This window comes from Bradyrhizobium sp. 179 (genome assembly GCF_023073535.1).
GTDB lineage: Bacteria > Pseudomonadota > Alphaproteobacteria > Rhizobiales > Xanthobacteraceae > Bradyrhizobium.
In genome coordinates, this window is sequence record NZ_JADPJR010000130.1 from 110828 (window position 1) to 224339 (window position 113512).

Consider the following 113512-nt stretch of genomic DNA (forward strand, 5'->3'; position numbering starts at 1 on the left):
CGGTCGCGCGGGCGAAACTGAGGAAAAGGATGCGCTGGCCGGGCTTCAGCGCCTCACATGCAATTTTCGCGGCCTTGAGAATCGAGACGGTTGTTTTTCCAGAGCCGGGCCCACCGGTCACGAGGTGATGCCCGACGGTCCGAATGACTTTCTTTTGAGCCTCGGTCAGCTCGACCATGACACATCCACCTAGCTGAGAGGGTCGACAGCGTCTTCTTCGTCACCTTCGCCAGCCGGCGGTGGCGGTACATCGCAGAGCGATTTCAGGGTGATGCAAGCCTCACGCAACCACTGCGGGATCTCGGCCTCGCAGCACTGCGCTAGGAATTCTGCGATCCCCCAGTTTCCTTTCGACCAGCTGAAATAGTCCTTGAGCGCCACTACCACCTGTATCTTTGGGTTCGGGTATTTAGTCTGCAGGTGGGGCGGCCAATCCAGCAAGTCCGCAAACCGTTCGAGCGCAGCCTGGGTCGTATTCTTGAGGATCAGATCCTCGATGCCCTTCTCCTCATGCATGAACAGCCGCTCAACCTGGGCTTCGATAGTCGCCTTGGCCGGACCGGTTTGCTTGTCGCATAGGGCGAAGGTTCGCTTTCCCAAGCTTTTATACAGAGCGCCGAGATCGGCGATTTGGGTTTCAGTCCCTGCGTCGATGACGCACACGCCCAGGGCCTCCAAAGACGCGTATATCGTCGGGTTCAACTCCGACAAGCGGCGCGCGGCGACTGGGAAAGACGTCGCCTCCGTTGCGCCCTCGGCGATCAGGACGCGACGTGAGAGCAGCCCCTCGCAAAACCGAGTCCGAAACTCCTGGCGATAACGCTTATGCTTGACGCTTTCCGGCAGCTCGATCTTTGCCTGGGCCAGTTTGCCATTGCCCGTTCGCGAAAGGGTGACGGTCTCATCGAGGCTGAACTCCTCGAGGATGTACGGCGAGTGCGATGTAAAGAGCGACTGAGCCGAAAGCTTGCGTAATTCGTGGACAATTCGCTTTTGCGCATATGGCGGGATCGCCGTTTCGGCTTCTTCCATGGCAAAAATGACGTTCTGCTTATCCTCGGCGATCTGCGACAGCATCGCGAGTACCAGCATATTGATTGTCCCCGTTCCCTGCCGGAAGAAGGGCGCCGCATGGTCGCCCGTGCCGGTGGCTATGAACGCAGTAACCACCTTTCGGAGATGCTCACGTGTCAGGTTTGACACTTTAAGGTGCGGCTTCACTCCCCACTCGCGCGGCACGTAATTCTTCAGCGACTTGTCGATGCTTTCGAGCACGCCCGAGATGCCAAGGACAGGATCGCTCGCAACGTCGAAACCGGCAAGCGTTCCGATCGTCCCTTCCCACATCTGAGGCCGGATCTCCTTGAGCCGCAGGATAATGTCCAGCAGGCTGCCGTGTTCGAGACTGAGCGCGCGAGATCCGGTCCTCAACGATCGCAAGAAGAGAAAGCCGCAGTGCTGCTTATCCTTCTTAGAAAAGGAGGTCGGGGTCTCGTCCTCCGACAGGCTGCGTGTGAAGTAGGTATTGCCGACGAAGTCGTCTTCGTCAGGGTCATATTCGCCGATGAATGTGACCCGGAGCGCCGCCTTGATCTCAGCAACATCGACACCCGCTAGACTAGCCTCCTGATAGAACTCGCCGGTGCTTGTATTCAGCCACTCGACGGCGGCGCCGAAGCGCGCCTCCTGTTCTGACGACAAGTTGGTGATCGTGACCTCGACCTTGATCTTCGGGGCCGGGACAAGCTCCGCCCCTTCGGGGGCCCTGGGGTTCGCGAGAGGAAGATAGTTGCCCTCATAGAAATCGTGCTCATCAACGGGCGGCCGTCGACTGAGCCGGTCAGGCCCCAATGCGAGATCGATCGCCTCAAGTACCGACGATTTGCCGGTGTTATTGTCGCCGATCAGGACGGCATGATCAGGCAGCACGAGCTTTGCGGAGCGAATGCCTCGAAAATTTTCTATCTCAACGGAAAATATCTTCACGACTCCCCCCAGAGCCACGCGGCCTTATTGAGCCTGCGTTATCTCATAAGTTGAGTCGGCACAAAACACTCGTCTTAAACGGCGGACGTGCTTCGAAGCCGATCGCGCCGCAACAGATCCCCACCATTGGGGTGCTGCCGGTATGAATGGGTGAAAATCACTCCCACTCGATCGTCCCCGGCGGCTTACTGGTCACGTCGTACACCACCCGGTTCACGCCCTTCACCTCGTTAATGATGCGCGTGGCGGTCTCGCCCAAGAACTTCATGTCGAACGGGTAAAAGTCGGCGGTCATGCCGTCGGTGGAGGTGACGGCGCGCAGGCCGACGACGTAGTCGTAGGTGCGGCCGTCGCCCATGACGCCGACGGTCTTGACGGGGAGCAGCACGGCAAAGGCCTGCCAGATCACGTCGTAGAGGCCGTGCTTCCTGATCTGATCGATGTAGACGGCGTCGGCCTTGCGCAGGATGTCGAGCTTGTCTTTGGTGATTTCGCCGGGGCAGCGGATGGCGAGGCCCGGGCCCGGGAACGGGTGTCGGCCAACGAAGATTTCGGGCAGGCCGAGCTCGCGCCCGAGCTTGCGCACCTCGTCCTTGAACAGCTCGCGCAGCGGCTCGACGAGCTTCATGTTCATGCGCTCAGGGAGGCCACCGACATTGTGGTGCGACTTGATCGTCACCGAAGGGCCGCCGGTGAAGGAGACGCTCTCGATCACATCAGGGTAGAGCGTGCCTTGCGCGAGGAAGTCGGCGCCGCCGATCTTCTTGGCTTCCTCTTCGAACACCTCGATGAAGAGGCGGCCGATGGTCTTGCGCTTGGTCTCCGGATCGGTAACGCCTTCGAGCTCGCCCAAAAACTGTTTTGAGGCATCCACGTGCACGAGCGGGATGTTGTAGTGGTGGCGGAACAGGTCGACCACGGTCTTGGCTTCGTCGAGACGCAAAAGGCCATGATCGACGAACACGCAGGTGAGCTGGTCGCCGATCGCCTCGTGAATCAGCACGGCCGCGACCGCTGAATCGACGCCGCCGGAAAGGCCGCAGATCACCTTGCCTTTGCCGACCTGCTGGCGGATTTTTTGGATCTCCTCCTCGCGGAAGGCGCGCATGGTCCAGTCGCCGGAAAGGCCGGCGATCTTGCGCACGAAGTTGCGGATCAGTTTGGCGCCGTCGGGCGTGTGCACCACTTCCGGGTGGAACATCAGGCCGTAATATTTGCGCGTCTCGTCCTGGATGATCGCGAAGGGCGCGTTCGGCGAGGTGCCGGCCACCGAGAAGCCCGGCGGCATCCTGGTGATGCGATCGCCATGGCTCATCCAGACCTGATTCCTGCCGCCTGGTGACCAGACGTCCTCGAACAGCTTGCTCGGCGCCTTCACCTCGACATCGGCGCGGCCGAATTCGCGGTGATGGCCGCCCTCGACCTCGCCGCCGAGTTGGGCTGCCATGGTCATCTGGCCGTAGCAGATGCCCATTACCGGCACGCCGGAATCGAAGATCGCTTGCGGGGCGCGGGGCGAGCCGGCCTCATGCACCGACTCAGGCCCGCCGGAGAGGATCACCGCCTTCGGCTTCATCTCGTTGAAGGCAGCTTCGGCCTTGTTGAACGGAACGATCTCGCAATAGACGCCATCCTCGCGCACGCGGCGCGCGATCAGTTGCGTCACCTGGCTGCCGAAGTCGACGATGAGAATCTTGTCGTGCGCCGAGGCCACCGAGGGCGTCGACGCGGAGCGGTCGTTTTGTGCTGCTGTCATGGCCAGCAGATACGCGACACGGGAGCTGCCCGCAACCGCGCGGGCGCGCGCCCCACATCCTTCTTTGGGCATGGACAAAACCATATAGGTCAGTAATATTGACCTATTATGTCCTCCTCTCAAACAGGGGGCCGAACAGGGAGAACGCCATGTCACAGCACCATCAGCCATCAACGCTCGCCGCGCTCGGCCGGACCTGGGTCGAGGCCTGGAATGCGCGCGACCTCGAACGCGTGCTCACGCTCTATGACGAGGCGGCCGTGATGACGTCGGACCGCATCCCCGTCATGGGGTTCGATGCCAGCGGCACCGTGCGCGGCAAGGACGCGCTCCGCGCCTATTGGGGCAAGGCGCTCGGGCTTTTGCCGAACCTGCATTTTTCGTTGATCGATGTGTTCGTCAGCCCGGACAGCGTGGTTGTGTTCTACGAGAACGAGCGGGGCAAGCGAATCTGCGAATATCTGCGGGTGAACGCCGAAGGGCTGATCGTGCAGGGGTCGGCGAATCATTTGGCGGCATAGGCCGGTTCCGGAAGGCCGCCCCACCCTCGCCGCGGCTTCTCGGCTCGATCATTGCCGCCTCTGGAATACTGGATCGCCCGCCCCAGTGCGCAAGTGCGCACAAGGCGGGCGATGACAGCGTGAACGAGGAAGGTTCGTGACCCCCACACGCAGTGACGGAGAACGCGGTGTACGCTAACAACACTGCCGACACCGATTGGACCTCCGCCATGAAACTCCCGGCATCCCCGTTCACCGTCACCGACTGGAGCCAGGTCGAGCCCACCACGCATCCCGGCGAGACCGGCGAGGCCAAGTGGCGGACGCTCAACATCGGCGAACTCCGGGTGCGGATGGTCGAGTATTCGCCGGGCTACCTCGCCGATCATTGGTGCGATCGCGGTCACGTGCTCTACGTGCTGAAGGGCGAGCTCGACTCGGAGCTGCGCGACGGGCGCAAGTTCAAGCTGACGGCGGGGATGAGCTACCAGGTCTCGGATTTCGGCGACGCCGCGCACCGGTCCTCGACGGCGGTGGGTGCGACGCTCTTCATCGTCGATTGAGAGGCGCGAGGGCGGCCAATTTGCACCGCAAAATAGCAAGCGCGCGCGACATGCCGAGCCACGGGTGGTGCCTTGAACTGGCCCCAAATTCTCGCTATATTGTGATCATCGATACTTGGCCGAACGACTGGGCCGCTTCGCTTCGTTGCTGACGGGCGCGCACGCTTCAGATGAATTCTCCAAACATCGACTCATCAGGGACTATGGGCGCAATGCTGCGTACCGGTCTGCGTGCGTATCCTCTCTAACTAACTAAAGGACAATCCCATGGCTATGGGCACCGTGAAGTGGTTCAACACCCAAAAGGGTTATGGTTTCATTCAGCCGGACGACGGCCAAAAGGACGTATTCGTGCACATCAGCGCCGTCGAGCGCGCTGGCCTCTCCTCCCTCAACGAGGGCCAGAAGGTCTCGTTCGACATCGTCGCCGACCGCCGCAGCGGCAAGTCCTCGGCTGACAATCTCCGCGTCGGCTAACGCCGGCGCAAGGCGCTTCTGACCACCGACGTACCGGTCAGAAGCGGTTAGCGAACACAGGCCCCGCGACCGGATTCGGTTCGCGGGGCTTTGTTTTGGGCGCCGCTGGCGCGGTCAGCCCGATTTCCTCAGCACCGAAACGAAGAACCCGTCCGTCCCGGTCCGCCGCGGCGTCATCAGCCAGCCTTCATCCGATTGCAGTGCGGCCTCGCCAAAAGCCTCCGCCTTGTCCCAGAGCACGCTCGCGGTTTGCTCAGGCGGGACGACCGTGAACTCGGGATGGCGGGCGACGAACGCCCTGACCTGCTCACCGTTCTCTTCCGGCAGCACCGAGCAGGTGATGTAGGCGATGCGGCCACCCGGCTTCACCAGCGGAACCGCGCGCTCCAGCACCTCGGCCTGGTCGCGCAGGCGAATCTCCAGCGCGCCCGGCCGCATGCGCCATTTGGCGTCAGGGTTGCGGCGCCAAGTACCGGTTCCCGTGCAGGGTGCGTCGATCACGACCAGATCGGCGGTGCTGCGGATGTCGGCAAGCGGATCGGCGTCGCCCTTGGGCGTGCGGACATCGGCATTGTGGACACCGGCGCGCGACAGCCGCTCGTGGATCGGGGCGAGCTGGCGCTTGTCACGGTCGGTGGCGATCAGCCGGCCCTTGCCCTGCATCAGGGCGGCGAGCGCCAGCGTCTTGCCGCCGGCGCCGGCGCAGAGGTCGATCACCTGCTCGCCGGGTTTTGCCGCAGTGAATTGGGCTGCAAGCTGCGATCCCTCATCCTGCACCTCAATGGCGCCCTTGATGAAATCCTCCTCGGCCTGGATGCCCGGGTTGCGCGCATCGGCCGAAAGCTCGATGCGGAGGCCGGTTGCGGACCAAGGCGTCGGTTTTGCATGAAGATGAGCAAGTGCACGCAGCACCTTGTCCCGATTGGATTTTAGCGTGTTGACGCGCAGGTCGAGCGGGGCCCGGCTCGCCATCGCCGCGGCCTCGGCGGCACGGTCCTCGCCGAACACTTTTCCAAGGTGGGGATCAAGCCAGTCTGGATAGTCGCCGGCCACGGCGGCGGGCGCATCTTTCAGGGAACGCGAGGCGAGCGCGGCCTGCTCGGCTTCCGTCAGCGGCTCTGGCGCAAACCGGCTGCCGTCGAACATCGCGGCCATGGTGGCCGTATCCATGTTTCGCTCGAGGCGGAGCATGCCGATCAGCCGCGCCCGCGCGGTATCGGCATCCATCAGGTACGCGCTCGAGGCGTAACGGCGCAGCACGTCCCAGACCAGGCCGGCGATGGCGGCGCGGTCGCCGGAACCGGCGAAGCGGTGCGCGGTGCCCCACTCCTTCAGCGCCTTGGCCGCAGGCACGCGGTCCTTCTCGATGGTGTCGATCAGTTCGATGGCTGCGGACAGCCGGGCAGCGGGCGTCATTTCAAATCTTTCAAAAAAGATTGGCGCACAAGCGCCTAGATCAGCAAGAGCAGCTTCAGCGCGAAATAGATCCACATCGCCAACAGCACCAGCACGCCGGCGAGCCAGACCGTGGAGCGCCGGCCGAGATCGTTGGAGGAGACGAAAACGCCGGCATGGGCAAAGCGCGTCACCACGAACACCCAGGACATCAGCACGATGAAGAGATCGGCACGGCGCAGCGGCAGCGCCAGTGCGATCAGGACGTAGAACAGCACCGGCAGCTCGAACTGGTTGCGGTAGCAATTGGCGATTTGTGTGGCGCCCTTGGGCCAGTTCGGCTCGCCCAGCGCAATGTCGCGGATCTTGGTCTCGCCCGAGACCAGCGTCTTGCGGCGCGCGACAACCATGCCGATCAGGAGCGCGAAGGTGAGAGCGACCTGCACGAAGACCGGCAGCAGGACCATTTGAACGGACATCGGAACTTTCCCGGGAGGCGAAATGCCGCCGACCGTCATTAGCTGCGACTTTTGGCGCTGACAATGAACGACTTGAACCGGCGTTCCCGCTCTCGCGATCAAAGGTCGATCGTTAAAGCGATTTCGGCCCCCGCGGGCCGCGAGGCGAGAGACCGCCATGCCGACCGCATCGCCTCGCCGCTCGCCGGCGCCCTCGCCCGCAGGACGGCTATACGATCCGCTATCGCGCGCTTTAAACTTTGTTCGTGCGACGCATGCCCGCACCGTCATCGTTCCGACGCGTGACAACGGGTATGATGAACGCATGTCCGAATTTCGCCTCACGCAGATTTCCGACACCCATCTCGGCCGGCGCTTTCCCGGCCTGATCGCCAACTTCCACCGCCTCAGCGAGCACATCGACGCCAACAGGCCCGATCTCGTCATCAATACCGGCGATGTCTCGTTCGACGGCCCGACCAGCGTGGATGACGTCGCATTCGCGAAAAGCCTGCACGATGCCCTGCCCATCGCCTGCCGCTATCTCCCCGGCAATCACGACATCGGCGACAATCCAACCATGATTGGACCGGCGCCGAAGCCGCCGGTCAGCGAGGCGCACCGCCGACAATTCTGCGACATCATCGGCGAGGACCATTGGGCGTTCGAGGCTGCCGGCTGGTGCTTCATCGGCCTCGATTCACTTGTCGTGAATGCAGGGCTCGCCTTCGAGGCCGAACAATTCGACTGGCTGGCCCGCGAGATCGCGCGCACCACGGGAAAGCCGGTCGCGCTGTTCCTGCACAAGCCGCTGTTTCTCAACCTGCCGGACGATCCCGAAACGCCGGAAACCGCGATCCGCTACGTGCCGCAGCCGGCCCGGGCGCGACTGATCGAGATGTTCGAGCGCGTCGATCTCCGGCTCATCGCCAGCGGTCATGTGCACCAGCGGCGCGACTTCACCTATCGCCTCACCCGCCATGTCTGGGCGCCGTCGGCCGGCTTCGTCATCAACGATGCGCGCCAGGACCGGATCGCGATCAAGGAAGTCGGGCTCGTCGAGTATCGTTTCCAGCCCGACAGTTTTGAGGTCCGCCACATCAGGGCCGCGGGCCAGGTCGATGTCGACATCGAAGAGCTCCTTGCCCTAATGGGCGACGAGCACTAATGCCTGCTTGACGGCTCGGGCGACGCTCTTGAGATCCTGCTGGATCGCAGCCAGCAAGGATTGCAGCGCCTCGCTGTTGACCGGCTTGGCCGTGGGATCCTTGGTAGGCTGGACCTTGGCCGGCTGGGCGGCTTGGACCGGACGCTTCGGGAATGGCGGCGGCGGCGGCATCGAGGGACCAACGACATCGCCCTCCTCGTCGACATGCACGAACTTGCCATGGATGACGTCGTTACGCCGGCCCATGACGAACATGGTCGCCCAATAGCCGGCTGCCAGCAGCATTACGCAGAAAATACCAATCTCTAACATCGCAGCACCTAAAATATGCGCGATGATTCAATGCCTTCACCTCGGGGTCAATGAACACGGGTCACACCTGCGGCTTTTGCCTCAAGGTGTGACCATTTGGTGACTCTTTCTTAACCATACCCGCCGGCGTGTGGCCCCGGCGCAGCTAGACTTTGTCAGGTCCGACCCGCACCAGCTGCTTGCCGAAATTGGCGCCCTTCAAGAGGCCCATGAAGGCGCCGGGCGCGCTCTCCAGGCCCTCGGTGACGAACTCCTTGTATTTCACCTTGCCCTCCCGGACCCAGGCCGATATGTCGCGCAAGAAATCGCCATGGCGCGCGGCGAAGTCGGAGACGATAAAGCCGCGGAAGGTCAGACGCTTGGTGAGGATGTTGCGCATCAAGGATGCGGCCCATTTCGGCGGCTTGGCCTCGGTGTCGTTGTAATGCGCGATCAGGCCGCAGACCGGCACGCGCGCGAAGGGGTTGAGCAGCGGGAACACCGCCTCGAACACCGCGCCGCCGACATTCTCGAAATAGACGTCGATGCCACCAGGGCAGGCATCCTTGAGCTTTGCCGCGAGATCGGGGCTGCGGTGATCGATGCAGGCATCGAAGCCGAGTTCCTTGACGACGTAATCACACTTGTCCTTGCCGCCAGCGATGCCGACCGCGCGCGCGCCCTTGATCTGCGCGATCTGGCCGACGGCCGAACCGACCGCACCGGAGGCGCCGGCGACGACGACGGTCTCGCCCGGTTGCGGCTTGCCGATGTCGAGCAGGCCCATATAGGCCGTCATGCCGGGCATGCCGAGCACGCCGATCGAGGTCGAGATCGGGCCGAGCTTGGGATCGACCTTGATCAATCCTTTGCCGTTCGAGATCGCGTGGGTCTGCCAGCCGGAGCGGATGCGCACGATATCGCCGACCGCGAAATCAGGATTGTTGGACGCCGCGACCTCGCTGACCGCCTCGCCTTCCATCACGCCGCCAATCGGCACCGGTGCGGCGTAGGATGGCCCCTCGCTCATGCGCCCGCGCATATAGGGATCTAGCGACAGCCAAATCGTGCGCAACAGGACCTCGCCTGCCGCCGGCGTCGGCACCGCGAATTCCTCCAGACGAAAATCAGACGGCTTGGGTTCGCCGACGGGACGCGCGGCGAGAACGATGCGTTTGCCTTGGGACATGATGGCTTCCTCCGGAGTTTCTTCGTTGCAAGCGAAGCGGAGGGAGCGAGGCGCGTCAATACAAAAGCAGTGGAGAGGGTAGTCGGGGAGGCATGCGCCGTTCTCGTGTCCCGGACGCGCCGCAGCGCTCTTGCGCTGCTGCGCAGAGCCGGGACCCACGCAGCACGGATGATTGCCCAGTATGGAAGAACGCTGGGCCCCGGCTCTGCAGCGCACCCGCTGAAAGAGCGCTGCGCTGCGTCCGGGGCACGAGAGCGAAAACGACTAACCGCCGCCCGGATAGTTCGGCGCTTCGCGCGTAATGGTGACGTCGTGGACGTGGCTTTCGCGCAGGCCCGCGCCGGTGATGCGGACGAACTGGGCCTTCTGGTGCAGCTCCTTCATGTCGCGCGCACCGACATAGCCCATCGCGGCGCGCAAGCCGCCGGCGAGCTGGTGCATGACGTTACCGACCGGGCCCTTGTAGGGTACCTGGCCCTCGATGCCCTCAGGCACGAGCTTGAGCGCGTCCTTGATGTCCTGCTGGAAGTAGCGATCGGCCGAGCCGCGCGCCATCGCGCCGACCGAGCCCATGCCGCGATAGGCCTTGTAGGAGCGGCCCTGCCACAAAAACACTTCGCCCGGCGTCTCGTCGGTGCCGGCGAGCAGCGAGCCGACCATGGCGATGTCGGCGCCGGCGGCAAGCGCCTTGGCGAGATCGCCGGAGAACTTGATGCCACCGTCGGCGATCACTGGAACGTCGGACTTCTTCGCGGCTTCCACCGCATCCATGATCGCGGTGAGCTGCGGCACGCCGACGCCGGCGACGATGCGCGTGGTGCAGATCGAGCCCGGGCCGATGCCGACCTTGATGCAATCCGCACCCGCGTCGATCAGTGCCTGCGCGCCTTCGGTGGTGGCAATGTTGCCGGCAACGACCTGCACGGAATTGGAGAGACGCTTGATGCGGTTGACGGCGTGCAGCACGTGGCGCGAATGGCCGTGCGCGGTGTCGACGACGACGAGGTCGACGCCGGCATCGATCAGGCGCTCGGTGCGCTCGAAGCCGGTGTCGCCGACAGTGGTGGCAGCAGCAACGCGCAGGCGGCCCTGCGCATCCTTGCAGGCGAGCGGATGGGCGACCGCCTTTTCCATGTCCTTTACGGTGATGAGGCCGACGCAGCGATATTGCTCGTCGACCACCAGCAGCTTCTCGATGCGATGCTGGTGCAGCATCCGCCGCGCCTCGTCCTGGCTGACATTCTCGCGCACCGTGACGAGATTTTCGTGCGTCATCAGCTCGGAGATTTTCTGCTGCCGGTTGGTCGCAAACCGCACGTCGCGGTTGGTGAGAATGCCGACCAGCTTGCCCGGCGTGGACTTGCCGGCGCCGGTGACGACGGGAATGCCGGAGATGCCGTGATCGCTCATCAGCTTGAGTGCGTCGTCGAGCGTCGCCTCGGGGCTGATGGTGAGCGGGTTCACCACCATACCCGACTCGTAGCGCTTGACCTGCCGCACCTGGGCAGCCTGCCCGTCGGGGTCGAAATTGCGATGGATGACGCCGAGGCCGCCGGCCTGCGCCATGGCGATCGCCATACGCGCCTCCGTGACGGTGTCCATGGCGGAGGCCATGATCGGGATGTTGAGCGGAATGGCGCGGGTGACGCGGGAACGGATGTCGACCTCGCCCGGCATGACGTCCGACAGGCCAGGCTTCAACAGCACGTCGTCGAACGTGAAGGCTTCGCGAATGCCTTGAAGTTGCACCGTGGCCATCTGCCAACTCCTTCCTGCGGCCCTGCCGCAAATAGCTATGGATGAGCGCCGCCCTCGGCGTGCCTTGCGGCATCGCCGGAGAATCGGAGCCCATCGGTGGGGTTGACGCGGGTCGATAGCACGGCCGCGTGACGAATCAAAGCAATTCGGACCGCCGGACAGCCATGCACAGGCTTTTTGGGCAGATTCAGCGGGGATAGCCTGTGCGCGCCCCCACCCACCGTCATTCCGGGCTGGCGCCAGAAGGGGCGCCCGGCAATGACGAGGGAGCGAGACTCCCCGGGGTGCAACCGTTGAAGCGGGTCACACCGTTACGCGGCATTTAGGTGCTATGCGTTGTTGCGCAATGGTCCCGGCCTGACGGGGGTGATAAGCCGCAAGTCCACTCTTCCTTCCGATTTTCATTACCATTCCGTCATGGTCGACAAGCAACGCGTCATTCCGCTGATCGTGGCCACTGCTCTCTTCATGGAGAACATGGACTCGACGGTGATCGCCACCTCGCTGCCGGCGATCGCGGCCGACATCGGCACCAGTCCCCTGACGCTGAAGCTCGCGATCACCTCCTATCTGCTGTCGCTGGCCGTGTTCATCCCGGCGAGCGGCTGGACCGCCGACCGCTTCGGCGCGCGCATGGTGTTCGCAATCGCGGTCGGCGTGTTCATGGTCGGTTCGGTCGGCTGCGCGCTCTCGACCTCGGTCACCGATTTCGTGTTCGCGCGCATCCTGCAAGGAATGGGCGGGGCCATGATGACGCCTGTTGGGCGTCTCGTGCTGCTGCGTTCGGTCGACAAGAGCGCGCTGGTCAACGCGATGGCCTGGGTGACGGTCCCTGCCCTGATCGGCCCGGTGATCGGCCCGCCGCTCGGCGGCTTCATCACCACCTACGCCTCCTGGCACTGGATCTTCCTGATCAACATCCCGATCGGGCTGCTCGGCATCTTCATGGCGCTGCGCTTCATCGATCCCATCAAGAGCGAGACTCAGGAACCATTCGACCTCTACGGCATGATGCTGGCGGGCATCGGACTGGCCGGCATCGCGTTTGGTCTCTCCGTCGCCGGGCTCAACCTGCTGCCCTGGAGCACGGTTGCCGCGCTGGTGGTGGGCGGCGCGATCTCGATGGCGCTCTACGTCATCCACGCAAGGCGGACGGGATCGCCGGTGCTGGATTTTTCGCTGCTGAAGCTGCCGACGCTACGCGCGGCCGTGCTCGGCGGCTTCATGTTCCGGCTCGGCATCGGCGCGCTGCCCTTCCTGCTGCCGCTCCTGATGCAGATCGGCTTCGGCCTGTCGCCGTTCCACTCCGGCCTCGTCACCTTTGCCTCCTCGCTCGGCGCCATGGGCATGAAGACGCTGGCGGCGCGCATCATCCGCGCCTTTGGCTTCCGCAATCTGATGACGGTGAACGCGATCATCAGCGCATTCTTCCTCGGCGTCTGCGCGCTGTTCACGGTGACGACGCCGCTGCTCATCATCATGGTGATCCTGGTGGTCGGCGGCTTCTTCCGCTCGCTGGAGTTCACCGCCATTAACACAGTCGCCTATGCCGATGTCGAGACCGCCCAGATGAGCCGGGCCACCACGCTGGTCAGCGTCAACCAGCAGCTCGCGGTCTCCGCCGGCGTCGCCGTCGGCGCGGCCTGCGTCGAGACGACCATGTGGTTCAGTCATGTCAGCGAGCTCGACGCCACCGTGTTCGCGCCGGCCTTTGTCGTGGTCGCGCTGACCTCGGCGGCCTCTAGCTGGTTCTTCTGGCAGATGCCCGCTGACGCCGGTCACGAGATCTCCGGCCGCAAGGCGGCGGAGATCGCAAGCCGCAAAGGTGCCGGCAAGGGCGCAGAGAAGGCAGCGCTCAAGGCAGCGAGCGAGGATACCCAGGACGTGCGGGATCAGCGGCTGGGGTGAGTTCCTTCGGTCATTCGGGGCGATGCGGAGCATCGAGCCTGGAATCTCCGGAATCTATTGTGCCGCGGAGCGCGAGGAGAAATGGATTCCCGGCTCGCCTCTTCGAGGCGCCCCGGAATGACAGCGCTTGTGGTTACGCCTTCGCCTCGCCCCGAAAGCCCGTCGCCAGCACGTAGCGTTCCGAGGAATCCTGGCGGCTCGCGGCCGGCTTGACGTGACGCACGGCGGTGAAATCGCGCTTGAGCTGGGCGAGCAGATCGGCGTCGGCACCGCTCTGGAAAGTCTTTGCCAGGAACGTGCCGCCGGGCTTGAGCACGTCGCAGGCAAAGGCCGCCGCGGTCTCGATGAGACCGACGATGCGGAGCTGGTCGGTCTTGCGATGGCCGGTGGTGTTGGCCGCCATGTCCGACATCACGACGTCGGCGCCGCCGCCCAGCATCGCGGTGAGCTTTTCGGGGGCGTCATTGTCCATGAAGTCGAGCTGCGCGAAATCGACGCCCGGGATCTCAGGCATCTCCAGCAGGTCGATCGCGACGACTTTGCCCTTGCCTTCCGTGGAGCCGACGCGCTTGGCGGCAATCTGGCTCCAGCCGCCGGGCGCTGCACCGAGGTCCACCACAGCCATGCCTGGCTTGAGAAGACGGAACTTGTCGTCGATCTCCAAGAGCTTGAACGCCGCGCGCGAGCGATAGCCCGCCGCCTTGGCTTTCGCGACATAGGGATCGTTGAGCTGCCGCTCCAGCCACAGCTTCGACGAGAGCTTGCGCTTGCCGCCGGTCTTGACCTTGGTCTTGACTTGGACGTGCAAGCGGCCGGTGGTGTCCTTGGCCATCTCACCAGCTCCTGAGGGCGCCGTCCTCGCGCATCATCTCGACCAGCATGCCTTCGCGTAAGCCCCGATCGGCGACGCGCAGACGCGGCAGCGGAAAGGCGCGCCTAATAGCATCGAGAATGGCGCAGCCGGCGAGCACGAGATCGGCACGCTCGATGCTGATGCAGCTGTTGCCGGCACGCTCCTCGTAGCTCATGCCGAGCAGCTTGTTGATGGTCGCGGTGATGTCGGAATCGTTCATCCAGATGCTGTCGATGCGACGGCGGTCGTAGCGCGCGAGGTTGAGATGGATGCCGGCGAGCGTGGTTACCGTGCCGGAGGTGCCCAAAAGATGCATGTCGGCGAGATCGCCGCCATGCTGCCCCGCAAACGGCGCGACGTGGCTCGCAACCTCCTGCTCCATCGCGGCATAGATCTCCGACGTCACGTCGCGGCCGCCGAACTGCTCGGCGAGGGTGACGACGCCAAGCGGGATCGACATCCAGGCTTTTATGCGCGGCTCGGGATTTTCCGGATCGCGCTCGATCCGCACCAGTTCGGTCGAGCCGCCGCCGATATCGAACAGGATCGCACCGCGTCCTCTGGGGTCCACCAGCGGCGAACAGCCGAGCACGGCGAGCGCCGCCTCCGTCTCGCGGTCGATCACCTCCAGCTCGATGCCGGTCTCGGCCGCGACACGGCTGCGGAAACCTTGCGCATTCGAGGCTGCGCGGCAGGCCTCGGTCGCGATCAGGCGCAGCCGCCGCGCCTTGCGCAAATTGATCTTGTCGCGGCAGATGCTGAGCGCCGCGATGGCGCGCTCGATCGCCGCCTCGCTGATGCATCCCGTTGCCGAGACGCCCTCGCCGAGCCGGATGATGCGCGAGAAGGAATCGACTACGCGAAAGCCGTCCTGGGTCGGACAGGCGATCAGGAGTCGGCAATTGTTGGTGCCGAGGTCCAGCGCCGCATAGACGCCGGTTCCCGGCGCCTGCGCGCCGACGGCCGGTACAGTGGCCAACGCCACCGCCGCCATCGACCCCTCCAGCTCACCGTGCAGCCCAAGGCCATCGCGGAGCCGCGTGTGGTCATTCATACAAACTGTCTTTCCGCGACCCATCGGGCCGATCTGGAATTGCTTTTCGCCTGAAACATTAGCAGCGCAGCAGGTCTGCGCAACATCGCATCACATGGGACCATGCCCATTCGTGCGTTGTCGTGAACGGGGCCGTGGGGTATTTCAGTGAGGTCCGGTCTCCCGCTGCCGCGAAAATGCGCAAATACCGGCTTTTCAGGTCACTCCATGCAAGAACATACCAAATCGTCCGCGCTCGAAAACGCTATTGCACTGCAAAAATATGGCGTCGGGCAGCCCGTCCGACGTAAGGAGGACGACACGCTGGTGCGCGGCAAAGGCCGCTATACCGACGATTTCAACCTGCCCGGCCAGGCCTATGCCGTTGTCGTCCGCTCCACCCACGCCCATGGCATCATCCGCCGCATCGGCATTGATGCCGCCAAGGCGATGCCGGGCGTACTGGGGGTGTGGACCGGCACCGATCTCGATGCAGCCGGCTACGGCCCCTTCACCTGCGGCCTGCCGCTGAAGAGCCGCGACGGCTCGCCCCTGCTTCAGACTAACCGTCAGCCGCTGGCGACCGACAAGGTCCGCTTCGTCGGCGATCCCGTCGCCTTCGTGGTGGCAGAGACGCTGGCCCAGGCGCGCGATGCGGCCGACGCCGTCGAGCTCGACATCGAGCCGCTGCCGGCAGTGACGGACCCCGAGGAAGCGGCCAAGCCCGGCGCGCCGCAGCTCTACGACCATATCCCGAACAACGTCGCGCTCGACTACCACTATGGCGACATGGAGAAGGTGAACGCGGCGTTTGCCAGCGCCGCCCACGTCACCAAGCTCGACATCGAGAATACCCGCGTCGCCGTGGTCTCGATGGAGCCGCGCGTGGGGCTTGCCTCCTACGACAAGAAGACCGAGCGCTACACGCTTCAGGTGCCGACGCAGGGTGTCGCCGGCAACCGGGCCAATCTCGCCAAGAACCTGAAAGTGCCGAACGAGAAGGTACGCATCCTCACCGCCAATGTCGGCGGCTCCTTCGGCATGAAGAACATCAACTATCCCGAGTACATGTGCATCCTGTACGCGGCGAAGGCGCTGGAGCGGCCGGTGAAATGGCTGGACGAGCGCTCCACCAGCTTTCTCTCCGACAGCCACGGCCGTGCACAAAAAATCCATGCCGAGCTCGCACTCGATGCCGAGGGGCATTTCCTCGCGGCCAAGCTCTCCGGCTACGGCAATCTTGGCGCCTATATAACCGGCGTTGCGCCGGGGCCGCTCTCGCTCAATACCGGCAAGAATTTTTCCAGCGTCTATCGCACGCCGCTGATGGCGGTCGACATCAAGACGGTTTTGACCAACACCACGCTGATGGGCGCCTATCGCGGCGCCGGTCGGCCCGAGGCGAACTATTACATGGAGCGGCTGATCGACCGCGCCGCCGACGAGATGGGCATCAACCGGCTGACCTTGCGCAAGCGCAACTTCATCAAGCCGGACCAGATGCCGTTCGCGGCCTCCTCCGGCGTCACGTATGACAGCGGCGACTTCCAGGCCGTGTTCAACAAGGCGCTCGAAATCTCCGACTACGATAATTTTGCGAAGCGCAAGAAGGAGAGCAAAAAGGCCGGCAAGCTGCGCGGCATCGCGGTCGGCTCCTATCTGGAGGTCACGGCGCCGCCGAGCCCCGAGCTCGGCAAGATCGTGTTCGACCCTGACGGCACCGTGCAGCTCGTCACCGGCACGCTCGATTACGGCCAGGGCCATGCGACGCCGTTTGCGCAAGTTTTGAGCGAGCAGCTCGGGGTGCCCTTCGAGCGCGTCAAGCTCGTCCAGGGCGACAGCGACATCGTGCACACCGGCAACGGCACCGGCGGTTCGCGCTCGATCACCGCGAGCGGCATGGCGATCGTGGGAGCCGCCAAGCTCGTGATCGAAAAGGGCAAGCGCGCCGCCGCGCACATGCTGGAGGCGTCCGAGGCCGACATCGAGTTCGAAGGCGGCCGCTTCACCATCGCTGGCACCGATCGCAGCATCGATATCATGGAGCTGGCGCAGCGCCTGCATGGTGGCAAGGTGCCGGAGGGCGTGCCTGACAGCCTCGACGTCGACCACACCAGCGAGCCGGTGCCGTCGGCCTTCCCGAACGGCTGCCACGTCGCCGAGGTCGAGATCGATCCGGAGACCGGCGTGGTGCAGATCGTGCGCTACAGCGCGGTCAACGATTTCGGCACGGTGATCAATCCGATGCTGGTCGCGGGCCAGCTCCATGGCGGCGTCGTCCAGGGCATCGGTCAGGCGCTGATGGAGCAGATCCGCTACGACGACAGCGGCCAGCCGATCACGGGCTCACTGATGGACTACGCGCTGCCGCGCGCCGAGGACGTGCCGAACATGACGGTCGGCGATCATCCGGTGCCGGCCACGACCAATCCGCTCGGCAGCAAGGGCTGCGGCGAAGCCGGCTGCGCCGGCAGCCTGTCGACGGTGGTGAACGCGGTACTTGACGCGCTTTCAGAGTACGGCATCAACCACATCGACATGCCGCTCACGCCGGAGCGGGTGTGGCGGGCGATCCAAGAGGCGAAGGCCAAGGCGGCGTAAGGGCCTCTCTCGCAGAGCGATCACCTGCCGTTTCCACGCGCAAACTGTCATCGCCCGGCTTGCCGCCTTCGCCAAGGCTTCGGCGGGCCGAGCACTCCTGTGGGCCTCGGCGTAGCCTTGGCGGAGCCGGGACCGGGCGATCCAGTACTCCGAGACGGTTGTGGTTTTCTTGATGGCCGCGGCGTACTGGGTTCCCCGCCTTCGCGGGGAATGACAGCGAATGTGAGGACGCGCCGTGCGCCTTCCCTACGCCGCAGCCTGCTCGCGTGGCTGATAGATCGCGGTGTGCTGGCAATGCGCCAGCGGCGTGGTGCCGTTGGCAACAACCAGCGCGTCGAGCTCGACGAAGCGGTGGCCCTTCTTCTCGTAATTCGCGGTGACTTTTGCCCGCGCGGTGATCTCGTCGCCAGCGCGCGCGGCCGCCAGCAATTGCATACGGCTACCGACGTGAATCCACGGACCCAGAATGGTGTTGTCGACCAGCACGCGGTTGATGACGCGCTGGATCAGGCCGGGATGGCCGAGCCTCTCGCGTGCGAAGATCGGATCGGTCTCCCTGATATCGGCGAGATAGTCGGCCGCATCCTGTTCAGCCCAGCGGCGCGGAAGCGTGCCCAGCCATTTCCCCGTTTCGAACGTCGCCGGACTGACTGGCGTGCGCTCGCCAACAACAGGCACCTCGACATAGTCGCTCAGCGAAATCGTCGGCGCCGCCGCTGGCAGCGTGGCCGTGCCCGTCGCACAAAGCTCGGTGCGACTGAACACCTCGATCGTCAGCAGGCCATTGTGCTCGGTGGCATCGACATCGGCGGTCTCGCCGTCATAGACCGGCTTGATGAAGCGCGCCTCGACCAGTCCACGGGTGAGGAAATCGCGGCCCCAGCGGGCAATCGGCACGTGCATCATGTAGGCGAAGACATCGACGCCCGGCACCAGCCCGCCGGAAAAGCCGAAACGGCGCGCCACCGTGTCGTCGTGCATCTTGTTCTCGGACTGCTTTGCAGTGTTGTAGGCCTGGACGCGATAGGTTTCGAGCCGGTCCGGCATGGCTGGCGTTCCCGTTCTTGTTGTTTCGGAGCTGATCGTAGAGCCCAGGGAACACCGGTCAATCCCCTCGCCTTTGCGGCCCGAATGGGGTACCACGCGGCCAATGACTGACACCCCCACTCGCATCTATATCGATGCCGACGCCTGTCCGGTGAAGGACGAGATCTACCGCGTCGCGCTCCGCCACGGCGTGCCCGTGAGCGTGGTTGCCGGCAATTTCATCCGCGTGCCCCAAGATCCCCTGATCGAGCGCATCGCCGCCGGTCCGGGCATGGACGCGGCCGACGACTGGATCGCGGAGCGCGCCAAGCCCGGCGATGTTGTCGTGACATCAGACATTCCGCTGGCCAGCCGTTGCGTCAAGGCGGGCGCCGACGTGATCGCACCAAACGGCAAGCCGTTCACGGAGGAATCGATCGGCATGACGTTGGCGGTGCGCAACCTCATGACGGATCTGCGTTCGGCCGGCGAAGTCACCGGCGGCCCGCGCTCGTTCGCGCCGCGCGACCGTTCCGCATTCCTCTCGGCGCTGGACCAGACGCTGCGCCGGATTCAGCGCCGCCGCGCTGATGCGGCCGCAACCAGTCAGAGCTGACCATGGCGCCGCCGCTGATCCAACTGAAAGACATCAGGCTGACGTTTGGCGGCACGCCGCTTTTGAGCGGCGTCGAGCTCAATGTCGCGCCAAGCGAGCGCGTCTGCCTGATCGGCCGTAACGGCTCCGGCAAGTCGACGCTGCTCAGGATCGCCGCCGGCCTGGTCGAACCCGATGGCGGCACGCGCTTCGTGCAGCCTGGCGCTACCGTGCGCTATCTGCCGCAGGAGCCGGACTTCGGCGAGCACAAGACCACGCTCGCTTATGTCGAGGCAGGCCTCGCGCCCGGCGACGACCTGCACCAGGCGCGTTATCTCTTGGAACAGCTCGGTCTCACCGGCGAGGAGAACCCGCATAACCTCTCTGGCGGCGAGGCCCGTCGTGCCGCGCTCGCCCGCGTGCTGGCGCCCTCGCCCGACATCTTGCTGCTTGACGAGCCGACCAACCATCTCGATCTCTCCACCATCGAGTGGCTGGAAAAGGAGCTCGACAGCCGGCGCAGTGCGCTGGTGCTGATCAGCCACGACCGCCGCTTCCTCACCAACCTGTCGCGCTCCACCGCCTGGCTCGACCGCGGCAAAATCAAGCAGATCGACCGCGGCTTTGCCTCGTTCGAGGCTTGGCGCGACGAGGTGCTGGCGGAGGAAGAGCGCGACCAGCACAAGCTCGACCGCAAGATCGTCGACGAGGAGCACTGGCTGCGCCACGGCGTCTCCGGCCGGCGCAAGCGCAACGTCAAGCGCCTCGCCAATCTGCATGCGCTGCGCGACCAGCGTCGCAATTATCGCGGCAGCGCCGGCAGCGCCAATCTGGCAGCCGCGGAAGCCGAGCAGTCCGGCAAGCTGGTGATCGAGGCCAAGGGCATCACCAAGGCCTATGGCGAGCGCAAGATCGTCGAAAACTTCTCCACCCGCATTCAGCGCGGCGATCGGCTCGGCATCATCGGGCCGAACGGCGCCGGCAAGACCACCCTGGTCAACCTGCTCACCGGCGGCACGCAGCCGGATTCCGGCATTGTGCGGCTCGGGGCCAATCTCGAGATGGCAACGCTCGACCAGCACCGTGAAAGCCTCGATCCGAAGTCGACGCTGGCTGAAGCGCTGACCGGTGGCCGCGGCGATCACATCATGGTCGGCGGCAAGCCGAAGCATGTCGTCGGCTACATGAAGGACTTTCTGTTCGCACAGGAACAGCGCGGCACGCCGCTTGAGGTGCTCTCCGGCGGCGAGCGTGGCCGGCTGATGCTGGCCCGCGCGCTGGCAAAGCCCTCGAACCTCCTGGTGCTGGACGAGCCGACCAACGATCTCGATCTCGACACCCTCGACGTGCTCGAGGAGATGCTCGGCGATTACGAGGGCACGGTAATCCTGATCAGCCACGACCGCGATTTCCTCGATCGCGTCGTCACCTCCGTGATCGCGCCCGAGGGTAACGGCAAATGGATCGAATATGCCGGCGGCTACAGCGACATGCTGGCGCAGCGCGGCGCGGACCTCAAACGTGATACGGCAAAGGTGCAGGCCTCGGCGGAGAAGAAAGAGGAACGGCCAGCTGCTCCCGCTGCCGCACCAAAGCGGCGCCTGAGCTTCAACGAGAAGCACGCGCTGGAAACGCTGCCGAAGAAGATGGAAGCGTTGCAGGCCGATATCGCCAAGCTGCAACGCGTGCTCGACGATCCCAACCTCTACACCAAGGATCGTAAGAAGTTCGACGACACCTCCGCCGCCATCGCCAAGGCGCATGAAGAATTGTCTGCTGCCGAAGAGCGCTGGCTCGAACTTGAAATGCTCCGCGAAGAGATTGAACAGGCATAGCGCGTATTCCGCAAAAGTGGGCACCGGTTTGCGATTGGAACACGCGCCAACGAAAGGACTTCCATGACCACCCCCCTCGCCGCAAAAATCGCCCGCGAATACGGCACGCCCTGCGCTGTCATCGACATGGACAGGGTCGAGCGCAACATCGCGCGCATCCAGAAGGCCTGCGATGATGCCGGGATCGCCAATCGTCCCCACATCAAGACACACAAGAACCCGACGATTGCAAAAATGCAGGTTGCGGCCGGCGCCAAGGGGATCACCTGCCAGAAGCTCGGCGAAGCCGAGATCATGGCCAATGCCGGCATCGACGATATCCTGATCAGCTACAATCTCCTGGGCGAGGAGAAGATGGCGCGGCTCGGAGCGCTCCAGGCGAAGGCCAACATGACCGTGGCCGCCGACAATTCGACGGTCGTCGCAGGGCTCCCCAAGGCAGCCGCCGCATCAGGCCGCCCGCTCTCGGTCGTGGTCGAATGCGACACGGGCCGCAAGCGCGCCGGTGTCGAGACGCCGGCCGAAGCAATCGCTTTGGCGCGGGAGATTGCCGCGTCCAAAGGACTGCAGTTCGCCGGCTTCCTGATGTATCCGACCGAGACCGGCTGGGCGGAGGCGCAAAAATTCTACGACGAGGCGCTAGCTGGCGTGCGCGCGCACGCGCTGGACGCGAAGATCGTCTCCACTGGCGGTACGCCGAACCTGAAGAACCTCGGCAAGCTCAAGGGCGGCACCGAGCACCGCTTCGGCACCTATATCTACAACGACCGTATGCAGGTCGCCGCCGGCGTCGCCAGTTGGGACGACTGCGCACTGCACATCTATTCGACGGTGGTGAGCCGCGCTGCGCCCGAGCGCGGCATTCTCGATGCCGGTTCGAAGACGCTGACCACGGACACCGGCGGCCTCGACGGTCACGGCCTGATCCTGGAGCATCCCGAGGCGAACATCGCGCGCTTTGCCGAGGAGCACGGCTTCCTCGACCTCTCCCGCAGCAACACGCGGCCCAACGTCGGCGATGTCGTCCGCATCGTGCCGAACCATGTCTGCGTCGTCGTCAACATGATGGATGAGGTCGTGATGGTGCGCGGCGAGGAGATCATCGGCACACTGCCGGTCGCGGCGCGGGGGAAGCTGCGCTAGCGGCCGATCAGGGCCTGGAGCTCTCTGTCCAGCCCGTCGCGGAAGAGCTTGATCGGCCGCTCCAGACGGCCGGCGGGCGCGCGATGGATCATCCATGCGCGCACGGCGGGTTTGAAGTCGCGCGCAGCGACGGCCTTGAGCTTGTCACGAAACGCGCTGTGCTTCAGCGCGATCGGAGTGACCAGCCCGACGCCGAGGCCGCGCGACACCAGCGAGAGGCGCAGTTCGCTGTCCAACGCCTCTACCGCGATATTGAACGGCAGATGCGCGGCATCGAACTTTCGTTTCAGCGTATCGCGAAACCCGCAACCGTCCTGGTTGATCACCCAGGATAGCTGCGACAGTCGTTCCAGGTCGACGATGCGCGGAATCTTCATGTCGCGCGCGACGACAAACACAACCGGCTGCGCCCCGAGATCATCGGCAACGAGATCGGCAGGCGGCACGGCTCCGTCAGGCAGACAGATCGCGGCGGCATCGAGTTCGTTGCGACAGACACGTTCGAGCTGGTTTGGCGACCAACCCGAGACAACACGCACGGCAAGTAAGGGAAATTCGGCGCGCACAGCATCGAGCGGTCCGGTCAACCCTGCCTCCGAGAGGAACGGCGTCAGACCGAGCCTGAACTCGCCACGCACCATGCCGTCATCGGCAACACCCGACTTGAGGTCGTCCAGCATCCTGAGCAGGCGCCGGCCCTGCTCATAGGCCTCGTGGCCCGCCGCCGTCGGTTTCAGCGGCTTCGACAGTCGATCCAGGAGCTGTGCCCCCAGCATCTCCTCGAGATTCTGGATACGACGCGTCACGCCGGGCTGCGTGAGATTGAGACGTGCCGAGGCCGCGACGATCGATCCGGTCTCGACCACCGCGACGAACGCGACAAGGTCATGGGTGTTCATGAGCAACTCGCATATTCTTTATAGTCTTATTTGAATTGTAGCATAATGATGCTTCCGCTTAAAGGGTCCCGCACCAGAGCTGCGAGGATCCATGACCATTTCCGAAGCAACCAAGCCGGCGTCTCGAAGCCAACTCGCCGAGCGGCCCCTGATCTGGCTCGGCGCCATCACCGCCGGTGTCGTCGTCACCGATCTGTTCGCGCCGCAGATCCTGCTCGGACTGATTGGCCGGTCACTGTCCATGACTGCGTGGCAGGCCGGCCTGATCAGCACGCTGACATTGCTCGGTTATGCCCTCGGCCTGCTGCTGCTCGTGCCTCTGGTCGATCTCGTCGAGAACCGGCGACTCATCCTGCGGACGCTCGGCTGTGCCATCCTCGCCGCGCTTGCAACGGCACTTGCGCCGACGCCCTCGTTCCTGCTGCTCGCCACCTTCATCCTCGGCGCGTCCTGCGCGGCGATCCAGATGATGGTTCCGCTGGTCGCATCCATGGTGCCGCCGGACCGTCGCGGTCAGGCCATCGGCGAGGTGATGGGCGGATTGATGATCGGTATCCTCTTATCACGGCCCGCGGCGAGCCTGATCGCGGATCTCTGGAATTGGCGCGCCTATTACGTCGTCTCCGCCGCGCTGATGGCGCTGCTTTCCGGCGCGCTTGGCCGCTACCTTCCAACGCTTCAACCGACAGCACACGCGAGCTACGGCGAATTGCTCCTATCCTTTCCAAGGCTGCTGCGGGATGAGCCCGTGCTGCGGGTGCGCGCCTGGACCGCATCGCTTGTCATGGCTTCCTTCACCGCGTTCTGGTCGGCGGTCGCACTGCGGCTGCCCGATGCTCCATTCGGCCTCGACGCCAAGGGAATTGCTGCGTTCGCGCTGATTGGCGTGGCTGGCGCTGCGGCAACACCGATCGCCGGCCGCTGGGGCGACAAAGGCAGGGCGCGGCCGATGTTCCTTGCGGCCCATCTGCTCATCATCGGCTCACTCGCGCTTTGTGCCTGGGCGGGCATGCTGGAATCCCGCATCACCGCACTGCTGCTGTTGAGCCTTGGCACGATCCTGCTCGACGTCGGCATCACCACCGACCAGACGCTCGGCCGCCGCGCCATCAACCTGCTGCGACCGGAAGCACGCGGCCGACTGAACGGCCTGTTTGTCGCGCTGTTCTTCTTCGGTGGCGGCGTCGGCGCCGCGGCGGCTTCCCTGGCCTGGAGCTATGGCGGCTGGACCATGGTTTGCGCCGTCGCAGCAAGCTTCGGCGTGTTGGGCCTCCTCACCAATCTCGTCTCTAGGACCGGCACGTTATGATCGGGAAGATCAGGACGACAATTGGGCGAGCCGTTTCAGCACGCCCCTGCCCGCGGCGGCGCCGGTCGCAAACGAGGCCTGCAACAGATAGCCGCCGGTCGACGCCTCCCAGTCCAGCATCTCGCCGGCGGCAAATACGCCGGGCAGCTTGCGGATCATGTAATCCGCTGTGAGTTCATCGAATAAGATGCCACCGGCGCTGGAGATGGCACGCGCAATTGGCGCTACGCCAGTTAGCTTGATCGGCACGGCGTTGATGAGCTCCGCCAATCGCTCGGGCGGCATTGCCGACAGCGACTGGCCCGCGCCGATTGCCGCCTCCTGCAGCAACCCGGCGGATATGGGCGAAAGCTGCGCGGCCTTGCGCAGGAAGTTGGAGAGCGATTGTTTGCCGCGCGGGGCAGACAGGCGCTTAACGAGTTCGGCGTCATCAACGTCCGGGCGCAAGGCGACGCGCAGCACCGCCTCGCCGTTCGCCGCAATCGCCTCGCGCAGTTCGGCCGACAACGCGTAGATCGCCCCGCCCTCGATGCCGGCCCGCGTGATGATGGCCTCGCCGCGCAGGACATGCGGACCGAAGGTGAGCGCAATTCCCTTGAGCGGCTGGCCTTCGAAACGCGTGCGAAACACATCGGACCAGGCAACGGCGAAGCCGCAATTGGCAGGCCGCAGCGGCGATATCGCAATGCCCTTGTCCGCCAGAATTGTCGCCCAGCTGCCGTCTGAGCCGAGCCGCGGCCAGCTTGCGCCGCCGAGTGCCAGCACCGTCGCTTTGGCAGCGATTTCAGCCGTTCCATCGGGTGTTTGGAATTGCAGCCGTCCCCCGTTGTCCCAGCCAGTCCATCGATGGCGAAAGGCGAAGCGGACACCGCTCGCATCGAGGCGCCGCAACCAGGCGCGCAGCAAGGGCGAGGCCTTGAATGCCTTCGGAAATATCCGCCCGCTGGTACCGACGAAAGTCGGCTCGCCCAGCGCCTCGCTCCAGGCGCGCAGCGCGTCGGGCGGAAACGCGTCGATGGCACCCTTCAGTTTCGGCGCCGCCGCGCGGTAGCGCGCCATGAATTGCGGCAGCAGCTCGTTGTGGGTGAGATTGAGACCGCCGCGGCCGGCCATGAGGAATTTTCGGCCAGCGGACGGCATGGCGTCGTAGACGGTGACGCGCAGGCCGCCCTGTGCCAGCACCTCCGCCGCCATCAGCCCGGCGGGACCGCCGCCGATGACGGCGACCGCTGTCAGAGTTTTACCCCAGCCCGCGCCGCGGCCTGCGCGACGTATTTCTGCGTCTGCTCGAACGCACCCGTCAGCGCCTTGGCCTTCGACATGTCGCTGATCTCGGCGAAATGCGCGGCGACCGCGTCCGGGGTCCATTCGGATTCCGGCAGGTTGATGCCTTCGCTCTCCAAGATCTTGATCACTGCGAAGGAGCCGGCGCCGGCCCCCATGATGGTGCGGGTCGGCGCGTCCTCGCTGAGCATGTACTCGACCGCGGGCGTGATCGCGTTCGGCTTCATCAGTTGCAGGGCCTGCGGCGGCAGCAGCTCTTCGGTCATGCGGGTTGCCGCCGTCGGCGAGATAATGTTGACGCGGATGTTGTTCTTGCGGCCCTCTTCCGCGAGCACGTTCATCAGGCCGACCATGCCCGATTTCGCCGCGCCGTAGTTGGCCTGTCCGAAATTGCCGTAGAGGCCGGAGGACGACGTCGTCAGCACGATGCGGCCGTAGTTGCGGTCGCGCATGCCGGCCCAGACCGCCTTGCAGCAATAGAAGGTGCCGACGAGATGCACGTCGAGCACCTTCTGGAAATCGGCCGCCTCCATCTTGCCGAACGACTTGTCGCGCAGGATGCCGGCATTGGCGCACAGGAGATCGACGCTGCCCCACTCCCTGGTGGCGCGCTCGACCATGGCTGTGACCTGCTCGAAATTCGAGACATCGGCGCCGTCGGCCATCGCGGAGCCGCCCGCTTTGCGGATCTCCTCGACCACGGATTCGGCCGGCGACAGCGAGCCGCCGGTGCCGTCGCGCGCACCGCCGAAGTCGTTGACGACGACCTTGGCGCCGCGGCTGGCCAATCCCAGTGCATGCGCCCGCCCCAGACCATTGCCCGCGCCGGTGACGATGGCGACGCGTCCGTCGAACCTGATTGCCATGAGTAGGAGTCTCTGTTCTTCCCTTCTCCCCTTGTGGGAGAAGGTGGCGCGAAGCGCCGGATGAGGGTCCCTCTCGGCAAAGATGCGCTCGCGGAGAGAGACCCCTCACCCGCCTCGCGTTCGCGAGGCACCCTCTCCCACAAGGGGAGAGGGGGAAACCCCGCTCTGGGGTGCCTTTTTGAGCAGCGATGGATTGCCGGGTCAAGCCCGGCAACGACTGGCGGGATCAGGCGAAATAGATCAACCCGAGCCAATCCGCGACCAGCGCGGGCTTGTCCTCGCCTTCGATCTCCACGGTCACGTTGGTGCGGGACTGCAATTCGCCTGCCTTGCGTAGCTTGGCCTCCGTCAGCACGAAGCGGCCGCGGACGCGCTTGCCCGAGCGCACCGGCGAAATGAAGCGGAGCTTGTCGAACCCGTAATTCACGCCCATCGTGGTGCCCGCGATCACAGGCATCACCTCATAGGACATGATCGACATCAGCGACATCGTGAGGAAGCCGTGTGCGATGGTGGTGCCGAACGCGGTCTCCTTCTTGGCGCGCTCCGGATCGACATGGATAAACTGGTGATCCTCGATCACGTCGGCATAGGCGTCGATGCGGGGCTGGTCGATCAGGTGCCAAGACGACACGCCGATCTCTTTGCCGACCATGGCCTGATAGGCGTCCAGCGTAATCGGCGGCTTCTTCCAGGCTTCGTTCACTTAGGTCTCACTCCGTGTTTTTGCCAGCTCCGGAAAATCCTCCTCGCGGAATTCGCGGCCACGCAGGGGATCGTTGCGGTCGTCATCGCGCTCCAGCCGCCGTAGGTGCACGCGACGGATTTTTCCAGAAATGGTCTTCGGCAGCTCGGTGACGATTTCGAGACGGCGGATGCGCTTGAACGGCGCAAGGCGCGCGTGCAGGTGCTTGAAGATCGAGAGCGCGGTTTCCGGCGAGCGCTCGGCGCCCGACGTCAGCAACACGAAGGCCTTGGGAACCGCGAGCCGGATCGGATCTGGGCTCGGCACCACGGCGGCCTCGGCGACGAGCTCGTGCTCCAAGAGCACGCTCTCCAGCTCAAACGGGCTGATGCGGTAGTCGGACGATTTGAACACGTCGTCGGAGCGGCCGACGAATGTGAGATAGCCGTCCTCGTCCGCGAACACGACGTCGCCGCTGCGATAGAGCTCGCCTTCCGCACCGGAGAGCTTGCCGTCATCACTCTGATAGCCCTGCATCAATCCGGCGGGACGGTTCACGCCGAGCACCAGCGTCACCTCGCCCTCCTTCGCCGGGTTGCCGTCGGCATCGCTGATCTGCACGCGATAGCCCGGCAGCGGCCGACCCATCGATCCGACCTTGATTGGCTGGCCCGGCGAATTGCCGGCGAGTGCTGTCGTTTCAGTCTGACCGTAGCCGTCGCGGATGGTGAGGCCCCAGGCCGCCTGCACCTGGTCGATCACTTCAGGATTGAGCGGCTCGCCGGCACCGCAGACCTCGCGAAGCGACACCTTGAAGGAGGCAAGGTTCTCCTGGATGAACAGCCGCCATACCGTCGGCGGCGCGCATAACGTTGTGACGCCACAGCGGCCGATGGTGGCGAGCAGGCCTTTTGCGTCGAAGCGCGGCTGGTTGACCACGAACACGGTGGCGCCCGCATTCCACGGCGCGAAAAAGCAGCTCCAGGCGTGCTTGGCCCAGCCGGGCGACGAGATGTTGAGATGGACGTCGCCGGGCTGCAGCCCGATCCAATACATGGTCGAGAGATGGCCGACCGGATAACTGCGCTGACTGTGCCGCACCAGTTTTGGTTTTGCGGTCGTGCCTGAGGTGAAATAGAGCAGCATCGGGTCATCGGCATTGGTCGGTCCGTCAGGCGCAAAACTCTCCGAAGCATGCGCCGCCTCGTCATAGGCCAGCCAGCCGCTGGAGGCCGCGCCGACCACGATGCGGACGATACTCTCGGCACCGAGGCTTGCGAATTTCGCGACCTGATCCTCGGCAGCAATCACCGCCTTCGCCTTGCCGCGATCGAGCCGGTCGCGCAGCTCGTCGGCAGTGAGCAGCGTGGTCGCGGGAATCACGACGACGCCGAGCTTCATCGCCGCCAGCATCGTCTCCCAGAGCGGAACTACATTGCCGAGCAGCAGCAAAAGGTGGTCGCCGCGCTTCAAGCCCTGCGCGCGAAGGAAGTTCGCGACCTGGTTGGAACGCTTTGAGAGCGCCGCGAAGGAGAGCTTGGTCTGCCGATCGTGCGCGGCATCGACGATCCAGAGCGCCGGACGGTCCTTGCTGTCCGCATTCGCCGCCAGCTCGGCGTCGAACCAGTCGAGCGCCCAATTGAAGGGAACCGGATCGGGCCAGCGGAAGCCTTTGACCGCTGTGTCGTAATCCGTGCGGTGATTGAGCAGAAACGCGCGCGCTTCCTGAAATGTCGTCATCAAGTGTTCCCGGCCAGCCCCCTAACGTGCTTGATAATTCCGGAAAAATCCACCCCGCCCTGCCCGGCGGCATCGAAGGACTGATAGATCTCCTGCGCATGCTTGCCGAGCGGCGTCACCGCACCTGCGGCCTTCGCGGCGTCCTGCGCCAGCGTCAGATCCTTCACCATCAGCGCTGAGGCAAAGCCCGGCTTGTAATCGTTGTTGGCCGGCGAGGTCGGCACCGGGCCCGGCACCGGACAATAAGTCGTTAGCGACCAGCACTGCCCCGACGAGGTCGAGGCGACGTCGAACAGCGCCTGATGCGAGAGCCCGAGCTTCTCAGCTAGCGCAAATGCCTCGCTCACCGCGATCATGGAAATGCCGAGGATCATGTTGTTGCAGATCTTCGCGGCCTGGCCGGCGCCGGCGCCGCCGCAATGGACGATCTTCTTGCCCATGTTCTCCAGCACGGGCTTGGCCGCCGCAAACGCACCCTCCTCGCCGCCGCACATGAAGGTCAGCGTGGCACCCTTGGCCCCGCCCGTGCCGCCGGAGACCGGCGCGTCGACGGAGAGCACGCCGTGCTTGGCGGCGAGCGCATGCGCCTGCCTTGCGCTCTCGACGTCGATGGTCGAGCTGTCGATGATCAGCGTGCCCTTGGCCATCGCGGGAACGACCTCGTTCCAGACGGAGAGCACGTGCTTGCCGGCCGGCAACATGGTGACGACCACATCCGCGCCTTTCACCGCGCCCGCTGCGCTGTCGGCAATGCCGGCGCCGTCGGCCTTGGCCTGGTTGCGCGAGGCCTCGACAAGATCAAACGCCACCACCTTGTGGCCGACCTTGACCAGATTGGCGGCCATCGGGCCGCCCATATTGCCGAGACCGATGAATGCGATCGTGGCCATTGTCGTTTCCTCCGCTTCAATATTCTAGTTGAACTTTAGCTCGTCGGCGCCGATCTCGGCGAAATATGGTGCCAGCATCTGCGGCGTCACATCCTCGATCCGCGGCGGCGACCAGGTCGGATTGCGGTCCTTGTCGATCACGGCGGCGCGCACGCCCTCGCGGAAATCGTCGCTGCGAAATACCTCCAGCGCGGCGCGATATTCGCGCACGAGACACTCTTCAAGACTGGACGTCGTGCGTGCGAGCCGCAAGAGCTTCAGCGTCACCACCATGCCGCGTGGCGATTTTTCGCCGAGCGTCTTCAACGTGGCGAGCGCAAACTCTGAGCCGTCGCGCTTGAGCGCCGCAACAATATCTTCCATACGGTCGAAGCCGAACAGCGCGTCGATGATCGGCTCCTTCGCAGATACTGGTCCTGCTGTCTCGCCGGTCGCAAAGCCGTTGATGATCTTGCTGACCTCGGCCGCGGTCGCATCGGAGCGCAGCTTCGTCAGGGCGTTGCGCAGCTCCGGCAACTTCACCGCCGGCACGACCCAATCGGCGAACTTCGCATGGATCGCGTCCGGCCCGTTCATGGTCTGGCCGGTCAGCCCGAAATAGGTGCCGATCTCGCCCGGCGAATGCGACAACAGATAGGTACCGCCGACATCGGGGAAGAAGCCGAGACCGACTTCCGGCATTGCCAGCTTCGTGCGATCCGTCACGACACGATGGCTGGCATGGGCTGACAAACCGACGCCGCCCCCCATCACGATGCCGTCCATGAAGGCGACATACGGCTTCGGGAACTTCTTGATCCGGGCATTGAGGATGTACTCCTCGCGCCACAGGATCTTGCCGAGGTCACCGTTGACCTTCGAGCTTTCCCAGAGTGTGCGGATGTCGCCGCCAGCGCAGAGCCCGCGCTCGCCGGCGCCTTCCAGCAGGATCACAGCGACGGCCGCATCGGCCTCGAAGCGGTCGAGCGCCTTGTCGATGTCGCGAAACATCTCCAGCGTCACGGCATTGAGCGCCTTCGGGCGGTTGAGGCGGATCACGCCGACTGCGCCCTCGACACGGGCGATCAGGTCGCCCTCTTCCACGCCACTCATCGTGCGCCCTCGATCAGCTTGCGCGCCACGATGAGCCGCATGATTTCATTGGTGCCTTCGAGGATCTGGTGCACGCGCAGATCGCGCACGATCTTCTCGATGCCGTATTCGCTTAAGTAGCCATAGCCGCCGTGAAGCTGGAGCGCATGGTTGGCGACCTCGAAGCCGACGTCGGTGCCGAAGCGTTTTGCCATTGCGCAGAGCATGGTGGCATCAGGATCCTTGCGATCCAGCGCCGCGGCTGCGCGCCACAAAAAGGTGCGGGCGGCCTCGAGCTCGATCGCCATGTCGGCGAGGCGGAATTGCAAGGCCTGGAATTCGTCGAGGCGTTTTCCAAAGGCCTTGCGCTCCTTCATGTAGCTGCGCGCCTTTTCGAGCGCTACTTGCGCACCACCGAGCGAGCACGCGGTGATGTTGAGGCGGCCACCATCGAGGCCGGCCATCGCGATCTTGAAGCCGGCGCCCTCCTCGCTGAGGCGGTTGGCGACCGGCACGCGGGCATTCTCGAACATCACGGCGCGGGTCGGCTGCGCGTTCCAGCCCATCTTGCGCTCATTGGCGCCAAACGAGACGCCCGGCGTCTTGCCGTCGATGACGAGGGTCGAGATGCCGCCGGGACCATCGCCACCGGTCCTGACCATCGCGACCAGGAGGTCGGTGCCGCCGGCGCCGGAGATGAACTGCTTCTGGCCGTTGAGCACGTAGTGGTCGCCGTCGCGCACGGCACGGGTGCGCAGCGCCGCTGCGTCCGAGCCGGCGCCCGGCTCGGTCAGGCAATAGCTCGCGATCAGCTCCATGGTGCAGAGTTTTGGCAGCCATGTGTGGCGCTGGGTGTCGCTGCCATAGGCATCGATCATCCAGGAGGCCATGTTGTGGATCGAGATGAAGGCCGACGTGGTCGGGCAGCCCGTCGCCAGCGCCTCGAAGATCAGCGCTGCATCGAACCGCGTCATGGCGGAGCCGCCGACATCGTCACGGATGTAGATGCCGCCCATGCCGAGCGTGGCGGCCTCGCACATCACGTCGACGGGGAAATGCTTCTCCTCGTCCCAGCGCAGCGCCTGCGGCGCGATCTTCTCCGCCGCAAACGCCAACGCCATGTCGCGAATTGCGATCTGATCCTCGTTCAGAGCGAACTGCATGCCTAGCTGCTCATTTTTCTCGTCATTGCGAGGAGCGGAGCGACGAAGCAATCCATTCCTTCTTTCGGGGCGATATGGATTGCTTCGCTGCGCTCGCAATGACGACTGGGCTACAGCCCTACTTCATCAGCGGGATCGAGAACTCCGCACCTTCCTTGACGCCGGACGGCCAGCGCGAGGTTACCGTCTTGGTATTGGTGTAGAAGCGGACCGAATCCGGGCCGTGCTGGTTGAGATCGCCGAAGCCCGACTTCTTCCAGCCGCCGAAGGTGTAATAGGCGATCGGCACCGGGATCGGCACGTTGATGCCGACCATGCCGACATTGACCTTGGCCGCGAAGTCGCGCGCGGCGTCGCCGTCGCGGGTGAAGATGGCAACGCCGTTGCCGTAGTCGTGGTCCGAGGGCAACGCCAGCGCTTCCTTGTAGTCGTGCGCGCGCACGACCGAGAGCACCGGGCCGAAGATCTCTTCCTTGTAGATCCGCATATCCTTGGTGACGTTGTCGAACAGCGAACCGCCGAGATAGAAGCCGTTCTCGTAGCCCTGCATCTTGAAGCCGCGGCCGTCGACGGCGAGCGTCGCACCTTCCTTGATGCCGATGTCGATGTAGCTCTTGACCTTCTCGACCGCCTCGCGCGTGACCAGCGGACCGTAATCGGCCGAGGGATCGATCGAGGTGCCGATCTTGAGGCTCTCGACGCGCGGGATCAGCTTCTCCATCAGGCGGTCGGCAGTGGACTTGCCGACCGGGACCGCGACGGAGACGGCCATGCAGCGCTCGCCGGCCGAGCCGTAGCCGGCGCCGATCAGCGCGTCGACGGCCTGGTCCATGTCGGCATCGGGCATCACGATGGCGTGGTTCTTGGCGCCGCCGAAGCATTGGCAACGTTTCCCGGTCTGCGCGGCGCGCTCGTAGATGTACTGCGCGATCGGCGTCGAACCGACGAAGCCGATGGCCTTAATGCCGGGGTCGTCGAGGATGGCGTCGACCGCTTCCTTGTCGCCGTTGACGACGTTGAGGATACCGGCCGGCAGGCCCGCCTCGATCATGAGCTCGGCAAGCTTCATCGGCACGCCGGGATCGCGCTCCGACGGCTTGAGGATGAAGGCGTTGCCGCAGGCGATCGCGGGGGCGAACTTCCACATCGGAATCATCGCCGGGAAGTTGAACGGGGTGATGCCGGCGACGACACCGAGTGGCTGGCGCATCGAATAAATGTCGATGCCGGGGCCGGCGCCTTCGGTGTATTCGCCCTTCATCAAATGCGGGATGCCGCAAGCGAACTCGACGACCTCGAGGCCGCGCTGGATGTCGCCCTTGGCGTCGGGCACGGTCTTGCCGTGCTCGCGCGCGAGCAGCTCGGCGAGCTTGTCGTAGTCGCGCTGGATCAGCTCCAGGAATTTCATCATGACGCGGCCGCGGCGCTGGGGGTTTGTCGCGGCCCACTCCGGCTGTGCGGCGCGCGCGTTCTCGACGGCGGCGCGAACCTCGGCCTTGGACGCCAACGCGACCTTGGCCTGGACGTCACCGGTCATCGGCTCGAAAACGTCGGCGGTGCGGCCCGAGGTGCCCTTGACCTCCTTGCCGCCGATGAAATGTCCGATTGAACGCATGGAATGATCTCCTTGGAAGTCGAGCCTGATCGCTTTGACAAATCCTATTGACCTGCATTTTATAGGATTCAAGTCTGAGATATTGCACCATAGATGTGCGAAAATGCTGGATCAAGGCGCTATCGATTGGGACGACTTTCGCTTCGTGCTGGCCATCGTGCGGGGCGGCTCGGTGTCGGCTGCGGCAAAACAGCTCGGGGTCGATCATGCCACGGTGATTCGCCGCGTCGACCGGCTGGAGAGGCATCTCTCGGCAAAACTGTTTGACCGGCGCAAGACCGGCTATCTCCTCACCGAGGCCGGCCAGCGCGTCGCCGACAGTGCGGAAGCGATGGAATCGACCATCGTCGCCAATCAGGAGCAGGTCGGCGGCTCGGTCGCACGGCTGACCGGCACCGTGCGGATCGGCGCGCCCGATGGTTTTGGCACTGCCTTTCTGGCACCGCGGCTGGCGCCCTTTGCGGACCGTTACCCCGATCTGGACCTGCAACTTGTGGCCACCGCTCGGCTGTTCAGCCTCTCCAAACGCGAGGCCGACATCGCCATCAGCCTGACCATGCCGAAGGAAGGCCGCATCGTCGGCCGCAAGCTCCTCGACTACCGCCTCGGGCTCTATGCCGCGCCCGGCTATCTCGAACGTTTCCCAGAGATCACGTCGCGCCAGGACCTGCCGCAGCACCGTTTCGTCGGGTACATCGAAGAGTTGCTGTTCACGCCGGAACTCGACTATCTGCCGCAGGTGTCGCCGAAGATCTCCGCACGTTTCCGCAGCGCCAATCTGATCGCGCAGCTCAATGCAACGCTCTCAGGCTTCGGAATCGCGGTGCTGCCGCACTTCATGGCAAGCGACTACCCGCAGCTCGAAGCCGTACTGCCCGAAGAAATCTCGATCACGCGGACGTTCTGGATGTTGATGCACGCCGACAGCAAGGACCTCGCGCGGATCAGGGCCGTCGCAGATTACATCAGCGAGATCGTGGAGCGCGAGCGAGCGCTGTTTGCTGGGCGATAACGTCGATTAGTAGGGCCCGAAGCACAACTGCCAGTTCCTCATGGTGAGGAGGCGCGAAGCGCCGTCTCGAACCATGCAGGCCCGTATCTCACCCGCGGCCATGCTTCGAGACGACCGCTTGGCGGTCTCCTCAGGATGAGGTCCCGAGGGGGCGTAGCTGGCACTAGTTCTGCTTCTCGCGCGCCTTCTTCGCGGCCGCGGCCTTCGGCTCACGCCGCGCGCCCTCGAGCGCGCTGTCCCGGCCCGCCTTCAGCACCTCGTCGGACAATTCGCTAGAGCCGGCGATGCGCGCCAGCAGCATGGTGCCGGCCATTGTGGCGAGCGTCGCAATCGCCTGTTTTCGTGCGGCCTTGCGCGGCATGTTCGGGATATAATCGGTCATCATCTCGATCATCTCGTCGAGCTTGCCGGCAAAGGCCTTCCGCGTCTTCGGGCTCTCGCGGGCGATCTCGGCGCCGAGTGAGGGGATCGAGCAGCCATGGCCTGGATTGTCGCGATGCAGCGCGCAGAGATAGCTATCCGCGATCAGTGCCAAACGCTTCTCCGGCGCAGCCTCGCTCGTGAGCTTGCGCCAATGCTCGATCGAGCGATCCATGGCGTAGGCGAAGGCCTCGATCACCAGCGCCTCGCGGGAGTCGAAATGCGCGTAGAAGCCGCCGTGGGTCAGGCCTGCCTCCTTCATGAGATCGGCGACGCCGATGCCGTGGGCACCTTTTTCGCGCAGCCGCACCGAGGCCTTCTTCACGATGCGGTCGTGGGTTTCCTGCTTGTGTTCCCGGGAATAACGCATGCGGATCTCATTGAATGTCGGAAATCATCTCATAACACGCAAACGTCGCGAACGGCGCATTAAATCGCAGTTAGTTGTTGCCGATCATGGAAGGTTGCGGTTGCATGCACCGCCAGCGCGCCCTTGCCGTCACGAACGAAACCTTCAGCGTAGCTGGTCTGGCGCCCCAGCTTGATCACCTTGCCTTCGGCCGAGATCAGGCCTGAACGGACCGAGAGCGGACGCAAGAAGGTCAGCTTCAGATCGAGGGTCACGGAGCCCTGCCCGGCCTCCAACCGGGTCGAGATCGCGCTCCCCATGGCTGTATCCAGCAGCGCCGCGGCGGTTGCGCCGTGCAAGAGGCCGACAGTATTTTCGAGATCTTCACGCGGCTCCAATTCCATGACGATCCGGCCCGGCTCGACCACCGCTATGGTGAAGCCGATGAGTTTTGCGAAGGGCGGCGGCGGCAGGCGGCCGTCGCGAATGCCCAGCATGGCGTCCATGCCCGACAGACCCATCGTCACCTTCGCAACCTGTGCAGGCATCTGCCAATCCACCACGCGCTCGCGCCGCTGGTCGGGCGAAAACAGGTCAAGATGATCGGATTGGGTCATGACCAACTCTTGTATGATTTACATCATACTATGTGGCGGACTTCGCGCTGGCAACTCCGCCCACCACCCGCTTGACAAGCCGGGCGTTTCGGCCCGGAAGTGACCTCGACCCGGTGCGCCCTGCGCCTGTCCACCAAATCTTCGAGATGCCACATGGAAATGCTCAACCACCATTGCGGCGTGACGCGTGATGCGCGCGGCGTCGTTCATGTCGCGATCTGCAACGCCGGCCCGCTCAACATCCTCGGCTCGCCCGTGACCGACGCCGTGCGCGAAGGCTTGCAGCGGCTTGCCACCGACCACGCGATCCGCGTCGTGGTGCTGCGCGGCCAGAGCGAAAAGAGCATGATCGGCGGCGCCGACATCAAGGAGATGGCGAAACTCGATCAAAGATCGGCCGAAGCCTTCATCAGCCGCCTGCGCGATCTCTGCGAAGCGGTGCGCGCCTTCCCGGCTCCCGTGATCGCGCGCATGCCCGGCTGGTGCCTCGGCGGCGGCCTCGAGGTTGCCGCCGCCTGCGACTTCCGCATCGCCGCCCATGATGCGCATTTCGGCATGCCGGAGGTGCGCGTCGGTATCCCCTCGGTGATCCATGCCGCGCTGCTGCCGCGCCTGGTCGGCTGGGCCCGCGCGCGCTGGCTGGTGATGACGGCGGAGAACATCGACGCTCCGACGGCGCTCGCGTGGGGATTGGTCGACAAGGTCGCGCCGCAAGGCGGGTTGGATGCCGAGGTCGAGCGCGTCGTGCAGGCGTTGCTCGAATGCGGCCCCGAGGCGCTGCGATCGCAGAAGGCGCTGCTGCGGCAATGGGAGGAATTGCCGCTGACGGAGTCGGTCAATCTCAGTGTCGAGGTGTTCGGCGAGTCGTTCCTGACCGACGAGCCGAGGCGGCTGATGCAGGCGTTCGTGAACTGGAAGCGATAGGGCTGTCGCCGCACTCGTCTCTGATTAGTAAGTCGCCGCCACGCTGAACATGTCATGCCTCGGCTTGAGGGGCATCCAGGACGCCGAGGCCTCTCCGTATCCCACGACGGCCTCTGGAATACTCGATCACCCGCCTTCGCGGGTGATGACAATGTGCCTCGAAGAAGCACCTCCTCGAATCGAACGACTAAATCTCATCCGAACGACGACATTTTCTCATCCCTGGCGCGGTTGCTTTTTTTGCGCCGCATCATATGATGAGCATAATCTTACTTATCCCCACAGGGAGTTTGTCATGGCCGAAGCTGCCGATCCCGTCGTCATCGTCTCCGCCGCCCGCACCCCGCTCGGCCGCTTCATGGGCGAATTGTCGCCGCTCCCCGCGCAAAAGCTCGGATCGCACGTAATCGGCGCGGCGTTGGAGCGCGCAAAACTCGCGCCGGAGAAAGTCGACGAGGTGTTCATGGGCTGCGTGCTGCCAGCCGGTCAGGGCCAGGCTCCGGCGCGCCAGGCCGCGCGTGCAGCAGGTCTCCCCGACGCCACGGGTGCGACCACTATCAACAAGGTCTGCGGCTCCGGCATGAAGGCGACCATGCTGGCGCACGACATCATCCGCGCCGGCTCGGCCGAGATCGTGGTCTCCGGCGGCATGGAGAGCATGAGCAACGCGCCGTATCTTTTGGCCAAGGCGCGCGGCGGCTACCGCGCCGGCCATGACCGCATCATCGACCACATGATGATGGACGGGCTGGAGGACGCCTACGAGACCGGCCGCTCCATGGGCGATTTCGGCGAGGCGACCGCGGAAGCCTATCAGTTCACGCGCAAGGACCAGGACGCCTATGCGATGGAGACACTAAGTCGCGCGCGCAAGGCGGTCGAAGGCGGCGCGTTCAAGGCCGAGATCGCGCCGGTCACGCTCACCGAGAAAGCGGGTCCCCGCGTCATCGCCAACGACGAGCATCCGCTGAAGGTCGATCCCGCCAAAATCCCCGGCTTGAAGCCGGCGTTCCGCGCCAACGGCACCATCACGCCGGCGGCCTCCTCCGCGAACGCCGACGGCGCTGCCGCGCTCGTGCTGACCAAGCGCTCGCTCGCCGATCGGAGCGGCCTGCCGGTTCTGGCCGAGATCAAGGGCCATGCCACCCACAGCCAGGAGCCGCAATGGTTCACCACGGCGCCGATCCCGGCGATCCGCAAGTTGCTCGACAAGGTCGGTTGGAGCGCAAGCGATGTCGATCTGTTCGAGATCAATGAGGCCTTCGCCGTGGTGGCGATGGCAGCGCAGCGCGATCTCGGCATTCCACGCGACAAGCTCAACATCAATGGCGGCGCCTGCGCGCTTGGCCATCCCATCGGCGCGACCGGCGCGCGGCTGATCGTGACGCTGCTTCATGCGCTGGAGGCGCAGAACCTCAAGCGTGGCGTCGCGGCGCTCTGCATCGGCGGCGGCGAGGCCACGGCGATTGCGGTAGAGCGGCTGGCGCACTGACGCAAGAAAGTCTGAAAACGAGGGAACTCTGTCATTTGCGACAGAAGCCGTCCGTGCCATCCTCGAACTGACGCCGGTCTCTTGCGACCGCCCGTCAACGTTGAGGCCCAATGATCTCGAACTGGCTCGCGGCAGCACTTTCCCGCCGCAACATTCACTACGGCTGGGTGATGGTCGGCGTGACCTTCCTCGCCGCGCTGATCAGCGCCGGCACGGTCGGTGCACCCGGCGTTTTCATCGTTCCCCTGCAAAAGGAGTTCGGCTGGAGCACGGCCGAGATCTCCTCCGCGCTGTCGATCCGTTTCATCCTGTTCGGGCTGATGGCACCATTCGCCGCTGCCCTGCTCAACCGCTACGGCCTGCGCAACGTCACGCTCGCCGCGCAGCTGATCGTCGTTTCGGCGCTCGTGCTCTCGCTCGGCATGACCGAGGTCTGGCAGCTCGTCGCCCTCTGGGGCGTGGTGATCGGCATCGGCACCGGCATGACCGCCTTGGTGTTAGGCGCCACCATCGCCACGCGCTGGTTCGCAGCAAGACGCGGCCTCGTCGTCGGCATCATGACGGCGAGCGTCGCCACGGGTCAGCTCGTATTCCTGCCGCTGCTCGCAAGCCTCACCGAACGGTTCGGCTGGCGTCTCGCACTCGGCTTCGTCTGCATCATGCTCGGCGTCTCGGCGCTGGCAGTCCTGCTCGCGATGCGTGACCGGCCGAGCGATGTCGGCCTGCGCCCGTTCGGCGACGAAGAGACCGCGCCGCTGCCCGCTCCGCCGGCCAGTCACGGCTCGATCACCGGCGTTGCGCTCGGCACGCTGCGCGACGCCTCGAAGTCGACTGCGTTCTGGATCCTGTTTGCGACCTTCTTCGTCTGCGGCGCCTCAACCAATGGCCTCGTCCAGGTGCACCTGATCCCGATGTGCCTCGATTTCGGCATCCCGCAGGTGCAGGCGGCAAGCCTGCTTGCGGCAATGGGCATCTTCGATTTCTTCGGCACCATCATGTCGGGCTGGCTGTCGGACCGCTACGACAATCGCTGGCTCTTGTTCTGGTATTACGGCCTGCGCGGGCTGTCGCTGATCTTCCTGCCCTTTAGCGATTTCTCGTTCTACGGCTTGTCGATTTTCGCGATGTTCTACGGGCTCGACTGGATCGCCACGGTTCCGCCGACCGTACGGCTCACCGCGCAGAAGTTCGGGCCCGAGCGCGCCAACCTCGTGTTCGGCTGGATCTTTGCCGGCCATCAACTCGGCGCCGGCACCGCTGCCTTCGGCGCCGGTTTCTCGCGGACGGTGTACCAGAGCTATTTGCCTGCGTTCTTCATCGCCGGCGCGCTCTGCGTGTTCGCTGCCCTGATGGTGTTGGCGCTGTCGCGGCAGCCCAAGCCGAGGCCGCAAGCGGCGATGGCCTAGTACCTGATCGGGTGGTGACGCCGAACACCGCGGCATTGCCGAGGCGACACGCCGCGCGGTAACAGGCGATCTCGCGGCTTCGCTGCGCTGGCAGTGACGCCAAGCCTCCCGCGGACTTTGAGCCATATTCCCATTAGACTCCCGGGCACAAACGTGGACAATACCCCAGCACGTCACGTGCACAGTGCACACCAAAGATGCACCAGAGGAAACACATGCCGGCTGCCTTCCCGTCGTCCCCACCCGTGATTCCAGCCACTCCTTTGACCACCGAGATGCGCGATGCGTTGCGCGTGATCGTCGGCGAGAAGGGCCTGATCGAGGACGAGCACGGCATGCAGCCGTTCGTGACGGATTGGCGGGGATTGCTGGTCGGCGGTGCCGGTGCCATCGTTCGTCCCGGCAGCACCGAGGAAGTCTCCAGGGTGGTCCGGCTTTGCCACGAGCACGGCGTCGCGATCGTGCCGCAAGGCGGCAACTCCGGCCTAATGGGCGGGGCCACGCCCTGGCCGATGCACACCGGCATCGTGTTGTCGCTCGGCCGCATGAACCGCATTCTGGAGGTCGATCCCGTCGGCTATTCGATGACTGTCGAGGCCGGCTGCGTGCTGCAGACGCTTCAGGAGACAGCAAGCGCACACGACAGGTTCCTGCCGCTCAGCCTCGGTGCCCAGGGCTCGTGCATGATCGGCGGCAATCTGTCGACCAATGCCGGCGGCGTGCAGGTGCTGCGCTATGGCAACGCCCGCAATCTCGTGCTGGGGCTCGAAGTCGTGCTGGCCAATGGCGAGGTCTGGGACGGACTGCGTGCGCTCAAGAAGGACAACACGGGTTACGACCTCAAGCATCTGTTCATGGGCGCCGAAGGCACGCTGGGGATCATCACCAAGGCCGTGCTCAAGCTATGGCCCGCCCCGAAGGACGTCTGCACCGCGTGGCTGGCGATCCGCGATCCGCGCGCGGCCCTGGAAATCCTATCCGAAGCGCACGCGGCGTCCGAGGACAATGTCGGCTCCTGCGAGTTGATGAGCCGCGCCGCCATAGACATGGTGCTGCGCCATATCCCCGGCACTCAGGATCCGCTCAAGGCAGATACGTCATGGTACCTCCTGATCGAATGGTCATCCGCGCGCCCACGCCGGGACGGGACCGAGGGCATGTCCGAGAAGATGGAGCAGTTTCTCGCCGATCAGCTCGAGGTCGGTCGCGTGCGCGATGCAGCGATCGCGCACACGATCAGCCAATCGCGCAACATGTGGCGCATCCGCGAGGGTGTCGCCGAGGCCTCCCGGGCCGAGGGACCGGGACTGAGTTACGACGTGTCCGTTGCGATCTCCAGAATTCCCGAGTTCATCGATCTGGGGCTCAAGGCCGTGCTCGGCATTCTCCCGACCATCCGCCCCTATCCGCTCGGACACATCGGCGATGGCAATCTACATTTTTCATTTATGGGTCCGCTCGGCATGGATCAGCAGACGCTGACCCAATACAAGGGCGCCATCACGCGGGCCGTGAACGATCTCATCACCTCCATGGGCGGTTCGATCTCGGCGGAGCACGGCATCGGCGTCGACAAGCTCGACGAGCTCAGTCACTATCGCTCGAAGACCGAGCTCGACATCATGCGCACTATCAAGCGCGCGCTCGATCCGCAGAACATCATGAATCCCGGCAAGGTGTTGCGGCTGTGATCGACGCTGCGCCCGGCGCCAATCATTGGTCCAGCATGGGCGGGTCGCAAAGGTGGCGCGCCCCGTCCACGATCTTGTGAGTGTAGTGTGCGCGTCCTCAAGCCATCGAACCGCCGCGCGGGTTGACGATCGTGTACCCTCGCAATGAACGCGCATGGATCCGCGTCGCGTGCCCGCCCGAGTTGGCGTCATAGGCCATCCAGACGTCGCCCCCGAGGTGCTGCTCCAGAACGAAAACGTGTCCTCGTCGTGCAGCAACCATTCCTGGTGCGGGCGATGTCCGCGGAAAGCGCAGCCAATTGGCCGCAAGATTCAATTCCGGCACGATACGGCCGAACACGCGCAGAGCCGCGCCGCAGCCGCAGAAGGACGAAGGGCAACCGGCCGGACGGCCACCGATAATGTGCGCGCCGGATACACCGGAGACGGTCGCCGTGGCGGCACCCTCTGCATCAGTCACTGTCAGTTGCGTCGAGCGGTAGGCTTGTAGAGAAGACCTGGAAATGAGTGAAGATCTGGAAGTCAGTGAGGACCTGGAAGTCCGCTCGTTTCGCGTTCTCGAATACGAGAAGTCGCAGGGCATGGTGACATTGCATTCAGCGGCTTGATGAATGCGATAAGGCCGGGCTTCCGAAGCGACAGAACCTAGAACAAGGAAGACGCACGCAGAAAATACTCGCTTGAACATTGCAGGACTCCAAATGAGAGACCCTGCCCCGGACAACGAGAAACCAATAACAGTTTGGCTGAAATGGGCCAAAAGAGCGGCTAAAAACGGCCGCATTGCGCGACACAACCTGCAATCGTCGTCGCCTAAACGTAGCGACTGAGATAATTAACTCGCAGCGCACGAATGCCCGCTCAGCAGGTCAAGCTTACGGCATGCAACCAAGTGCAGTCCGGAACTGGAGCGTTGCGGAGGCACTTGATTGGCCAACATCCGGTGCGCACCCTGCCGCTCACTGCATCATAGCTGCCCTGCACACCCTTGACGCGGCAGAGAGCCGGTGGGCCAGCACGGACCCCGCCGAGCCGCCGCGCCCCATAATGAAGTCATACACGATTGGCGCGTCCTCTCGTTCTTGCCCGGAAGCGTAGCGCGTCTTGTTTTGAGGTCACGCCATGGCTGCCGCGACAAGGTTGTCGCGCACTCGCGATGATGGCTGAACATCACGGCCTGATCGAAAAGTTCTCCGGCGGCCCTGGCTTGCGCAGCGGCTCGGCGAGGCGCGCGAACTCGCACAGCAGCGACCGCGTCTTTCTGGGATCGATGATCTCCTCGACCCAGAATTTTTCGGCAGAGCGGAACGGCGAACGCAGTTTGTTGAGGCGCGCCTCGATCTCCTTCAGCTTCCCGGCCTGGTCCTCGGCCGCGTCGATATCGGCGCGGTAGGCGGCTTCGATGCCGCCCTCGAGCGGGAGCGAACCCCAATAGGCGGACGGCCAGGCGTAGCGGATCGAGAAACGATCGGCGGGCTGATGCACGACGCCGGCCACGCCGAAGGCGTTGCGCAGGATCATTGTGCACCAGGGCACGGTGGTCTGGTTGACTGCGGCCATGGCGCGGACGCCGTGGCGGATGGTGGCCGCCTTCTCGGCGTCGAGGCCGATCATGAAGCCCGGGCAGTCCATGAGATAGACGATCGGCAGGTGGAAGGTCTCGGCGAAGTCGACCCAGCGCGCCACCTTCTGGCAGGCATCCGCCGTCCAGGAGCCGCCATAGTGAAAACTGTCGCTGGCGAGCAGCAGCACCGCCCTGCCCTCGAGCCGGGCAAGACCGACGATAACAGGCTTACCGAAATTCTTTGCGACCTCGAAGAACGAGCCCTTGTCGACCACGGCGTCGATGATCGGGCGCATCTTATAGACCTGCTTGCGGTTGCGCGGCACCGCGCTCAGCAGCGCTTCCTCGGCGCGTTCCGGATCGTCGGTGCACGGCAAGGTCGGCGGCAGTTCGTACACCGAGGACGGCAGATAGGACAGGAAACGCCGCGCGCAGGCAAACGCCTCCTCCTCGGTCTCGACCGCATGATCGACCGCACCGGCGCGGGTCTGGATGTCGGCGCCGCCAAGTTCTTCCTTCGAGAGGTCCTGCCCCAGCGCCTTCACCACCGGTGGGCCCGCAACGAACATCGCGGACTTTCGGGTCATGATGGAATAGTGGCTGGCGGCAAGACGCGCAGCACCGAGCCCCGCGACCGACCCGAGGCCGAGCGCGACGACCGGTACGCGCGACAAATTCTCCGTCGTGAAGCGATACCACCGCGTGCCACCGATGCCGCCCGGCAGATTGGCCGCGCCCTTGGTCTCGATGGTCTTGACCGAGCCGCCGCCGCCGGAGCCTTCGATGATGCGGATGATGGGCAGCCGGAAGTCGTGCGCCATTTCCTCCGCCATCAGCGGCTTGGCCGAGATCGACGCGTCCGCCGAGCCGCCGCGCACCGTGAAATCGTCGCCGACCACGACCACGGTGCGGCCGTCGACGCGTGCGCGACCGAACACGCAGTTCGCCGGCGTCAGCTTCTGCAACTCGCCGCTGGAATCGTACTCACCGATGCCGGAGACCGCACCGATTTCGTGAAAGCTGCCTTTGTCGATCAGTCCGCCGATTCGCTCCCGAACAGTCAGCCGGCCCTGGTCATGCTGTCGCTTGACCTTGTCAACGCCGCCCATCTCCCGCGCGAAGGCTTCGCGCCGGGCTAGCTCGTCGAGTTCCGGCTTCCAGTTCATTCACTCCCTCCGAGTTGATCGGCTTGTTGTTGTTATGCACGGCCATGGCGACCGGTCTACGCGAGATACGGTTGTTAAAGGCGTCGCCCTCCGCGCCCTCCATCAGGCTGCCGAGCGAGCGGCCGAGCGCGAGCATCAACGGGGCGACTTCGTCATGAAGCCGCTGCTCGTCATACATTGCGGCCAAAAGACCGATCGTGACGACCACGAAGGTCTGATACTGCGGCGACCAGATCGGCACAGCGAGTCCGTTGATGTGCGGGCTCCAGAGGCCGCAGGCCACGACATAGCCGCGCTCGCGCAGCGATTGCCGGTTGGCCTCGATGCGGGGTTTGAGAATCTTCGCAGCCTCGGGCGCTTCCCGCTCCATGTCCGCAATGAAGGCGTCGCCCATCTCGGGCGCCAGCGCCGCGGTGTAGGCCGCGCCCGCGGCGGTCGAAGCCATCGAGATGCGGCTGCCGGTGCCCTCGTGCAGGCCGAGTGCGGTCGCTGAGCGCGCGAACTGAAGATAAACAAGATGGAAACGATCGGGAACGACGAAGCCGACCGTGCCCGGAACCTGCTCGGCGACTTCCTGAAGCCGCTGGCGGATCATGCTGCGCAGCTGCGCGCCCTTCATCATCGAAGCGCTCATCGCCACCGCGCTCGGGCCGATGCGATATTTCTGGTCGCGCGGCAGATACACAAGCTGGCCCATGCGGGTCAGCGTGTGCGTGAGCCGCGACACCGTCGAGCGCGGCAGACCGCAGCGATTTGAAATCTCGAGATTGCCGAGCCTGCTATCGTGGCCCTCGAAGCATCGCAGCACGTCGAACGCGCGCGATACCACCTGGATGACATCACCCTCACCGGCATCGCCGGCGAGCGCACCTTGCCTACTCAACCGCTCCGAACGTCGTCCCATGATCCCTACCGTTTGTTCCGCTCTGCGGAATTAAATTCCACTTGCAGACGACGCTACCTCAGGCATTTTGCGACGACAACAAAAAGGCGATGGCATGCCAGAAATTAAAATCGTTACCGAAGTCGCGGGCCGTATCTGCGCGACTCCCGTGCAAGTTGGAGGAACCGTCGCGGATGGCGATGACGTTGTGGTCGTCGAAGCCATGAAAATGGAAATACCGGTGCCATCGCCCGCGAGCGGCACGATCACATCACTGTTGGTGAAGCTCGACGACGTCGTTGCCGAGGGACAAGCGATCGCGATCGTCGCAAGCTGAGTGCATGGGGCCGTCATTTCCGCGACAATCTGTCAGTCGCATTGCGGCATTCGCGAGACGGCGTTGCCATCGCCCGATCCCGGTGACATGATCCGATTCAAGCAAAAAGTTCTTCGCGGCAAACGCGAGGATGATGGAGGGAAACATGCTTCGTGGGCTGCTCGTGCTCGCGCCTGCCTTGGTGGCGGGCATTTCTTTTGCGTCTACACGCTACGCGTTCGCCGAGGACATCAAGCTGCCGGCGACATTGACGTTCACCGCCTATGACACCGGCACCGCCGGCTTCAACATCGCAGTCGGCGTCGGCAAGATGATGAAGGACAAATACGGCACCGACGTGCGCGTGCTCCCCGCCGGCAACGACGTCGCCCGCCTCGCGCCGCTCCGCGCCAAGCGTGCGGCCTCCGCGGCGATGGGATCTGGCACCTATTTCGCGCAGGAAGGCGTATTCGAGTTCGGATCGAAGGAATGGGGACCGCAGCCGCTCCAGATCCTGCTCTCAACCGTCGACTGCAATTGCGGCTCGCTCGGCGTCGCCGCCGACACCGGCGTGAAGGAGCTGAAAGATCTCAGGGGCAAGCGTGTCGGCTTCGTCGTCGGCTCGCCGGCGCTGAATCAGAACTCGCTCGCAGTGCTCGCCTTCGCAGGGCTGACGCAGAAGGATGTCAAGGTGGTCGAGTTCGCCAGCTACGGCGCGATGTGGAAAGGCCTGATCAACAACGACGTCGATGCTGCTTTCGGCACCACCATCACCGGTCCTGCCAAGGAAGCCGAGACTTCACCGCGCGGGCTGATCTGGCCGCCGCTCCCCGCCAAGGACAAGGAGGGCTGGGCGCGGATGCAGAAGGTCGGCTCGTTCTTCTTCCCGCAGCTTGCGACCTGCGGCGCCGGCATCTCGCCGGACAAGCCGGTCGAGCTCGGCAACTATCCCTACCCGATCTTCGTCGCCTATGCCTCGCAACCGGCCGATCAGGTCTATGCGATCACGAAGGCGATGATCGTGAACTACGACGTCTACAAGGATTCCGCGCCCGGCGCCGGCGGGCTTGCCGCCGACCGGCAAACCAAGAACTGGGTGGTGCCGGTGCATCCCGGCGCGGTGAAGGCGCTGAAGGAAGCCGGACAGTGGACCGACGCGCAGGAAACGCACAACAACAAGCTGATCAAGCGGCAAGAGGTGCTTGGCGCAGCGTGGGCGGAGTACGGCAAATCCAATCCGCCATCGGATGACAAGGCGTTCCTCGACGGCTGGATGAAGGCCCGCGCCGCTGCGCTCGCCAAGGCCGACATGCCGAACGGGTTCGAGGATTAGAACAGGATCATGTCTTCTACTTCAGTCTCCACCGGCCCGCAGGACGAGGCCAAGCGGATCGTGTTCGACGATCCGCACGGCGCTGCCGGCAACATGCAGGAGGCGGAGGTCACGCGCGTGCGCACGTTGCGCGGCGCCTGGCGCTGGACGTTAGTAGTCGCGACGGCGGCAACCATCCTGCTCTGCATCAACCAGCAATTCTCGCTGCGCTTCTTCGTCGGCTATACCCAGCTCAACACCGAATACTTTTATCTTCTGATAGGGTTGATGCTGCCGTTCACCTTCCTGATCTTCCCTGGGACTGAACGCGCGCCGCTCGACCGGATTCCCTGGTACGACCTCGTCCTGTTCGTCGCGACCTTCGCGGCGGCGCTGATGCTAATGTCGAATGTGCGCAAGGCGGCGGAGGCCGGCTGGGAGTTCGGTGGGGCGCCCAACGGCGTGATCGCGGCGGGCCTCGTGATGTGGGTGATGCTGATGGAGGCGCTGCGCCGCACCGGCGGCTGGAGCCTGCTGCTGAGCGTCCTGCCCTTCACCGTCTATCCGCTGTTCGCCGAGGCCGCCTGGCTCGGCCCGTTCCGCGGCACCCAATCGACGCTCGAGCAAGCAACCGCCTACCACGTGCTCTCCGGCGAGAGCCTGCTCGGCATTCCCATTCAGGCTTTCGCCGACACCGTGATCGGCTTCCTCGTGTTCGGCACCGCGCTGATGATGACGGGAGCAGGAAAATTCTTCATCAACCTCGCCTTCGCACTGTGCGGCACCTTCCGCGGCGGCGCGGCGAAAGTCTGCATCTTTGCCAGCGGCCTGCTCGGCATGATGTCGGGCTCGATCATCTCCAACGTGCTCACCGCCGGCACCATGACCATTCCTGTCATGAAGAAGAGCGGTTTTCGCGCGTCCTATGCCGGTGCGATCGAGGCCTGCGCCTCGACCGGCGCGGTGCTGGCGCCGCCGGTAATGGGCGCGACCGCTTTCGTGATCGCGCAGTTCCTCAATGTCAGCTACGCCGATGTCGCGGTCGCCGCGATCATTCCGGCGACGCTCTACTACATCGGCCTGTTCATGCAGGTCGACGCCTACGCGGGGCGCCACGGCCTGAAGGGGATTCCGCGCGCCGAGCTGCCCCGCATTATGGATACGATCAAGGACGGCTGGTACTACGTCTTCGTCATCGCACTTTTGGTCGTGATGCTGCTCTACTTCAAGCGCGAGAGCCACGCGCCGTTTTACGCTACCCCGCTACTGCTGGTGCTCAACCAGTTCTTCTCCAAGGACACGCGCTGGACGTTTGCGACCATCAGCAAGTTCCTCGAGATCAACGGCCGCACCTTCGTCGAGCTGGTCGGCATTCTCGCCGGCTGCGGCCTGCTGATCGGCGCGTTCTCGATGACCGGCGTGGTGTCGAGCCTTGCCAACGACCTCCTGCACATTGCCGGCGACAATGCCTTCCTGCTGCTCGGCATGTGCGCGCTGACCAGCCTGATCCTCGGCCTCGGCCTGACGACGACGGCCTGCTACATCTTCCTCGCCATCCTGGTCGCGCCCGCGCTGGAGAAGCTCGGGCTCAATCGCATGGCCGTACACATGTTCATCTTCTATTGGGGCATGCTGTCGTCGATCACGCCGCCGGTCGCCATCGCCTCGTTCGCGGCCGCCGGCATTGCCGGCTCGCCGGCGATGAAGACCGGGTGGGAATCCATGTGGGTCGGCAGCATCATCTATTTTCTGCCGTTCTTCTTCGTGCTCAATCCGGTGCTGGTGCTGCAAGGGCCGAGCCCGTACCTCGCCGGCCTCGGCCTGATGGGGCTTGCCGCGTTCGGCACGCTGTTCATCTGCGGCGGCATCCAGGGCTACCAGCCTTTCGTCGGCGACCTCCGCGGTGCCGGCGCGCTGGAATGGCCGATTCGCATGCTGCTCGTGATCGGCGGGTTCGTGGTCGCGACTCCCGGCGGCGGGATCATGCCGCTGTCGCAGATGCAGGTGACGCTGCTTGGTCTTGCGATCCTCGTGCCCACGACTTTGCTCGCGCTTCTCCTGGTTCGCCGGCACACCATCGTGCCGGACGGGTTGCGCGCGCCCTGATTGCGTTGCACAAGTGAGGCGATGAAGCCGCACTCGTCCGCCGCCTCCGCCTGGACCCGCTCGAAACCGCCCTTGCTGCGGTTTCTGGACAATTGCCTCAACGAATTCTCTGCCGAGACCTCGGGCAGCGTTGCCGACTACATCCCCGAGCTGAGCAAGGCCGACCCTGCCCATTTCGGCATCAGCCTTGCGACCCTGGACGGGCATGTCTACGAAGTCGGCGACAGCCGAATGCCCTTCACCATCCAGTCGATGTCAAAACCGTTCGTGTTCGCGCTGGCGCTGGACCTTTTGGGAGCAGGCAAGGTCGAAAGCGCGATCGGTGTCGAACCTTCCGGCGATCCCTTCAACTCGATCCGGCTCAATTCGGAGAACCATCCCTTCAACCCGATGGTCAATGCCGGCGCAATCGCCTGCACGGGGCTTATCCACGACAGCAGGGGCGCGGCCGCTTTCGAGCAGATCCGCCTTGCGCTCAGCCGTTTCGCCGGACGCGATCTCGCCGTCGATGAGGCCGTCTATGCTTCGGAAAGCCAGACCGGCGACCGCAACCGGGCCATCGGCTATCTCCTCAAGACCAACGCCGTGATCTCCGACGACGTCGCGGCCGTGCTCGACGTCTATTTCCGGCAATGCGCCGTGCTGGTCACGGCGCGCGACATCGCGGTGATGGCGGCCACGCTCGCCAATCGCGGCATCAATCCGGTCACCGGCGAGCAGGTGCTGACGTCCTACGCGATCTCGCGCACGCTCTCCGTGATGACCTCCTCGGGCATGTACGATTATGCCGGCGAATGGATCTACCGGATCGGCATTCCCGCCAAAAGCGGTGTCGGCGGCGGCATCCTCGCCGCACTCCCTGCCCGGCTCGGCCTCGGCAGCTATTCGCCCAAGCTCGACAAGCACGGCAACAGCGTGCGCGGCATCAAGGTTTGCGAGGCGCTGTCCTCGCATTACGATCTGCACATGCTCAACCGCAGCGACGACGCGCGCAACGCCGTCATCGCCGATTACGATATCGGCAGGAGCCCGTCGCGACGCGTGCGCCGGCCCCAGGAGCGCGAGATTCTTTCCGCGCATGAGCAGGAGGTGCGGGTCATCGAGCTGGTCGGAACGCTGTCGCTGTCGGCCGTCGACTACGTCTCGCGCCGGCTTGCAGGCCGTCCGCGGCCGCAATTCGTGATCTTCGATCTGCACCGCGTCACCTCCACCACGCGCGCCGGAGCGCGGCTAATCGCCGAAGCGTTCGAAGAGCTCGCCGCACTCAACGTCACGGTGGTGCTGTCGGGCGTCAGGCGCGCCTCCAAGGAATGGGACAGCTTGCGGGAATGGACGGCGGAGCTGAAGAACGTCCGCGACTTCTACCTGCTCGACACCGCGATCGAATGGGCCGAAGACCAGATCGTCTACCGCTATGGCGGCTCGATCGACTTCCACGAGACCACCGAGCTTACCGAGCAACCGCTGCTCGCGGGGCTGAGCGAGGACGAGCTGAGCGATCTCGCCGCAATCTGCACCGTCAGGAGTTATCCGTCCGGCGCCAAAATCGTCAAAACCGGCGATCCCGCCGATGCCGTGTTCTTCCTGCGCAGCGGCGCGGTGCACGTCACGCTGCCCGATGGTGTCAGGCTGGCAACGCTCACCGCAGGCATGGCCTTTGGCGAGATGGCGCTGCTGGAACCAACGCGGTCCGCCGACGTATTCGCCGACATGGCGGCGACCGCGTTCGAAGTGGCCTTGAAGGATTTCGAGCGCTTCCGCGAGCAGCACCCGCGCGCCAGCGAGCGCATCATGCGCAATCTGGCGCAGCTATTGGCCGACCGTCTGATCGTGGCGAACGCGAAGGTGGATATTTTGACATCGACGTAGCGCTGGGCGAGGTTCTTCGCCTCTCCGCGACCGGGAGAGGTGATCCGAACCGGCTCAGCGGCTCGCGGCCTCGCTTAGGCGCCGGTTGATCCTGGCTGCGCTCGCCTTGAGCACGTCGGATGGCTGCTGGCCAGTGGCCGCACACAGGCACGCCCAGTAGTAGACGACATCGCCGAGTTCATCGACGAGACCCGCCTGATCCAGCCAGCCGTCGCGGAGCAGCTTCTTGATGTGATCGGCGACCTCGCCGGCTTCGCCGGCAAGGCCAAGGCCGAGATAGGACAGCCGCTCGTTGGACGGATGCTCTTCGACTTTCCCAATGCGCGCGGCCCAGGCCGCATATTCATCGATCGTCATCGGCATCCCTCGCCGCTCCTAAGAATCAGCCCACCACTTCCGTGACCGGCTGAAGATCGATCTCGAAGGTCTCCAAAAACTTTGACGTCATGATGTAGAAGCCGACCGAGAGCTGGAGCTCGATCAGCGCGGCCGGCGTCAGCTTCGACGCGATCGCCTTGAAGGTCGCGTCCGCGGGTTTGTTCAACTTCACGATCTCGTCCGTGAACGCGAGCGCGGCGCGCTGCACCTCGTTGAAGCAACTCGCGGCTTGCCAATTCTCAAGCGCCTCGTTCTGCTCGTCGGTGACCCCGACATTCTTGCCGATGCGCTTGTGCGCGACGATCTCGTACGGCGCCTCGCACAGAATACCGGTGCGTGTGATTGCAAGCTCGCGCACCACCGGATCGAGCTCACCCTTGTGGCGGATGGCGCCTCCCAAGCGGCAATACTGCTCGAAATAGCTCGGCGAGTGCGCCATCATGAGGAAAATGTTGGCGTTGCGGTTCTTGTCGAGGATTTCGCGGGTGCGGTCGGAGGCCTTCGACGGGTCGCTGTAATTGATGCGGGCCATGATTTTCCTGAAGTCTTCTCGGAGATTTTGATGCTTTTTGTCGTTGCCGGCGAGAGCTCCCCGAAACTCTATTCTTGCGCTGACGCAGGAGCAACATCATCGAGTCAAATTGCCGCCGCATTGCTGATCGACCTTGACACAGTCGATATTCGCCGCGTGGGGACAGATCGCGGCGGATACTCGTAAGTGGGGTGTTCCGAGTAAAACAATTGGCCGTCGGGTGCGCTAGCCGCACATCGATGAGTCACGCCCAAGTCTAGGGAGAAAAAGGCATGAAGGAAGCCATCAAGGGGGCGGCCTCGGGAGCGCTCGCGCATATGCTGGCGGTGACGGCCATGCTCGTCATCGCCAGCATCTTGTTCTACGGGCGTTAGAGCATGATCCGGAAAAGTGTGTAGCGGTTTTCCCTCGCGACAAACGCGGAAGGCGTTCGCGCGGAGATCATGCTCAAACAATAACCTAAAGCGCGATGACGATTTATCCTAATCTCATCGCGCTTTAGTCGGAGGTTTAGAGTTTTCGTCATTCCGGGGTGGCGCCTCGCACAGCGCCAGGCCCAGAATCCCGTTCCAGGCCCGGTCCTTTGGACCGCCCCCGAATGACGAATCCCGCTACTCTCTCATGCCTCTTTGGTGAAGAACGGCACGAGCTTTCCGGCAAAGAGCCTGAAGCTCGCGGTGACGGAATCGCCGATGGCCAGCCCGGCCTCGCCGTGCGCCATCAGGCGAAAACCCTCATCGCAATCGACCAGCAGGATGTTGTAGGGCACCTGCGCGCGCGTCTCGGGCGTTGCGGCGCGGCAGACCAGCGAGGTCGCGTAGACCCTGCCCTTGCCGCTGGCGCGCTCTTCGTGCGGATCGGACACGCCGCAGGCGGCGCAGAAGGCGCGGTGGAAATACTGCACATGGCCGCAGGCGGCGCAGGTTTGATAGGTGATAGCCTGTTCGCCCTTGGTCCAGTCGCCCAGACGCTCGCTCATCGCACCCGCTCCAGGAACATGCTCACATGGGACGACAGCACGCCGCCGTCGCCGTGCAAGAGCGCGATTGAGGCATCGCGCACCTGCCGATTCGCCGCCCGTCCCGCATCTGCAGATGCGTCTCGACCAGATGCGCCATGGCGCCCCCGACGCCGCAATGGCCGTAGCTGAGCAGGCCGCCATGGGTGTTCAGCGGCATCGCGCCGTCGCGGTTGAAATGGCCCGATCGTACACGGGCTGCAGCCTCGCCGCGGCCGGCGAGGCCGAGGTCCTCCAGCAGCATCGCGAGCGTGATCGTAAAGCTGTCGTAGATGGCGGCGTAGCGCACGTCCGAGATCGCAAGGCCCGTCGCCTCCTTGGCGCGCGCGATCGATATTTCTGCGCCGAGTTCGCTGAGGCCGGGTGCGGCCGTGACATGCTGATGGGTGTGGGCCTGCGCGCAGCCACGGATGCGCACGCCCGCCTCCCCGGTCCGCTCGCCGCTGACGATGAATGCAGCGCCGCCGTCGGACACCGGACAGCAGTCGAGCAGCTTCAGCGGCATCGCCACCGGTTTCGAGGCCATGACGTCGGCGACCGTGATGGGATCATGGAATTGCGCGCCCGGATGGGTGCACGCATGCTTACGCATCAGCACCGCGAACTCGGCGAGATCCTCTTCGGTCACGCTGTATTCGTGCATGTAGCGGGTGGCGACCAGCCCATAATAGGCGGGAATTGTCGGGCCAAGCGGCACCTCGTAATCGGGATGGCCGACCTGCGCCAGCGCCTGGATCGCGGCGTCGCGGCTCTGGCCCGTAAGGCGGTTCTCGCCAGCGACCACGAGCACGTGGCGCGCGAGGCCTGCTTCGACGAGGTGATGTGCGAGCATCGTCATCGCGAGACCCGTGGCGCCGCCAACCTGGACGGCGTGGGCGTAAGCGGGGCGGATGCCAAAATGCTCGGCGAAGACGGTCGCCAGCATAATGTGCGGCGAAACGGTGGAGTAACCGCAGAGGATGCCATCGATCTCGGCGCGCTTCAGCCCGGCATCGTCGAGCGCAGCTTGCGCAGCCTTGCTCATCAGGTCGAGCGAGGATGAACCTTCGTGCTTGCCATAAGGTGTGAGGCCGACGCCGGTGATGAAGCTCATGGGTCCTCTTCGTTATTTCCGGGCGTCCGAAGGGCCGAACCCGGAAGCTCGAGGATCCCGGGATCTCGCTTCGCGAGCCCCGGAATGATGGATGAGAGAGCCGTCGTCATCGTCGTTTCCCTACTCCGGCGCCGATCGCGTGACGCCGTCGCGGATCATGGCTGCGATCTCGTCGGCAGAATAGCCGATCTCGCGCAAAATCTCCGCGCCATGCTCGTTGAGCCGCGGCGCGAGCCGAACCGGCACCGCCTCCGTGTCCGACCAGGTGGCCGTCACCTTCATGCTGCGGATCGGCCCCTCGGTCGGATGGTTCACGACCGGGAAGAAATTCGTCGCTTCCAGGTGTGGATCGTGCAGGATCGATGCGAGGTCGTGCATCGGCATCACCGGCACGTCGGCCTTGGTCAGCAGGTCGATCCATTCGGCCGTGGTGCGCGTCTCAAAAATGCGCGCGAGCTCGGCATAGACGACGTCGATATTGGCAGCGCGGCCGGCGAAGGTTGCGAATTTGGGATCGGCGCGCAGATCGTCGCGCCCCGTCGCCTCAAAGAAGTTCTCCCACTGCTTGTCGTTGTAGACGATGACGCTGAGATAGCCGTCGGAAGTCTTGTAAGGCCTACGGTCGCGCGAGAGGTGGCGGGCGTAGCCGCCCTTGTCGAGCGGCGGCTCATAGGTGAGCCCGCCCATGTGATCGCCCATCACGAACCCGGCCATGGTTTCGAACATCGGGATGTCGACGCGCTGGCCGCGGCCGGTGCGGTCGCGATGCACGAGGCTGGCGCAGATCGCGCCCACCGCGGTGAGGCCGACGATGCGATCGACCAGCGCGTTGGGCACGTAGCGCGGGACGCCGTCGCCGGTCTGCGCCATCAGCGCCGGCAGCCCGGTCGCTCCTTGAATCAGATCGTCATAGGCGGGTTTTGCGGCATAGGGCCCGTCCTGGCCGAAGCCGAAAACGCCGGCATAGACGAGACGTGGATTGATCTCGGAAACGACATCGTAGCCGAGTTGAAGCCGCGCCATCGCCTGCGGCCGGACATTGTAGACGAGAACGTCGGCGCCCCGAAGCAACCGCAGCACGGCATCGCGCCCCGCAGGCTTCTTCAGATCGAGGCAGATCGAGCGCTTGCTGCGGTTGGTGTTGAGGAACACCGGGCCCATGCCGGCGTGCCGCATCGGGCCGATCAGCCGGGTGACGTCCCCGTCGAGCGATTCCACCTTGACGACGTCGGCGCCGTAGTCGCCGAGCATCTGGGTTGCATAAGGCCCCATCAGCACGGTGGTCATGTCGATGACCTTGATGCCCTTCAGCGGCCCCATCGCTTGCTCCCGATTGCCCAGGGCTCAAACGCCCTGCGATGTCGGTTCAGCTAACGGCAGCGCCGTCGCTCGCGCAAGGGCAACCGGCGTATGGCGGCATGCATCGCGCGGCGATATCGACCGCTATTTCTTCTGGCGGGATTCGCGGATCTTGATGAGACGGTCGAGTTCGTCGTTCTGCTGATTGATGCGGTCGGCGATCCGCGACTCGTTCTGCTCACCCGAGGCGGCAGCGGCCTGCTCGATGAGCTGGCGGATATTGTCCTCGAGGATCGCGATGCGATGGTTCAGTGCGTCCATCGACAGCGAGTCTTCGTAGTCATTGCTCATGATGCATTTCCCGCAAAGTCAATCAGGAGCCGTAGGGTGGGCAAAGCGTAGCATGCCCACCGTCATCTAGCGCAAGAAAACAGGTGGACGCATGGCGCCTTTGCCCACCTTCAGGACTGAGCTTACTTCAACGGCTCCAGCACGGAAACGTAATTGGCGACCGCCGCACCGCCCATGTTGAAGATCCCGCCGAGTTTTGCGTTCTTGAGCTGCATGCCCTCGGGCGCCTGTCCCGCGAGCTGCATCGCGGTCATCACATGCATGGAGACGCCGGTGGCGCCAATCGGATGGCCTTTGGCCTTCAGGCCGCCGGACGGATTGACCGGCAGCTTGCCGTCCTTCAGCGTCCAGCCCTCCTTGATCGCGCGAGCACCCTGCCCCTTCGGCGTCAGGCCCATCGCTTCGTACTCGATCAGCTCGGCGACCGTGAAACAGTCATGGGTCTCGACGAAGGAGAGATCGGAGAGCGTCACGCCCGCCTTTTCCAACGCGCGCTGCCACGCCACGGTGCAGCCCTCGAACTGGAGGATGTCGCGCTTGCTCATCGGCAGGAAGTCCTGGGCGTGTGCGGTGGCGCGGAAGCCGATCGACTTGCTCATGCTCTTGGCGGTCTCGGCATCGGCCAGCACCAGCGCCGCGGCGCCGTCGGAGACCAGGGAGCAGTCGGTGCGCTTCAGGGGACCGGCGACATAGGGGTTCTTCTCGCTCTCGGCGCGGCAAAAGTCGAAGCCAAAATCCTTGCGCATCTGGGCGAAGGGATTGGCGACGCCGTTCTTATGGTTCTTGGCCGCGATCAGCGCCAGCGCATCCGACTGGTCGCCGTATTTCTGGAAATAGGAGCTGGCAATCTTGCCGAATACGCCGGCGAAGCCGCCGACCGTGTCGCCGTCCTCGGGCAGGTAAGACGCCTTGAGCAGGTTCTTGCCGATCTCGGGCCCCGGCGTGCGCGTCATCTGCTCGACGCCGACGACCAGCACGATCTTGGCGGCGCCTGCGGCAATCGCGCGCAGGCCCTGGTGCACGGCGGCTGAGCCGGTTGCGCAGGCGTTCTCGACCCGGGTCGCCGGCTTGAAGCGCAGCTTCGGGTCGGCCTGAAGCACCAGCGAGGCGGTGAAATCCTGCGGCGAGAAGCCGGCGTTGAAATGGCCGAGCACGATCTCGTCGACATCGCCAGCCGAAATGCCGGCATCCGCCAGCGCCTCGTTGGCGACGCGCGTGACGAGGCTTTCAACGGTTTCGGTATCGAACTTGCCGAACGGCGTATGCGCCCATCCGACGATGCTGGCGGTCATGGTCATTTCTCCCTGGGGTCTCTTCCTGAGTTAAGTCTTAGCCCAGGGATGGCAAGACTTCACGCGGCTTTCAGGGCCTTGAGGGTACGCTGGCAGATGGCCGTTATGCCGGCCCAGTTCCCGGCCCTGATTTCGGCCGTCGGGCACAGCCAGGAACCGCCAACCGCGACCACATTGGGCTCGGCAAGCCAGGTCGCCGCATTGGCCTCACTGATGCCGCCGGTAGGGCAGAACCGCACGCTCGGGAAGGGCCCGCCGAGGGCGCGAAGGCCCTTGATGCCGCCGGCCTGCTCGGCCGGGAAGAATTTGGCGACGTCGAAGCCATGGGCCAGCGCCATCATCAGCTCGGAGGCGGTCGCGATGCCCGGCGCGAACGGCAGGGCGCTGTCGGCAGCGGCCTTCAGGAGGTCGGGGGTCAAGCCCGGGCTGATGCCGAACTTGACGCCGAGCTTTTCGACGCGGGTGAAGTCGGCCGCATTGAGAATTGTACCGATGCCGACGAGCGCCTCGGGGACCTCAGACATCATCGCCCTCGCTGCCTCGATCGCAACAGGAGTGCGCAGGGTCACCTCCAGCGTGCGGACGCCGCCGGCAACCAGCGCACGCGCCAGCGGCACCGCATCCTGGATACGATCGATGGTGAGGACGGGAATGACGGTCGCCGCCTTGAACAGCGCGACAAGGTGATTTTGTTGGGCACTCGTGGTCATCGTTGTGGTCGCTTCTTCACTTGGTCGCCTGGCGAGAGGCCGCCGGCCGGTGCCGCTTCTTCGGCGGCATGGCATAGCCCGGAATGATGGCGCCAGGATAGCAAATCACGAGGCTGGCGAGGCGATGCCCGGCCTGGGCGGCTTCGACCGGCTCCGATCCGGCGAGCCGGGCGGCGATATAGGCCGCGGCAAAGCTGTCGCCGGCAGCCGTGGTGTCCACCACCGGCTTGGTCATAGGCTCGGCGCGGACCTCGTCAGTGCCGCCGGGAAAGCGCAGGAGGCTCACCGGCTCGGCGAGGCGGAATACGAGTTCCGGAGAAGGGATGCGGGCGATCAGCTGCTCGTGGCTTTCGCCAGGATAGAGCGCGAGCAGGTCCTCGATCGAGGTCAGCACGATGTCGGCGGCCGCGAAGGCCGTGGCAAACACATCGCGCGCGACATCGCGGTCCGGCCAGCCGCGCGCGCGAAAATTGGTGTCGAACACGAAGCGGGTGCCGAGCAGGCGCGCGCGCTTGATCGCCGCGAACAGGCGCTCGCGTCCGGGCGCGTCGTAGATCGAGAGCGTGATCGCGGAGAGATAGACGATGTCGTAGCTCATCAGCGAGTTGAGCAGCTCGTCGGTCTCCGGCAAATTCATCAGCTGCCGCGCCGCCGCGCTGTCGCGCCAGTGGAAGAACTGGCGCTCGCCCTTTGCATCCAGCTGGATCATGTAGAGACCGGGCAGCTTGCCCGGCAACCGCACGACGCGCCGCGTGCCGACGCCCTCGGTAGTCCAGGCTGCGATCATCTCATCGCTTAGGGCATCATCGCCGAGCGCGGTGAGATAGTCGACCTTCACCTCGAGCCGCGCCAGGTACACCGCCGTGTTCAGGGTGTCGCCGCCGAAGCCGCGCGAGTACAGCCCGCCGCCCTGCCCTTGCGTCGCGGACGATCCGGTCGAATGTCCGCCCTGGGCCTGCCGGAGCTCGACCATGCATTCGCCGATGCAAGCAACGCTCGCCATCATATGACCCGCTCAGTGCGCGATCAGGCGACGAAATTGCCGCCGAGCTCGTCTTCGATGTGAATGCGGATGATGTCGTCGAAATTCTTCTCGGCGGTGGTGAAGCCGAGCTCGCGCGCGCGCTTCGCATCGAAATTGCGCGGCCAGCCGCCGACGATGCCGACGATGAAGGGATCGGGCTCGTGCTTGATGCGCGCGGCGACCTTCTCGCCCGCAACGCGCTTCAAGGCCGCGATCTGCTCGCCGACTGTCGCCGACAGGCCCGGCATGGTCAGATTGCGGCGTGGGCCGACGGTGGCGAGATCCATGGTGCCGGCGTGGAGCAGGAAGCCGACCGCGGAGCGTGGCGTGGCGTGCCAGTGACGGACGTCCTCGGACACCGGGAGGATCGCTTCCTTGCCGGCGAGCGGCTCGCGCAGGATGTTGGAGAAGAAGCCCGATGCCGCCTTGTTCGGCAGGCCCGGGCGGATGCAGATGGTCGGCAGGCGGATGCCGATGCCGTCGAGGAAACCGCGGCGAGAATAATCAGCGAGCAGGAGTTCGCCGATCGCCTTTTGCGTGCCGTAGCTGAGCAGCGGTGTGTGGAAGAATTCGTCGCCGATCGCGTCCGGAAACGGCGCGCCGAACACCGCGATCGAGGACGTGAACACTACGCGCGGCCTGTAGCCACCGCCGACGAGGCGGATGGCATCGAGCAGCATCCGCGTGCCGTCGAGATTGATGCGGTAGCCCTTCTCGAAGTCGAGCTCGGCTTCGCCGGAGACGATCGCGGCAAGATGGAAGATCACATCGGGACGGCCGGCGATCAGCTTTTCGGCTGCGCCCGGCACGGCGAAATCGCCGGACACGGTCTCGACGGGGAAGCCGGCCTGCTCTGGCTTCTTCGGCTCGACCACGTCGTGCATGGTCAATTTCGTGATGTCGCTCTTGCCGAGCCGGCCGTCGCGCAGCAGCCGTTCACAGAGTTTGCGGCCGACCATGCCGGCGGCGCCCAGAACCAGAATGTGCAAGAGCCTACTCCTTCTTATTGGCCGGAGCGCGCCGCTCCCAACGCGCCCTCGGCAAGCCCCGCGATCATTCCTTCACGGCGCCGGTCATCGCCGACACATAATGCTCCACGAAGAAGGCGTAAAGGATGACGAGCGGCAGCGAGCCGGCCAATGCTCCCGCCATCAGCGAACCCCAGCGGTAGATGTCACCGTCGACGAACTCATTAACGATCGCGACCGGCACCGTCTTGTTGCTGGTCGACTGCAGGAACGTCAGGGCGTAAATGAACTCATTCCAGCACAGCGTGAAACAGAAGATAAAGGCCGAGATCAGGCCGGGGATTGCGAGCGGCACGACGATCTTGATCAGGATCTGCCAGCGGCTCGCTCCGTCGATCAGCGCGCATTCCTCGAGCTCGAAGGGGATGGTCTTGAAATAGCCCATCAACAGCCAGGTCGAGAACGGGATCAGTATCGTCGGATAGGTCAGGATGAGCGCCAGCGGCGAGTCGAAAAGGCCGTACTGATACACGACGGTGGCGAGCGGAATGAACAGGATCGACGGCGGCACGAGATAGGCGAGGAAGATCAGCCCCCCGACGAGATTGGCGCCCTTGTAGCGCAACCGCACGATCGCGTAGGCCGCGAACACCGATGCGATGATCGAGAGCACCGTGGCGCAGATCGCCACGTACATCGTGTTCCAGAGCCAGTACGGATAGTAGCTCTCGAACAGCAGCTTGTGGAAGTGCTTGAACGTCGGGTTCCAGGTCCAAAACGGATTGTACCTGTCGAGGTCAAGCAGCTGCTCGTCGGGCTTCACCGACGTCAGCGCCATCCAGTAGAACGGGAACAGCAGGACGACGACGATGATCGCCAGCGGCAGATAGAGCGTCACCAGTCGGCGCGGCACCGACTGCAGATAGCTCATGCCTTCGCTGTGATCATCCTTCGCGACTGTCGGCGCCGAGCCATGCAGCACGGCCTTGAGATCGATCCGCGAGGTGGGGAGATCAGTCATTGCTTTCCCCTTGCTGCCACTTGCGACGCTGCAAGCCGAACCAGGATACCATGATCGCAGCCAGCAGGAATGGAATCATGGCGCTTGAGATCGCGGCCCCCTCGCCCAGTTGCCCCGCGATGATCGCGCGCTGATAGGACAAGGTTGCCATCAGGTGGGTGGCGTTGACCGGGCCGCCGCGAGTCATCGCCCAGATCAGCTGGAAGTCAGTGAAAGTGAAGAGCACGGAGAAGGTCATCACGACAGCGATGATCGGCGTCAGCAGCGGATAGGTGATGTACCGGAAATTCTGCCAACGCGTGGCACCGTCGAGCGTTGCTGCTTCATACAGCGACGGCGAGACGGTCTGCAGGCCAGCGAGCAGCGTAATCGCCACGAACGGCACGCCGCGCCAGATATTGGCGAAGATCACGCAAATACGCGCCCAGGTCGTGTCGCCCAGGAAATTGATGTTTTGGCTGATCAGGCCGAGATGCTTCAGCGACCAGGAGATGATCGAGAATTGCGAGTCGAAGATCCACCAAAAGGCGAGTGCCGAGAGCACGGTCGGAACGATGAAGGGGATGAGCACCATCGCGCGCAGCATCGCCTTGAAGGGCATGTGCTCGTTGAGCAGCAGCGCGAGATAGAGCCCGACCGCGAATTTGAGAGCGCTGGCGACAAAGGTGTAGAGCAGCGTATTGAACACCGAGAGCCAGAAGATCGAATCGTCCCAGAGCCACTCGTAGTTCTCGGTGCCGATGAAGTGCCCGACCCTGCCGATGCGCGTGTCCGTGAAGGACAGCCAGATGCCGAGTCCCAGCGGATAGGCCAGGAAGAAGATCAGGAACGCCATGGCCGGCACCATGAACCAGAAGCCGAGCCAATTGCGATTGTGTCTGAGCTGGGTCCAGGCGCTAGCCTCGCTCATCTGAGGCTTGGCCCGGGGAATTGCGACATCAGCCATGCCCGATATCCCTGATCGAAATGTTGACGAGCGGGCGGCCGGACGGCCGCCCGCTCCGTGACCCCTCAGCGATAGATGCGCTTCAGCTGGCGCTCGGCTTCCGCCATCGCGCCCTTCGCATCCTTGGCGCCGGTGCAGTAATTGGCGAACATGTCGACCACGATGAAGTCGGCGATCGCAGTTGCCGCCTTCTCGCCGACGGTGCCGATGCCGGATGCCGGCAGCGTGCGCTTGGACGCCTGCGAGAACACGGCGTTCTTGGGATCCGCCGTCCAGACCGGCGCCGATTCATAGGCGTTCAACGTCTGCGTCAGATAGCCCTGCGCCCCCTCCAGCCACTTCTCGTAGTTCTCCTTCTCCAGCATGAAGGCGACGAACGCCTTCGCCGCATTCGGATATTTGGTGAAGTTGAAGGCGAGGATCGGCAGCGCCAGCTGCAGCTCGGTCGGCTTGCCGACCGGTCCGACCGGCCAGAGCGCGTGATAGGTGTCCTCAGCGAGTTCTTTCTTGCTCGGATCAGTCTTGGCAGCGACGTAGATCGAGATGCCGTTCGCCGTGCAATAGAGCTCGCCCGCGAGGAAGGCCTTGTTGTTGGATGAATCATTCCAGGACGCGGTGCCGGGGATGAAGGTGTCGTACAGCGCCTTGCAATATTCCAGCGCCTTCGCCGTCTCCGGCGAGTTGATGATGATCTTGTCGTTTTGGTCGACCGTGTAGGCGCCGTGCCCCCACAGAACCCAGTGCAGCCATGAGTTGCCGTCGCCCGAGGCGTGCCCGAGCGCAAAGCCGGCAGGCGTGTTGTTCGCCTTCAGCGCCTTGCACATCTCGAGGAAGCCGGGGAAGTCCTTCGGGAATTCCTTGAAGCCGGCCTTGTCGGTCGCCGACTTGCGGTAGGTCATGTAGCCGCCGTTGGTGGCCACGGGAATGCCGAGCCAGTCGTTGCCGAACTTGCAGGTCTTGGCCGCCGCATCGGTCCAGCCGCCATACTTCTTGCCGAGGTAATCGGCGACGTCGTTCATCTTCAGCACTTTGGTGGGAAACAGCTGCGGCAGCGTGTGCAAGCCCCAGGCGAGATCGAGCCCTGAGCCGGTATTGGCCGCAACCGATGCCTTCGGCTGCACGTCCTCGAAGGATTCGCTGAATACGTTCATCTCGGTGCCGGTCGCAGCCTTGAACGCCGCAACCATCGCGTTGAACGCATCGTCCTCCTGCGGCACGAAGCGCTTCCACCGCATCACGGTCAGCTTGGCACCGGGCTCCGCCTTCCACGGCGCGCTCTGCGCCCAGGCCTTGGCGAAATCGAACAGTGCCGGCCCAGTCAGCATGCCGGTCGCAGCCAGAGCCGTTCCGCCCTGAAGCAGAGTCCGGCGGGTAAAGTCTTGCATATCGTCCTCCCTGTGATGCTTTTTCTTGTCTTACGTCTTGCGCTAGGCGTTCAGGCGCTTGCCTGTGGCCTCGTCGAACAAATGCACCAGCGACGGGTCGGGCTTCAGCCGCACCTTGTCGCCCGGGTTGAACTGGTGGCGCTCGCGGAAGACCGCGACGACCTGCTCGCCGCCGACCTTGGCGAACACCTGCGTCTCCGAGCCGGTCGGCTCGACCACGATGATCTCCGCCTCGGCGCCGTCATCGGCGATGGTGAAATGCTCAGGCCGCACGCCATAGACGGCAGGACGGCCGTCCGACGCCGTCGGCGCCGTCTTGAGCGGCAGCTTGACACCGTTCGGCCCCTCGAAGGTGGCAACGCCGTTGACGCGCACATGACCTTTGAGGAAGTTCATGGCGGGCGAGCCGATGAAGCCGGCGACGAACTGGTTGTCGGGCTTGTCGTAGAGCTCGAGCGGCGTGCCCATCTGCTCGACGATGCCGTCATGCATGACGACGATCTTGTCGGCCATGGTCATGGCCTCGATCTGGTCGTGGGTGACGTAGACGGTCGTCGTCTTCAGCCGCTGGTGCAGCTCCTTGATCTCGGTGCGCATGGCGACGCGCAGCTTGGCGTCCAGGTTCGACAAGGGCTCGTCAAACAGGAACACCTGCGGATCGCGCACGATGGCGCGGCCCATGGCGACGCGCTGACGCTGGCCGCCCGAGAGCTGGCGCGGATAGCGATCGAGCAGCGGCGACAGCGCCAAGATCTCGGCGGCGCGCTTGACGCGCTTGTTGATCTCGTCCGAGCTGGCATTCCGCAGCTTCAATGAGAAGCCCATGTTCTCGGCCACCGTCATGTGCGGATAGAGCGCGTAGTTCTGGAACACCATCGCAATGTCCCGCTCCTTGGGCTGGACATTGTTGACGACGCGGTCGCCGATCGAGATCGTGCCGGAGGTGATGTTCTCGAGACCGGCGAGCATGCGCAGAAGCGTCGACTTGCCGCAGCCGGAGGGGCCGACCAGAACGACGAACTGGCCGTCCTCGATCGGAATGGTCACGCCGTGCAGGACTTCAAAATTGCCGAACGATTTCCGCACGTCGCGGATTTGCACAGACGACATCTAGCTCCCTCCTTGAAAGTCGACGACGCCCTTCGCGCCGCGACCGTCTTGCTTTTTCAGACTTTACCGAACCCGGCCCGATCATAGCGAGCAACATTGTCGGCAGTTTGTGCGGTTTTGGCAATTTGTCTTTGGTTAGTCGTTGCTGGTAGCGCTGTCAACGTTCCTTTGTTTGCGACCGTGACTGTGTTAAGAGCAGCAATGGGTCGAAAACGCACCAAGTCAGGCAAGATCCGGCTGGCGGAAGTCGCCGAGCTTGCCGGCGTCAGCCCGATCACCGCGTCCCGCTTCTTCCGCAATCCGGAAGCACTGTCGGTTGCCAAGCGGACGCGGGTCGAGAGCGCCGCCAAGGAGCTCGGCTATGTTCCGAACCTTGCTGCACGCGCGCTGGCCTCGCAGCGTACCGAGGTGATCGGTGTATTGATCCCATCCCTCACCAATAACGTGTTCTCCGACGTGCTGCGGGGCATCTATGACGCCTCCGAAGGCAGCCGTTACTCGATCCAGCTGTCCAACACCCGCTACAGCATCCTCCAGGAGGAGAAGCTGCTGCGCCTGTTTCTGGCGCAGAAGCCGGCCGGGCTGATCGTCACCGGCATCGACCAGACCGCAGAATCGCGCGCGATGCTGGAGGCTGCCGACTGCCCGATCGTGCAGATCATGGAGATTGGCCCCAATCCAGTCGACATGATGATCGGCTTTTCGCACTATGATGCTGCGCGCGCGGCAGTTGCCCACCTGTTCGCGCAGGGTCACCGCAAGGTCGGCTTCATCGGCGCGCGGATGGATCCGCGGGTGCAGCGGCGGCTCGATGGATATGTCTCGGCCATGAAGGATGCCGCCCTGTTCGAGCAGCGGCTCGTCGTGACGACGGCGACGCCGACATCGGTGACGCTCGGCGGCGCCCTGTTCACCGACCTGCTTGCGCGGGACCCCGGCATCGATGCGGTGTTCTGTGCCAATGACGACCTCGCGCTCGGCGTCCTGTTTGAATGCCGGCGCCGGGAGATCGCCGTCCCGGAGCAGATCGCGATCGTCGGATTCAACGACCTCGAATTCATGGCCTCAGCCGTCCCCACCCTCAGCAGCGTGCGCACCAATCGCTATGAGATGGGGAAAACGGCCGCGACCATGCTGATCGACGCGATCGATGGACGGCGGCCCGAGCAGCCGGTGCTCGACCTCGGCTTCAAAGTGGTCGAGCGGCAAAGCTCGTTGTCGCGGCGTTCGGACAATCGACCAGCCGCTTCCGGAGCCGGCGCCGCCAACAAAATGGTAGCGTTACCAAGCAGCCAAGATTAGTATCGTACTTGTGAGGAAATGACCCGCCAGCGGGCCGGCAGACCATCGCTCGCGCCGCTGGGCATCGCACCAGCCGACAGATTGAGACGGACGCCAGTGCGTTTGCATTGCAGGAGAGACCAATGACAAAAAAGCCAACCAATGGGCACGCTGCCGGCAACGGCGCTCGCCGCCACCTTCGCTCGCAGGAATGGTTCAACAACCCGCACAATCCGGGCATGACCGCGCTCTATATGGAGCGCTATTTAAACTACGGCCTCACCCGCGCCGAGCTTCAATCCGGTAAGCCGATCATCGGCATCGCGCAAACCGGCAATGATCTCTCACCCTGCAACCGCCATCATATCGAGCTGGCCCATCGCGTCCGCGAGGGCATCCGCGAGGCCGGTGGCATTGCGATGGAATTCCCGACCCATCCGATCCAGGAGACCGGCAAACGTCCGACCGCGGCGCTCGACCGCAATCTCGCTTATCTCGGCCTGGTCGAGATCCTCTACGGCTATCCCCTCGACGGCGTGGTGCTGACCACCGGCTGCGACAAGACGACGCCCGCCTGCATGATGGCCGCAGCGACCGTCAACCTGCCCGCGATCGTGCTGTCGGGCGGCCCAATGCTGAACGGCTGGCATGCCGGCGAGCGCACGGGCTCCGGCACCATCGTCTGGAAGTCGCGCGAGCGGCTCGCCGCCGGCGAGATCGACTATGAAGAGTTCATGGAGATCGTGGCCTCCTCGGCGCCCTCGGTCGGCCATTGCAACACCATGGGCACCGCCTCGACCATGAACGGGCTCGCCGAAGCGCTCGGCTTCTCGCTGCCGGGCTGCGCGGCGATCCCCGCCCCCTACCGCGAGCGCGGCCAGATCGCCTATGAGACGGGCAAGCGCATCGTCGAGATGGTCTGGGAGGATCTGAAACCCTCGGACATCCTGACCCGCAAGGCGTTCGAGAACTGCATCGTCATCAATTCGGCGATCGGTGGGTCGACCAACGCGCCGATCCACATCAACGCGCTGGCCCGCCACATCGGCGTCGAGCTCTCGATCGACGACTGGCAGAAATTCGGCCACGACGTGCCGCTGCTGGTCAACATGCAGCCGGCCGGCTTCTATCTCGGCGAGGAGTTCCACCGCGCCGGCGGCGTTCCGGCTGTGGTGCGCGAGCTGATGAAGCACAAGCGCATCCATGAGGACGCAGTGACAGTCAATGGCCGCGGCATCGGCGAGAACTGCAGGAACGCACCGGCGCCCGACAACGACGTGATCTGGACTTACGACAAGCCGCTGGTGAAGGACGCCGGCTTCCTGGTGCTAAAGGGCAATCTGTTCGATTCCGCGATCATGAAGACCAGCGTGATCTCCAAGGAGTTTCGCGACCGCTATCTCAGCAACCCCAAGGACCTCAACGCCTTCGAAGGCCGCGCCATCGTGTTCGAGGGGCCCGAGGATTATCACGAGCGGATCGACGATCCCTCGCTCGACATCGACGAGCGCTGCGTGCTGTTCATCCGCGGCACCGGGCCGATCGGCTACCCCGGTGGCGCCGAGGTCGTGAACATGCAGCCGCCGGCAGCATTGATCAAACGCGGCATCCTGTCCCTGCCCTGCATCGGCGACGGCCGCCAGTCCGGCACCTCGGGTTCGCCCTCGATCCTGAACGCCTCGCCGGAAGCGGCGGCAAATGGCGGGCTCGCCATCCTCAAAACCGGCGACAAGGTGCGCATCGACCTCAACAAGGGCAGCGCCAACATCGTGATCTCGGAGGAGGAGCTGAAGAAGCGCCATGCCGAACTCAAGGCCAGCGGCGGCTTCAAGCATCCGCCGAACCAGACGCCGTGGCAGGAGATCTATCGCAATACGGTCGGCCAGCAATCCACCGGCGCCTGCATGGAGCTCGCCACGCGCTATCAGAACGTCGCCGGCACCTTTGGCGTGGCAAGAGATAACCACTAGCAGCCACACCGTCATTGCGAGCGAAGCGAAGCAATCCAGAGATAGCTCCACGGAGATGGCCTGGATTTGCTTCGTCGCAAGAGCTCCTCGCAAAGACGTGGGTTGGCATTGAAACTACACGAAGGAGAACAAGAACATGGCAGACCGCCTCAAGGGAAAGCGGGCCGTCGTCACCGCTGCAGCCGCAGGCATCGGGCGCGCATGCGCCGTCGCATTCGCGCGTGAGGGCGCGACCGTCATCGCCACCGACATCAACGAGAGCGGGATTGCCACTCTGGCCAAGGACGGCGTCGCCGAAGTCGCAAAACTCGACGTCCGCAACACCGCCGACGTCAACGTCTTTGCCAAGCGTGTCGGCAAGATCGACATCCTGCTCAACGCTGCGGGCTTTGTGCACCATGGTACGATCCTGGAGTGCTCGGAAGAGGATTTTGACTTCTCGTTCGACCTCAACGTCAAGTCGATGCACCGGACCATCAGGGCGTTTCTGCCCGAGATGCTGGCAGGCGGCGGCGGCAGCATCGTCAACATCTCGTCCTGCGCGGCGCTGCGGCCGCCGGCCAACCGTTACGTCTACAGCGCGTCGAAGGCGGCGGTGTCGCTGCTGACGCGCGCGGTCGCGCTCGATTTCATCACCAAGGGCATCCGCTGCAACAGCATCTGCCCCGGCACCGTCGAGACGCCCTCGATGCTCGACCGCGCCGCCGCGCAGGGGCCGCAAGGCAAGGAGATGTTCATCTCCCGCCAGAAGATGGGCCGGCTCGGCACCGCCGACGAGATCGCAGCGATGGCGGTCTATCTCGGCAGTGACGAAAGCGCGTTCACCACCGGCGTCGACCTCGTCGTCGACGGCGGCTACATGCTCTGATGTTCAGGGGTCAAGTCTCATGAACAAGATCGATCTCAACGGCCGCGCCGCTGTCGTCACCGGCGGCGCGCAGGGCTTTGGCCGCGCGATTACCGAGCGCTTCGTCGCCTCCGGCGCCAAGGTCGCCATTTGGGATTTCGATGCCGCGCTGGCCGAGAAGACGGCGAAGGAGATCGGCGACGGCGTCCGCGTCTTTAAGGTCGACGTCACCGACACCGCAGCCGTCGAGCAGGCCCGCGATGCGACGCTGGCCGCCTTCGGCAAGATCGACATCCTCGTCAACAATGCCGGCGTCGCCGGCGTCAACAAGCCGGTCTGGGAGACCGACCTCGAGGAATGGCGCAAGGTGCTGCGCATCAACCTCGACGGTCCTTTCATCTGCTGCAAGGCCATCGTGCCTACGATGCTCAAGCAGACATACGGGCGCATCGTGAACATCGCCTCCATCGCCGGCAAGGAAGGCAATCCGAACGCCGCGCACTATTCGGCGTCCAAGGCCGGTGTGATCGCACTGACGAAATCGCTCGGCAAGGAGCTCGCCGCCCACGACATCCTCGTCAACGCGGTGACACCGGCGGCGGCGAAGACCGCGATCTTCGATCAGATGACGCAGCAGCATATCGACTTCATGCTGTCGAAGATCCCGAAGGGGCGCTTCGTGCTGGTGGAAGAGCTGGCCGCGATGGTGGCCTGGCTCGCATCCGAGGACTGCGCGTTCTCCACCGGCGCGGTCTTCGATATCTCGGGCGGTCGCGCAACTTATTGAGGACATCATGATCCGGGAAGGCGGATGCCTCTGCGGCGCGGTGCGGTTCAAGGCGGAGGGCGAACCGCTCAACGTCCGCATCTGCCATTGCCGCATCTGTCAGAAGGCAATGGGCTCGCCCTACTTCGCCCGCGCGCAATTCGACCAGCGCGCGCTCAGCGTCGAGGGCGACACCGCCCGCTTCGCCTCCTCCGAGAACATCGACCGCGTGTTCTGCAAGCGGTGCGGCACGCGGCTGTTCGCGTGGCGCCGCAACGGTACGCTCGCCGGCGTCGCGCTGGCCACGTTCGATGATCGCAACGCCTTCGCGCCCACCGAGCACATCTGGGTCTCGGAAAAGCTTGCCTGGCTGAAGCTCGACGACGGCCTGACGCAATATCAGACGACGATCCCGGCTTGATGTCAGGCCTGGTTTGAAGCGGATGCGCTCACCGCCTGAGCACGCTGGTCCGTCGTCCCAATCCATATCCCGACAAACACCGCGACGATGCCGGCCGCCAGATTCCAGCTTAGCGGCTCGTGCAGCAAATAGGCGCCAACCAGCGATGCCGTTATCGGATTGACCGTCACCGAGATCGCGACACGCGTCGGCGTGGTCCGCTCCAGCGCGAAGGCCCAGAGATAAAAGGTCAGCGCGGCTCCGAAGGCCCCGAGATAGAGCGCTGCGAGCCATTGCGGTGTGCCGAAGCCGGTCACCGGCACAAAACTGCTGCGCACATATGAGAGCAGGATGAGGCAAGTCGCGCCTGCCGCCATGCTCATCGTCGTGAAGGCGATCGGGCTGGAACGCCGGATCAGCGGCTTTGACCAGATACCGTAAAGTGCCATACACACGGCCGCAGCGATCATCAACAGATCGCCCCGCCAGGCGCCCGACGGCGCCGAAGCCAAGTCGAAGAGAAGCGCAAGGGCGACGCCAAACGTCGCAATTACGACACCGATCGACTTGCGCCAAGTGAGCGATTCGGCGCCGAGCGCAGCCCCCATCACGAGCGAGAGCAGAGGCAGCGTCGACAAACCGAGCGCGCCGCGCGCGGCGGTCGTAAATATCAGCGATGCATTGAACAGGATCGGGAAAAGGGCGAAGAACAAAAGGCCAAGCCCGATCGCGGCGATCCGGTCCCCTCGCCCCGGCCAGCAGTCTCCGCGCAGCAACGTCAGCGGCAGCAGCAGGAGAAAGCCGATGCCGAACCTGAACGAGCCGATCGCGAGCGGATCGAGCATATTCACGAGATAGCGCGTGGCGCCGATCGAGGTGCCGCCGAGGCCGCTCGACAGCACGGCAGCCAAAACGCCGGAGATCTCGGTCACGATTGCTCCCATCAATGCTTCGAACGCAGCATAAGAGGCGCGCCGAAATGGGGAATGGATTTTCCGTCATGCTGGGATAACGTTACGTCATGACCACACCAGATCTCGATCCCAGTCTGCTGAAAGCATTTCTCGCGGTCACCGAGCATCGTTCGTTCACCCGCGCGGCCCACGTCCTCAACCGGACCCAATCGGCGGTGAGCGTTCAAATCAGGCGCTTAGAGGAGCGGCTCGGCACAAGATTGTTTCAGCGCACCAGGGCCGGCATCCTGCCGACCGCGGCAGGCGAAGAGTTGCGCGCCTATGCGCAGCGCATTCTCGCGCTCAACGCGGAGGCGGTCGGGGCGCTTCGCGCACGCAAGGCCGAAGCCGTGGTCCGCCTCGGCGTGATGGACGACTACGGCACCATCGTCATTCCGCCCCTGCTGACGAGCTTTGCCAAGCATCACCCACTGGTCCGGATTGAGATCGAGACGGGACTGACCGCGACGATGCCGGCGCGGCTCGGCGATGCCTACGATCTCGTCATCGCCATGCATCCGCAAGGATGTGGCGACGGCGAGCTCTTGAGGCGTGAGCAGGCGGTCTGGGCGGCTGCCTCATCCTATCGCGCCGCGGCGCATAATCCCCTGTCCGTGGCACTCTACCCGCCAGGGTGTCTGTTCCGGCAATGGGCTGCGGAGGCGCTCGACGCCGCTGGCGTGCCCTGGCGCCTGGCCTATGTTAGCCGGACGCTCGCAGCAGTCGAGACGATTGCGGCTCAAGGCCTCGCGGTGACGGTGGTGAAAGCAGGGACCTTGCCGGCGAGCCTTCGCGTGCTGTCCGATCGTGACGGCATGCCGCCATTGCCGCCGGCGGAAATTCGCCTTCACCGTGCGCGCCACCTATCATCCGCAAGCGGCCTTCTCGCGGACCATTTGCAACGGGGAATTTCGGAATTGAGCGCCATATAGCGGTAGATTGTGAAGGGTTGTGGCCCTATACGGCGTGCTTTGGGAGGCGCGCGGGCAGAAGCCGAAACGGATGAGCTGGTGAACATTTCTTTTTATGATCCATCCGTCTGGGTAATGCCGGTGCTGCTCGCCATCACCTTCCATGAGGCTGCGCACGCCTTCGTCGCGCATCAGCTCGGGGACAACACAGCCTCGCAGCTCGGTCGCGTCAGCTTCAATCCGCTCCGCCACATCGACCCGTTCGGGACCCTGATCCTGCCGGCGATGCTGCTGTTTGCGCATTCGCCGTTCCTGTTCGGCTACGCCAAGCCGGTGCCGGTCAATTTCCGCAAGCTGAACAACCCCCGGCTCGGCATGGTCTGGGTGGCGCTGGCCGGGCCCGTCACCAACATCCTGCTGGCGCTCGCCGCCGCCCTCGCCTTTCATGCCCTGCCACTGGTGCCCGCGAGCTCGGCGAAATGGGTTGCGGACAACCTCAAGAATGCCCTCGTGATCAACGCGATCCTGGCGGTGTTCAACATGATGCCGATCCCACCGCTTGACGGGGGTCGGGTCGCGGTCGGGCTGTTGCCGCAGCGGCTTGCCTTGCCGCTGGCCCGGCTTGAGCCAGTCGGGATGCTGATCCTGATCGGCCTCCTCATCCTGCTGCCGCTGGCGGGTTCGCAGTTCGGTCTAAATCTTGATGTTATTTCAGCAATACTGCGAACGTTGACCGGTTATGTGATTCAGGCTGTTCTGTTCCTGACCGGCAATGTTTAGTTGAACAGCGACACCCGAACACAAGCCGAAAGGCCAGAGGCCGACTTGGTCAAAGCTGCCGATATGCTGATCGCGCGACGCGCCGACACCCGCGCCCGCGCCGATTTTGCCACATGGAAGATGATGGCCAAGCTCAACGGGGCGTCCGCGCTGCCTGCGGAAGCCCAGGAGTTCCTCGCGAGCTACAAGAAACTGCTGGCGGAGATGAGCGAGGGCGAAGCGACCGAGGCCACCATCGGCGCGATCTACAAGGCCTACTATGCCGAGATGGGCGGCGCGGGAACGCCGCCTGACGTCCGCCCCCGTCCGCCTGAAACGGCGGCGGACAATGTTACCGTCTTCCGCCGCCCGACCCCCAAGCCGAAGAAGGCCGCCGCCTTCGGGGCGACGGCATTCGCCGGAACCCAGAAACGGCCGCTGCCGGTGGCGCTGATCTTTGCCTGTCTGGTCGTGGTGTATGTCGGGATCCGGCTCTACTGGCGCTGAGCCGTCTTCTTCTTTTTCTTGGCGTCCGGTGGCGTGAAAATGATGTCCACGGTGCGCTCGAACCGGTCCTCTGTCAGCCCGGCGGGCGGCTGCGGAATGGGATCGGATTTACGGACAATCGAGACTGCCGCCGCATCGTAAGCCGCGTCCCCGGACGACTCAACGACATCGACCGAAAGCACGTTTCCTCTGCGGTTGATCGCAAAGCTCACTTTGACCTTCTGGTTATGGGGCTCCTTGCCCTCCGGATTGACCTTGTGGGCCGCCAGATGCGCGCTGATCTTGCGGTTCCAGTCCGCGGTAATCTTCAGGATGTCCTTGCCAAGCCCAAGCACCGGCGCCAGGGCCTTCTCAGCCTCGCGCGCGTCTTCATCGAGTGTCTGCCGCGCGGTCGCAACCGACTTCGGCGAGGCCTCGGCAGCGGGAGTTTCGACCGCTGCGATTTTCGGATCCTCGTCCTGCGGCTTCTTCGAGATGTTCTCCGCAACGACTCGATCGGGATCGTCGACCTGTTGCGACTGATCCTTTGGCAGCTCGGTTTCCTTGGTCTCGGCCTTCTGCTCGGGAAGCGCCTGCTGCTCCTGCATCGCTTCGCTGTCAGGCCCGGGCGGAAGGTCGGTATCGGGTGCCTTTGGCGAGGCCATCTCGACGGCGAACTCGGCGCCGGCCGCACCCAGACCATCGTCGCCGTCATCGGCTTGCAGGTGTGCGAGCGCGAGCGCCGCACCACCCAGATGAAGCGCGAGCGCCGCCACCGCCGCCAAGACCCAAAGCTTCCTGGATGGTCTGGGTTCGTTCGACATAGTGCGCCTCTAAGGCTGAGCGGCGCCTGCCGAGGGCGCCCCCGGAGCGCCTTCCAGCGCGACCAGCTTCACCCGCGTATAGCCGCCTGAGCGCAAGAGCTCCATGACACCCATCAACTCGCCATAGGGCACCGAGCGATCAGCACGCAGGAAGACATATTTGTCTTTGCTCATGTCGGACAAACCGTCGAGGGTGCCGATCAGCTCGGCGCGGTGGACCGGGTTCTCTCCGATCGCAAGCGTCAAATCGGGCTTGATGCTGAGATAAGTCGGCTTGTCCGGCTTCTTCTGCGGCGTCGCGCTCGACGTCGGCAGATCGATCGGCAGGTCGACGGTCGAGAGCGGCGCTGCGACCATAAAGATGATCAGCAGCACCAGAATGACGTCGATGAACGGCGTGACGTTGATGTCATGCGTTTCCGAGAAATCGTCGTCTTCGCCGTCGTTGTCTGCGAGCGAAACGCCCATGGTTCACTCCGCTGCGCGCGAATGCACGCTGCCGTGGCTGCGATCGAGATCGCGCGAGAGCAGCCGCCCCGCAGCGCCCGAGGCGCGGCTGACGAGCTCGAGATAGCCTTTCGTCACGCGCGCGAAATGGTTGTAGATGATGACGGCGGGGATCGCGGCGACGAGACCGATTGCGGTGGCGAGCAGCGCCTCGGCGATGCCGGGCGCGACCACGGCGAGGTTCGTGGTCTGCGACTTCGAGATGCCGATGAAGCTGTTCATGATGCCCCAGACCGTGCCGAACAGGCCGACGAAGGGCGAGGTCGAGCCGATGGTGGCGAGCACACCCATGCCGATGCGGATGCGGCGCTGTTCCGCGCGCACGATCTCGGCAAAGCTCGAAGCGGCGCGTTCCTTGATGCCGGCATCGCTGGACAGGCCGGCCGACATCCGCGCCTCACGCAGCGCCGCCGTCAGGAAGGATGGCAGGATGCCCTCCTTAGTGCCGAGCGCCATCTGGGCTTCCGCGAGCGAGCGCGCCTCGGCGGTCTTCTTCAGCGCCGACCGCAGCTTGGTGGAAGCAACCGACAGCTCGATCGACTTTGCGATGAAGACGGTCCAAGTCACCAGCGAAGCAAAGGCGAGCCCGATCATCACCGCCTTCACGATGACGTCCGCCGACATGAACATCACCCAGGGCGACAATTCCTTCATGGCCGGCGCGATGGCGGCCGCTGCATCGGGCTTGGCGGTCGTCGAAGCGGCAGTCGCGGGGGGCGCCGTCGCAGCAGCGGGCGCGGTTGCGGTCGAAGCCGAAGGTGCCGGGGCCGCAGGTGCGGTATCCGCTGGCAGCGCACCGACCGGGGCCGGCTGGGCCGTCGACTGCGCCGGCGCCGGCGGGGTTTGTATCTGGGCGGAAGCAGGAGATGCGAGCCAGGCGGCCGCCAGCATCGCGGCGGCGGCAAGGCTTGCTTGGAAGGTCATGATCTTCATACTTCGGCCCAGTAGCGAATGAGGTTGTGATAGATACCCGTCAATTTGACCGTTTCGGGATCGTCACGCCCGAGCCGTTCCACCAGCGCCTGAATCGCGGTGTCGAGGTCAAAGATCATGCTTCGGGCTTGATCGTCCCGTACCATGCTCTGAAGCCAGAAGAAAGACGCAACCCGCGTTCCCCTCGTCACCGGCGTGACCAGATGGAGGCTGCTCGAGGGATAGAGCACGCAGTCGCCGGCTGGCAACTTGACTTCGTGGGATCCGTAGGTGTCCTCGATCACAAGTTCGCCACCATCGTACTCTTCCGGCTCGGTGAGGAACAGTGTGACCGACAGGTCTGTGCGGATGCGAAGGCCGGTCAGGCGGTCGCCGCGGATCGCATTGTCGACGTGCAGGCCGAAATGGTGACCGCCGCTCGCCGCATAGCGGTTGAACAGCGGCGGGAAGATCTGGAGGGGGATTGCCGCCGCGATGAAGCGCGGGTTCGACGTCAGCGCCGCGATGATGCGGTTGCCGAGCTTGCGCGCGACTTCGCCATCCGGCGGCAATTGCTCGTTGCGCTTGACCATCGCCGACTGCGCGCCGGCGGTGGAGCGGCCGTCCTCCCAGTCGCTGGCGTCCATGATGCGGCGGAAATCCGCCACATCATCCTTGCTGAGAGCGTTTTCGATGCATGTCAGCATGAAACTCGTTGTTGCTCCATCAGTAACGCGCGGAGAGCACCACATAGGCGGCACGGCCCGGTGCTTCCAGCACGAACGGCGCTGCGCTTTGGTACAGCGCGTCGTAGTAGCGCTTGTCGAAGATGTTGTTCACGAACAGTTTGAGCTTCCAGTGCTGATCGAGCTTCGCCTCCGCGAACGCGTCAAAGCGCCAGTAGCTCGGCAGCGACGTACCCTGATTGGCCGCGAGCAAAGTGCCGCCATAGATTTTCGAGCGGTATACCGCCTGTCCGCCCAGTTCCCAGGTGTCGTTGAGCTGATATTTCGACAGCAAGCTGAACGACTCGTGCGCGATATTGGCGAGCGGACGCCCGACATTGGTCGGATACAGCGTCCTGTTGGCCGACGGCGCCAGCGACTGTGTCACTTCCGACTGCATCAGCACGAGACCGCCGAACACACTCCATTTGTCTGTGATCTTGCCACCGACGCCGAGATCGATGCCGCGGATGCGATAGGCGGCACCGGCCGTGATGCACGATATGTTGCCGGTCGTTCCGGTCGGATAGACACATCCCAAGGGGGCAGCAACGGCCGCGCTGCCAACATTCTGTGACTCGCGGGCGTTCTCTTTCGTCGTCTGGAACAGCGCGGCGGTCAGCAGCAGATGACGGTCGAACAGCTCCCATTTGGTGCCGAGTTCGATGGCCTTGTTTTTCTCAGGGCCGAATATCTGCGTGTTTCCGCCCGGCAGGGTCGGATTGAGGCCGCCGTACGCTGTGCTGGTACCGTCGAACTCGGCACCGACTGGATTCGCAGAAGTCGCATACGCCACATAGACGCTGCCGTTCGGCAACGGCTTGAGCGTAAGCCCGAGATTGAAGTTGGGAATCAGGAATTCCGCCGACTGCTGACCGAACGCGCCGTTCGCAGCATAGCCGGTGGTCTTGATACTGTAATCGTCGTAGCGAAAACCGCCATTGAGGATCAGGAGGTCATGGTAGTTCGCACTATCCATGACGTAGCCGCTGACCGTGTCGATGCCGATCTTGGTCGGCAGACCCGAAAGCGAGGGAATTCCAAACGGAAGATACGTATTCTGAGGAAAGAAGACGCTGGTGTTGGTCGGCGAGCCGGATGGGCTGGAGGGAATGCCGGTGGCCTCCGAGGTCAGCCCAAGATACCTGTCGATCGAGGACCGCTCACGATCGACTTCGACGCCCGCAAGCGCAGTATGCTTGAACCCCGCGCCGTCCAGGAACTTGTAAGTCGCCTCGGTCTGGTTGGCGAGCACGTCGGTGATCTGAAAACGGCTCTGGGGATTGGACGTCAAGGTCGACGCCGAGAGCGGGTCCTTCAGCGAAGGCGCTTCCGGCAGCGTTCCGATGTAATTCTGCGTCGAACGCGACGCGCGAAACTTGTTGCTGATCATCAGATCGGGGGTGATCTGCACCTCGGCATTGATCGTGCCGATGTCCTGGCCGGTCCGGAAGAAGTCGCGATTGACGAAGCCGTACCAGTTCTTGCGGCTCGCTCCGAAATCCGGGAACGGACCGCCAGCGGTGGACGCGGTGCTCGGCCGATAATAGGGCACGCCGAAGTCCGGAAGACCGGTCAGTTCAGTGTGGATGTAGTTGCCGGTGACCCTGATCGTATCGGTCGGCTTCCAAGTCGTGGCGACGAAGGCGCCGTTCCGGTTGTCGGTGACATAGTCGCGGCCTGCGACATTGGCGTCCTGAAACAAGCCGCCGACACGTACGGCGAGCGTCGGGTCGATCACCTGGTTGACATCGAGCGTGACACGCTTGGTCTGGTCGGTCCCGAACGTCGAGTCCATGTTGTAGAAGCTCGCCCCGGTCGTCGCCTGCTTGGTGACGATGTTGATCGCACCACCGGCGACACCGCGGCCGGAAAAAGTCGAGCCCGGACCACGCAGGATCTCGACCTGTTCGGTGAAGAAGTTCTCACGCACGCTGACGCCGGAATCGCGCACGCCATCGATGAAGATGTCGTTGCGCGCGTCAAAGCCGCGGATGAAGAAGCGGTCGCCGAACGCATTGCCGCCCTCGCCCGAGCCCAGCGTCACGCCAGCCGTGCTGAGAATGGCCTGCTTCAGCGTCGTGGCGTTCTTGTCCTCGAGGACTTCCTTGCTGAGAACGGTGATCGACTTCGGCGTATCGACCAGCTTCTCCGGAAATTTGCCGCCAGCCTGGACGTGGTCGACCTTGTAGGGCGCGGCCGGGTCGGCATAGGGATTGGCGTCGGCTGGGCCGGACGGTGTGGTGGGAGCCGTCTGCTCGGCCTGCTGCCGCTGCGCGGCGCGGCGAAGCGCGTTACGGGCTCGGACCTGCTCCGGCGAAGGCTTCGAGGCCACCGGACGCGGACGTTGGACCGGAGCATCGACTGTCACCGGCGGCAGGTTCGACTGCTGTGCTTCTGCGCCGCTCGACACCGACGCCACCGCAATCAAGCTCGCGACTGCCGAAACCTTCTTGCCGGAAATGCCAGCGGACTTCTCATCCATCGAGTTGAACGCTACGACCGAACGCAACGACCTCGGTGCGACCACCTGCCCCATTACCAAACGCCCCATCTTCCTGTTCGCTCATTCACTTCGATGAACGATGGGCTGTGGTATCGGCCACAAAATAGCGGGTCAATGCGAGCACGCCGCGAGAACGCTTGAATAGGTCCAGATCAAAACGATTCTAAACTGCCGTTTGAAATCATTCTAAACAAAGATTGGAGTCGTTCTAAAACGAGCGCGAAATCGGCGTCGTGCTCGTGGCATCAGTCGCTGCTCGGCGGCTTCATCAGCGAGAACAATTCGTCGACAGTTTTCTGCGCGACCGCACGCACACGATCGGTGTTGTCCATCCCCGCGATGTTGACGCCGTTGACGACGGCTTTGATCTCGTCGCGGAAGTCGGTGAGAAAGCGCAAGGGATCGCGCTGCTCGTTGGCGACGCGCGCGATCAGCCCCGTGATCAGAATCTGACACGCGATCAGCTTACCGTTCAATTCGTCCATCCCTGCGCTCCATTCGTGGCGGCGCCGATATGACCGATGCTGATTTTCCTGACAACCGAAACGGCCTGCGCGCGATTTAGAACCGTTCTCGTGACCCGCGCGACCTGGAGGCTTTCCGCGGTGTCCCGCAGCGCCACACACACGGCGTCCGGGCATTGGATAACGTTCGCACGCGGATCGTTCGCGCCGAAAAAATGCAGCATTGCACCCCAACGCGCCAGACTGCTGCATGCGGTGCAAAGCTTTCCAATTGTTTAGGATTCTCGACCGATAGTGCTGTTTACACTTAAACTTGGCGTGTATTATACAAGCGCGCTGGAACCCTATGATTGCCCCATAATTCGTAGCTTGGGGGCACGAGAGCCGCCGAGCCGATATGAAAAAAACACGGCCGATCCTCTGGATTCTGATCATCGCGGCCGTGGGCTCCGCGAGTTACTATGGTTGGCAGAAATTCGGCTCGCCTGGGGCCGGAAAGACCCAGACAGCCCAGAAAGCTCCGCCCCGGCCGCAGCCCGTCCCGGTCAGCGTTGCCCCGGTCCAGAAGACCGACTTTCCGGTCTATCTGACCGGTCTCGGCACGGTTCAGGGCTTCAACACTGTCCAAGTCCGCAGCCGGGTGGATGGTCAGATCGACAAGCTCGCCTTCCGCGAAGGCCAGATCGTCCAGCAGGGCGAGCTTCTGGTCTCGATCGATCCCCGTCCCTATCAAGCTGCGCTCGATCAGGCCAAGGCCAAGAAGGCGCAGGACGAGGCGAACCTCGCCAACGCCAATCTCGAACTCCAGCGCGCCATGAGGCTCGGTGAATTCGCGACCGCACAGCGGGTGGATACCCAGCGCTCCACCGTCGCCCAGCTCACCGCCCAGATCGCCGCCGACGACGCGGCGATCGCCAACGCCCAGACCCAGCTCGACTACACGCAGATCAAGTCGCCGATCACAGGCGTCGCAGGGCTGCGCCAGGTCGACATTGGCAACATCGTCAACGCATCGACGCAGACCGGCATCGTCACGATCTCGCAGGTCGAGCCGATCGCCGTGATCTTCACGGCACCGGAAGACCAGCTTCCCTATATCAGCGAAGGCCAGAGGGCCGGCGCGCTCAAGGTGATCGCCTTCACCACCGACGGCAAGAAGACGCTGGCGGAAGGCAAGCTCGCCGTCATCAACAACCAGGTCGACACGAGCAGCGGGACTATTCGGCTCAAGGCGGTGTTCGACAATAAGGACCACTCGCTGTGGCCGGGCCAGTCGGTTTCGACGCGTCTTCTGGTGCGGACGCTGAGGGATGCGACCGTCGTTCCCGATGATGCAGTCCAGCATTCGACCAACGGCCTGTACGCCTATACCGTCAATCAGGACGACAAGGCCGAAGTGCACAAGATCAAGGTCAGCTATGGCATCGATGGCCGTTCGGTCATCGATGAAGGCCTCACGCCCGGGCAGCAGGTCATCACCGGCGGTCAGTTCAAGGTGCAGCCTGGAAGCCTCGTCTCGACAGCGGTGGCGAGCTCGGATCCGGCCCAGAACAAGGTGCGACAGGAATGACCGAGGGCGGGATTTCGGCACTCTTCATCCGTTATCCCATCGGCACCTCGCTGCTGATGGCCGGCATTCTCTTCGTCGGCCTCGTCGCCTACCCCCTGCTGCCGGTTGCGCCGCTGCCGCAGGTGGACTTCCCGACCATCCAGGTCACCGCCAACTTGCCGGGCGGCAGCCCCGAGACGATGGCCTCGTCGGTGGCGCAACCGCTCGAGCGGCAATTCGCCCAAATTCCCGGCATCGCCCAGATGACCTCGACGAGCTATCTGGGCACGGCGTCGATCACCATCCAGTTCGACCTCAATCGTAGCATCGACGGCGCCGCCAATGACGTTCAGGGGGCGATCAACGCCGCCAGCGGCCAGCTGCCGAAGAACCTGCCCTCGCCGCCGACCTACCGTAAGGTCAACCCGGCGGACGCCCCGATCCTGCTGTTGTCGGCCACCTCCGAGACACTGCCGCTGACCAGCGTCAGCGACGCCGTCGACGCCCAGCTCGCCCAGCAAATCAGCCAGCTCTCCGGCGTCGCGCAGGTCTTCATCGGCGGCCAGCAGAAGCCGTCCATCCGCATTCAGATCGACCCGGCGAAGCTCGTCGCCAAGGGCCTGTCGATGGAGGACGTCCGCAGCCAGATCGCCATCACCACCGTCGACAGCCCGAAGGGCAATATCGACGGGCCCAAGCGCGCCTACACGATCTACGCCAACGACCAGCTCACCCACGCCAAGGACTGGAACGACGTCATCATCGCCTATCGCAATGGCGGCCCCTTGCGAATCCGCGATATCGGCCAGGCGGTCAGCGGCGCCGAAGACGCCAAGCAGGCGGCCTGGGCCAACGGCAAACGCGGCGTGTTCCTGGTGATCTTCAAGCAGCCCGGTGCCAACGTCATCGAGACTGTCGACCGCATCAAGGCCACCCTACCCAGGCTGGTGGCCGCTATTCCGCCCGCTATCAAGATCGAGCTGATCAGTGACCGCACCACGACGATCCGTGCCGCGGTCGAGGACGTCCAGTTTACGCTGCTGCTGACCATTGCGCTCGTGGTCATGGTCATCTTCATCTTCCTGCGCAGCTTCTGGGCCACCGTCATTCCCACGGTGACGGTACCATTGGCATTATTGGGCGCGTGCGCCTTGATGTGGGTGGTCGGCTATTCGCTGGACAATCTGTCGCTGATGGCGCTCACCATCGCGGTCGGATTCGTGGTCGACGACGCCATTGTGATGCTCGAGAACATCACCCGCTATATCGAGGAAGGCGAATCCCCGCTCGCGGCGGCCTTCAAGGGCTCCAAGGAAATCGGTTTCACCATCGTCTCGATCAGCATCTCGCTGGTCGCGGTGCTGATCCCCCTGCTGCTGATGGGAGGCATCATCGGGCGCCTGTTCCGCGAATTCGCCGTAGTGCTGGCGATGACGATCTTCGTCTCGATGTTCGTGTCGCTGACGCTGACGCCGATGATGGCCTCGCGCTTCCTGCGCGCGCATGGGGAGGTGACCCACGGCAAGTTCTACCAATGGAGTGAGCGCGCCTTCGACGGCATGTTGCGCGGCTACGAATATGTGCTCGACCACGCTCTGGCCTGGCGCCGCACCACGCTCGCGATCTTCTTCGCCACGCTCGGATTGTCGATTTACCTGTTCATTCTGATCCCGAAGGGCTTCTTCCCGCAACAGGACGTCGGCCTGATCACGGCCACGTCCGAAGCCTCGCAGGACATTTCTTTTAAGGAGATGCTCAGACGCCAGGAGCAGCTCGGCAAGATCATCATGGCCGATCCCGACGTTGCGAGCGTCGCCATGGCGATCGGCGGCAGCGGACGCGCCGGCAACAATGGCGCCCTGTACATCACACTGAAGCCTCGCGATATGCGTGAGGCCTCGGCTCAGCAGATCATCGCGCGCCTGCGTCCGCAGTTCGACAAGGTCGAGGGCGCCCGCCTTTACATGCAAGCGGCCCAGGACGTCCGGCTCGGCGGCCGGCCGACCCGCACGCAGTTCGAGTTCACCCTGCAGGACGCCGATCTCGCCGAGCTCAACGACTGGGCACCGAAGATCCTCGCCAAAATGCAGACGCTGCCGGAGCTGCGCGACGTCGCGACGGACCAGCAGACGCAGGGCACCACGGTCCAGCTCAAGATCAACCGCGACACCGCCTCGCGCTACGGCATCCAGCCGCAGATGATCGACGACACGCTCTATGACGCCTTCGGCCAGCGGCAGGTCACGCAGTATTTCACCCAGCTCAACACCTACAAGGTGATCCTCGAGATCCTGCCCGAGATGCAGGGCGATCTCGAAAGCCTGAACAAGCTCTATTTGAAGTCGCCGCTAACCGGCGAGCAGGTGCCGCTGTCGACCTTCGCGACCTGGACCACCGATCCGGTCCGCCCGCTCTCGATCAGCCATCAGGGTCAGTTCCCGGCGATCACGATCAGCTTCAACCTCGCGCAAGGCGTCGCGCTCGGCCAGGCCACGGAAGCCGTGCAGCGGGCGATGACCGAGCTCGGCGCGCCGCCGACGTTGAATTCGAGCTTCCAGGGCACCGCGCAGGCGTTCCAGCAATCGCTCGGCACCGTGCCGCTGTTGATCCTCGCCGCGCTCGTCGTGGTCTACCTGATCCTGGGCATTCTCTACGAGAGCTATATCCATCCGATCACCATCCTGTCGACCCTGCCCTCGGCCGGCGTCGGCGCGCTCGCGATCTTGATGGCGGCCGGCTTCGACTTCAGCCTGATCGCGCTGATCGGCATCATCTTGCTGATCGGCATCGTGAAGAAGAACGGCATCATGATGGTCGACTTCGCGATCGCCGCCGAACGCGACGAACACAAGACGCCGGAGCAATCGATCCGCCAGGCCGCGCTGCTTCGCTTCCGTCCGATCATGATGACCACGATGGCCGCGCTGCTAGGCGGCGTGCCGCTGATGCTCGGCCACGGCACCGGCGCCGAGATCCGCCAGCCGCTCGGCTACGCCATGGTCGGCGGCCTGATCGTCAGCCAAGCGCTGACGCTGTTCACCACGCCGGTGGTCTATCTCTATCTCGACAAGCTCAACAACTGGTTCTCCACCTGGGGCCGTTCGGGTGACGGCGAAGGCGACGAGGCGCCCGAGCGCGGCACCGTCAAGCAAGCCGCCGAGTAAGCTTGCACCGCACCTCTCGCGACGCTACAGCGGGACCCACGGTTCACGCCAACGCGGTTTCGCCATGTCCATGCAATCCAGACTTGTCGCCCTCGCCGCGGTCTTGTTGTCGACCAGCGCTGCGTATGCCCAGCAGGGCGCCAAGAAGAATACCGCTCCTCCTGCCCCGACCGCACATCCCGCGCCTGTCCCGACGCAAGCGCAGGCGGACGGCGCTCCGGGCCAGCCCGGTTGGATCGTGCGCTGCACCAGCGCGAGCCGCGACGCGCCGCTCGAATGCGCGATGGAGCAGAACGCTGTACTGACCAAGACCGGCCAGACTGTCATCCTGATCAACATCCGCATCGCGCCCGACACCCGCACGCCGATCGCGCTGCTGCAATTGCCGCTCGGCCTCAACCTGCCCGTCGGCGCCAAGCTCCAGGTCGACGAGGGCAAGACGTTCGATCTCGAGATCCAGACCTGCGAGAACCGCGGCTGCTACGCCTCGACACCGGTCGCGCCGGATCTGCTCGCCGCCTTGCGGGCAGGCAAACAGTTGAAGGTTCCTTCCAGAACATGGCCAAGAAAACGATCGCGATCCCGATGCCGCTCAACGACTTCGCCGCGGCCTACGACAAGATCAAGTAACTGGTACCGTCAGGTCGCGATGTCGCCGGCCCGAAGCAGCGTCGAGAAGCCGCCATAGATCATGCGCTTGCCGTCGAACGGAATGTCGGTGCTCTTGAGCCGCGGGTCCGCCATCACCTTCTTGTTGATGGCATCGCGGGTCTCCCGGTCGCGGTAGACGATCCAGGAGAAAACTACGATCTCGTCCTCCTTCGCCATGACCGCGCGCGGAAACGAGGTGAGCTCGCCATAGGGAACGTCGTCACCGATGCATTCGACATAGTCGAGCGCGCCGTGCTCCAGCCAGACCGCACAGGCGGTCGTCGCCAGCGCCTTGTAGGCCTCGATCTTGTCCTTCGGCACGGCCAGCACGAAACCATCGACATAGGGCATCACGGATCTCCTTGGGTTGTGTCACTCAAGGACGATGGGGCGCACTGCGATCCGACACGAAACGCGATTTTCAGATGAGGCAAACGGTCGCGAGCGATGGTGCCGTCAACAAATCTTCGTCCCTGCCTCGGAGAGGCCGGGGCTTAAGCCTGGGAAAAAGCGCCCGGAACTGGCTGGGGAACCTGGATTCGAACCAAGACAAACAGAGTCAGAGTCTGTTGTGCTACCGTTACACCATTCCCCAACGAAGTGCTTGCTTCAGCTAAGCTTTCTTCGGAAGCTTTGCAAGATGGGCTGAAAGTTTCGCAAATCGTCAGTTCGCAGGCCGGTCATATAGCCGGGCCGGCGTTCGCGGTCCAGTCCTTCTGTGGTCAGAACCGTACCCTGTCAAAGTGAAAAACAACCGGCTGCAGCCCCATCTCCACCGGCAGAAGTTCACGCCTCCAGGACGACCAAACGCTATGGTTGCAACGCGCTAGAAATAGGGATGCGTGCAACGCTTTTGCATCGTCTGCAGTGGGGCGACGTGAGTCTTCTAATGGGTGGGCGCCCCTTGTACGAGGAGGCGGACGCTCATGAAGTGAAGCCCGCGGAGCTCTCTCACCACCGGACCTGGTCTCACTCCGGACTTTCGCTCGGTCCTCAAAGGGCTGTGGGAAACGCGCCGAAACTGATATTCGTTACATAGCAATCTGACGACGCTAGGGAGCGCCACCGCGACAGGCGGCATAAACTCTTCACACCCCCATGCCGAGCGCCATCCAGAGCGCGGCCAGGAAGTGCGCCGCGCCGGCGCGATCTCCGGCGCCAGCTGCGTCAAGACGTGCGGATCCGCCTTGGCGCACGCTTCGCTGACAGGACGAAACCAGCCGACGCCGCCATCCGCCTGGATCTCGGTCTCGCACCTGGCGAGCTCGGTGCGCACCTGGTCGGCGATGCCGTGGAATTGCTCGAGCGATGTCGGCAGCGCCAGCGCCGCGATCGTTCATGAAGCCGCCGAGCACGCCGGCGGTAGCCCCGCCCCAGCGGCCATTGAGCACGCCAGGCGAATAGCGCAGCGCCTTGGGACGGCGCTGCACGTCATACAGGATCGGATCGCCCCGCACGTCGGGGTCGAGCGGCTGCACGTTCGGCGGCGCGGCCGCCGGCGCCGGATGCTCCTCGAGTTCGTCAGCCGGCGCGCCGGTTCGGGATGCAGCACCAGCGGCGGCGCACGCCCGAACATCGGCGGCGGCGAATTCGGCTTGCAGCGGCCGTTGTCGAGAACTCAAAATGCATCGGATCCTTGCGCCCCGGAATACCAGCCGCCCCACATCGCGCCCTGGCGACATAATGCATCGACGACGAATTGCGGCATGTTGCCCTTGGCATACAGGCCGTTTTCCTCGGCGTTCAAATGATCCGCGCACCATGCGATGGTTGTAGGCGGCGGCATATTTCGAGATGCCGGCCCCATCGATCTTTTTCTGATCGTGCTGGCAACAGTCCCAGATCTCATTCAACGCCGCGAACAACGCCGGCGCCGCCTTGCGATGAAACATGATCGATTTGACGCGCCGGGCCCTCGTAGTACATCGCAAACGGCGGCACGACCGGAACCATCTGCGGCGCGATCTCGCTATTCCCGGGATCGCCATAGAAGGCGTTTCGCGCAGCCTGCGTGTCTTTGGGCCAATTTGCCACGGCAAATTCTCCATTGAAAATGGTTGAAATGACAGGCTGTTCTACCGGAGGTCGACACCATCACGGGTTGAGGTGGTACGGCGTTACTACGTCTAAAGCCGGGGCACCAATCCAAATGTCGCCAGTTATCGACCTGATCCGGTTCGCAGCCGCGATGATGGTTTGCCTCGGCCATGCCGAGAGTATGTACGGGGGCGGGCTAACATCGCCGCCGCCGCAATGGATGCAGCAAGCCGGCGTCAACGTCTTTTTTCTTCTTTCGGGCTATCTGATCTCACAGACGCTAAATCGTCGCTTAGATGATCCGACCTCTACCTTTCGAGACTACGCGATCGACAGATGGTCGCGCATCTATTCAGCGTTTTTGCCAGCACTGCTGCTCGTCGCAATGATCGACTGGCACGCCATTGATCTTGGGCGCGCGCACAGCGAAACGGTCGAGAGGTTCACGCTGAGAACATTCGCTGCAAATCTGTTCATGCTGCAGGCCCCGGACACCTCACTTCCATTTGGATCAGCAGCCCCGTTCTGGACCGTGGCCATTGAATTCTGGATCTACATGTTCGTCGGGCTTGTCGCGTTCTCACTTCGCGACGGATTCACCCCGTGGCGCATAAGCGCAATCGCGCTGTGGCGGCATCATTCCGGTCTCGTCCCTAACCGGAAACAACATGGTCCTGGTGCCATGGCTACTCGGCGCCTCGATCGCGCGAGCCGGGGTTCAAGGACCGAGTCCCCGCCCTTTTGAGCGCCGCGGTCGCAGCCGTCAGCATCTTCGCCCTCCACATACACCTTTCAACCGGCGGCGCCGTGTACACGTGGAAAGTCAACCTTCTGACGGCGGCCGCCTTCGCGGGGATCATATGGACATCCGAGCGCGTCCCCGGATTTGGTCCTTCGCGATGATATGCGGCAATCGCATGGGGCGCGAGTTGGTCCCACTCGCTCTATTTGATCCACCACTCGATCATGAGCGACTTCGCATCGGAGGTCACAGGCTCGCTTTACGCCTTACCGTGGATGGTGGCCTTTTCCGTCATGGCGTCGATCCTGTTCGCGATGATGACCGAGGTCCATCATCGCCGACTGGCGATCTGGCTAAAGCAGCAACTGCGACCGCGCGCACGGACCTCGCTAAAACCGGCTACATCCGCGCCAGACCACTGAAGGCGTTCTGGGCTGCAACATTGAAGTTGTTGGCATTGGTCCCGTCATCCTGCTCATTGGCAGAGAACACGTGCAAGCCTAACAATGGCGCCGCTATGTCGATTGACGCCGCGGACACCGACACGCGGTTATAGGAATTCCACACGCCGAGAAAGCCTGCGCTTCCGCCCGACGCTGAGTCGCCGAGCATCCAGTCGAGTTGCTGCGACGCATTGCTCGCGTATTTCCGACATAGGTTCCGCGCTGCGGCGCCGGGCCGTTGGTGATCGCGGCGTTGTTAGCAGAACGCCGCCGACCATGACCAGGGCGGTGCCGGCCGACTACACCGTGTCGCTGGTCCAGTCCGGACCGCGAGACAGAGCCCGGCAGCGCAAGCGTATCGACGCGTCGCGCATTGAACGGGTCTGAGATCACCAGCGGCCGTTTGGTGCCGATCCGCTCGGCGAAACGTGCGGCGGCGGCGATTGTACCGCAGCCGAACTCGATCGCCGTCGGGCGGAGGATTTCAATGGGCGTGAAGGCGTTGGTCATCGTGTTCGATCTCATGACTTGGATGCCGAAGCGCCTGCGGCCAGCCGCTCGGCATAGTCGATGGCCTCGATCAGGCTGTGCTCGTTGGCGATGCCCTTGCCGGCAATGTCGAAGGCGGTGCCGTGATCGACGGAGGTGCGGATGATCGGCAGGCCCAGCGTGATGTTGACGCCGGAGAGCTCCTGCCAGCGGCCGGTCGCGGGATCGACCTGGAAGCCGAGCAGCTTGACCGGGATGTGGCCCTGGTCGTGATACATCGCGACCGCAGCATCGTACTGGCCGGCGCGCAGCTTGACGAAGATGGTATCGCCAGGCACGGGGCCGACGACGTCGAGACCGTCGGCGACCGCCTTGGCGATCGTCGGCGCCGAGACGTCGATGTCCTGCCGGCCGAACAGACCGCCCTCGCCGGCATGCGGGTTGAGCGCAGCGATCGCGATCTTCGGCCGTTCGATGCCGAGCCGGCGCAGCGCGCCGTCGGTGAGGTCGATCACCATGCGCAGGCGCTCCGGCGTCAGGCGCTTCGGCACGTCCTCCAGCGCGACATGGGTCGAGACATGGCTGACGCGCATGTTGCCATGGGCCAGCAGCATTACCGAGCCGCGCACGCCGGTGAGATGTGCGAGCATCTCGGTATGTCCAGGAAAATGATAGCCGGCCTTGTTGAGCGCTTCCTTGTTCAGCGGCGCCGTGACGATGGCCGCGGTGCGGCCCGCCTGCGTCAGGCGCACGCCCTGCTCGATCGCCTTGTAGGCAAAGCGGCCGCCGTCGGCGCTGAGCACGCCGGGCCTGATCGGGTTGCCCTCGACGTCGGCCTGAAGAAAACAGAGATTGGGCCAGTCGGCGTTCTCGACACTGACTTCGGGAATGACGACATTGGCGCCGAGTGCCGCTCTCGCGCCCTCAAGCGCCGCGCCGCTGCCGATGATCAGCAGGCGCAGATCGCCTTTCGTGATCCGGTCCTTCAGCCCGACGCAAGCCTTGACGATGATCTCTGGCCCGATCCCGGCGGGATCACCCATGGTGATGGCAAGATGACTAGAGGTCATGTCGGGCTCCCCATATTGAGCAAATGATTGTCCCGGAGTAGATCGCGCCAGAGCTCGCTTGGTCCGAATGCACCGGATTTCGAGATCACGTCGACGCCGGCCCACCGGCCGCCCTGCAAGATCGAGCGCGGCAGTCCCGGCACGATACGTCCCGTGACCTGGAGCGCATGCGCGCCAAGGGCAACGCACGCCGCCTTCAGGGTCTCGCCGCCGGCAACGATCAGCGTGCCCGGAGGTTCGAGCGCCGCGATCAGTGCCGTCATTTCGCGCGCAATCCGCCGCGCCGCCTCTGGGCGGGCCAGGCCTTCGGCGAGAGCGAATTTGACCAGGGCCACGCCGTCATCGGCAAGCTTGCGCCGGACAGGCGCCGCGCTCTCGCCTTCGGCAAGTGCGATAGTTGCCGCGCCGCACGCGGCCAGCTGAGACGCAGTCGCGGCCTGATCCGAGCCGAATAGCCCCAGCACCGGCAACTTCAATTGGCCCGGCGCCTCGGCGCGATGGCTGCGGGCGAGCGCGCCTGCGAGCCCACCGCTTCCGCACCACAGCACAGGCCCTGGCATCCGCCGTCCCATCTCGACGATACGATCGAGGTCGATATCACTTTCGGCATCGAAAACCTGAACGCCACCCTGCGATAGGGTATCGGTCCCGCCCTGCCGCGCCTCGATGCCTTCCTGCCGCAGCTCGGTCAGGAGATTGTCGCCGACGCGATGCCACTCGCCTTGTAGCGTGCGCGCGAATTGCTGGCCGTCCACGGTGCGGCGCCCCTGATAGTCGAAGGCGGGCGCGACTACGCAAGACGCCCAATCGCCGCTGTGCAGGCAGGCGCCGAGCTCGGCCGCCCACGCGCCACGAAGCAGACTATCGAGCTTCTTGTAGGCGATCGTCGGCCCACGGAGCTGCGGCGCCAGTCGTCCAACGATCTCGACGCTCTCGGCTTTCGACCGCTCGCGGGTACCGCTATCGATCGCGAGGCTCCGACTGTTCGGCACTGCAGGCACAGGTGGCCAGGTGACGTCGAACGGCCCGCACAGACCGACGAACTCCGCCGCGGTGTCGAGTGCACCGGAGAGATCGTCGGCAAGCAGGCGGACGCTTGTCATCGTCGCGCGCCTCCGGCACTAAAGATCTTGCCCGAATTGATCAGTCCATTCGGGTCGAGCAAGCGCTTGATATCACGTATCAGCTCGATGTCGAAGGGATCAGTAACGCGAGCGAGGCGGCCGCAATTGGTGATGCCAATGCCGTGCTCGGCACTGATGGCTCCGCCCTGCGCGGCGGTCTCGTCGTCGACGATCTCGTTGATCTCCGCCACCAGCGCGGCCGTGGCAGCGCGATCTTGGCAACGCGCGCGGTCAATCAGGGCGATCACGTGGATGTTGCCGTCGCCGATATGGCCGTGCATCACGACGCGCGCATGCGGGACGGCGGCCTTGATCCGGGCTTCGACATTGGTCACGAAGACGTTGCCGCCGATCTGGCAGGAGCCCTCGGCACCCATACTGACGCGAGTGCTAGATGGCAATGCGGTCGAAGTCGGCAGCGATCCGGGTGTTCGGAAAAATCCCGGCTGCCTCCGCAAGGACCTCATCGTCGTCATAACGGCCCGACTGATGCGTGAGCACGAGCTGGCCGACGCCGGTTTCGGCCGCAAACGCAGCCGCATCGCGCGCAGTGAGGTGCCCATAGTCCCGCGCGGTCGATGCGTCGCGATCGAGGAACGTTGCCTCGATCACCAGCAGATCGGCGCCAGAAACGTATTTGGAGAGGTCTTCCGTCGTTTCGGTGTCGCCGATCACGATGAGCTTCCTGCCGCCGCTCGGCGGCCCCAGGACTCTTCCGGGTCGATGATTCGATCAGCGAGCACGACTGGTCGTCCCGCAGCCAATTCTCCCCGCATCGGCCCGTCTGGAACGCCCAGCTCAGCAAGGCGCTCCGGCCGAAGACGGCGGCGGGCGGGACTCTGGAAGGCGAAGCCAAAACTGTCGGTGTCGCGATGGCGAACCGGAAAGCAGTCGATGGTGAAGGCGCCCGCGTCGATGACCTGCCCTTCGCTCAGCGGCGCGAACTCCACCGCGATCGGCGCCCTGCCCGCGCCCCACAGACTTGCGAGCAGGCGGACGACGAGGTCGAGCGTGCGCTGCCCTGCATGAACGGTCATCAGGTCGGCGCTCTGCCGCAAGCCCAGGGTTGAAAAGAGACCGGGAATGCCGAGCACGTGATCGAGATGGGCATGCGTCAGCAGGATGCGGTCGAGCCGCCGAAAGCCAGCGCCAGCGCGCAGCAACTGGCGCTGCGCGCCCTCGCCGCAATCGACCAGAATGCGCTTGCCCGCCGCCTCGACCAGGAGCGCCGGATGGTTACGCTCCGCCGACGGAACGCTGGCCGAGGTTCCGAGAAATGTCATGGCGAACATGGTCTCACGTGTCCGGTTGTGGACGGTCTCACCGCCCCCAATGCCATGCGAGCAGCAGCGCGTACAAGCCCATCGACGCGGCATAGAGCGCGGCCAGGAGTGCGTATCCTGCGATCCGGCGTCCGATCCTCGCCTTCGGCGCGATCCACCAAGCGAGCGCCTTGAAGGCGGCGGGCACCAGCCACCAGCCGAGCAGCTGGGTACTGACGAGATTGCCGACGAACAGCGACAGCCAGACCGGCACGCCGTGGCTGTCGATCAACGGCGCGCTGATGAAGTAGCCCCAGAGGTAGACCACGGGATAGAGCACCAGAAGGACGATGAGATTGCTCTTCCAGATCAGGCCAGGCCCTTGCTCCGGCGCCTTGCCGGCCGGGAACCAGAAATTGAAGCCGTAGCTCGCCCGCTTCACGCTCATGCCGGCGTTGAAGCGCGCGCCTTCCCTCAGCAGCGACTGCCGTAACGACGAGTCCAGCCATGCATTGAGGTTGGCATCCGAGTCGAACGACAGGATGATGATCCATTCGTCGTGCAGGCCCGGAATCGGCCGCTCGATCTTGTGGCGCAAAAATCCCTTGAACTCGGCCTCCGCGGTCTGAATGCGCTGCTGCCATTTGAGGAACGCGTCCTCGAGTCCGTCCGGCACCTTGAACGAGATCACGGCAGAGACTGCGCTGTCGCGTTGCACGCCGGTGTCGGGCAGGATGTGGACATCCTCCGACCCGACGAAGAAGCGCTGCACCTCTGCGATGAGCCGCGCTCGCACATCGCTCTGAAGCCAGGCGCGCGCTGCCGCCGGGTTCGCGAAGCGCAGGATCGTGACCCAGTCGACATGCGCCGGCGGTTGCGGCGGCACCACCTCCTGGCTGAGGAAGCCGGGCCAGGCCTTGAGCACTTCACCGACCTCGCCGCTCCACCGCGCGAACGCGGCAAAGCCGTCGTCGGCAATGCGGCGCTGGATGACGAGGGCGACCGGCTGGCCCGCCGTATCAGGAGATGCGCTCATGAGCAGCCGTCCGCCTCAGCTCTTCTTGTAGAGACGCTTGCCCATCACCCAGGTCTGGTCGACGCAGCGATCGTCGCCGACCATCGTCACGGCGAAGAGCATGCTCGCAGCCTCGTCCATCGTGCGCGGCCCGCCGCCCTCGGCGATCAGCGACTGGTGCCAGGGCTGCGCGGCTTGCCCGCCGTTCGGATCGAGCGCGACGAAATCGGCCTCCTTGCCGGGCTCGAAATTGCCGAGCTTGTCGTCGATGTAGAGGCCTTCGGCACCGCCAAGCGTGATGGACCAGAAACCGCGGTACGGCGAGAGCTTGTTGCGCTCGGCTTCAGCGAGATCCTTGCGCGCCGGATCAATGCTGCCATCGAGCAGCGTGTTGTTGCACATGCCGACCTTGTAGGCATCGTCGAGCACGGAGATCATCGAGAAGCGGTTGCCGCCGCCGACATCGGTGCCGAACGACATCTTCACGCGATGCTCCGGATCGGTGGCGCGGCCAATGCGGAACAGACCGCTGCCGAGGAACAGGTTCGAGCACGGGCAGAACACCACCGCGGCACCCTTCTTCGACATGCGACGGAATTCGTTGTTCGAGAGATAGACGCCATGGCCCCCGGAGAATTTCGGACCGACGAGGTCGAACTTCTCGTACACGCCGAGATAATCCTGACAGTCCGGGTGCTCGACGAGCACGCCGCTGCATTCGGCCGGGTTCTCGGAGATGTGGGTGTTGACCCAGCAGTCCGGATGCTCATGCTTGAGGCGCTGACACGCTTTCAGCAGCTCCGGCGAGGCACCGAAGGCGAAGCGCGGGGTGATGGCATAGAGGTTGCGGCCCTTGTTGTGGTACTGCGCGATCAGCCGCTTGCTGTCGTGATAGAAGTTCTCGGGCGTGTCGACATAGTCAGCCGGCGCATTGCGATCGATGCCGGTGAGGCCCGCGATCACACGCATGTTGCGGCGGGCTGCCTCCTCGAACAGCTCCTCGGTCGACACTGGCGACGAGCTCGTGAACGCCTGGCACGTCGTGGTGCCTGAGGCCAGCAGCGCGTCGAGGAAGCGCTTCACGCCCTCGCGGGCATAGCTGCGGTCCTTGTATTTGAGCTCTTCCGGATAGATCCACATCTGCAGCCACGGCAGCAGCTGCTCGCCATAGGCGCCGAGCACCCGGGTCTGCGGCAGATGAATGTGGCCGTCGATGAAGCCCGGGACGATGATGCGGTCCTTGATATGGGTGATCTGCACGCTCGGATGCGCGGCGGCAATCTTGTCATACGGGCCGAACGCCTTGATGACGCCGTCGGTGACGACCATGAGGCCGTCCTGGTGAAAGCGCGCGGCGGCCTGCTCGTTGCCGATGTGCTTCCAGGGGTCGTCGACGAAGTCGAAGAATGTGCCGCGAATACCGACGGAGCTCATGATTTGGTCCTTCCTCTAAGTCTGTGTGGCGTGACGCGCCGAGGGCAGCGCGATTGCAGGCAGCGTGGCCCTCGCCGCTCACCGCGAAATGGCAGGGCGCGCTGATGAGGCCGCCGAACAGGCCGTGGCTGCGCTCGTCCTTGGAATTTGGCTGAACGGCACGACGCACTGCAGAATCGGCACGACCCTTCCGTTCGCGCGCCCGGCGTCGGAAGCAGGTGCAGTCATGGCTCACGCCCCTCGGTCTCCACCGGCCGCGTCTTTCGTGCCCGCAACGAGAGGCGACGATACAGGTTGCGGATCTTGACGCACGGAGCGTGCCAGAACTGTGTGTAAAAACCCTTAGGAGTTATCGTATCCATGCGGAGACTTGACCGCTGATGCCGTGGGTCGAGGGCGCAAAACAAAAAACGCGAAAACAACCCCATGCACAGTACAAATCATTGATGAATTTCAGGCCGAAGCGTTCCAGCCAGGCCATTTGACTCGTCGGGCAAAACAGGCGCAGACTTGCATGATCGCCGATCGTGAATCCGACATCGCGCGACGCCGTTAACGTTTCGGAAGGCATCGCGGCTTCGAACGCGCGCGCTTCGACGTCAGGCCAATTGTCGAAGGCGCGAGGCAGTGCATCCGCGCTCGATCTCGGTTTGCGCAACGCCACGCTTGTCCGGCAGATGGATTGAGTCCGGCAGGCGTCGGCAATCGAGGTTAGAGATGACTCTCCGCAGAGCTGACGGTGTGTGGCTCAATGAACCGGAACGATGGACGGCTGAGGGCGATAGCCTAAAGATCATCACTGACAAAGGCACCGACTTCTGGCGCGAAACCCACTACGGCTTTAATCGCGACAGCGGGCATTTCCTGGGCTTCCCGACCGGCGAAGCATTCACGGCCAGTTTACGCGTTCAGGGCGATTTCCAGGCGCTCTACGATCAGGCGGGCATCATGGTGCGCGTCGATGCGGAGCATTGGGTCAAGGCCGGGATCGAACTCTCGGACGGCCGCGCGATGCTCGCGAGCGTGTTAACCAACGAGCGATCGGACTGGGCCACGGCATCCTATGAGCATGATGCTGGCGATGTCTGGGTGCGCGCGACCGTCGCCAACGGCGTCCTTCGTTTGCAAGTTTCGGCCGACGGCAAGTACTGGCCCCTCATGCGGCTAGCACCGTTTCCGGCGGCGAGCTCTTATCTTGTGGGGCCGATGGCCTGCACACCGGAACGGGCGGGGCTAGAAGTCGTATTCTCGAGGTTTCATCTGACACCGCCGCTTGGAAAGGACCTACACGACCTGAGCTAATTGGCCGTTCTGCGATCTCAGATCGACGTTCACCACAAAGCCCTCCCGCTCGCCTCTACTCTCGCTCCGACTGCGCCTCGACCGCCTGTACGGCGACACTTGCCACCTGCCGCAGCGCCTCGCGCTCCGCGCCCGAGGACGCCATCACGCCCATGCCGACCGCGACGGCGGAGACGTAGCGCGCGAGCGCGGCGGGATCGGCGCTTTCCTTCAGATCACCTTCGGCTTTGGCCCGAACAAAACGGTCGTGGAGCTGGTCTTCGTTCTGGGCGCGGCGGGCGGCGAGCTCGAACGGGACGTTCTCGGAGCCCGTACCGCAGGCGATGCCGCCTTGCACCAGTAGGCAGCCGGGCGGATTCGCCGGATCGGTCTGCTTGTCGGCGATGCCCATCAGCATCCGCTCGGCGACGGCGCGGGCGGTGGGTGCCGCGACCACCTCGTCCATCCAGACGGCGCGCAATTTGGTGTAGCGGTCGAGCGCGGCCTTCAGCAGGCCTTCCTTGTTGCCGAAGCAGGCGTAGAGACTCGGCGGATTGATGCCCATGGCCTCGGTGAGCTGGGCAATGGTCGCGCCCTCATAGCCATGGCGCCAAAACACTTCCATCGCCTGATCCAACGCCATCTCGGCGTCGAACTCGCGGGGGCGTCCCATGCCCATGTGCCTGTCTCCTCGGAATGGCGTCCTGTAGCGGCCTAACGCCTGATCGTATCTATTTGTTCTGGCTTTCTTTTCTTGTGTCTTCCAATCGTCGCGGTATCGACGTACAATTTTCTTCGTGAATGAAACATAAGTATCTTGCACTGCGGCATCCAGCTCCACATCTGTAGTGAACACTACATATCTGGAGCGCGCAAATGCATCCCTCCCAAAATACCGCCCGCGCCGGCCGTTTCCGCCGCCTCCTCGGTGGAGTCGCCATCGTAGGCGCCCTCGCCGTCGCCGGCTCGATCGCGACCGGCCGCTACTTTCACGCGGCGCAAGCGACCGCACCCGCGGCCGCGGCCGCGGCCGAACAAGCCGTTCCCGTCACCGTCGCGATGATCGAGCCGCGGCAGACTGTGCTGTGGGACGATTTCTCCGGCCGGCTGGAGGCCATCCACCGTGTCGAGCTGCGCCCCCGCGTCGCGGGGGCGATCCTGTCGACCAATTTCACGGAAGGTGCGTTGGTGAAGGCCGGCGACGTGCTGTTCAAGATTGATCCGGCGCCTTACGCGGCAGAGGTCGACAAGGCCAACGCCCAGCTCGAAGCCGCCAAGGCGCGCGTTGTCTTCATCCAGAGCGAGCTCGAGCGCGGCGCGCAGCTGGTCGGCAACGCCGTGGTGACGCGGCGCGACTACGACCAGCGCGAGAATGCCAGTCGTGAAGCGATCGCCAACGTGAAGGCGGCCGAGGCAACGCTGCAGACCGCAAAGCTCAATCTCGGCTACACCGAGGTGCGCGCGCCTGTGGACGGCCGCGTCGGCAAGATCGAGGTCACGGTCGGCAATCTTGTCGCCGCCGGCACCGCCTCTCCCGTGCTGACCTCGCTGGTCTCGGTCAATCCCATCTACGCCTCGTTCGACGCGGACGAAGAGGTGGTGCTGCGCGCGCTGAATTCCATTGCAGACGGCTCCGGCCAACGCGGCAAGCTCGACCAGATCCCGGTGGAGATGACGACCTCCGGCGGCCTTTCGGCGAAGGGCCACATCCAGCTGATCGACAACCAGGTCAACGGTCAGAGCGGCACCATCCGGGTCCGCGCGGTTTTCCCCAACGAGGACGGCCGTCTCATCCCCGGCCAGTTTGCCCGGGTGCGCATGGGGCAACCGAAGCAGCAGACGCTGGTTATGATCGACGAGCGCGCGATCGGCACCGACCAGGACAAGAAGTTCGTGATGGCGGTCGGTGATGACAGCCGCGCGGTCTACCGGCCGGTCACGCTCGGCGGCGCCGTCGATGGGCTGCGCGTCGTCACCTCGGGCCTGAAGTCCGGCGACCGCGTCGTGGTCAATGGCTTGCAGCGCGTGCGTCCCGGCGCCCTGCTCAAGACGGAGGTGGCGACGATGGGCGCGCGAGGGCCGCAGCAGGCATCCAACCACAGCAACCAGGACGTGGTGCAACGCTAATACTTTCCGTCATCCCGGGGCGCGCGTAGCGCGAACCCGGGATCCAGCAGTTACGAACTCCGACCACTTCACCTCTGGATTCCGGGTTCGCTGGCTTCGCCCGCGCCCCGGAATGACGGCTGAGCTATGTGGATACGACCAAGACATTGCCCAGGGGCAAAGCCATGAATCTCTCGAAATTCTTCATCGATCGTCCTATTTTTGCCGGCGTATTGTCGGTCCTGATCTTCCTTGCCGGCCTGATCTCGCTGTTCGCGATGCCGATCTCGGAATATCCCGATGTCGTGCCCCCTTCCGTCGTGGTGCGCGCAACCTATCCCGGCGCCAACCCCAAGGTGATCGCGGAGACGGTGGCGACGCCGATCGAGGAGCAGATCAATGGCGTCGAGAACATGCTCTACATGTCGAGCCAGGCGACCACTGACGGCGCGATGACGCTGACGGTGACGTTCCGCCTCGGCACCGACCCCGACAAGGCGACCCAGTTGGTGCAGAACCGCGTGCAGCAGGCCGAACCGCGCCTGCCCGCCGTCGTGCGCCAGCTCGGCATCATCACCAAGAAGTCGTCGCCCGATCTCACCATGGTCGTGCACCTGTTGTCGCCGAACGGCCGTTACGACATGACGTATTTGCGCAATTACGCGGTGCTCAACGTCAAGGACCGGCTTGCGCGGATTGACGGCGTTGGCGACGTGCAGCTCTATGGTGCCGGCGATTATTCGATGCGGGTCTGGGTCGATCCGCAGAAGGCCGCCGAGCATGGCCTGACTGCGAGCGACATCGTGAGGGCGATCCAGGCGCAGAACGTCGAGGCCGCGGCCGGCGTCGTCGGCTCCTCCCCGAACGTCAAGGGCATCGATCTCCAGCTCTCCGTCAATGCCGAAGGGCGGCTCGCGAACGAAGAGCAGTTCGGCGACATCGTGGTCAAGACTGGCGCGCGTGGTGAAGTGGTGCGCTTACGCGACGTCGCTCGCATCGAGCTTGGCGCGTCCGAATACGGCCTGCGCTCCCTGCTCGACAACAAGCAGGCGGTCGCGATCCCGATCTTCCAGGCGCCGGGCTCCAACGCGCTTGAGATCTCCGATCACGTCCGCGCCACCATGGCCGAGATCAAGAAGAACATGCCCGAGGGCGTGTCCTATCAGATCGTCTACGACCCGACCCAGTTCGTGCGCTCGTCGATCGAGGCCGTCATCCACACGCTGCTGGAGGCCATTGCGCTGGTGGTGCTGGTCGTGATCCTGTTCCTCCAGACTTGGCGCGCCTCGATCATCCCGCTTCTGGCCGTGCCGGTGTCGATCGTCGGCACCTTCGCAGTGATGCACGTGTTCGGCTTCTCCATCAACGCGCTCAGCCTGTTTGGCCTGGTGCTCGCGATCGGCATCGTCGTCGACGACGCCATCGTCGTGGTCGAGAACGTCGAGCGCAATATCGAGGCCGGGCTGTCGCCGCGCGATGCCACCTATCAGGCGATGCGTGAGGTCTCCGGCCCGATCATCGCGATCGCGCTGGTGTTGGTCGCGGTGTTCGTGCCGCTCGCCTTCATCTCCGGCCTGACCGGGCAGTTCTACAAGCAGTTCGCGTTGACGATCGCGATCTCGACCGTGATCTCCGCGGTCAACTCGCTGACACTGTCCCCGGCCTTATCGGCGCTGCTGCTGAAAGGCCATAACGAACCGAAAGACAAGCTGACGCTAATCCTCGAAAAGACGCTCGGCTGGTTCTTCCGCGGCTTCAACAAGGCTTTTACGCGCTCCTCGGAGAATTACAGCGGCAGCGTCACCAGAGTGATCTCGGGCAAGGCCGCGGTGATGGGCCTCTACGTGGTCCTGGTCGGCCTCACCGCCCTCTTGTTTCAGCAGGTGCCGAGCGGCTTCGTGCCGGGCCAGGACAAGCAATATCTGGTCGGCTTCGCCCGCCTGCCCGATGGCGCCACCCTCGACCGCACCGAAGAGGTGATCCGCAAGATGAGTGACATCGCGCTGACCCAGCCCGGTGTCGAGAGCTCGGTCGCCTTCCCGGGCCTGTCGATCTCCGGCTTCACCAACTCCTCCAACGCCGGCATCGTGTTCTCGACCCTCAAGCCGTTCGACGAGCGCAAGGACCCTTCGCTCAGCGGCGCCGCCATCGCGGCCGAGCTGAACAAGAAATATGCGGGGATTCAGGAAGCCTTTATCGCCATGTTCCCGCCGCCGCCGGTCAATGGTCTCGGCACCATCGGCGGCTTCAAGCTCCAGATCGAGGACCGTGCCGGTCTCGGCTATGAGGCGCTGAACGAGGCGACCAAGGCGTTCATGGCGGCGATGCAGAAGGCCCCGGAGATCGCCGGCGTGTTCTCGAGCTTCCAGGTCAACGTGCCCCAGCTGTTCGCCGACATCGACCGCACCAAGGCGCTCCAATTGGGCGTGCCCGTGACGGAGGTGTTCAACACGCTTCAGATTTACCTCGGTTCCTACTACGTCAACGACTTCAACAAGTTCGGCCGCACTTATTCCGTCCGCGTGCAGGCTGACGCGCCGTTCCGCGCTCGCGCCGACGACATCAGGCAGTTGAAGGTGCGCTCGTCCTCGGGCGACATGGTGCCGTTGTCGGCGCTGCTCACGATCCGCCAGAGCGCGGGGCCGGAGCGCGCGATCCGCTACAACGGCTTCCTGTCCTCCGACATCAATGCGGCCGCCGCTCCCGGCTTCTCCTCCGGCCAGGCGCAGGAGGCGGCGACGAGGATCGCCGCGGAGGTGCTGCCGCCGGGCTTTGCCTTCGAATGGACCGATCTGACTTATCAGGAGTTCATCGCCGGCAATTCCGGCATCTGGGTGTTTCCGCTGGCCATCCTGCTGGTGTTCCTGGTGCTGGCCGCACTCTATGAGAGCCTGACCTTGCCGCTCTCGATCATCATGATCGTGCCGATGGGCCTGCTGGCCGCGATGTTCGGGGTCTGGGTTTCGAAGGGCGACAACAACGTCTTCACCCAGATCGGCCTGATCGTCCTCGTGGGACTCTCGGCCAAGAACGCGATCCTGATCGTCGAATTCGCGCGCGAGCTCGAGTTCGCAGGCCGCACGCCGATCCGCGCCGCGATCGAAGCGAGCCGGCTACGGCTGCGCCCGATCCTGATGACGTCGATGGCGTTCATCATGGGCGTGCTGCCGCTGGTGCTCTCCACCGGCGCGGGCTCGGAGATGCGGCGCGCCATGGGCGTTGCCGTGTTCTCCGGCATGATCGGCGTCACCGTGTTCGGCCTGTTCTTGACGCCGGTGTTCTATGTGCTGCTGCGCACCGTCACCGGCATGAAGCCGCTGACGCATCACGGCAGCGACACCAGCGCGGCGCCGGTTCAGGGTTTAGGGCACTAGATCAACGAAATCCTGATACCAGCAACAGAACGAGCACGGTCTTGCGAAAGACCGTCTCGTTGACGCGGTGGACGCGATCCCTCGAACCAAGCCGGCAGGCTGATCGCGAAATCGACGAAGACCTTCCCCGGGGCCGAGGTGACCACCTTGCCGGCCGCCCGCAAGCATCTCCGGCGCGGCGTGGGTCAATGGTGACGCCGGCGACCTCAGCTCCGCCGCGGCACGATCGCGATCGGGGTGAAGGTGTAAACCTCCTCATCGTTCTGATTGAACATCGTCCACTTCACCAACGCGATGCCCTGCGGCTTCGACTTCGAAGGCGTCAGGCTCATGACCTCCCCGATCAGATGGAGGCGGTCGTTGGGCCGCACCGGCATCGTCCAGCGCAGGCCATCGACGCCCGCGCCGATGAGCGGATGCGGGCCAAAGGGTCGGGTCTGGATCGCAAGATTCATGGCAATTGCGGCGGTGTGCCATCCCGAGGCAGCGAGCCCCCTGAACAGGGTCTCCTTGGCGGCCTCGTGGTCGAGATGCATCGGCTGCGGATCAAATTCGGCAGCGAACCGCTTGATGTCGGCCTCGGTGACCTCGACCTCGGGGGATCTGAACCGCATTCCGACGGAGAGATCGTCGAACCATTCGACCTGCGCCATGATTTTGCCTCGCAATCCGATGCACCGCCTGCGAAGTCGCGGCCCAAAGGCTTGAGCAATAGCGGGACCGCAGCGCACAAACCGGCCCCGGGGTTCCGGCGAAACCCCTTTCCCGATGCGACGAAACACGCCTGAAACAGATGGCCGGTTAAGTGGTTGTCAAAATAAATACAGGGACGGCCACCATGCAATTCCTCTTCGACCTGATCTACGAATATTCATGCTGCCAGAATCTCGTCGCCCAGCCGCTGGGGGAGGACGTGCTATGATCGAGCTGATCTCTGCCCTGCTTGCCCTTTGCAGTGTTGGCGTCTTTGCTGCGCATGCGCTGGATGCCTACCGCACCACGCACTCCTGACCAACGTCGTCAAGCTTACTTCACCTCGCCGCGTTGGGGCGAGGTGAGCATCAGGCGCATCCATGTCCTTCCGGCGCTAGAATGGGCGCCGGTAGAAGTGCTCCGAATGCGTTGCCGGCGGAAACCGATTGGCGAGCGCAAGCGCTCCCCTTTCGTCGGTCTCAAGGGCGATCTTCTGCGCCAGCATCACGTCGCCGGGGACGAGGAAGCCTGACGGAACGAAGCACCATCCCATGGTCGCTCGGCCTTCACCGTCGATTTCGTGGACGTTGGCGGCAGTGCCGTAATGAATGCGATAGATCTTGCCGGTGTCGCAGCCGACGACGTCGAAATACCGGTGCTCCTCGAATTGCGCCCGTTGTGCGGGCGACAGCCATTCGGAGAGCAGCCGGCGGCCACGGGCATCCGGCGTGTTCTCGCCGAAGAAGCGCCGATAGAGTTCACGCAGCGCATGCAGACGCGCACGCGCCGGCGCGCGGAGCCAAACTGCCGCAATCATGAGCAGCTCAGATCAACCGCCAACCAGGCGCGGATAGAATAGCGTTTCTTCCGCGGTCGGGTCGAACGATCTGATTCGGGTGACCTCGCCGGGCCCGGTTCGCAGCGCCGCAGTGAAGCCGGCTCCGGTCAGCTCCCGAAAGCGCCGTTCGGCTCGCGCCAGCGCTTCGGCATTGCCAGGATCAAACTCGTGGCGTGTATCGCCGGTCTGGTCCATCACGATCTGGGTTGCCATATTGAGTCTCCTCATGCCCACCCCTGAACCTGATCAAAGCAAACCTCGTGCCCTCAGTTCCTGATGGCAACAACTTTCTCGCATCGACGCATCACGCCTTGCTGAACGGCTTAGCGCAATGCTGCCGCCCCTCCTCCCTCATCGATCTGCCGGCCCATCAGCGCGATCGCTTTCTGATAGACGCCGGCAGCATTCCAGGCTTGGATGGCGGCGAAGTTCGGCTCGCCCGGCTGGTAACGGGCTCCTGCGCGCCAACCATGGGCTTTGAGGAAATTCGCCGTCGAATTCAGTGCGTTGGCAGCCACCTCTAGATTGCCGGTGCCATAGGCCAGGATGTTCTTGGGCATGAACTGGGTCTGGCCGACCTCGCCATGCATGGAGCCCCGGGTCGATCCCGAGAGCGTGCCGCGGTCGATCAGCTTCAAGGCGGCATAGAGCTGATCGGTGAAGAATTCGGGACGGCGGCAGTCATAGGCGAGGGTCGCGATCGACGACAGCATGTTCTGGTTGCCGCGCTGGCTGCCGAAACCGGTCTCCATGCCCCATATCGCGATCAGCGGCCCGGGCGGCACCCCGTAGCGCTGCTGGATCGAGGCGAACAAGGCGGCCTGCGACTGCTTGAGCTGCCTGCCTTTGGCAACGATGGCGGCGGCGCCGCGCTTGGCAAGGAACTGGTCGAGCGTCAGGGAAAAACTGCGCTGGCCGCGATCGGCCGCGATGGTGGCGCTGGCATAATTGGTCTGCATTAAGGCCGAAAGCGCGGTGGGGCCGATGCCTTTGCCCTGCGCCTCCTGACTGAACTCGCGCTTCCAGGCCTCGAAGCCCGCCGGCGAGCTGCCGCATTGCGCGGCCTTGACCGCAGGTGCCAGGCAACCAAGCAGCACCATCGCGCCAAAAGCCGCCCCCGCAACAGCCCTGCCCCTGATCATATCCGCTATCTCCCGTCCTGTACCGATCTGCGGCGCAATCTTACCCACTCGGAGGCGCCGACTCCATGGCGCGATCATAGGACAAGTCCAGCCCGGCCAGATTACCCTCCTTCCGCCATGTGTCGAGCAGCCGCAGGAATGCCATCGGCCCGCGCCAATATTGGCTGTTTCTTGCCGCGATCGGATCGAACACGCCTTCATTGTTGTAGTAGCCGGGCGTGCATTCGGCGAGATAGGTCTGCCGGCCGAGCGCAGCCTTGACGACTTCGTCGACCCAGGCCTTCTCGGCGGCGAGCGTCGGCTCCAGGGTTCGCGCTTTGCGCCTGCGCACTTCTGCGATCACATAGGCAATGTGCTGCGACTGCTCGTCGATGATGTGCGGAAAATTGGCGCTCTGACCGGCCTGCACCGTGACGATCAGGAAACAATTCGGGAAGCCGCGGCTATAGAAGCCGTGCAGCGTCTTGACGCCGTCGCGCCAGCGCTCGGACAGGCTGACGCCATCGCGGCCATAGACCTCAAAACCCATGCGGCGGGCGTAATCAGTGCCGACTTCGAAGCCGCTGGCATAGATCAGGCAATCGAGCTCATAGGCCTTACCGTCGACCACGACCGCATTCTCGGTGATGCACTCGACGCCCTGCCCTTTGGTGTCGACGAGATGCACGTTGGGACGATTGAAGGTGTCGAGATATTCGTCGTGGAAGCACGGCCGCTTGCAGAACGCCTTGTACCAGGGTTTGAGCGCCGCCGCGGCCGCCTCATCCTGCACGATCGTATCGACGCGGGCGCGGATCTCCTCCATCTTGCGGTAGTCGGCCTGCTCGATCACCCTGAGTGCCTCTTCCAGCGAGGTCACCGGCTGGGGCTGGCGGCGCGGCGCCAGCAGGATCTCGCCGAGCAGCCCGGTCCAACCATCCTGCACCAGATCCCGCTCGACCGGTTCGCCGGAGATGACCGCGGTGAAATTGTCCATGCGCTCGCGCTGCCAACCGGGCTTGAGGCTTTGCGCCCAGGCTTGATCCGTCGGACGGTCATCGCGAACGCCGATCGCGGACGGTGTGCGCTGGAAAACGTAAAGCGCCTTTGCCGAGCGCCCGAGATGCGGCACGCATTGCACGGCGGTTGCGCCGGTGCCGATGATCCCGACGCGCTTGTCGGCAAGGCCGGTGAGATCGCCCTCTGCAGTGCCGCCAGTATACGCGTAGTCCCAGCGGCTGGTGTGAAAGCTGTGGCCTTTGAACGTCTCGATGCCGGGAATGCCGGGCAGCTTCGGCCGGCTCAGCGGACCGCCGGCGAGAATGACGAAGCGCGCGCAGATGCGATCGCCACGATCAGTCTCGACCAACCAGCGCGCCTCCTGCTCCTGCCATTCCATCCGTGAGATGATCGTCTGAAACAGCGCACGCGCGTAGAGATCAAAATGACGACCGATACGGCGGGAGTGCTCGTAGATCTCCGGAGCGCGCGCGTATTTGCGCACCGGCATGTAGCCGGTCTCCTCCAGGAGCGGCAGGTAGATGTAGCTTTCGGTATCGCAAGCAGCTCCGGGGTAGCGATTCCAGTACCAGGTGCCGCCGAAATCGGCGGCCTTTTCCACGATCCGGAAATCGTCAACGCCGGCCTCGCGAAGGCGCGCACCGCACAAGAGGCCGCCGAAGCCGCCACCGACGACGAGAACTTCGGTCGCTTCGCTGACAGGTGCGCGTGCGAGGCAGGGATCGGCCCAGGGATCGTCGAGATAGCGAGCGAAATCGCCGGTCACCTCGACATATTGTGCCTTGCCTTCGCTGCGCAAACGACGGTCGCGCTCGTCGCGATAGCGCGCACGGAGGGCGGAGATATCGACGCTAGATTCCTCCGCTGCACCGGTCTTGTGTTTTTCCGCTGACATTCGTCTCCTCCACGGCAAACACCACTTCGCCGGCCGTTCGCTTGAAGTTAGCCCTGAAAAAGTGCGGCATGCAATCACGCGCGTTCTTTTCTGCGTGAACGTCGCGCGGCGTTCCGTTAACCTCGCGCGCAATCACACGCGTAGGCCATGCAACGACGTGGCTGTGGAGGAGGAGACCATGCAGGGGTTGATGATGGACATGCCGCTCCTGATCAGCGGCCTGATCCAGTATGCCGCCGACTACCACGGCGAGGCCGAGATCGTCGCGCGCGAGATCGAAGGCGACATCCATCGTTACACCTATGCTGATGCCCATCCGCGCATCAAGCGCATGGCACTGGGCTTGAAGCGGCTCGGCATGAAGAAGGGCGACCGCGTCGGCACGCTGGCCTGGAACACGCACCGCCATTTCGAGATGTTCTATGCCGCGCCGGGCATGGGCTATGTGCTGCACACCGTCAACCCACGGCTGTTTCCGGAACAGCTCGTCTACATCATCAATCACGCCGAAGACCGCCTGCTGTTCATCGACCGTGCCACGCTGCCGATCGTCGAGGCGATCGCGCCGCAACTCTCGACGATCGAGGCCTACGTCGTGATGTCCTCGCGCGAACGGATGCCGGAGACGAAGCTGCCGAACCTCAATTGCTATGAAGAGCTTCTGGACAAGGAAAACGAAGCCGGCTTCGCCTGGCCCGAGTTCGACGAAAAGTCCGCCTCCACCATCTGCTACACGTCGGGCACGACCGGCAATCCCAAAGGCGTGATCTATTCGCACCGCGCCGCGATCTTGCAGACCATGACCTGCTGCAGTTTCGACTTTCTGCCGGGCCATGTCGAAGGCGTGCGCGAGGTGATGATGCCGATGGCGCCGCTGTTTCACGGCAATGGCTGGAACATGCCGTTCACCGCGCCCTATACCGGCTCCAAGCTGGTGCTGCCCGGCCGCAACTACGAGCCCGACAAGCTCTATGAGTTGCTCGAAGGCGAGAAAGTGACGCTGTCGGCCGGCGTGCCGAGCTTCTGGCTAATCCTGCTCGACTGGCTCGGGCGCACCGGCAACAAATTCTCGGCGCTGCGCGCAACGTTGTCGTCGGGTTCGGCGCCGCCGCGCGCGATGGTCGAGAAGCTCAAGCACGACTACAATATCGACTACGTTCAGGCCTGGGGCATGACCGAGGCCCTGGGCTGCTCGATGCCGGGCCTGCGGCCGGGCTCGGAGCACCTCAGCGAGAAGGAGAAGTTCGACCGGCGCCAGGTGTCCGGCCGCGCCTGCTTCGGCACCGCCTTGCGCATCGTCGATGATGCCGGAAATGAATTGCCGCGCGACGGCAAGACCGTCGGCCATCTGCGCGCCCGCGGCCCCTGGGTCGCCTCCGGCTACATGAAGCTCGACGAAGGCCTCGACCGCGACGGCTGGCTGATCACCGGCGACATGGCGGTGATCGACAGTCAAGGCCATGTCACGTTGACCGATCGCTCCAAGGACGTGATCAAGTCCGGCGGCGAATGGATCTCCTCAATCCAGCTCGAGGACGTCGCCTTGTCTCATCCCGATGTGCTTCAGGCCGCCGTGGTCGCGATATCGCACGAGAAGTGGCAGGAGCGCCCCCTGCTCCTCGTCGTTCGCAAGAAGGGCGCGAACGTCGACGGCAAGGCCCTGCTCGACCACATGCGCCCGAAGATTGCGAGCTGGTGGCTGCCGGACGCAGTCGAATTTTTGGACGAATTCCCGATGACCGGCACCGGCAAGGTGCTCAAATCCGCGCTGCGCGAAAAGTTCAGGGAATACCGCGTCGCTTGAAGCGCGATCAGGCCTGGGTTCGTTCCGTGCGCGGCCTTCACCTTTTGGTCAATCCTCGGACGATATATCGGGGTGTCGCTCGGCGGGCTGCCGGGCGTCACGGAGGCGAAATACCTGATTGCAGGACGACATCGCCTCGGTCGCGTTCTGGTACCAGACGTTGCCGACCGCGTCTTTCCCGAAGCTTCCGGGGCCCGATTAGCTGGAAATCGGCTGATCCAGCCGATGTCCACCGATCAAGGAGACGAAAGATGCTCCACCCGATGTCGCCAAAAGTCGTCGAGCTCAAGCGCAAGCTCGAGAGCTTCATGGACCGGCACATCTACCGAATGAGGAGCGCTTCTATCGCGAGGCCGAAGAACTTGGACCGTGGAAGGTCTATCCCGTCGTCGAGGAGCTGAAGCCGCCGGCGCGCACCGAGGGCCTAAGCATGGGGATCGCAGTCTAATCGACGCTTGACGGTTCCTGGATGGATGCAGATGCGCGCTGCTTCGAAATTCCTTCGAGTATCGCTCCGAAGATTATGATCGGCAGATAGAACGCAAGCATGATCGTATTCCTCCTGCTGTGACAACCTTGACCTGCAGGTCAAGTTCCTCGAATTGACACTGGTCGCTTGCAGAGCTAGCGACCCGAACCGCCGCGAATTTCAGGAACGCATCGCATCAATCGCATGAGCGATCAGAACGACTGCGCTCGCGGCAATGAGAAACGCAAACAACCAACTCACGTCCGCCTCCAATCCCGGAAGTGAACGCGCTCATCCATGCACAGTCAAAAGCCATCGGCCTGGAACCGCTATTCAGCGGCTCGCTGATGCCTCGCAGCAACAAGTGCATCCGCTGTCGGCCCTATCGGCAGAATGCCAAAAGGAGCAACGTGCCGACGACGCAGGCTGCTAGGACTAAAAACCAAACGCCCATACAGCTTCTCCGACTCACATACGCCAATCAGGATTAGCCCTACGATTTGGCATTGAAACGCTTGTTGCTGGTTTTCCCCAAGCCAAGCGTGATCCATCTGCTCGCTGCGTTAGTCCAATACCTCCACCGTCGCGGAACGTCGCGAATATCAGCGCTCGCTGGCGAGCGGCGCGCTGATCCTCAGCCCGGCGCACTGTCTTCACCTCTCCTTACAGGAGAGGCGAAAGCCGCCCTCGCCTCAGTTCACCACGTAAACATCAGGATCGGCGCTCGAGCTCGGCTTGTTGAAGGCGTTGCGCAAGGCCGGTGACATCGGAACGTTGTAGTTGAGTCCGTTCGGTGGCGTTGGCGATTGCAGCCATTTCTTGTAGAGCACCTCGATCTCGGGGCTTGCATAAAGCTCCGCGGTGGCGCGATCGGCGAGTGCCTTGAACGGCGCATCCTCCCGCCGCAGCATGATGCCGTAAGGCTCCGGTTTCGAGAACGCCTCCTCGCTGATCATGTAGAGCTGCGGCTCCTTCGACCGCGCGATCGCAACCGCGAGCTGGACGTCATCGAGTGCGTAGGCCTGGGCGCGGTCAGTCTCCAGCAGCAGGAAGGCCTCGGCCTGGTCCTTCGCCGGCATCACGTTGATGCCGAGATTGCGCTCGGTATTGACCTTGGCGAGCTGCGTCAGGTTGACCGATCCGGCCACTGCGGTGACGGCCTTGCCCTTCAGATCGTCGATCGTGTTGATCTTCGCGGCCTTCTTCGCCGCGAACCGCGTTGCGCTGAGGAAATGCGTGTTGGTGAAGGCGACCTGTTTCTGGCGATCGGCATTGTTGGTGGTCGCCGAACAATGCAGATCGAGCGTGCCGTTGACCATCAGCGGAATCCGATTCGACGACGTCACCGCGAGAGTGTCGACGGCGATGTCGGGCATGCCGAGCTGCCGTTTCGCGGCGTCGACGATCCTGAGACAGATATCCATGGCAAAGCCGACCGGCTTCTGGTTGCCGTCGAGATAGCTGAACGGGACCGAGGCCTCCTGATAGCCCAGCGTGATCTTCTTCGTCTCCTTGATCTTCTGGAGCGTGCCCGACAGGTCTTCGGCTGAAGCTGCGGCTGCAACACATGTGACGGCCAGGAGAATAGTCGGTAGACGCATCGGGGGCTCCTCAAGGGATCATCAACTGCGCCGGCGCGCAATCATACAAGGTGATAGCCCAGAGCTGGAACGATCACCAGATCGGGTGCCGCCTACCAGCTATCGCGCTTTTCGATGTACCGCAGCGCCAGGGAGGCGTCATGCCCCTCTATCCGCAGGTGAGCTGCTGCTCGAACCAGCCGGACAGTCGCTCCGACAACGGCAGCCACGTCCGCTGGAAGTTCGCGAACTTTCCGAGATTGGCGCGGTACATGCCCCGCAGTTCCTCTTCGATCACCGGCAGATCGACGCCGGCGCAGGCGCCATCCCTCACGATTGTCCTGCCGGCGACGACGACCTCATTGACGAGCGACGCGTTGCCTCGTGCAAACAGCAGTACCATGGGATCGACGGGCATGATCTGGTCACGATCGAGCCGGTCGAGATCAATCACGACGTAGTCGGCGGGATTGCCGGTGGCCAACTCGCCACTTCCGGGCGCGCCGGTCGCACGGCGGCCGTTGCGAATGGCGAGAGCAAACATCTCGGCCGGTGTCCAAGTCTGCTTGAATCCGAGGCCGCCATGAACCATCTGCACCAGCCGCATCTCACGCAGGATATCATCATCCTCGTCCAGCGCCAGCCCGTCGATGCCGACCGCAATGGCGCAGCCGCATTTATGGGCGGCGGCAATCGGCGCAAGCCCCGAGCGCAGATGCATGTTCGAGCTGAAATTGGTGACGATGCGCGCGCCGGACGCCGCGATCATCTCCAGCTCATCCGGCCGGGCATAGATGCAGTGCGCCAGAGTCAGCCGTTCCGAGAGAAAGCCAACGTCGCGCAGCCAGCACACCATATCCGGGAAGTGCTGATCAACCCAGGCGCGCTGGTACACGGTTTCCAGGAGATGCATATGGATGCGACGGCCGGTCCGCGCCGAATTTTCCGCCACCGCCTCCAGCAGCGGCTTCGAGCACCATTGCACGCCGGCGGGCCCGAGCTGGACGTCCACCATCGGGCCGGCGATGGCAGCGGCAATCGCTTCGGTCAGCTCGATATAGGCCCGCGGTGACATTGGTGCGCGGACGAAGAGATCTTCGACGGTCTTGCGACCTTCCTTGGAGAGACCCGAGAGCACCGGTTCGGCATCGCCATAGACGATCGGGTTCTGGTCGCGCACCGCCATTGCAAAAGCCATGCGGACGCCGACGTCTGATGCTGCTCTTGCAATCGCCTTGGCTTCGTCCAGCAGGGGCATCATCCCGCTCGGACGGGTGTAATGCACCATCACGGCCGCGCAACCCGCGTTGGCCGACCGAGCCAGTGCGGACGCCGCGGTCAAATATGGATCGACCGGCGTGCCGAGTGCAGTCCGCAGGATCCAGCTTTCCAGAGGCATGCCGACGGCGCCGAAGAATGACGCAGTGGCGCGGGCGTGGTCGTGGGCGTTGACGAAGGCGGGAATGACGAAGGAGCGCCGGCCCCTGGCGGTCCCCGCTCCTTCCGAGACATCCGTGATCGTCCCACCGTCGTGCCGGAGCACGACATTGTCGCCAACGCCGCGGTCAGGACCACGAAACAGGCTGGACGCCGAGATTTCCGCGGCTATCACCGTCTCTCCAAGGATCAGTTGGCCGTATACACCAACTCCCGCTCCGCGCGCGGCGGCAGGAATTCGCGTGAGAACACCTCTGCCGGCGTCGGCGCGCGGGCGAGTTGATAACCCTCGACCACGATGGCGATGGCGCGCGTCATGCGGTCATCCTTGATGTCGCCGATGCCGATTTCCTTCATCTCGGGCGACACGATCAGCTTCTCGAACGAATATTGCAGCCGGCGCTTCTCGACATCCGCATTGATGAGATTGTCGTAGTTGAGCGCCGCCTTCATGCCGCCGTTCTGGTCCTTGGCCACCGCGATCGCGCCTTTGTTGATGGCTCGCACGAGGCTCGCGACAGCCTTCGGATTCGAGGCGATCAGCTTGCGCGACACCATCACGCCGTTGGAATAGAGATCGAGGCCGTACTCACCGAAGGAGAACCACTTGAAATCCTTGTCCGGGTCCTGGCGGTTGAGCACGAGGTTGAAGTAGCTGGTGATATTGAAGACGAGCGCTGCGTCGATGTCGCCCTTGATCAGCATCGGCTCCTGGAGGTTCGGCGCCATATTGGAAATCTTGATCTTCTCGCCATCGAGCCCGTTCTTGCGGGTGAATACCGGTATCAGCCGCGTCGTCGGCGTGCCCTGCGCGCCTCCGAGCGTGCGGCCCTCGAAATCCTTGATGGTGTTGATGCCGCTTGATTTCTTGGCGACGATCGCGAACGGCGGCTGGTTCCACATCATGTAGACCATGATCGGCGCCTCCTGCGGCTTGGTCGAGGCGTTCTGGATAATGGCGTTGACGTCGCCGAAGCCGGCGTCATAAGCGCCCGACATGACACGCGTGACGGTGGCACCGGAGCCCTCGCCCTGGTCGATGACGACGTTGAGGCCTTCCTCTTTGAAGTAACCGTTGTCCTTGGCGTAGAAGAACGCGGCATCGCTGCCTTGCGTCTTCCAGCCCAGCGTGAACTTGATCGTGGTGTCTTCGGCCGTGGCGACGCCAGCGGATAGGGCCAATCCCAGCAGCGCGACGATTACGTTTCTCAACATCGAGATCTCCTCAAGCTCCGTTGCGTGACGATTTGAAAATCAGGTGGCGATCACGTCGTTCTTGCGCGTGGCCCAGCCGGTGACCCGCCCTTCAATCAGCGAGAACACGGCGTAGAGCGCGACGCCGAGCCCGGCGAGCACGAACAGCCCGGCGAACACCAGCGGCACGTTGAAATTGGAGGACGCGGTCATCATGACGTTGCCAATGCCGCGGTTGGAGGCGACCGTCTCCGACAGAACCGCGCCGACGAAGGCGTAGGAGATCGCGACTTTCAACGATGCGAAGAAGAACGGCATGGTCCGGGGCAGACCGACGTTCCAGAGAATGTCGAACTTGCTGGCGCCGAGCGCCTTCAGGACGTCCTCGAGCTCGGGCTCGGTGGTTGCCAGGCCCGTGGCAATGTTGACAACGATCGGGAAGAAGCAGATCGACAGCGCGGTCAGCACCGCGGGCACCGTGCCGGAGCCGAACCACAGCACGAAGATTGGCACCACCGCGACCTTGGGGATCGAGGAGAAGCCGATCAGGAGCGGATAGCAGGTGTCATAGGCCGTCTTGGAGACGCCGATGACGGCGCCGAGGGCGACACCGAGCGCAACGCCGAGGACGAAGCCGAACATGGTGGTGGCCAGCGTCTGCACAATGTGCGGCCACAGCACCGGGAAACGCTGAAACAGGGTCACGAACACCTGCGAGGGCCGCGGCAGCACCAGGTCGGACATGCCGGTCATCAGGCAGAACAGCTCCCAGGCGACGAAGAACAGCACGATCAGTCCCGCCGACCACGCCTTCTGCCTGACATCGATCCCGAACATCAGCCTGCCCCCTGCTCAGCCGCACTGCGCGTATCCTCGATGAAAGCGCGCAGCTTCTGGTTCAACGCGACGAAATCCGGCTCGAAGGTCATGGCGACCTTGCGCGGCCGCGCGAATTCGACCCGGCTGTCGTCGAGGATGCGGCCGGGACGCGCGCTCATCACGCAGATGCGGCTCGCAAGAAAGCCGGCTTCACGCAAATCGTGCGTGACCAGCAGTACCGTCGGCTTGCGCGTCATCCAGAGATTCTGGAGGATCGTCCACAGCTCCTCGCGGGTGAACTGGTCGAGTGCGCCGAAGGGCTCATCCAGCAGCAGCATGCGCGGCTCGTGGATCAGTGCGCGGCAGAGATTGGCGCGCTGGAGCATGCCGCCGGAGAGCTGCCAGGGGTAACGATTGCCGAAGCCTTTGAGGCCAACCTGCTCCAGCAGCGCGTTGGCCTTGTCGCGGAATTCGGTCTTGCGCAGCTTGCGGAAATTGGAGCGGAACGGCTCGACGATCTTCAGCGGCAGCATGATGTTTCGCTCGATCGTCATCCACGGAAGCATGGTCGGATTCTGGAAAGCCATGCCGACCCGCATCGCCCGCGCTGCCACCTCGCGGCCGCCGACAATGACGACGCCGCTGGTCGGCTGCACCAGGCCGCTGACGAGACGTAAGATGGTCGATTTGCCGCATCCCGACGGGCCGACCAGCGCGACAAACTCGCCGTCGGCGATCCGGAGCGTCGTCTTCGACAGCGCGGACACGGCCCGGTCGCCGCGCCCGAAGGTCACGGCGGTCTCGGACAGCTGGATGGCGACCAGACCGAAGCCGTCAGGAAGAGGCTGCCGGTCAAATTTGGCGTTGGGTTGCATGCGCATCACACCCAAAGTGTATGCAAGCTAGATGCCAGTCGCCGACGTCCGCAGAATATTAAGCAACTTACCGAACAGCGTACCAAAATTGCGGTTCCGATTTAGGCAATCGCGACACCAAACTGCATGCAATTGAAACGCTGGATCGGCGCAGGGTGTGCTAAGGAGAGGGCTGCGACCCACTCCGAAGGATTCGCCGAATGGCGGCGCGCCCCACCAGCAAGACTTCTGAATCATCTGACAAGGTCGGCGTGATCTGCCGCGCACTGCGGCGCGCGATCATCGAGCAGGCGCTCGAACCCGGCGCAAAGCTGCCTGAGGATTCGCTTGGCGAGCGCTTTGGCGTCAGCCGCACCATTGCCCGCCACGCGCTGGGACAGCTTGCCGCCGAAGGCCTTGTCGAG

102 protein-coding genes, 1 tRNA gene and 4 pseudogenes (2 of these 107 cut by a window edge) are annotated in these 113512 nt (G+C 63.9%); 37 read left to right on the top strand and 70 right to left on the bottom strand.

Annotated features, from left to right (window positions below; all coding sequences use genetic code 11):
• The 3 genes from IVB12_RS29630 to guaA form a co-directional block, all read right to left on the bottom strand.
• Nucleotides 1–178, bottom strand: partial view of an ATP-dependent helicase gene (locus tag IVB12_RS29630; RefSeq protein WP_247304390.1) — the beginning only. It extends 1646 nt beyond the left edge of the window; 178 of the gene's 1824 nt are visible here — the first part of the coding sequence; its start codon is at nucleotides 176–178; the stop codon falls past the left edge of the window.
• Nucleotides 179–189: 11 nt separating this feature from the next.
• Nucleotides 190–1986, bottom strand: a complete 1797-nt coding sequence (locus IVB12_RS29635) for an AAA family ATPase (protein WP_247304391.1) — start codon at nucleotides 1984–1986, stop codon at nucleotides 190–192.
• Between the two features lie 157 nt (nucleotides 1987–2143).
• Nucleotides 2144–3742: a glutamine-hydrolyzing GMP synthase gene (guaA, locus tag IVB12_RS29640; RefSeq protein WP_247304393.1), complete on the bottom strand. Its 1599-nt coding sequence runs from the start codon at nucleotides 3740–3742 to the stop codon at nucleotides 2144–2146.
• Between the two features lie 149 nt (nucleotides 3743–3891).
• On the opposite strand from guaA, the gene IVB12_RS29645 reads away from it, so the two are divergent.
• The 3 genes from IVB12_RS29645 to IVB12_RS29655 all read left to right on the top strand — a co-directional run bounded on the left by IVB12_RS29645 (nucleotide 3892) and on the right by IVB12_RS29655 (nucleotide 5282).
• Nucleotides 3892–4263: a nuclear transport factor 2 family protein gene (locus IVB12_RS29645; RefSeq protein ID WP_247304395.1), complete on the top strand. Its 372-nt coding sequence runs from the start codon at nucleotides 3892–3894 to the stop codon at nucleotides 4261–4263.
• Between the two features lie 209 nt (nucleotides 4264–4472).
• Nucleotides 4473–4805: a DHCW motif cupin fold protein gene (locus tag IVB12_RS29650; RefSeq protein WP_247304397.1), complete on the top strand. Its 333-nt coding sequence runs from the start codon at nucleotides 4473–4475 to the stop codon at nucleotides 4803–4805.
• Nucleotides 4806–5072: 267 nt separating this feature from the next.
• The gene (locus IVB12_RS29655) at nucleotides 5073–5282 is read left to right on the top strand and encodes a cold-shock protein (RefSeq protein WP_008141931.1); all 210 of its coding nucleotides are present in this window, start codon (nucleotides 5073–5075) and stop codon (nucleotides 5280–5282) included.
• Nucleotides 5283–5396: 114 nt separating this feature from the next.
• On the opposite strand, the gene IVB12_RS29660 is transcribed toward IVB12_RS29655, so the two are convergent.
• Nucleotides 5397–6698: an RsmB/NOP family class I SAM-dependent RNA methyltransferase gene (locus IVB12_RS29660; RefSeq protein WP_247304399.1), complete on the bottom strand. Its 1302-nt coding sequence runs from the start codon at nucleotides 6696–6698 to the stop codon at nucleotides 5397–5399.
• 35 nt (nucleotides 6699–6733) lie between these two features.
• A complete protein-coding gene (locus IVB12_RS29665; RefSeq protein WP_128262063.1) occupies nucleotides 6734–7156 on the bottom strand; it encodes an MAPEG family protein in 423 nt (140 codons plus the stop codon).
• Nucleotides 7157–7460: 304 nt separating this feature from the next.
• Between IVB12_RS29665 and IVB12_RS29670 the strand changes: the two genes are divergently transcribed.
• Entirely contained in the window at nucleotides 7461–8303 is an 843-nt protein-coding gene (locus IVB12_RS29670) for a metallophosphoesterase (RefSeq protein WP_247304400.1), read from the top strand.
• On the opposite strand, the gene IVB12_RS29675 is transcribed toward IVB12_RS29670, so the two are convergent.
• The 3 genes from IVB12_RS29675 to guaB form a co-directional block, all read right to left on the bottom strand.
• On the bottom strand, nucleotides 8283–8615 hold the full coding sequence (locus IVB12_RS29675) for a hypothetical protein (RefSeq protein ID WP_247304402.1): 333 nt from the start codon (nucleotides 8613–8615) through the stop codon (nucleotides 8283–8285). The two genes, IVB12_RS29670 and IVB12_RS29675, sit on opposite strands and share 21 nt — an antisense overlap.
• A 145-nt stretch (nucleotides 8616–8760) precedes the next feature.
• On the bottom strand, nucleotides 8761–9783 hold the full coding sequence (locus IVB12_RS29680) for an NADP-dependent oxidoreductase (RefSeq protein WP_247304404.1): 1023 nt from the start codon (nucleotides 9781–9783) through the stop codon (nucleotides 8761–8763).
• 264 nt (nucleotides 9784–10047) lie between these two features.
• Nucleotides 10048–11541, bottom strand: a complete 1494-nt coding sequence (gene guaB / locus IVB12_RS29685; protein ID WP_247304405.1) for an IMP dehydrogenase — start codon at nucleotides 11539–11541, stop codon at nucleotides 10048–10050.
• Between the two features lie 417 nt (nucleotides 11542–11958).
• Between guaB and IVB12_RS29690 the strand changes: the two genes are divergently transcribed.
• On the top strand, nucleotides 11959–13449 hold the full coding sequence (locus IVB12_RS29690) for an MFS transporter (protein ID WP_247304406.1): 1491 nt from the start codon (nucleotides 11959–11961) through the stop codon (nucleotides 13447–13449).
• A gap of 133 nt (nucleotides 13450–13582) precedes the next feature.
• On the opposite strand, the gene IVB12_RS29695 is transcribed toward IVB12_RS29690, so the two are convergent.
• Nucleotides 13583–14281, bottom strand: coding sequence for an RlmE family RNA methyltransferase (locus IVB12_RS29695; RefSeq protein WP_247304407.1), 699 nt, complete (start codon nucleotides 14279–14281; stop codon nucleotides 13583–13585).
• A 1-nt stretch (nucleotide 14282) separates the two neighbouring features.
• The gene (locus IVB12_RS29700) at nucleotides 14283–15356 is read right to left on the bottom strand and encodes a Ppx/GppA phosphatase family protein (protein ID WP_247304408.1); all 1074 of its coding nucleotides are present in this window, start codon (nucleotides 15354–15356) and stop codon (nucleotides 14283–14285) included.
• A 207-nt stretch (nucleotides 15357–15563) separates the two neighbouring features.
• On the opposite strand from IVB12_RS29700, the gene IVB12_RS29705 reads away from it, so the two are divergent.
• The gene (locus tag IVB12_RS29705; RefSeq protein ID WP_247304409.1) at nucleotides 15564–17936 is read left to right on the top strand and encodes a xanthine dehydrogenase family protein molybdopterin-binding subunit; all 2373 of its coding nucleotides are present in this window, start codon (nucleotides 15564–15566) and stop codon (nucleotides 17934–17936) included.
• 246 nt (nucleotides 17937–18182) lie between these two features.
• On the opposite strand, the gene IVB12_RS29710 is transcribed toward IVB12_RS29705, so the two are convergent.
• Nucleotides 18183–18983: a hypothetical protein gene (locus IVB12_RS29710; RefSeq protein WP_247304410.1), complete on the bottom strand. Its 801-nt coding sequence runs from the start codon at nucleotides 18981–18983 to the stop codon at nucleotides 18183–18185.
• A 103-nt stretch (nucleotides 18984–19086) separates the two neighbouring features.
• Here IVB12_RS29710 and IVB12_RS29715 point away from each other — a divergent pair, with 103 nt between their 5' ends.
• From IVB12_RS29715 to IVB12_RS29725, 3 genes are all read left to right on the top strand, one after another.
• Nucleotides 19087–19578: a YaiI/YqxD family protein gene (locus IVB12_RS29715; protein ID WP_247304411.1), complete on the top strand. Its 492-nt coding sequence runs from the start codon at nucleotides 19087–19089 to the stop codon at nucleotides 19576–19578.
• Between the two features lie 2 nt (nucleotides 19579–19580).
• Nucleotides 19581–21392 carry an ATP-binding cassette domain-containing protein gene (locus tag IVB12_RS29720; protein ID WP_247304412.1) on the top strand — a complete coding sequence of 604 codons (1812 nt, stop codon included), beginning with the start codon at nucleotides 19581–19583 and terminating at the stop codon, nucleotides 21390–21392.
• Between the two features lie 63 nt (nucleotides 21393–21455).
• Nucleotides 21456–22535 (top strand): D-TA family PLP-dependent enzyme, encoded by a 1080-nt coding sequence (locus IVB12_RS29725; protein ID WP_247304414.1) that lies wholly within the window; start codon nucleotides 21456–21458, stop codon nucleotides 22533–22535.
• Here IVB12_RS29725 and IVB12_RS29730 read toward each other — a convergent pair.
• Entirely contained in the window at nucleotides 22532–23434 is a 903-nt protein-coding gene (locus IVB12_RS29730; protein WP_247304417.1) for a LysR family transcriptional regulator, read from the bottom strand. The two genes, IVB12_RS29725 and IVB12_RS29730, sit on opposite strands and share 4 nt — an antisense overlap.
• Nucleotides 23435–23525: 91 nt before the next feature.
• Between IVB12_RS29730 and IVB12_RS29735 the strand changes: the two genes are divergently transcribed.
• Entirely contained in the window at nucleotides 23526–24743 is a 1218-nt protein-coding gene (locus IVB12_RS29735; protein ID WP_247304419.1) for an MFS transporter, read from the top strand.
• Between the two features lie 9 nt (nucleotides 24744–24752).
• On the opposite strand, the gene IVB12_RS29740 is transcribed toward IVB12_RS29735, so the two are convergent.
• The 8 genes from IVB12_RS29740 to IVB12_RS29775 all read right to left on the bottom strand — a co-directional run bounded on the left by IVB12_RS29740 (nucleotide 24753) and on the right by IVB12_RS29775 (nucleotide 34057).
• Entirely contained in the window at nucleotides 24753–25979 is a 1227-nt protein-coding gene (locus tag IVB12_RS29740; RefSeq protein WP_256466441.1) for a TIGR03862 family flavoprotein, read from the bottom strand.
• Complete coding sequence (locus tag IVB12_RS29745) at nucleotides 25976–26893, bottom strand: SDR family NAD(P)-dependent oxidoreductase (RefSeq protein ID WP_247304423.1); 918 nt, start codon at nucleotides 26891–26893, stop codon at nucleotides 25976–25978. The genes IVB12_RS29740 and IVB12_RS29745 overlap by 4 nt, the downstream gene beginning before the upstream one ends.
• A 226-nt stretch (nucleotides 26894–27119) precedes the next feature.
• Entirely contained in the window at nucleotides 27120–27599 is a 480-nt protein-coding gene (locus tag IVB12_RS29750) for a MaoC family dehydratase (protein WP_247304426.1), read from the bottom strand.
• On the bottom strand, nucleotides 27600–29318 hold the full coding sequence (locus tag IVB12_RS29755; protein WP_247304428.1) for an AMP-binding protein: 1719 nt from the start codon (nucleotides 29316–29318) through the stop codon (nucleotides 27600–27602).
• Complete coding sequence (mmsB, locus tag IVB12_RS29760; protein ID WP_247304431.1) at nucleotides 29318–30208, bottom strand: 3-hydroxyisobutyrate dehydrogenase; 891 nt, start codon at nucleotides 30206–30208, stop codon at nucleotides 29318–29320. Before mmsB ends, IVB12_RS29755 begins: the two co-directional genes overlap by 1 nt.
• A 24-nt stretch (nucleotides 30209–30232) precedes the next feature.
• Nucleotides 30233–31300 (bottom strand): enoyl-CoA hydratase/isomerase family protein, encoded by a 1068-nt coding sequence (locus IVB12_RS29765; RefSeq protein ID WP_247304433.1) that lies wholly within the window; start codon nucleotides 31298–31300, stop codon nucleotides 30233–30235.
• Entirely contained in the window at nucleotides 31297–32442 is a 1146-nt protein-coding gene (locus tag IVB12_RS29770) for an isobutyryl-CoA dehydrogenase (RefSeq protein WP_247304435.1), read from the bottom strand. Before IVB12_RS29770 ends, IVB12_RS29765 begins: the two co-directional genes overlap by 4 nt.
• 118 nt (nucleotides 32443–32560) lie before the next feature.
• Nucleotides 32561–34057, bottom strand: a complete 1497-nt coding sequence (locus IVB12_RS29775) for a CoA-acylating methylmalonate-semialdehyde dehydrogenase (protein ID WP_247304437.1) — start codon at nucleotides 34055–34057, stop codon at nucleotides 32561–32563.
• Between the two features lie 103 nt (nucleotides 34058–34160).
• On the opposite strand from IVB12_RS29775, the gene IVB12_RS29780 reads away from it, so the two are divergent.
• Nucleotides 34161–35069 (top strand): LysR family transcriptional regulator, encoded by a 909-nt coding sequence (locus tag IVB12_RS29780; RefSeq protein WP_247304439.1) that lies wholly within the window; start codon nucleotides 34161–34163, stop codon nucleotides 35067–35069.
• 163 nt (nucleotides 35070–35232) lie between these two features.
• On the opposite strand, the gene IVB12_RS29785 is transcribed toward IVB12_RS29780, so the two are convergent.
• Both IVB12_RS29785 and IVB12_RS29790 read right to left on the bottom strand, forming a co-directional pair.
• Nucleotides 35233–35859 carry a TetR/AcrR family transcriptional regulator gene (locus IVB12_RS29785; protein WP_247304440.1) on the bottom strand — a complete coding sequence of 209 codons (627 nt, stop codon included), beginning with the start codon at nucleotides 35857–35859 and terminating at the stop codon, nucleotides 35233–35235.
• Nucleotides 35860–35918: 59 nt separating this feature from the next.
• Nucleotides 35919–36455 (bottom strand): PaaI family thioesterase, encoded by a 537-nt coding sequence (locus tag IVB12_RS29790; protein WP_247304442.1) that lies wholly within the window; start codon nucleotides 36453–36455, stop codon nucleotides 35919–35921.
• Nucleotides 36456–36608: 153 nt separating this feature from the next.
• Between IVB12_RS29790 and IVB12_RS29795 the strand changes: the two genes are divergently transcribed.
• From IVB12_RS29795 to IVB12_RS29810, 4 genes are all read left to right on the top strand, one after another.
• Nucleotides 36609–37379, top strand: a complete 771-nt coding sequence (locus IVB12_RS29795; RefSeq protein WP_247304444.1) for an enoyl-CoA hydratase — start codon at nucleotides 36609–36611, stop codon at nucleotides 37377–37379.
• 295 nt (nucleotides 37380–37674) lie between these two features.
• Nucleotides 37675–38871 (top strand): acetyl-CoA C-acyltransferase, encoded by a 1197-nt coding sequence (locus IVB12_RS29800; RefSeq protein WP_247304445.1) that lies wholly within the window; start codon nucleotides 37675–37677, stop codon nucleotides 38869–38871.
• A gap of 110 nt (nucleotides 38872–38981) precedes the next feature.
• Entirely contained in the window at nucleotides 38982–40277 is a 1296-nt protein-coding gene (locus IVB12_RS29805; protein WP_247304447.1) for an MFS transporter, read from the top strand.
• A gap of 215 nt (nucleotides 40278–40492) precedes the next feature.
• Nucleotides 40493–41968, top strand: a complete 1476-nt coding sequence (locus IVB12_RS29810; protein ID WP_247304450.1) for an FAD-binding oxidoreductase — start codon at nucleotides 40493–40495, stop codon at nucleotides 41966–41968.
• A gap of 97 nt (nucleotides 41969–42065) precedes the next feature.
• Here IVB12_RS29810 and IVB12_RS29815 read toward each other — a convergent pair whose 3' ends face one another.
• The 3 genes from IVB12_RS29815 to IVB12_RS29825 form a co-directional block, all read right to left on the bottom strand.
• A complete protein-coding gene (locus IVB12_RS29815; protein WP_247304452.1) occupies nucleotides 42066–42656 on the bottom strand; it encodes a hypothetical protein in 591 nt (196 codons plus the stop codon).
• A gap of 482 nt (nucleotides 42657–43138) precedes the next feature.
• A complete protein-coding gene (locus IVB12_RS29820; protein ID WP_247304454.1) occupies nucleotides 43139–44698 on the bottom strand; it encodes a carboxyl transferase domain-containing protein in 1560 nt (519 codons plus the stop codon).
• The gene (locus IVB12_RS29825) at nucleotides 44628–45602 is read right to left on the bottom strand and encodes a helix-turn-helix domain-containing protein (RefSeq protein ID WP_247304456.1); all 975 of its coding nucleotides are present in this window, start codon (nucleotides 45600–45602) and stop codon (nucleotides 44628–44630) included. Before IVB12_RS29825 ends, IVB12_RS29820 begins: the two co-directional genes overlap by 71 nt.
• 94 nt (nucleotides 45603–45696) lie before the next feature.
• Here IVB12_RS29825 and IVB12_RS29830 point away from each other — a divergent pair, with 94 nt between their 5' ends.
• The 4 genes from IVB12_RS29830 (at nucleotide 45697) to glsA (ending at nucleotide 51184) form a co-directional block, all read left to right on the top strand.
• Nucleotides 45697–45918, top strand: coding sequence for a biotin/lipoyl-containing protein (locus IVB12_RS29830; RefSeq protein WP_011086715.1), 222 nt, complete (start codon nucleotides 45697–45699; stop codon nucleotides 45916–45918).
• Nucleotides 45919–46063: 145 nt separating this feature from the next.
• On the top strand, nucleotides 46064–47230 hold the full coding sequence (locus IVB12_RS29835) for a TAXI family TRAP transporter solute-binding subunit (RefSeq protein ID WP_247304457.1): 1167 nt from the start codon (nucleotides 46064–46066) through the stop codon (nucleotides 47228–47230).
• Nucleotides 47231–47239: 9 nt separating this feature from the next.
• Complete coding sequence (locus tag IVB12_RS29840; protein ID WP_247304459.1) at nucleotides 47240–49315, top strand: TRAP transporter permease; 2076 nt, start codon at nucleotides 47240–47242, stop codon at nucleotides 49313–49315.
• 21 nt (nucleotides 49316–49336) lie between these two features.
• Entirely contained in the window at nucleotides 49337–51184 is a 1848-nt protein-coding gene (glsA, locus tag IVB12_RS29845) for a glutaminase A (RefSeq protein ID WP_247304462.1), read from the top strand.
• Nucleotides 51185–51238: 54 nt separating this feature from the next.
• Here glsA and IVB12_RS29850 read toward each other — a convergent pair whose 3' ends face one another.
• The 14 genes and pseudogenes from IVB12_RS29850 to ugpC all read right to left on the bottom strand — a co-directional run bounded on the left by IVB12_RS29850 (nucleotide 51239) and on the right by ugpC (nucleotide 64311).
• Nucleotides 51239–51541: a nucleoside triphosphate pyrophosphohydrolase family protein gene (locus tag IVB12_RS29850; RefSeq protein WP_247276979.1), complete on the bottom strand. Its 303-nt coding sequence runs from the start codon at nucleotides 51539–51541 to the stop codon at nucleotides 51239–51241.
• Nucleotides 51542–51566: 25 nt separating this feature from the next.
• On the bottom strand, nucleotides 51567–52094 hold the full coding sequence (locus IVB12_RS29855) for a carboxymuconolactone decarboxylase family protein (RefSeq protein ID WP_247304464.1): 528 nt from the start codon (nucleotides 52092–52094) through the stop codon (nucleotides 51567–51569).
• 619 nt (nucleotides 52095–52713) lie between these two features.
• A complete protein-coding gene (locus IVB12_RS29860; protein ID WP_247304466.1) occupies nucleotides 52714–53073 on the bottom strand; it encodes an OB-fold domain-containing protein in 360 nt (119 codons plus the stop codon).
• Nucleotides 53070–54205: pseudogene (locus tag IVB12_RS29865) on the bottom strand (thiolase family protein). The gene IVB12_RS29860 and the pseudogene IVB12_RS29865 overlap by 4 nt, the downstream one beginning before the upstream one ends.
• 120 nt (nucleotides 54206–54325) lie before the next feature.
• The gene (locus tag IVB12_RS29870) at nucleotides 54326–55525 is read right to left on the bottom strand and encodes a CoA transferase (RefSeq protein ID WP_247304468.1); all 1200 of its coding nucleotides are present in this window, start codon (nucleotides 55523–55525) and stop codon (nucleotides 54326–54328) included.
• Nucleotides 55526–55648: 123 nt separating this feature from the next.
• Entirely contained in the window at nucleotides 55649–55855 is a 207-nt protein-coding gene (locus IVB12_RS29875) for a hypothetical protein (protein ID WP_247276922.1), read from the bottom strand.
• Nucleotides 55856–55977: 122 nt separating this feature from the next.
• Nucleotides 55978–57147 (bottom strand): acetyl-CoA acetyltransferase, encoded by a 1170-nt coding sequence (locus IVB12_RS29880; RefSeq protein WP_247304470.1) that lies wholly within the window; start codon nucleotides 57145–57147, stop codon nucleotides 55978–55980.
• Nucleotides 57148–57206: 59 nt separating this feature from the next.
• Nucleotides 57207–57857 (bottom strand): bifunctional 4-hydroxy-2-oxoglutarate aldolase/2-dehydro-3-deoxy-phosphogluconate aldolase, encoded by a 651-nt coding sequence (eda, locus tag IVB12_RS29885; RefSeq protein ID WP_247304472.1) that lies wholly within the window; start codon nucleotides 57855–57857, stop codon nucleotides 57207–57209.
• A gap of 16 nt (nucleotides 57858–57873) precedes the next feature.
• Nucleotides 57874–58860, bottom strand: a complete 987-nt coding sequence (locus tag IVB12_RS29890) for a sugar kinase (protein ID WP_247304616.1) — start codon at nucleotides 58858–58860, stop codon at nucleotides 57874–57876.
• Between the two features lie 23 nt (nucleotides 58861–58883).
• Complete coding sequence (gene denD / locus IVB12_RS29895) at nucleotides 58884–59870, bottom strand: D-erythronate dehydrogenase (RefSeq protein ID WP_247304474.1); 987 nt, start codon at nucleotides 59868–59870, stop codon at nucleotides 58884–58886.
• A gap of 64 nt (nucleotides 59871–59934) precedes the next feature.
• Entirely contained in the window at nucleotides 59935–60870 is a 936-nt protein-coding gene (locus IVB12_RS29900; protein ID WP_247304476.1) for a carbohydrate ABC transporter permease, read from the bottom strand.
• Nucleotides 60863–61816 carry a sugar ABC transporter permease gene (locus tag IVB12_RS29905; protein ID WP_247304478.1) on the bottom strand — a complete coding sequence of 318 codons (954 nt, stop codon included), beginning with the start codon at nucleotides 61814–61816 and terminating at the stop codon, nucleotides 60863–60865. The genes IVB12_RS29900 and IVB12_RS29905 overlap by 8 nt, the downstream gene beginning before the upstream one ends.
• A gap of 65 nt (nucleotides 61817–61881) precedes the next feature.
• A complete protein-coding gene (locus IVB12_RS29910) occupies nucleotides 61882–63201 on the bottom strand; it encodes an ABC transporter substrate-binding protein (protein WP_247304480.1) in 1320 nt (439 codons plus the stop codon).
• Nucleotides 63202–63243: 42 nt separating this feature from the next.
• The gene (gene ugpC / locus IVB12_RS29915; RefSeq protein WP_247276915.1) at nucleotides 63244–64311 is read right to left on the bottom strand and encodes a sn-glycerol-3-phosphate ABC transporter ATP-binding protein UgpC; all 1068 of its coding nucleotides are present in this window, start codon (nucleotides 64309–64311) and stop codon (nucleotides 63244–63246) included.
• A gap of 201 nt (nucleotides 64312–64512) precedes the next feature.
• Here ugpC and IVB12_RS29920 point away from each other — a divergent pair, with 201 nt between their 5' ends.
• The 5 genes from IVB12_RS29920 to IVB12_RS29940 all read left to right on the top strand — a co-directional run bounded on the left by IVB12_RS29920 (nucleotide 64513) and on the right by IVB12_RS29940 (nucleotide 69596).
• On the top strand, nucleotides 64513–65613 hold the full coding sequence (locus IVB12_RS29920) for a LacI family DNA-binding transcriptional regulator (RefSeq protein ID WP_247304482.1): 1101 nt from the start codon (nucleotides 64513–64515) through the stop codon (nucleotides 65611–65613).
• 122 nt (nucleotides 65614–65735) lie between these two features.
• Complete coding sequence (locus IVB12_RS29925) at nucleotides 65736–67562, top strand: IlvD/Edd family dehydratase (protein ID WP_247304484.1); 1827 nt, start codon at nucleotides 65736–65738, stop codon at nucleotides 67560–67562.
• Between the two features lie 136 nt (nucleotides 67563–67698).
• On the top strand, nucleotides 67699–68430 hold the full coding sequence (locus IVB12_RS29930) for an SDR family oxidoreductase (RefSeq protein ID WP_247304486.1): 732 nt from the start codon (nucleotides 67699–67701) through the stop codon (nucleotides 68428–68430).
• A 19-nt stretch (nucleotides 68431–68449) separates the two neighbouring features.
• On the top strand, nucleotides 68450–69196 hold the full coding sequence (locus IVB12_RS29935) for an SDR family NAD(P)-dependent oxidoreductase (RefSeq protein ID WP_247304488.1): 747 nt from the start codon (nucleotides 68450–68452) through the stop codon (nucleotides 69194–69196).
• A 7-nt stretch (nucleotides 69197–69203) separates the two neighbouring features.
• On the top strand, nucleotides 69204–69596 hold the full coding sequence (locus IVB12_RS29940) for a GFA family protein (RefSeq protein WP_247276910.1): 393 nt from the start codon (nucleotides 69204–69206) through the stop codon (nucleotides 69594–69596).
• Nucleotides 69597–69598: 2 nt separating this feature from the next.
• On the opposite strand, the gene IVB12_RS29945 is transcribed toward IVB12_RS29940, so the two are convergent.
• Complete coding sequence (locus tag IVB12_RS29945) at nucleotides 69599–70507, bottom strand: DMT family transporter (RefSeq protein ID WP_247304490.1); 909 nt, start codon at nucleotides 70505–70507, stop codon at nucleotides 69599–69601.
• 89 nt (nucleotides 70508–70596) lie between these two features.
• Between IVB12_RS29945 and IVB12_RS29950 the strand changes: the two genes are divergently transcribed.
• From IVB12_RS29950 to IVB12_RS29960, 3 genes are all read left to right on the top strand, one after another.
• A complete protein-coding gene (locus IVB12_RS29950; protein WP_247304493.1) occupies nucleotides 70597–71460 on the top strand; it encodes a LysR family transcriptional regulator in 864 nt (287 codons plus the stop codon).
• Nucleotides 71461–71538: 78 nt separating this feature from the next.
• Complete coding sequence (locus IVB12_RS29955) at nucleotides 71539–72219, top strand: site-2 protease family protein (protein WP_247304618.1); 681 nt, start codon at nucleotides 71539–71541, stop codon at nucleotides 72217–72219.
• 63 nt (nucleotides 72220–72282) lie between these two features.
• Complete coding sequence (locus IVB12_RS29960; protein WP_247304621.1) at nucleotides 72283–72705, top strand: hypothetical protein; 423 nt, start codon at nucleotides 72283–72285, stop codon at nucleotides 72703–72705.
• On the opposite strand, the gene IVB12_RS29965 is transcribed toward IVB12_RS29960, so the two are convergent.
• From IVB12_RS29965 to IVB12_RS29995, 7 genes are all read right to left on the bottom strand, one after another.
• Nucleotides 72693–73508: an energy transducer TonB gene (locus IVB12_RS29965; RefSeq protein WP_247304495.1), complete on the bottom strand. Its 816-nt coding sequence runs from the start codon at nucleotides 73506–73508 to the stop codon at nucleotides 72693–72695. The genes IVB12_RS29960 and IVB12_RS29965 overlap by 13 nt on opposite strands.
• A gap of 9 nt (nucleotides 73509–73517) precedes the next feature.
• Complete coding sequence (gene exbD, locus IVB12_RS29970; RefSeq protein WP_247276905.1) at nucleotides 73518–73976, bottom strand: TonB system transport protein ExbD; 459 nt, start codon at nucleotides 73974–73976, stop codon at nucleotides 73518–73520.
• Between the two features lie 3 nt (nucleotides 73977–73979).
• Nucleotides 73980–74948 (bottom strand): tonB-system energizer ExbB, encoded by a 969-nt coding sequence (gene exbB / locus IVB12_RS29975; protein ID WP_247304497.1) that lies wholly within the window; start codon nucleotides 74946–74948, stop codon nucleotides 73980–73982.
• Nucleotides 74945–75634, bottom strand: a complete 690-nt coding sequence (locus tag IVB12_RS29980; RefSeq protein WP_247304498.1) for a Fe2+-dependent dioxygenase — start codon at nucleotides 75632–75634, stop codon at nucleotides 74945–74947. The genes exbB and IVB12_RS29980 overlap by 4 nt, the downstream gene beginning before the upstream one ends.
• Before the next feature lie 19 nt (nucleotides 75635–75653).
• Nucleotides 75654–78191, bottom strand: coding sequence for a TonB-dependent receptor (locus IVB12_RS29985; RefSeq protein ID WP_247304624.1), 2538 nt, complete (start codon nucleotides 78189–78191; stop codon nucleotides 75654–75656).
• A gap of 212 nt (nucleotides 78192–78403) precedes the next feature.
• Nucleotides 78404–78643: a hypothetical protein gene (locus IVB12_RS29990; RefSeq protein WP_025035676.1), complete on the bottom strand. Its 240-nt coding sequence runs from the start codon at nucleotides 78641–78643 to the stop codon at nucleotides 78404–78406.
• On the bottom strand, nucleotides 78631–78846 hold the full coding sequence (locus IVB12_RS29995; RefSeq protein WP_247304499.1) for a hypothetical protein: 216 nt from the start codon (nucleotides 78844–78846) through the stop codon (nucleotides 78631–78633). Before IVB12_RS29995 ends, IVB12_RS29990 begins: the two co-directional genes overlap by 13 nt.
• 173 nt (nucleotides 78847–79019) lie before the next feature.
• Between IVB12_RS29995 and IVB12_RS30000 the strand changes: the two genes are divergently transcribed.
• The 3 genes and pseudogenes from IVB12_RS30000 (at nucleotide 79020) to IVB12_RS30010 (ending at nucleotide 83965) form a co-directional block, all read left to right on the top strand.
• Complete coding sequence (locus IVB12_RS30000) at nucleotides 79020–80192, top strand: efflux RND transporter periplasmic adaptor subunit (protein WP_247304500.1); 1173 nt, start codon at nucleotides 79020–79022, stop codon at nucleotides 80190–80192.
• Nucleotides 80189–83335 (top strand): multidrug efflux RND transporter permease subunit, encoded by a 3147-nt coding sequence (locus IVB12_RS30005; RefSeq protein ID WP_247304501.1) that lies wholly within the window; start codon nucleotides 80189–80191, stop codon nucleotides 83333–83335. The genes IVB12_RS30000 and IVB12_RS30005 overlap by 4 nt, the downstream gene beginning before the upstream one ends.
• 64 nt (nucleotides 83336–83399) lie before the next feature.
• Nucleotides 83400–83965: pseudogene (locus tag IVB12_RS30010) on the top strand (invasion associated locus B family protein).
• 9 nt (nucleotides 83966–83974) lie between these two features.
• Here the strand turns inward: IVB12_RS30010 and IVB12_RS30015 are convergent.
• The 4 genes from IVB12_RS30015 to IVB12_RS30030 all read right to left on the bottom strand — a co-directional run bounded on the left by IVB12_RS30015 (nucleotide 83975) and on the right by IVB12_RS30030 (nucleotide 86020).
• A complete protein-coding gene (locus IVB12_RS30015) occupies nucleotides 83975–84337 on the bottom strand; it encodes a DUF1428 family protein (RefSeq protein ID WP_247304502.1) in 363 nt (120 codons plus the stop codon).
• Between the two features lie 170 nt (nucleotides 84338–84507).
• A tRNA-Gln gene (locus IVB12_RS30020) sits at nucleotides 84508–84581 on the bottom strand.
• 493 nt (nucleotides 84582–85074) lie between these two features.
• Entirely contained in the window at nucleotides 85075–85878 is an 804-nt protein-coding gene (locus tag IVB12_RS30025) for a hypothetical protein (RefSeq protein WP_247304503.1), read from the bottom strand.
• Complete coding sequence (locus IVB12_RS30030) at nucleotides 85832–86020, bottom strand: hypothetical protein (RefSeq protein WP_247304504.1); 189 nt, start codon at nucleotides 86018–86020, stop codon at nucleotides 85832–85834. The genes IVB12_RS30025 and IVB12_RS30030 overlap by 47 nt, the downstream gene beginning before the upstream one ends.
• Nucleotides 86021–86135: 115 nt before the next feature.
• Between IVB12_RS30030 and IVB12_RS30035 the strand changes: the two genes are divergently transcribed.
• Nucleotides 86136–86768, top strand: a complete 633-nt coding sequence (locus IVB12_RS30035; RefSeq protein WP_247304505.1) for an acyltransferase — start codon at nucleotides 86136–86138, stop codon at nucleotides 86766–86768.
• A gap of 396 nt (nucleotides 86769–87164) precedes the next feature.
• Here the strand turns inward: IVB12_RS30035 and IVB12_RS30040 are convergent, their stop codons facing one another.
• From IVB12_RS30040 to IVB12_RS30075, 8 genes and pseudogenes are all read right to left on the bottom strand, one after another.
• Complete coding sequence (locus IVB12_RS30040) at nucleotides 87165–87377, bottom strand: hypothetical protein (RefSeq protein ID WP_247304507.1); 213 nt, start codon at nucleotides 87375–87377, stop codon at nucleotides 87165–87167.
• Nucleotides 87378–87729: 352 nt separating this feature from the next.
• On the bottom strand, nucleotides 87730–88767 hold the full coding sequence (gene pdxA / locus IVB12_RS30045) for a 4-hydroxythreonine-4-phosphate dehydrogenase PdxA (protein ID WP_247304509.1): 1038 nt from the start codon (nucleotides 88765–88767) through the stop codon (nucleotides 87730–87732).
• Nucleotides 88764–89870, bottom strand: a complete 1107-nt coding sequence (locus IVB12_RS30050; RefSeq protein ID WP_247304511.1) for a four-carbon acid sugar kinase family protein — start codon at nucleotides 89868–89870, stop codon at nucleotides 88764–88766. Before IVB12_RS30050 ends, pdxA begins: the two co-directional genes overlap by 4 nt.
• Complete coding sequence (locus IVB12_RS30055; RefSeq protein ID WP_247304513.1) at nucleotides 89867–90268, bottom strand: FAD-linked oxidase C-terminal domain-containing protein; 402 nt, start codon at nucleotides 90266–90268, stop codon at nucleotides 89867–89869. Before IVB12_RS30055 ends, IVB12_RS30050 begins: the two co-directional genes overlap by 4 nt.
• Nucleotides 90269–90281: 13 nt before the next feature.
• Nucleotides 90282–91183, bottom strand: a pseudogene (locus IVB12_RS30060) (ribonuclease Z).
• Nucleotides 91184–91211: 28 nt separating this feature from the next.
• Nucleotides 91212–92189: an antibiotic biosynthesis monooxygenase gene (locus IVB12_RS30065; protein ID WP_247304515.1), complete on the bottom strand. Its 978-nt coding sequence runs from the start codon at nucleotides 92187–92189 to the stop codon at nucleotides 91212–91214.
• Between the two features lie 15 nt (nucleotides 92190–92204).
• Nucleotides 92205–93602: a guanine deaminase gene (gene guaD, locus IVB12_RS30070; RefSeq protein WP_247304518.1), complete on the bottom strand. Its 1398-nt coding sequence runs from the start codon at nucleotides 93600–93602 to the stop codon at nucleotides 92205–92207.
• Nucleotides 93603–93951: 349 nt separating this feature from the next.
• On the bottom strand, nucleotides 93952–94266 hold the full coding sequence (locus IVB12_RS30075; protein ID WP_247304520.1) for a hypothetical protein: 315 nt from the start codon (nucleotides 94264–94266) through the stop codon (nucleotides 93952–93954).
• A gap of 53 nt (nucleotides 94267–94319) precedes the next feature.
• Here IVB12_RS30075 and IVB12_RS30080 point away from each other — a divergent pair, with 53 nt between their 5' ends.
• On the top strand, nucleotides 94320–94904 hold the full coding sequence (locus tag IVB12_RS30080; protein WP_247304522.1) for a DUF1349 domain-containing protein: 585 nt from the start codon (nucleotides 94320–94322) through the stop codon (nucleotides 94902–94904).
• A gap of 55 nt (nucleotides 94905–94959) precedes the next feature.
• Here the strand turns inward: IVB12_RS30080 and IVB12_RS30085 are convergent, their stop codons facing one another.
• Nucleotides 94960–95562: a TetR/AcrR family transcriptional regulator gene (locus IVB12_RS30085; RefSeq protein ID WP_247304524.1), complete on the bottom strand. Its 603-nt coding sequence runs from the start codon at nucleotides 95560–95562 to the stop codon at nucleotides 94960–94962.
• A gap of 197 nt (nucleotides 95563–95759) precedes the next feature.
• Between IVB12_RS30085 and IVB12_RS30090 the strand changes: the two genes are divergently transcribed.
• Both IVB12_RS30090 and IVB12_RS30095 read left to right on the top strand, forming a co-directional pair.
• Complete coding sequence (locus tag IVB12_RS30090; protein ID WP_247304525.1) at nucleotides 95760–97010, top strand: efflux RND transporter periplasmic adaptor subunit; 1251 nt, start codon at nucleotides 95760–95762, stop codon at nucleotides 97008–97010.
• A 164-nt stretch (nucleotides 97011–97174) separates the two neighbouring features.
• Complete coding sequence (locus tag IVB12_RS30095) at nucleotides 97175–100363, top strand: multidrug efflux RND transporter permease subunit (RefSeq protein WP_247304528.1); 3189 nt, start codon at nucleotides 97175–97177, stop codon at nucleotides 100361–100363.
• Between the two features lie 206 nt (nucleotides 100364–100569).
• Here the strand turns inward: IVB12_RS30095 and IVB12_RS30100 are convergent, their stop codons facing one another.
• The 5 genes from IVB12_RS30100 to IVB12_RS30120 form a co-directional block, all read right to left on the bottom strand.
• The gene (locus IVB12_RS30100) at nucleotides 100570–101016 is read right to left on the bottom strand and encodes a MaoC family dehydratase (protein WP_247304530.1); all 447 of its coding nucleotides are present in this window, start codon (nucleotides 101014–101016) and stop codon (nucleotides 100570–100572) included.
• Nucleotides 101017–101450: 434 nt separating this feature from the next.
• Nucleotides 101451–101873, bottom strand: coding sequence for a hypothetical protein (locus tag IVB12_RS30105; RefSeq protein ID WP_247304533.1), 423 nt, complete (start codon nucleotides 101871–101873; stop codon nucleotides 101451–101453).
• A 12-nt stretch (nucleotides 101874–101885) separates the two neighbouring features.
• Nucleotides 101886–102107: a hypothetical protein gene (locus tag IVB12_RS30110; protein ID WP_091888574.1), complete on the bottom strand. Its 222-nt coding sequence runs from the start codon at nucleotides 102105–102107 to the stop codon at nucleotides 101886–101888.
• Nucleotides 102108–102217: 110 nt separating this feature from the next.
• Nucleotides 102218–103036, bottom strand: a complete 819-nt coding sequence (locus IVB12_RS30115) for a lytic murein transglycosylase (RefSeq protein WP_247304536.1) — start codon at nucleotides 103034–103036, stop codon at nucleotides 102218–102220.
• Nucleotides 103037–103076: 40 nt separating this feature from the next.
• Nucleotides 103077–104930: an NAD(P)/FAD-dependent oxidoreductase gene (locus IVB12_RS30120; protein ID WP_247304539.1), complete on the bottom strand. Its 1854-nt coding sequence runs from the start codon at nucleotides 104928–104930 to the stop codon at nucleotides 103077–103079.
• Between the two features lie 178 nt (nucleotides 104931–105108).
• Here IVB12_RS30120 and IVB12_RS30125 point away from each other — a divergent pair, with 178 nt between their 5' ends.
• Nucleotides 105109–106734, top strand: coding sequence for a long-chain fatty acid--CoA ligase (locus tag IVB12_RS30125; protein WP_247304542.1), 1626 nt, complete (start codon nucleotides 105109–105111; stop codon nucleotides 106732–106734).
• Between the two features lie 251 nt (nucleotides 106735–106985).
• Nucleotides 106986–107161 (top strand): annotated as a pseudogene (locus IVB12_RS38490) (acyl-CoA dehydrogenase); the annotation flags it as partial.
• Between the two features lie 734 nt (nucleotides 107162–107895).
• On the opposite strand, the gene IVB12_RS30130 reads toward IVB12_RS38490, so the two are convergent.
• The 5 genes from IVB12_RS30130 to IVB12_RS30150 form a co-directional block, all read right to left on the bottom strand.
• Entirely contained in the window at nucleotides 107896–108804 is a 909-nt protein-coding gene (locus tag IVB12_RS30130) for an amino acid ABC transporter substrate-binding protein (protein ID WP_247304545.1), read from the bottom strand.
• A gap of 148 nt (nucleotides 108805–108952) precedes the next feature.
• Nucleotides 108953–110392 (bottom strand): amidohydrolase family protein, encoded by a 1440-nt coding sequence (locus tag IVB12_RS30135; protein WP_247304626.1) that lies wholly within the window; start codon nucleotides 110390–110392, stop codon nucleotides 108953–108955.
• Nucleotides 110393–110409: 17 nt separating this feature from the next.
• The gene (locus tag IVB12_RS30140; protein ID WP_247304547.1) at nucleotides 110410–111435 is read right to left on the bottom strand and encodes an ABC transporter substrate-binding protein; all 1026 of its coding nucleotides are present in this window, start codon (nucleotides 111433–111435) and stop codon (nucleotides 110410–110412) included.
• Nucleotides 111436–111474: 39 nt separating this feature from the next.
• Nucleotides 111475–112251, bottom strand: coding sequence for an ABC transporter permease (locus IVB12_RS30145; RefSeq protein ID WP_247276874.1), 777 nt, complete (start codon nucleotides 112249–112251; stop codon nucleotides 111475–111477).
• On the bottom strand, nucleotides 112251–113108 hold the full coding sequence (locus IVB12_RS30150; protein WP_247304551.1) for an ABC transporter ATP-binding protein: 858 nt from the start codon (nucleotides 113106–113108) through the stop codon (nucleotides 112251–112253). The genes IVB12_RS30145 and IVB12_RS30150 overlap by 1 nt, the downstream gene beginning before the upstream one ends.
• A gap of 200 nt (nucleotides 113109–113308) precedes the next feature.
• On the opposite strand from IVB12_RS30150, the gene IVB12_RS30155 reads away from it, so the two are divergent.
• Nucleotides 113309–113512 carry the beginning of a GntR family transcriptional regulator gene (locus IVB12_RS30155; protein WP_247304554.1) on the top strand. 555 nt of this gene lie beyond the right edge of the window, so only the first 204 of its 759 coding nucleotides appear in the window; its start codon is at nucleotides 113309–113311; its stop codon lies off the right edge, out of view.

Excerpts from the sequence above, each read along its gene's own strand:
- guaA (WP_247304393.1), bottom strand. The coding sequence starts at position 3,742 with ATGACAGCAGCACAAAACGACCGCTCCGCGTCGACGCCCTCGGTGGCC.
- IVB12_RS29645 (WP_247304395.1), top strand. The coding sequence starts at position 3,892 with ATGTCACAGCACCATCAGCCATCAACGCTCGCCGCGCTCGGCCGGACC.
- IVB12_RS29650 (WP_247304397.1), top strand. The coding sequence starts at position 4,473 with ATGAAACTCCCGGCATCCCCGTTCACCGTCACCGACTGGAGCCAGGTC.
- IVB12_RS29655 (WP_008141931.1), top strand. The coding sequence starts at position 5,073 with ATGGCTATGGGCACCGTGAAGTGGTTCAACACCCAAAAGGGTTATGGT.
- IVB12_RS29660 (WP_247304399.1), bottom strand. The coding sequence starts at position 6,698 with ATGACGCCCGCTGCCCGGCTGTCCGCAGCCATCGAACTGATCGACACC.
- IVB12_RS29665 (WP_128262063.1), bottom strand. The coding sequence starts at position 7,156 with ATGTCCGTTCAAATGGTCCTGCTGCCGGTCTTCGTGCAGGTCGCTCTC.
- IVB12_RS29670 (WP_247304400.1), top strand. The coding sequence starts at position 7,461 with ATGTCCGAATTTCGCCTCACGCAGATTTCCGACACCCATCTCGGCCGG.
- IVB12_RS29675 (WP_247304402.1), bottom strand. The coding sequence starts at position 8,615 with ATGTTAGAGATTGGTATTTTCTGCGTAATGCTGCTGGCAGCCGGCTAT.
- IVB12_RS29680 (WP_247304404.1), bottom strand. The coding sequence starts at position 9,783 with ATGTCCCAAGGCAAACGCATCGTTCTCGCCGCGCGTCCCGTCGGCGAA.
- guaB (WP_247304405.1), bottom strand. The coding sequence starts at position 11,541 with ATGGCCACGGTGCAACTTCAAGGCATTCGCGAAGCCTTCACGTTCGAC.
- IVB12_RS29690 (WP_247304406.1), top strand. The coding sequence starts at position 11,959 with ATGGTCGACAAGCAACGCGTCATTCCGCTGATCGTGGCCACTGCTCTC.
- IVB12_RS29695 (WP_247304407.1), bottom strand. The coding sequence starts at position 14,281 with ATGGCCAAGGACACCACCGGCCGCTTGCACGTCCAAGTCAAGACCAAG.
- IVB12_RS29700 (WP_247304408.1), bottom strand. The coding sequence starts at position 15,356 with ATGAATGACCACACGCGGCTCCGCGATGGCCTTGGGCTGCACGGTGAG.
- IVB12_RS29705 (WP_247304409.1), top strand. The coding sequence starts at position 15,564 with ATGCAAGAACATACCAAATCGTCCGCGCTCGAAAACGCTATTGCACTG.
- IVB12_RS29710 (WP_247304410.1), bottom strand. The coding sequence starts at position 18,983 with ATGCCGGACCGGCTCGAAACCTATCGCGTCCAGGCCTACAACACTGCA.
- IVB12_RS29715 (WP_247304411.1), top strand. The coding sequence starts at position 19,087 with ATGACTGACACCCCCACTCGCATCTATATCGATGCCGACGCCTGTCCG.
- IVB12_RS29720 (WP_247304412.1), top strand. The coding sequence starts at position 19,581 with ATGGCGCCGCCGCTGATCCAACTGAAAGACATCAGGCTGACGTTTGGC.
- IVB12_RS29725 (WP_247304414.1), top strand. The coding sequence starts at position 21,456 with ATGACCACCCCCCTCGCCGCAAAAATCGCCCGCGAATACGGCACGCCC.
- IVB12_RS29730 (WP_247304417.1), bottom strand. The coding sequence starts at position 23,434 with ATGAACACCCATGACCTTGTCGCGTTCGTCGCGGTGGTCGAGACCGGA.
- IVB12_RS29735 (WP_247304419.1), top strand. The coding sequence starts at position 23,526 with ATGACCATTTCCGAAGCAACCAAGCCGGCGTCTCGAAGCCAACTCGCC.
- IVB12_RS29745 (WP_247304423.1), bottom strand. The coding sequence starts at position 26,893 with ATGGCAATCAGGTTCGACGGACGCGTCGCCATCGTCACCGGCGCGGGC.
- IVB12_RS29755 (WP_247304428.1), bottom strand. The coding sequence starts at position 29,318 with ATGACGACATTTCAGGAAGCGCGCGCGTTTCTGCTCAATCACCGCACG.
- mmsB (WP_247304431.1), bottom strand. The coding sequence starts at position 30,208 with ATGGCCACGATCGCATTCATCGGTCTCGGCAATATGGGCGGCCCGATG.
- IVB12_RS29765 (WP_247304433.1), bottom strand. The coding sequence starts at position 31,300 with ATGAGTGGCGTGGAAGAGGGCGACCTGATCGCCCGTGTCGAGGGCGCA.
- IVB12_RS29770 (WP_247304435.1), bottom strand. The coding sequence starts at position 32,442 with ATGCAGTTCGCTCTGAACGAGGATCAGATCGCAATTCGCGACATGGCG.
- IVB12_RS29775 (WP_247304437.1), bottom strand. The coding sequence starts at position 34,057 with ATGCGTTCAATCGGACATTTCATCGGCGGCAAGGAGGTCAAGGGCACC.
- IVB12_RS29780 (WP_247304439.1), top strand. The coding sequence starts at position 34,161 with ATGCTGGATCAAGGCGCTATCGATTGGGACGACTTTCGCTTCGTGCTG.
- IVB12_RS29785 (WP_247304440.1), bottom strand. The coding sequence starts at position 35,859 with ATGCGTTATTCCCGGGAACACAAGCAGGAAACCCACGACCGCATCGTG.
- IVB12_RS29790 (WP_247304442.1), bottom strand. The coding sequence starts at position 36,455 with ATGACCCAATCCGATCATCTTGACCTGTTTTCGCCCGACCAGCGGCGC.
- IVB12_RS29795 (WP_247304444.1), top strand. The coding sequence starts at position 36,609 with ATGGAAATGCTCAACCACCATTGCGGCGTGACGCGTGATGCGCGCGGC.
- IVB12_RS29800 (WP_247304445.1), top strand. The coding sequence starts at position 37,675 with ATGGCCGAAGCTGCCGATCCCGTCGTCATCGTCTCCGCCGCCCGCACC.
- IVB12_RS29805 (WP_247304447.1), top strand. The coding sequence starts at position 38,982 with ATGATCTCGAACTGGCTCGCGGCAGCACTTTCCCGCCGCAACATTCAC.
- IVB12_RS29810 (WP_247304450.1), top strand. The coding sequence starts at position 40,493 with ATGCCGGCTGCCTTCCCGTCGTCCCCACCCGTGATTCCAGCCACTCCT.
- IVB12_RS29815 (WP_247304452.1), bottom strand. The coding sequence starts at position 42,656 with ATGTTCAAGCGAGTATTTTCTGCGTGCGTCTTCCTTGTTCTAGGTTCT.
- IVB12_RS29820 (WP_247304454.1), bottom strand. The coding sequence starts at position 44,698 with ATGAACTGGAAGCCGGAACTCGACGAGCTAGCCCGGCGCGAAGCCTTC.
- IVB12_RS29825 (WP_247304456.1), bottom strand. The coding sequence starts at position 45,602 with ATGGGACGACGTTCGGAGCGGTTGAGTAGGCAAGGTGCGCTCGCCGGC.
- IVB12_RS29830 (WP_011086715.1), top strand. The coding sequence starts at position 45,697 with ATGCCAGAAATTAAAATCGTTACCGAAGTCGCGGGCCGTATCTGCGCG.
- IVB12_RS29835 (WP_247304457.1), top strand. The coding sequence starts at position 46,064 with ATGCTTCGTGGGCTGCTCGTGCTCGCGCCTGCCTTGGTGGCGGGCATT.
- IVB12_RS29840 (WP_247304459.1), top strand. The coding sequence starts at position 47,240 with ATGTCTTCTACTTCAGTCTCCACCGGCCCGCAGGACGAGGCCAAGCGG.
- glsA (WP_247304462.1), top strand. The coding sequence starts at position 49,337 with ATGAAGCCGCACTCGTCCGCCGCCTCCGCCTGGACCCGCTCGAAACCG.
- IVB12_RS29850 (WP_247276979.1), bottom strand. The coding sequence starts at position 51,541 with ATGACGATCGATGAATATGCGGCCTGGGCCGCGCGCATTGGGAAAGTC.
- IVB12_RS29855 (WP_247304464.1), bottom strand. The coding sequence starts at position 52,094 with ATGGCCCGCATCAATTACAGCGACCCGTCGAAGGCCTCCGACCGCACC.
- IVB12_RS29860 (WP_247304466.1), bottom strand. The coding sequence starts at position 53,073 with ATGAGCGAGCGTCTGGGCGACTGGACCAAGGGCGAACAGGCTATCACC.
- IVB12_RS29870 (WP_247304468.1), bottom strand. The coding sequence starts at position 55,525 with ATGGGGCCGCTGAAGGGCATCAAGGTCATCGACATGACCACCGTGCTG.
- IVB12_RS29875 (WP_247276922.1), bottom strand. The coding sequence starts at position 55,855 with ATGAGCAATGACTACGAAGACTCGCTGTCGATGGACGCACTGAACCAT.
- IVB12_RS29880 (WP_247304470.1), bottom strand. The coding sequence starts at position 57,147 with ATGACCGCCAGCATCGTCGGATGGGCGCATACGCCGTTCGGCAAGTTC.
- eda (WP_247304472.1), bottom strand. The coding sequence starts at position 57,857 with ATGACCACGAGTGCCCAACAAAATCACCTTGTCGCGCTGTTCAAGGCG.
- IVB12_RS29890 (WP_247304616.1), bottom strand. The coding sequence starts at position 58,860 with ATGGCGAGCGTTGCTTGCATCGGCGAATGCATGGTCGAGCTCCGGCAG.
- IVB12_RS29900 (WP_247304476.1), bottom strand. The coding sequence starts at position 60,870 with ATGACTGATCTCCCCACCTCGCGGATCGATCTCAAGGCCGTGCTGCAT.
- IVB12_RS29905 (WP_247304478.1), bottom strand. The coding sequence starts at position 61,816 with ATGGCTGATGTCGCAATTCCCCGGGCCAAGCCTCAGATGAGCGAGGCT.
- IVB12_RS29910 (WP_247304480.1), bottom strand. The coding sequence starts at position 63,201 with ATGCAAGACTTTACCCGCCGGACTCTGCTTCAGGGCGGAACGGCTCTG.
- ugpC (WP_247276915.1), bottom strand. The coding sequence starts at position 64,311 with ATGTCGTCTGTGCAAATCCGCGACGTGCGGAAATCGTTCGGCAATTTT.
- IVB12_RS29920 (WP_247304482.1), top strand. The coding sequence starts at position 64,513 with ATGGGTCGAAAACGCACCAAGTCAGGCAAGATCCGGCTGGCGGAAGTC.
- IVB12_RS29925 (WP_247304484.1), top strand. The coding sequence starts at position 65,736 with ATGACAAAAAAGCCAACCAATGGGCACGCTGCCGGCAACGGCGCTCGC.
- IVB12_RS29930 (WP_247304486.1), top strand. The coding sequence starts at position 67,699 with ATGGCAGACCGCCTCAAGGGAAAGCGGGCCGTCGTCACCGCTGCAGCC.
- IVB12_RS29935 (WP_247304488.1), top strand. The coding sequence starts at position 68,450 with ATGAACAAGATCGATCTCAACGGCCGCGCCGCTGTCGTCACCGGCGGC.
- IVB12_RS29940 (WP_247276910.1), top strand. The coding sequence starts at position 69,204 with ATGATCCGGGAAGGCGGATGCCTCTGCGGCGCGGTGCGGTTCAAGGCG.
- IVB12_RS29950 (WP_247304493.1), top strand. The coding sequence starts at position 70,597 with ATGACCACACCAGATCTCGATCCCAGTCTGCTGAAAGCATTTCTCGCG.
- IVB12_RS29960 (WP_247304621.1), top strand. The coding sequence starts at position 72,283 with ATGCTGATCGCGCGACGCGCCGACACCCGCGCCCGCGCCGATTTTGCC.
- IVB12_RS29965 (WP_247304495.1), bottom strand. The coding sequence starts at position 73,508 with ATGTCGAACGAACCCAGACCATCCAGGAAGCTTTGGGTCTTGGCGGCG.
- exbD (WP_247276905.1), bottom strand. The coding sequence starts at position 73,976 with ATGGGCGTTTCGCTCGCAGACAACGACGGCGAAGACGACGATTTCTCG.
- exbB (WP_247304497.1), bottom strand. The coding sequence starts at position 74,948 with ATGAAGATCATGACCTTCCAAGCAAGCCTTGCCGCCGCCGCGATGCTG.
- IVB12_RS29980 (WP_247304498.1), bottom strand. The coding sequence starts at position 75,634 with ATGCTGACATGCATCGAAAACGCTCTCAGCAAGGATGATGTGGCGGAT.
- IVB12_RS29985 (WP_247304624.1), bottom strand. The coding sequence starts at position 78,191 with ATGGGGCAGGTGGTCGCACCGAGGTCGTTGCGTTCGGTCGTAGCGTTC.
- IVB12_RS29990 (WP_025035676.1), bottom strand. The coding sequence starts at position 78,643 with ATGGACGAATTGAACGGTAAGCTGATCGCGTGTCAGATTCTGATCACG.
- IVB12_RS29995 (WP_247304499.1), bottom strand. The coding sequence starts at position 78,846 with ATGCTGCATTTTTTCGGCGCGAACGATCCGCGTGCGAACGTTATCCAA.
- IVB12_RS30000 (WP_247304500.1), top strand. The coding sequence starts at position 79,020 with ATGAAAAAAACACGGCCGATCCTCTGGATTCTGATCATCGCGGCCGTG.
- IVB12_RS30005 (WP_247304501.1), top strand. The coding sequence starts at position 80,189 with ATGACCGAGGGCGGGATTTCGGCACTCTTCATCCGTTATCCCATCGGC.
- IVB12_RS30015 (WP_247304502.1), bottom strand. The coding sequence starts at position 84,337 with ATGCCCTATGTCGATGGTTTCGTGCTGGCCGTGCCGAAGGACAAGATC.
- IVB12_RS30025 (WP_247304503.1), bottom strand. The coding sequence starts at position 85,878 with ATGTTTCATCGCAAGGCGGCGCCGGCGTTGTTCGCGGCGTTGAATGAG.
- IVB12_RS30035 (WP_247304505.1), top strand. The coding sequence starts at position 86,136 with ATGTCGCCAGTTATCGACCTGATCCGGTTCGCAGCCGCGATGATGGTT.
- IVB12_RS30040 (WP_247304507.1), bottom strand. The coding sequence starts at position 87,377 with ATGCTCGGCGACTCAGCGTCGGGCGGAAGCGCAGGCTTTCTCGGCGTG.
- pdxA (WP_247304509.1), bottom strand. The coding sequence starts at position 88,767 with ATGACCTCTAGTCATCTTGCCATCACCATGGGTGATCCCGCCGGGATC.
- IVB12_RS30050 (WP_247304511.1), bottom strand. The coding sequence starts at position 89,870 with ATGACAAGCGTCCGCCTGCTTGCCGACGATCTCTCCGGTGCACTCGAC.
- IVB12_RS30055 (WP_247304513.1), bottom strand. The coding sequence starts at position 90,268 with ATGGGTGCCGAGGGCTCCTGCCAGATCGGCGGCAACGTCTTCGTGACC.
- IVB12_RS30065 (WP_247304515.1), bottom strand. The coding sequence starts at position 92,189 with ATGAGCGCATCTCCTGATACGGCGGGCCAGCCGGTCGCCCTCGTCATC.
- guaD (WP_247304518.1), bottom strand. The coding sequence starts at position 93,602 with ATGAGCTCCGTCGGTATTCGCGGCACATTCTTCGACTTCGTCGACGAC.
- IVB12_RS30080 (WP_247304522.1), top strand. The coding sequence starts at position 94,320 with ATGACTCTCCGCAGAGCTGACGGTGTGTGGCTCAATGAACCGGAACGA.
- IVB12_RS30085 (WP_247304524.1), bottom strand. The coding sequence starts at position 95,562 with ATGGGCATGGGACGCCCCCGCGAGTTCGACGCCGAGATGGCGTTGGAT.
- IVB12_RS30090 (WP_247304525.1), top strand. The coding sequence starts at position 95,760 with ATGCATCCCTCCCAAAATACCGCCCGCGCCGGCCGTTTCCGCCGCCTC.
- IVB12_RS30095 (WP_247304528.1), top strand. The coding sequence starts at position 97,175 with ATGAATCTCTCGAAATTCTTCATCGATCGTCCTATTTTTGCCGGCGTA.
- IVB12_RS30100 (WP_247304530.1), bottom strand. The coding sequence starts at position 101,016 with ATGGCGCAGGTCGAATGGTTCGACGATCTCTCCGTCGGAATGCGGTTC.
- IVB12_RS30105 (WP_247304533.1), bottom strand. The coding sequence starts at position 101,873 with ATGATTGCGGCAGTTTGGCTCCGCGCGCCGGCGCGTGCGCGTCTGCAT.
- IVB12_RS30110 (WP_091888574.1), bottom strand. The coding sequence starts at position 102,107 with ATGGCAACCCAGATCGTGATGGACCAGACCGGCGATACACGCCACGAG.
- IVB12_RS30115 (WP_247304536.1), bottom strand. The coding sequence starts at position 103,036 with ATGATCAGGGGCAGGGCTGTTGCGGGGGCGGCTTTTGGCGCGATGGTG.
- IVB12_RS30120 (WP_247304539.1), bottom strand. The coding sequence starts at position 104,930 with ATGTCAGCGGAAAAACACAAGACCGGTGCAGCGGAGGAATCTAGCGTC.
- IVB12_RS30125 (WP_247304542.1), top strand. The coding sequence starts at position 105,109 with ATGCAGGGGTTGATGATGGACATGCCGCTCCTGATCAGCGGCCTGATC.
- IVB12_RS30130 (WP_247304545.1), bottom strand. The coding sequence starts at position 108,804 with ATGCGTCTACCGACTATTCTCCTGGCCGTCACATGTGTTGCAGCCGCA.
- IVB12_RS30140 (WP_247304547.1), bottom strand. The coding sequence starts at position 111,435 with ATGTTGAGAAACGTAATCGTCGCGCTGCTGGGATTGGCCCTATCCGCT.
- IVB12_RS30145 (WP_247276874.1), bottom strand. The coding sequence starts at position 112,251 with ATGTTCGGGATCGATGTCAGGCAGAAGGCGTGGTCGGCGGGACTGATC.
- IVB12_RS30150 (WP_247304551.1), bottom strand. The coding sequence starts at position 113,108 with ATGCAACCCAACGCCAAATTTGACCGGCAGCCTCTTCCTGACGGCTTC.